The organism is Mycolicibacterium stellerae (genome assembly GCF_003719305.1).
GTDB classification, from domain to species: domain Bacteria; phylum Actinomycetota; class Actinomycetes; order Mycobacteriales; family Mycobacteriaceae; genus Mycobacterium; species Mycobacterium stellerae.
This window is the reverse complement of the sequence record NZ_RARC01000020.1, coordinates 1-115,343: the sequence shown is the minus strand read 5'-3', so window position 1 is coordinate 115,343 and position 115,343 is coordinate 1. Positions and strand designations below refer to the sequence as shown.

Sequence of the window (115,343 nt, the reverse complement as noted above, 5' to 3'; positions counted from 1 at the left end):
GCAAAAAGGGTGAGGACCGCGATGGTAACCGGCATCCAATAGGCCTTGATCGCACGCCTGATCACGCTGTCTTCGTCGGGGGCGTCGGCGGGTTCCGCGATGCGACCTTCAAGATCGGCGATGCGCTTCTCGAGGTCGTCCTCCTCCATCAGCGAATGATCCCACCACGGGAGTCGATGTAATCGCGGATCAACGTCAAAAGCCGTTCCCTGCCGAAGGGATCGCCGTGGCCCGGGTACACGACGGTCACCGGCAGGTCGGCAACCCGCTCGAGTGAACTGATGTAGTCCGCGACCACCGCTCCGCGGATGCCGTCCAGGAGTTCCTCGCCGGAATCGAGGTCATAGACGAGGTCGCCGGAGAACAGCACTCCCTCGTGTGGTTCGAACAGCGCGATGCTGCCTGGACTGTGTCCGGGCAGATGTAGTGCGGTAAGCGTCCGGTCGCCGAGATCGACCTCGTCGCCGTCGACGACGGTCGCACAGCTCCGCGGCGCGCGGACCGCGAAGGCGTCGACGTCGTAATCCTCGGTGGGCACCGCGTCCACCAACAGTTCCGGCATTGCCGCCACATACGGCGTCACGTCCAGCCCGAGCGCATCGATCAACCGGCCGCGACGCAACGTGCCGGTCGCCGGGGTGTGCGCCCGCTCGGCGACGTGGGCGTAGCTCGTCGTGAACTCGTGCGCGCCGCCGATGTGGTCGAGGTGCGAGTGCGTCAACACCAAGTCCGGCTCGCGGTCGAACAACTGCGGCGCCCCTGCGCGCAGCGAGTGCACGCCGAGACCCGCGTCGACGACGAGATCGCGCTCTGTTCCCCTCAAATGCCAGATGTTGCACCGTAGGAACGGGTGCACATGGGGCTCGGTGACAAGACCCATCCAGTCGTTGACGCGAGTGGACTCGAACCACTCGGCGGCGACTGGAAGTGTGGTCGTGACGGCTACTCGGGTTTGTAGCCGAACGGCAGCAGCACGCTCTTGGCCTGGGTGTACTGCTCGATACCCTCCGGCCCGTTCTCGCGGCCGATGCCTGAGTTCTTGTAGCCACCGAACGGCGCGCCGGGGTCGAACGCGTACATGTTCACCGCGTAGGTGCCGGTGCGGATCTTCGACGCGATCTTCATCGCCTTGTCGTTGTCGGAGGTGAACACGCTTCCCGCAAGACCGTATGGCGAATCGTTGGCGATGCGCACCGCGTCGTCCTCGGTGTCGTAGGGGATGACCGCCAACACCGGCCCGAAGATTTCCTCCTGGGCGATTGTCATCGAGTTGTCGACATCGGCGAAAACCGTTGGCTGGACAAACCATCCGCTGTCCAGGCCCTCGGGCCTGCCGCCGCCGCTCGCCAGCCGCGCACCCTCCTCGACACCCTTCTTGATGTAGCCTTCGACGCGCTCGCGCTGCTTTTCGGAAATCAGCGGGCCGATCATGGCGCCTGCATCGTCCGGCAATCCGATCGGCATTGCGGCCGCTGCCGCGCTCAACTTTTCGACGACCTCGTCGTAGCGTGACCGTGGCGCGAGGATGCGGGTCTGGGCCACGCACGCCTGACCGGAGTTCATCAATCCGGAGAACGCCAGCATCGGCAGCGTCGAGTCCAGGTCGGCGTCCTCGAGGATGATCGCCGCCGACTTGCCGCCGAGCTCCAGCGAGCACGGCTTGAGCTTCTCGGCCGCGAGCTTGCCGATCTCCTTGCCCACCGCACTGGAACCGGTGAACGTGAACTTGTCGATCTCCGGGTTGGCGGTCAGCGCGCGGCCGGTCTCTGGTCCACCCGGCACGACAGACAGCACGCCTTCCGGCAGCCCGGCCTCGGCGAAGATCTCCGCCATCGCGAACAGCGACAGCGGGGTCTCGGCGGCCGGCTTCACCACGATCGTGCAACCCGCGACCAGCGCAGGGCCCAGCTTGTTGGCGGCAAGGAAGAACGGCACGTTCCACGCCGTAACGGCCGCGACGACACCGATCGGCTCGCGCAGCACCATCGTCTCGCCGTAGACGCCCTGGCGGAAGTCGCGCCAGGTGAACTTGTCGGCCGCGCCCGCGTAGTACTGGAACGCCGCCATCGCCGCGCCGTACTGCATCATGTCGACGATGGTCGGTGGCTGACCGGTCTCGGCGGCCAGCAGGAACTTGAGCTCGTCGGCCCGCTCCTCCATGAGCTTCACCGCGGCGCCGAGCACGGCCGCCCGCTCCTGCGGCGACATGTGCGGCCACGGCCCCTCGTCGAATGCCTTGCGCGCCGCCGCGCACGCGGCGTCGACATCGGCCTTGCTCGCCAGCGGAACCTTGCCGACAAGCTCACCGGTGGCAGGCGAGTGCACCTCGATGACGTCGGCGGTCGCGGGTTGCGTCCACTGTCCGCCGATGAACAGCTTGTCCCACTCGGTCTTGAAAGCAGTGCTCTGGGTCATGGCGCCACCCTACCCACGAACCGACAAAACGAGAACATGTTTCAGTCGGGCGATAGCGGCTTGCGAAGGACCAGCACGAGGTTGCTCACCAGAAACTCCCGCAGCAGCGGCACCTTCGTCATCCACCACGCCCATCGGGGGTGGTAGCGGGGGAATGCGGCGACCAGCGCGCCAGAGCCCGCGCCGAAGTCGAGGCCCTCGGCGGCGGAGACGGCGAACAATGACGAGCCGTAGTTGTTCTTCGCCGGATGGCCGTGTTTGCGGGCGTAGCGGGCCGCGGCGCGGGCACCGCCCAGGTAGTGGGTCAACCCCATTTCGTGCCCGCCGAACGGGCCGAGCCACACCGTGTAGGACATCACGGCGAGGCCGCCGGGCCTTGTCACCCGCAACATCTCCCTGGCCAGCAGCCACGGCTCCGGCACGTGTTCGGCGACGTTCGACGACAGGCAGATGTCCACGCTGGCTTCGGCGAACGGCAACGCCATTCCGGATGCGCGCACGTAGGTGGCCGTCCCGCCGGTCGCGGGTCCGCTGTGCATCTCGGCCGGGTCGGGTTCGACCCCGATGTAGGTGAACCCGGCGTCCTCGAACGCCGTCGCGAAGTAGCCCGGACCGCCACCCACGTCGAGCAGGACCAGGCCCGCGCCCGGCTCCCGATGAGTCGCCAGCCACAGGTCGCCGACCATCGCTGCGGTGTCCTCGGCGAGCACGGAGTAGAACCGGGCCGGGTCGCTGCGCTCGAAGCGGAACTGCGCAAGCAGCCGCACCGAACGGGACAGCGTCGCCCGCCGGGCGAAGACGTCGGTGGCGGACATCCGACGAACGCTTGCGTGAGGAGACGACATCAATGCCGACCTTATGCAGCGGTTACTCTGACACCGATGTCTGGCCGCCCCGTACGCTCCGTGCTTCTGCTGTGTTGGCGGGATACCGGCCATCCCCAAGGCGGCGGCAGTGAGGCATACCTGCAGCGCATCGGCGCCCAGCTGGCCGCAACGGGTGTCGATGTGACGCTGCGGACGGCGCGCTATCGAGGCTCGGCCCGCCGCGAGGTCGTCGACGGGGTGCGGATCGACCGGGCAGGCGGTGCGTACTCGATCTACATCTGGGCGGGCTTGGCGATGGTGGCGGCCCGTTTCGGTGTCGGGCCGCTGCGAAGGGTGCGGCCGGATGTGGTGATCGATACCCAGAACGGCCTGCCCTTTTTGGCGCGCCTCGCCTACGGCCGCCGAGTCGTCGTGCTCGTGCACCACTGCCACCGCGAACTGTGGCCCGTCGCCGGTCGCTGGAAGGGCCGCTTCGGCTGGTTCGTCGAGTCGCGGTTGTCGCCGTGGCTGCACCGGCGAAACCAGTACGTCACCGTGTCCCTTCCGTCGGCGCGGGATCTGACCGACCTCGGTGTCGACGCCGGTCACATCGCAGTGGTTCGCAACGGCCTCGATGAGGCTCCTGCGGAGACGCTCGAGTTGCCGCGCGCCAAACATCCGCGCGTCGCCCTTCTGAGCAGGCTCGTGCCGCACAAGCAGATCGAGGACGCCCTTAACGCGCTCGCCGAGCTGCGTCCGCGGATGCCCGATCTGCATCTCGACATCGTCGGTGGTGGCTGGTGGCGCGACCGCCTCGTCGAGCACGCCCGGCTGCTCGGTGTCTCCGACGCGGTGACGTTCCACGGGCATATCGATGATGCAGCCAAACATGAAGTCCTGCAACGGAGTTGGGTTCATGTGCTGCCGTCGCGCAAGGAGGGCTGGGGCCTGGCCGTGACCGAGGCCGCCCAGCACGGCGTGCCGACGATCGGCTACCGGTCCTCCGGCGGGCTGACCGACTCGATCGTCGACGGCGTGACCGGGCTACTCGTCGACGACCACGACGAACTGGTGGCCGGCCTCGAGCGGCTGCTGACCGATCCGGTGCTACGCGATCAGCTCGGCGGAAAGGCGCAGACGCGAAGCGGGGAATTCTCCTGGCGGCAGAGCGCCGACGCGATGCGCACGGTGCTGGACTCGTTGCTCGTGGGCAGGCGCGTCAGCGGCGTCATCTCCGCGATTTCCTAGGCGGCGTCGAATGCGACCGGAAGCGTTGCCGGACCACTGATCCCGACCATCGGCTTCCACTTTGCGATGCCATCGCGTCGCAGATTTCGCATGCGATCCGACATCACCGTGAGTGCATCGGCGATCTCACGCCTGGCCAGGTTGGCGCCAAGGCAGTAGTGCGCACCGGCGCCGAAGGTCTGCATCGGCGGCGCGTCCTCACGGGTGATGTCGAAACGCTCGGGCTCGACGAACACCTCGACGTCGTGGTTGGCGGCGGCCGTGTTGCACATGACGAAGGTATCCGCGGGGATCAGCACGCCGCCGATCTCGACGTCCTCGACCGTCATTCGCATCGCGCCGAACACCACCGGGCAGAACCGCATGACCTCCTCGACGGCCTTCATCGCCAGCTCGGGATGCTCCGCGAGCAGTTCCCACTGGTCGGGATAGTCGCAGAACACGTCCAGCGCGGCGGCCACCTGATTGCGGGTGGTGTCGGTGCCCGCCATCAAGATGCCTGCAGCCAGCATGCGCAGCTCGCCGATCGACAGTCGGTCGCCGTCGTCCTCGGCGCGGATCATCTCCGAAATCAAGTCGTCGGTGAGGGATTCGCGTCGACTCGCCACCATGTCGTCGATGTAGTCGTCGAGCCCCTGCCACGCCGCGAGGATGTCGTCCTCGTACTCGGCGACGTTCCAGGTGAACAGCTTGAAGAAATCGTCGGCCCAGTCGGAGAACAGCCGCCAGTCTTCGCGAGGCGCACCGAGCAGCGCGGAGATGATCGGCACCGGATAGGGCCGCGCGATGTCGGCGACGGCCTCGCAGCGCCCTTTCGCCGTCAGCCCGTCGACCAGCTGGTTGATGACGTCGGCGATGATGCCGTCGAGCCGCGTGACCGACCGCGGGGTGAACGCCTTCGACACCAGGCGTCGCAGCCGGTTGTGGTCGGCGCCGTTGATGGCGAGCAGCGACGTGCTGGCGCGATGCCACAGCGGTCCCGAGGTGATGCCCTGGGTTTCGAGGCCGAGGCCCCGCGGCGGGTGGAACCGGGCGTCGCGCAGTGTCTCGCGCACCAGCTCGTAGCTCAGGATTTCGGGGCCGTGCGCCCCCATTGCGATCGGACCCTGCTCGAGGGCCTTGCGAAGGTTTCGATGAGCTTCGTCGGGGCTGGACGCCTCTTCGTACTCGACGGTCGGCAGATCCGCTTCGAACACGCTGGGATTGATCATGAAAACTATGGTTCTGGCGTGTGAAGTGGGTCACTAGCGTAGTGGACTACTCCAGTCGTCGACGGAACCGACCGGCCAGCACAACTGCTCCCCCGCCGACCAGCATCGCGAGCCACACCCCGTGGGTCAGCAGCATCAGTCCGCGGTGCGACGCGGCGGGCTTGCCGCCGCCGATCCGGGTGACCGTGACATCGTCGCCCGTCTCGACCACCAGCCAGCCCACGCCTGCACGGGCCAGCGCGTCGTGATCGGCCCCCGTCGCCAACAGGCGTTCGACGTCGCGGGCCCTGCCGCCCTCGCCGGGCACCAGCCGACCCGAAATCGTCAGGTCACCGGTCATGAACACGTCGGCGCGGAGCCACCTCGGCAGCGGGTCGAGCACCGGAGCGTCGCCCGCCCACGCGAACTGCCGCATGCTGCCCGTCGGTAGTACTGCGACCGGACGCGGGTCGGCGTTGATCGTGGCCGCGGCCGCGGCCCAGCCGGGTGGATACCGCACCGCGACGACCTTGCCGCCGACCCCCCACGCAAGGTCGGGCAGCGTCGCGATCAACGCGAGCCCGCACACCGTCGCCGCCGCGAAGCCGGGCATCCACCGCCGCAGCGTCATCACCGCGCCCGCGGCGGCGAGCGTGTAGCCGGGCACCGCCAGCGCCACCCACTTCTGTGCGTCGCGGACCACACCGAGCCCTGGCAACGCCCGGACCATCGACTCGACGGCCGCCAGGCCGGGGCCCGTCGCCATCAGCGTGGGCACCACCACAGCCGCGGCGGCCAGTGCCAGGAGTGGAACTGCCGCGGGCGTGCGGACGACGGCGGGCAGACCGGCGGCCACCACACCCAGCAGCACAACCGCGGCGGCTACCACGAAAAGCGTTGTGCGGGAGGCGGGTACGGCCTCGCCGTTCCAGATACCGCCGAGGCTGGCCAGGCTGCCAAGGGTGGCAAGGCCCGGCTCGGCCCGTGCGGCGAACGCAGGCACGCCCTCGGCCTGCGACGACGACAACGACCCCGACACGGCCGCGGCCGTCAGCCACGGCAGCGCCGCCAGAATCGCTGCACCCAGCCCGACGCCCGCACACAGCCCACGCGACCGGCCCGAACCCGGCACCAGAGAACACGTCAGCGCGACGGTCGCGGCCAGTATCAGACCCGTCGGCGTCAGCCCGGCCAGCGCCGTCCAGAACGCCAACGCGCAGATGTCAACCCATAGCGGCCTGCCGCCGGCCCGCATCCGTAACACGGTCGCCGCCACCCACGGCAGGCACCCGTAGCCGACCAACAGGCTCCAGTGCCCCTGCAGAAGGCGTTCGGCGACATAGGGATTCCACACCGCCAATGTCGCTGCGACGAATCCGCCCGGCGCACCCGCGTCCGGCAGCACCGCAGCGGCCAGCCGCGCGCTGCCCCAGCCGGCAAGCCAGAGCCCGGCGACCAGCAGCACCTTCACCACGACACCGCCGTCGAGCACGTGCGAAGCAAGCGCCACCGCGAAATCCTGCGGAAGGGCTCGCGGCGCCGCATCCGAAAGGCCAAGCGCCGCATCGGATAAGTAGGACCGCGGAGTCGAGACGGCGTCGCGAAGCAGCAGATAGCCGGGTGCGAGCAGAGGTGCCGTCACCACAAGGGAGAGCGCCAGCGCATAGGCAGGCGCCCAGAACTTCGCGAGACGGTGAGTTATCGGTCCGGCGGCTGTCTAGGCCGAGAAGTGGGCAACTGCAGCTTCTCGGTCTTCGCCTCGGCGCCGGGCACCTTGATGCCCTGGGTATCGAAGAAGCCGTGATCGGCCTCGTCGAGACCCGGGTCGATCAGGGCGGACTCGGCGCGCAGGCTGAACGAACCCAGCACAGCCCCACCGATCAGCGACACCAGACCGATCGCGGTAAAGGTGATCGGCAGGATTCGTCCCCACAGTGCCATCCGGTCCCGCTCGTCGCGGGCCGCGGCGACCTGGGACTCCACCGTCTCCTCGTTGGAGGTGACGGTGTAGTCGACGAACGTCACCTCTGGCCGCAGCGCCTCGCGCGCGTAGTACTGGTTGGACCGTTCCTTCGTCTTGACGATGGTGCCCGAAACCGGGTCGACCCAGAACGTGCGCTGGGCGGCGTAGAAGCGGGTCATCGTGATCTGTTCCTCGGGCTCACCTGGCACGCCCCACATCCCTGCGGGCGCGGTCACCTGGCTGTCCTCGTCGTCGTCGTACAGCGAGGCGTACTTCACCGGCTCCACGAGCTTGCCGTCGGCGTCGTAGCCGACGTTCTGGGTGAACCGGTAGGTGGTGAGGCCGTTGACGTCTTCCTCGCCGTCGTAGTTGGCGTCGAATGCCTTCTGGGCGATCGGGTCGAAGAACGGGTATGTCTTCTTCTCGGTGTCGAACGGGAAGCGGTACGCGAGCCCGTCGTGCGGCAGCGCGATGTTGGTCGGCGGCTGGTCGTCCTCCATGGTGCGCGGCTTCTGCACGGCACCGCCGGGATTGCTTTCGCTGGACACCGCCATCGCGGTCTTGCGGTCAAGGGTGACGGTGTCGACGAGCGCCAGCAACAGTCCGTTGTCCTGTTGCTTATCCGTGCGGCGAAGCGTCGTTCCGACCTGCAGGGTCACGACCTCGGCGTTCGACGGCGCCTCCACACTGATCTGCTGTTGCTGCGACACCGGCGCGTTCCTGCTCACCTCGAACTTCGGGGCGGACAACGACGCCGGGTCGAAAGCCGTCCCCGTTCCGTCGCTGACCAGTGTGGCGTCCAGGTCCAGCGGAATCTTGGTGATCTTGCTCTTGGTGTATGTCATGAGCAGCAGCGCGGCGATCAACAGGGCGGCTCCGAGCCCCAAGATTCCGCACGCCGCGATACGCAACGCCACTGCGCGGTTCAAACCGTTCCTCCCTGGTTTGATGTCGCCGGCCACCCGGGTCCGTCGGGTTTGGGCGATCCCCAATGGCTAGCGACCCTAACAGCACAGACTAAGGCCCTCACTTACTACGACGGCTTCGCGCCCGGCACACTGGTGGCTGTGGCAGCTCCGGTAGGCGTCGGCGGTACGCGTGGCTTCCTGCCCCCCGTCGAAGGCATGCGCGCCTGCGCAGCCGTCGGCGTCGTCGTCACGCACGTCGCGTTCCAGACCGGGCACACCGGCGGGGTGGTGGGACGGCTTTTCGGCAGGTTCGATCTGGCCGTCGCGGTGTTCTTCGCGCTGTCGGGCTTCCTACTGTGGCGGGGCCACGCCGCCGCGGCGCGCGGCCTGCGCCAGGTGCCTGCGACGGGACACTATCTGCGGTCCCGGCTGATCCGCATCATGCCCGCCTACCTGGTGGCGGTCGTGGTGATCCTGACCCTGCTGCCCGACGCAAGGGCCGACCTGACGGTCTGGCTGGCCAACCTCACGCTGACCCAGATCTATGTGCCGTTGACGCTGACCGCCGGGCTGACCCAGATGTGGAGCCTGGCCGTCGAGGTGAGCTTCTACCTCGCGCTGCCCGTGTTCGCGCTGCTGGCGCGGCGGCTGCCGGTGCGGGCACGCATACCCGTGCTCGCCGCCGCGGGCGTGCTGAGCCTCGGCTGGGCGCTGATCCCGATCCACACCCCTGTCGGCGTCAGCTCGCTGAACTGGCCGCCCGCGTTCCTGTCCTGGTTCGTCGCTGGCATGCTCCTCGCCGAGCTGACGGTGACCCCGGTCGGCTGGCCGCACCGGCTGGCAAGGAGGCGAATCGTGATGGCGGCCGTTGCGGTCGTCGCGTTCCTGATCGCGGCATCGCCGCTGGCGGGCCCCGAGGGACTCACGCCGGGTACCGCTCAACAGTTCGTCGTCAAGGTCGCGATGGGCGCGGTGCTGTCAGGTGCGCTGCTGGCGCCGCTGGTCCTCGACGCGCCCGACACCCGACACCGGATCCTCGGCAACACCACGATGGTGACGCTGGGCCGATGGTCCTACGGGTTGTTCATCTGGCACCTTGCGGCGCTGTGGATGGTGTTCCCGATCATCGGCGAGTTCGCCTTCAACGGGCACATGCCGGTCGTGCTGGTGCTGACCGTGGTGATCGGCTTCGCGATCGCAGCGGTCAGCTATGCGCTCGTCGAGTCGCCGTGCCGGGTTGCGCTGCGGCGCTGGGAGTATCGACGCAGCAGCCCCGACGAGCCTGCCCCGCCGCTCGATAGCGCGGTCAGTGTGCCCGAGCCAGTCTCGCGATGACGTCGTCGCGCACGGCCGACCGCCGTGCCTTACCCGCGTCGTCGCGAAGCGGCTCATCGGTGAACTCGACCGTGCGCGGCACCTTGTATCCGGCGATGCGCTCGGTGAGGTAGGCGACGACGGCGGCCTCGTCGAGTCCGTCCGACTGCACGATCGCATACGGCACCTGGCCCAGGTCGTCGTCGGGTATGCCGACGACCAAGCAGGACAACACGTCCGGGTGTCCGCACAGCGCCGATTCGATCTCCGCGGGGTACACGTTGCGCCCGCCGACGGTGAACATGTCGACGCGCCGGTCGTTGAGATAGAGGAAGCCGTCGGCGTCGAAGTAGCCGAGGTCGCCGAGCGAGTCCCAGCCGTCGCGGCTCTTGGCCTGCGATCCGATGTAGCGGTAGGTCGGCGGGGTGCCCGGCGCGGGCCGCATGTAGATCTCACCGCTGACGCCTGGCGGGCATTCGTTGCCGTCGTCGTCGAGGACCTTCATCTCGCCGGCGACGACGACGCCCACCGAGCCGGGATGGGTCAGCCACTGATCGCCCCTGATGAACGTCAGCGCCTGAAGTTCGGTGCCGCCGTAGAGCTCCCAGACCGTTTCGGGGCCGACCAAATCGATCCATGCCTGCTTGATCGCGGGCGGGCAGGGTGCGGCGAGATGCCAGAACCGCCGGATCGACGACAGGTCGTAGGCGTCGGGGTCGGCGCGGTACACGGGCAGCAGCCGCTGCATGATGGTCGGCACCGTCGCCAGGAACGTGACGCGGTGTTCGGTGACCAGCGTTAGGAACTCGTGGGGTTCGAAGCGCGGCATCAGCACGAGGTGGTGGCCCTGCACCAGCCCGACGGCGAACGTCGTGAAGCCGGTGTTGTGCGATAGCGGAACCGAGATCAGGTTGACGTCACCCTCCTGTGCGCCGAGCCCGTAACCGGCAAACGCAGGAAACCGGCTGTCGCCGCCTGCCTCGATCAGCTTGGGTCGCCCGGTGCTGCCGCCCGAGGCCATCGACTTCCACACCGGCGAAACCACCTCGGGCAGCTCGGCGTCGGGCAGCGTCGGATCCGGTGTGAAACCCACAGGCACACTTGGTGTTTTCCCGCGCGGATCGTCGCGTCCGACGATGAGCGCCTGTGATCGCAGATCCAGCAGTGCCTCGAGTTCGGCGTCGGGCAGCCGTGCCGACAGCGGTGTCGGTGTCGCGCCAAGCTTCCATGCGGCAAGCACTGACTGCGCCCACTGAATCGAGTTCGACAACACGATCGTCACGTAGTCGCCGACGCCGACCCCGCGTTCGGCGAAGGCACGCGCCAGCCGGTTGCTGGACAGGTCCAGTTCGCGGCGGGTGAGGGTCTGGCCCGAGCAAGTGACGGCGGGTGCGTCGGGATCGGCTGCAGCCAGCTGCGACACCTGGGTGCTGATCGGTGGCGTCTCGTCGGCCATCTCAGTAGCCACCCTTGGCGGAGAAGATCTTGCGCGGGTTGTCGACGAGCATGGTGGTGATCTGCTCGTCGGTCACCCCACGCTCCTTCAATGCGGGCAGCACGTCGTTGTGGATATGCAGATAGTGCCAGTTCGGCAATGCGACGGGCACGACTTCCTCCGGCAGCCAATCCAGCAGGCACGACGCGTCGTGCGACAACACCATCTTGTCGGCGTGCCCACGCTCGCACATCGTCGCCACCGTGTTCACCCGCTCCTCGGTGGACAGGAAGACGTCGAGGCCGAAGCGGTCCATGCCGATGTTGGAGCCGTTGGCGATCAGCTCTTCGAGATAGCCGATGTCGGTGGTGTCGCCGCTGTGCCCGATCACGACACGGGACGGGTCGACGCCCTCTTCACCGAAGATCCGCTGCTGGTCCAACCCGCGACGGGTGGCGGCATGGGTGTGCGTGGTGATCGGCACGCCGGTTTCGCGGTGCGCCGCAGCGACCGCCCGCAGCACCCGCTCCACGCCGGGGGTGACACCCGGTTCGTCGGTGGCGCACTTGAGGATCGCGGCCTTGATGCCGGTGCCTGCGATGCCTTCGGCGATGTCACCGACGAACATCTCGGTCATGATCTCGGGGCCGTCGAGCAGCGTTCCCGGCCCGCGCAGGGAGAAGTACAGCGGCACGTCGTTGTAGGTGTAGAGGCCGGTGGCGACGACGATGTTGATGTCGGTCTCCGCGGCGATGCGGGCGATGCGCGGAATGTAGCGGCCGAGCCCGATGACCGTCAGGTCGACGATGGTGTCGACGCCGCGGGACTTGAGCTCGCGCAGGCGGTTGATCGCGTCGGCCTCGCGGGTGGCCTCGTCGCCCCACACCTCGGGGTGGTTGGCGTTGACTTCATGAGACAGCACGAAGACGTGTTCGTGCATCAGGGTCACACCGAGGTCGGCGGTGTCGATGGCTCCTCGGGCGGTATCCACTTGCGGCACTCCGCCGATGCTAGCGACGCCGCGAGCGCGGCAACGGAGATCAGCGCAAGCAGCTGGACGCCCGCGGAGTGCCCGGCGTAACCGTCCACCGATCGCCACGGGTTCTGCGACAGCACCGCACCCGCCACGATCAGCCCGCCCGCGCTTGTGCCGACGGTGACGGCGTCATCGAGCCGGGGACGATTGCGCAGCAGGTAGCGGACGCCGATCGCCGCGCCCATCACCACGACGCCCGCGATGCCTGCGATGACGGCGCCGACGGCCAGGATCGCCACGCTCGTCGCGACGCCGTTGGGCCGCCACGGCTTCGCCGGGTCGGCGGGCGGCGGTGGTCGTCGTGGGGGCACGAGCGCCAACAACGCCAGTATCGGCAGCAGCGCCAACCCGCCCGCGATGCCTGCGCGGTAGACGGCGTTGGCGCCGAACGACAACGTGACGCTGCCCGCCGTGCCAGCGGGCACGACCCAGCCCTGCTGCCAGCCGTTGACGGTCACCGGGCTCAGCTCGGTGCCGTCGGCGGTGCGGGCAGTCCAACCCGGGTTGATGCTTTCGGGCACCACGAGGATGCGTGACGCCTGCGACGCAGGCACGTCCACCTCGCGGTGATCGGGTGTCCATGCCTTGTTCTGAACAGGTTCCATTGCGGCGCTTGGCAATCGACGACCGAGAGGTCCGACCAGCTGCACACCGTCGACGACGAACGCCGCGCCGGGATTGATCAGAAGTTCCTGCTGCCCCGGCGGCAGCGCGATGGGGTCCTGCCGACAGGGCCTCGCCGGAATCGGCTCGCCGTCCAGCAGCGCGCCGACGCTGGTGTTGATCTCGGTCTGGATGAAGTGGCCAGCGACGGCGATGATCGGCCCTCGGCCACACGGCAGTATCACCGGGCGTTGCCTGTTGCGCGCGGCGTCGGCGGCCGCAATGGGTCGGCCCTGCGCGTCGAGCGCGGTGATCTCGGCCAGGCCCGGCGGCTTGATCTGATCGAAACCCAGTGCCGTGCGGTCGATCACGTCGTCCCAGTCCAGAATGGAAACCTTGACCGTGTCGGTGACTTTCGGCTGCAGCGACACCGACTGTGCTTTGTCGCCGGTGAGCGGACGGACCTGCGGGCCGTCCCCGAGGTCGATCGCCACCAGCTTCGGATGTGCGGGCAGCGTCGACGAACTCGGCGCCAGCCGCAGGCCGCCCACCTCGCGGGCGGACGGCAGCTTCAACGTCAGGGTGGGCGGCGTATGGAATTGCGCCACCCGCTGCGGTGCGGTCCACGCGGTGCGCGGGTCCCCGTCGGTGGCCGCATAGACCGAGCCGAGCACGTCGATCGGGTCGGAGTCGCCTTCGGCCCTCGCCGTGCCCGGTTGGCGGATCAGGTCGGCGAGATGGGGTCCCTGTCGCGGCCGCACCCACACCGTCGGGGTGACCGATATCGGTTCTGGCACCGTCAGTGTGCGGCTGAGGTTCACCGGTTCCTCCGGCGACAGCGCCATCGTCGCCGCGCAGTGCACGCCGTCGGGTCCGTCGGCACAACCGGACCGGCCCAGCAGCTCGGAACCCAGATCCCATTGTGCGACAACGGCGTTCGACGGTGGTCCCGGCACAGACACGGTGTGACGGAGTTCGATCGGCTGGGCGAAACCGGAGGCGTCGTACTGGGTGACCGTGAAATCGGTGATGCCGAACTGCACGCCCGGTGACCCGTCGTCGGTGCCGACCGCGGTGATCCGCACCCACGGCGTCTCGCCGTACGGCAGCGCCGCGGTGATCGGTTTCCCCGGTTCGTCGAAGCGCAGCGTGCTGGTGCCGTTGACGGTGGAGATCTCGATCCGGCGGACCTGCGCACCGACCGCCGTCGCACTCGGTGTCACGGTGATGGTGGCGTTGGTGACGGGGTGGTCGAAGTCGACCTGCAGCCATTGGCCCAGCGCCGCCTGCAGGCTGTTGGACACCCAGCTTGTCGAGGAGTCGCTGTCGATGGCCGCGGTCGGTCCGCTCGCGGGCGAGACGTTGGGCAGCGCGGTGGAGTCCGACGCCGAACTCGACACCGTGATCCGGCCACCGGTCCAGGCGCCTGCCACCATGCGGGCATCGCCTGCGGGATAGTCGGGCACCCGGTTGAAGGTGTGCCGCGCATCGCCTTCCGCGCGGATCGCCGACGAGTGGTCGTCGACGCGGCCGTAGTCGGTCTCGCGCGACAGCGGGGTGTCGGTGACGGTGACGACCGGTGTCGGGAGCCCGGCGCGCTGTGCGTCCGCGGTCAACAGCATGGGCCCAAGCGGCGGCTGGTCGGACAGCCTGCGGCGCTCGTCGAGGCGCAGCAGCGCCTCGGGCCCGCCGTCGACGCGGGCCATCGCGTCGGTGTCGGCGAGATACGGCGCACCCGGCTGGTCCATGGCGTCGACCCGGTAGATCTCCACGGCCGGGTACTTCGGCCGCAAGCCGCTGTCGGAGATGAAGCCCGGCAGCGTGCCCGGCCCGACCGGGTCGCCGAACTCGGCGACCTTCGACAGTCCCCGCGAGCCGTCGATCGCGCGGTGCACCAGCACCGGCCTTGCCGACCGCGAGGTCTCCGGGTCGAGATCGTTTCGCACGACGACGTAGGAAATCCCTTGCCTGGCAAGGGTATCAGCCAGACCGGCGGATGGCCGCCCGGCGGCGAACAGCCGCTGAACAGAATCCAGCGCGCGGATCGTCTCCGGCGGTGTCAGCGGAATCGAGTCACGCACACCCCACGGGCTGCTGCCGAGCACCTGAAGCGGTTCGTCGTGGCTGGATCCCCACACCTGAGTGGCGAACGGGGCGCCGGGCGCCACAAGCACCCGCCCCCGCAAGCCGGAGGTGCCCACGTCCGGCGCGGGACCCGAATTGTGCTCGTCGAGCCAGGCGGCGGTCTCGTGCCAGTACGGCGGGATCGCGTCGAACGCTCCCGGTGGGGTCAGCCGACCCGTCCACGCCAGCGACGTGCCCGTCGCCAGCGCGACCAGCACCACGATGCCGACCGCGACGCGCTTGTCGTTCTCGGGGTGCGCGAAGGCGTGCACCCACTCCCGCCGCGGCACGCTGCCAGGCAGCGGCAGGCGGCCAAGCAGATGCGCGAGGCCGAGCACCAACGGCAGCCGGATCAGCGGCTCCAACTTGTGCACGTTGCGCAACGGGGTTCCTTCGGCGTCAAGGAACGTCTGAACCGCATGGGCCAGAGGCGATCCAAGGCCGCCCGCGTATCCGGCCGCCAACAGGGCTGTCCCGATCAGCAGGATCGTCACCAACCGGCCGCGGGCAGGCATCGTGCGCATCGCCAACCCGGCAAGGCCTGCCGCGGCGACGAGCGTGGTGGCCAACACTGCAACGGTTCCGGTGACAAGCGTCGCGCCTGCGGTGGCGTCCGGCGCGACGAACGGGGTCCAGCTGTCGGTGCCGCGCAGCACCTCGGTTAGCGACGTCCATTGCGTTGTGACACCGGACGATTCGATGAAGTCGAGAAACGGCGGACTGATCCGGCCGAGCATGACCAGCGCCACCACCCACCACGTGACGGCCAGCACCGCACCCAGCGCCCACCACGCGGTGAACCGCACCCACACTCGGTTCGGCCGGTGAAACGCCCACCAGATCAGCGCGGGCAGGCAGCCGGTCAGCGTGGCCACCGCGTTGACCGCGCCCATCAGGGCGAGCGCCAGCGCCGACCGCGCGGCGAGCACCCGCACCGACCCGGAGCCGCGCAGCGCGAGGACGACCGGCAGCAGCACCCACGGCGCGAGCATCATCGGCAGCGTCTCCGACGAGATGGCGCCGATCGTGGTCAGCACACGCGGCGACAGCGCGAACGCCGCAGCAGCGATCACCCGCGACCCCGGCGACCCGATGCCCAACGCCTCGGCCAGCCGAAGCAGCCCCCAGAACCCGACCGTCAGCAGCAGCGCCCACCACAGCCGCTGAGTCACCCAGCCGGGAAGCCCGACGACATCGCCGAGCAGGAAGAAGGCGCCGTGCGGGAACAGGTAGCCGTAGGCCTGGTTCTGCGCCTGGCCGAACGGCAGCTCGCTGTTCCACAGGTTGAGCGCGCGCGCAAGGAACCGCAGCGGGTTGGCGGTGAGATCGAGTTTGGTGTCCGGCGAGATCTTGCCCGGCGACTGCGCGAACGTCAGCGCCAGAGACAGCGCCGCGACCAGCCAGATCCAGCGGCGGGAAAGCGGCGTCAGGCTAGCTTCGGTTGCCGTACTCGACACGGTTCAGCACGGCCGACGCCGGATCGCCTGCCTGCACCGGGGGCTTGGTGTCCTGCTGCACCATCAGCGTGATCCCGAAGATGGCGGCCGCGCCAAGCAATAGGCCGACAACGATGCTTGCCGCAGCGGGCACCAGAAACCGGTCCATGCGGCCCAAACTAACACGCGGGTCCATGTCCGCAGATGAGCGCCCGTTCTGGCGCCCGTGCCGCGCCGTGACAGCATGACCCCATGGCCCTTCCCCGTCTACTGGGTGCGCTCGCGGCGCTGACCGGCTTGCTGGTGGCCTGCTCGTCCACCACCGAGAAGCCCGCCACCGAAGCCAACCCGTCGAACACCTCCATGGACCGGCCGCTGCCCGCCGCGCCGGTGCCGCCCGCCTGCGGTGACGTGCTCGCGGCGATGTCGACCCGCGACAAGCTGGCCCAGCTGCTGATGGTCGGTGTCACAGGGGCGGACGATGCCCGCGCCGTTGTCGACAACCAGCACGTCGGCGGCATCATGATCGGCAGCTGGACCGACCTGTCGATGATGGGCGCGCCGCTGGCCGACATCGCGGCGACCGCGAGCCCGCTGCCGCTCGCGGTCAGCGTCGACGAGGAGGGCGGCCGGGTGTCACGGCTGGCCACCCTGATCGGCAGCCAGCCGTCGCCGCGGGTGCTCGCTCAGACCATGACACCCGACGAGGTCCGCGGCATCGCGTTCCAGCGCGGTCAGGCCATGCGCGGCCTCGGCGTCACGATCGACTTCGCACCGGTCGTCGATGTCACAGAAGAATCCGACGACGAGGTGATCGGCGACCGCTCGTTCGGCTCGGATCCGGCGCAGGTCATCGAGTTCGCAGGCGCCTACGCCCAGGGGCTGCGCGACGCCGGTGTGCTGCCCGTGCTCAAGCACTTCCCCGGCCACGGCCACGCGTCGGGCGACTCCCACGAGGGGGGCGTCGTCACCCCTCCGCTGGACGAACTGAAGGCAGGCGACCTGATCCCGTACCAGACGTTGACCACCCAGGCGCCGGTCGCCGTCATGGTCGGCCACATGCAGGTGCCAGGCCTCACCGGCACCGACCCCGCCAGCCTCAGCCCCGCGGCCTACGGGCTGCTGCGCTCGGGCGGCTACGGCGGTCCAGGGTTCAACGGCCTGGTGTACAGCGACGACCTCTCCAGCATGGGCGCCATCAACCAGCGCTACAGCGTCTCCGACGCGGTGCTCAAGGCGCTGCAGGCCGGTGCCGACGTCGCGCTGTGGGTCACCACCGACGAGGTGCCTGCGGTGCTGGACAGGCTGGAGAAGGCGTTGGCGGCAGGAGAGCTGTCGCAGGGCCGCGTCGACGAGTCGGTGCTCAAGGTGGCAGCCCAGAAGGGCCCCAATCCGAAGTGCTGACGCGCCCGGGTTCAGCGGACGGTCTTCACCGTTTCCAATGACGGGTCCGCCGCGCTGATCGGATTGCCCGCGGTGCGGAGCGCGGACAGCAGCGCGATGACGTCCGCGCTGAATCGCTCGCCTGGCATCACCAGCGGGATGCCAGGCGGATAGGGCGTGATGGCCTCGGCGGCGATGCGTCCCGACGCCTGCGCCAGCGCAACCGTCTTGTCGGCGGCGAAGAACGCCTCGCGCGGCGTCAGCGCCGTCTCGGGTCGGACCGCGAGCACGTCTGCGGTCAGCCCGGCGGGTTGGTTCTCGTCGTTCCGCCCGACGTGCGCGGCGACTTCGGTGAAACCCGCGACCAGACGGTCCATGTCGCGGTCGGTGTTGCCGATCGTGGTGATGCACAACACATGCCCGGTGCCCGCCAGTTCTGGCTGCACACCGTGAATGCTGTTGAGCCGTCCCACGATCTCGCGCGCATCGGCGGCCAACCCGCTCGTGCCGATGAGAAGTTTGGTCTCGTCGAGTTGGTGCAGGCCGGTTCCCGCGCCCGCCAGGTCGTGCTGCCGCAGCACCCGCAGACCGTCGATGTCCTCCAGCCGGTCGGCCGTTCGCCTTGCCCGGTCCAGCGTCTGGTCCAGAAGTGCTCGGCCATCGAGCATCATCTGCCGCCTGGCGAGGTCGATCGACGTCATGATCGCGAAATGCGGGCTGGTGGTTTGGATCAGCTGCAGGGCCCTGCGAACCGAGGCGGGGTCTATCACGGCGGTGTCGACATGCAGCACAGCAGCCTGGCTCAGGCCGGAAAGGATCTTGTGCACCGACTGCACTGTCGCTGCGGCACCGGACGTCTCGCCACTTGCAGGCAGGTCGGGATGGAAGGCGAAATGTGGTGAATGCGCGCCGTCGACAAGGAGTTTGGCGTCGTTGCGGCGGCACATGCCGGCGAGCACACCGATGTCGCCGCATGTGCCGTAGTACGTCGGGTGCAGGATCCAGAGCGCTTTGGCGGCGCTGTTGGCGAAGGTGCTTTCGACGACGGCGGCGTCAAGCCCATGCGCGACACCGAATTCCGCGTCCCAGCGTGGCTCGAGCCAGACCGGGCGCGCACCGACCTGCACAAGCCCCGCCAACACGGACTTGTGCGCGTTCCGGGCGACCAGCACGGGCTCGTCGGGATGCAGTGCCGAAAAGGCCACCGCGATGTTCCCGCCCGTTGACCCCTGTACGACGATGAAGCTCTGCGGCACGCCCCACGCATCAGCGATCAGCCGCTCGGCGGCCAGTATCGGGCCCGCAGGGCTGTGCAGGTTGTCGGTGTCGGGGAGATTGTTCAGGTCGATCGCCGCGATGTTGTCGCGGAACCACGGGTCCAGGGTCCGGCCGCCCTTGTGCCCGGGGCTGTAGAACGGAGCCTGGTCCCGCTCGACGAAGTGTTTCAGCGCGTCGAAAAGCGGTGCAGCGGAGTGCATCAGAGTGCGTACACGCGGGCGGCGTTGTGTGCACCGATCATTTCGACGATCGCGATCGCATCCTGCTCGCCACAGTCGCCGCCACGCACCCACTCCCCGAGGACCAGGCCCATAGCGCGCCGCCACAGCACCGCCCCCAATAGATGGAGCTCAGGCGGTCCGAACGCGTCCGAGCTGTACAGCTGCTTGGCGAACGGCGCGGTGTCGAGCGCCTCGGCGACCAGACCGATTGATCGGGCACCGAGATAGTTGATGGCAAGGCCCACATCGAAATTCACGTGATCGAACGCCTGCGCCAGGTAACCGGCCTGACGGTGGAACGGGTAGCAGTGCAGCAGTAGCACCGGGACGGGTGTCATGGTGCGCAGCAGCGGCAGCAGCAGCAGCGGGTCGGTGCGGTTCAGATCGAGGTCCCGGTCCCCGAAGCCGACGTGTACCTGCACCGGCAGCCCGTGGTCGGCGGCCTCGTGCACGCCGAAGGCGATCAGAACCGGGCTGTCGACACGTAAGTCGCTGCCCTGGGCGGCAAGTGAGCGGGCGTGCTCGACGACCGCGACGTCGGTCGGACGCGACCAGTCGATGTCGAAATTCGTGCGGTAGGCGGCGATGGTCTTGGTGCCGACGATGTCCGACGAGTTCACCGCACCCTGCAGGGCACTCCGGAACGCCGCGGGGAAGTCGTCGGGATCCGTCCCGGCCTCGAGTAGATCCTCGGTGAGTCGTTCCAGCCGCAGGATCTCCGACGTCGGCCTGCCGCTGAGCTCGGCGAGCTGATCGGTGGTGGTGAGCAGGTCACCCTTGAAGCCGGTGTCCACGACCCAGCGGGCTACGCCGGCCCGGGTCAGCATCGCTGCGGTCAGCTCGTCGGGCCCGAGCTCGCTGCGGCGGGCCCAGTAGTCGTCGGCGGGCGCGTGCGCCTGCAACCCCAAAACGGGGGCGCACCAACGTCGGATGGCGAGGCCGAGGGGGGAGTCGAACATCGTCATGAAATCTGGAACGGGGTCGGTCGACCCCTCGTTGATCGACGCCTCGAAACCGGCCCGGTCTACCGGTTTGTTGAACGCGCCGTGGACGTGATGGTCGACAAGGGCGATGTCGCGCAGCCGGTCGGCCAGTGCATCGGGCACCCGATGCTCGACCCCGCTGAAGACGTCGGGCGCATCACCAACCGGCATACCGCGCGACCTCCTCCGCATCGACCTTCCCTGCGGCGACGTCGGCGATGGCGTCTCCGAGAATGACGGCCGCTCGTGCCGCCTCGTCCTCGGTCAGCACCAGCGGCGGCGTGATCTCCAGGACGTTGCCGCCGACGTAGAAGACCACCGCACCCAACTCCCAGGCACGGTAGACGACCTGCGCGGCGAACCGCGGATCGCGGTCACCGGTCTGCGGGTCGACCAGTTCAAGCCCGATCGCCAGGCCGCGGCCGCGCACCTCGCCGATGCGGTCCGCGCCCGGCGACCCGGCCAGCCCTCGTAGCGCGTCCTGAAGGGCCGCACCGACTTTCGCCGCGTGCTCGGCAAGCCGGTCGGCGACGATCGTGGCCAGAACCGCCCGGCCTGCCGCCGTACACACCGGATTGCCCGCGGTGGTCAGCAGCGCCGCGGCGGGCGGTTCGTCGAGAATCTCCGCAGGGCCGACCGCAGCCGACAGCGGAAGGCCGCCTCCGAGCACCTTGCCGAATGTCACGATCTCGGGCACCACGCCGTCGTGCTCGAACGCGTGCATGGTGCCCGGCCTGCCCAGGCCCATCTTGACCTCGTCGCAGATCATCGGCACGCCGTGGGCACGGCAGCGTTCGTGCAGTTGCCCGAGGAAGCCGTCCGGCGGAACCACAAGCCCGCCGTCGGACAGAATCGGCTCGACGATCAGGCAGGCGATGGCGCCGGTCGCGAAGTGCTTCTCGGCGAGGTCGAGGCACTCGGCGACGTCCGCGTCGATGCCGCCGCCCGTGGGCCGGAAGGGGTTGGGGTAGGGGAGGAAGACGACGTCGGGATCCGGCGCCGCCCCGGCGTCGACGTGCACGCCCGAGACGCCCATGGCAACGCCGACGCCGCCGTGATAGCTGTGTTCGAACGCGACTACCGTTCGCTTGCCCGTCGCGTGCCTGCACGCCCGCAGGGCGACATCGTTGGCGTCAGATCCCGCGTGGCCCAGATAAACTCGTCGCTCGCCGCTTCCCGGCACAAGCGCGAGCAGGTCTTCGGCGAGGCCGACGGAATCGGGATGCACCGCCGAAAGGCCGCCTGCGCCGGGCGCCGTGCGCACCGCCCTGCTGACGGCCTCGGCGACCGCCGGATGCCCGTGCCCGAGCCCGCAGGCCGTCCAGGTGGCCGACAGATCGAGCAGTTCGCGGCCGTCGGGGGTGACCAGAGTCGAGCCGTGCCCGGACACCACCTCGAGCGGGAAGAACCGCAGCTTCTCGATGCCCGCGATCGACGCTTCGTCCCGCTCGTAGAGCGTGCTCACGACTTCAAGTTCAATTCGGCCGAAAGCGATTCGCCGACGCGCTTGGCAATACCCGAGGCCGCCAGCGCGATGACCAACCCGACGATGCACCAGTAGAGACCGAGCAGCGGTGCGGCGGACCATGTTTCGGCGTCCTTGACGTTGAACCACAGCACCACCACGATCACCAGCGCACCCAGCAACGGCAGCACCAGGCCGAGCGCCTTGCCCTTGCCGCCGTGCACGTCGAGGAACTTCGGGGAGCCGACGAACCACGCCGCTGCGACCTCGACCAACAGGTAGCACACCATCAGGCACACCGAACCGGCGACTGCGAACAGGAAATAGGTGTTGATCGCGTCGTTGCCCGTGCCCATGTCCGGCCAGCCGACAGCGGCACAGATGAGGTTGACCACCAACGCGACGACCACGACCAGCCAGGTGGCGCTGCGCGGGCCGCCGGTGGCGGCGTGAATGTGCGCCAAGGCCTTCGGGCCGAAGCCGTCGCGGGCGAATGCGTAGAGCATCCGGCCCGAGGTCGCCGATGTCGCCAGGTGGCAGCCGAACGCGGACACGATCGCGGTGAAAATGACGACGAGGCCGAACCACTGTCCTACGTAGGTAGTACCCAAGTCGCCCAACGTGTTTCCCGAACTCTGGAAGGCGTCGAGCCCCGCCTGATCGGTGCCGAAACCGTTCACCTGGGCGAACATCACGACGACGAACAGCACGCCGGTCAGCAGCAGCGTGCCCGCCAGCGCCCGCGGGATATTGCGGCCGGGATTGTCGGTCTCCTCGCCCATCGACGCGCACGCCTCGAAGCCCGCCCAGGACAGAAACGCTGCGACGACGCCCGCGAGCACCGCCGACGGCGCGACGCCACCGGAGAGCGAGAACACCGAGAAGTCGATGCCCGTCGACGGAGCGCCGCCCTTCCCCAGGATCACGACGACGAGCACGATCATGGCCAGAATGCCGATGCCCTCGATGGCGAGCAGGACCTTGGCCAGCAGCCTGATATCGCGGCCGGACAGCAGGAACGAGATCACCGCCGCGATCACGACGATCAGCACCCACGGCGCCTGGCGCGGGTTTTCACTGTCGGGTTGCAGCCCGGCGATGAACGCGTTGGTGAACGCCGCGGTCAACGCGAGGGTGCCGATGGAGAAGGCCCAGTACGCGCCCAACATCGCGAAACCGGCGAAGAACCCCGCCCTCGGCCCGATGGTGCCGCCGACCAATCCGTATGAGGATCCGGCGTGATTGAGATGCCGGGTGAGCCGGACGAAGCTGTAGCCGACCAGCGACACGCCAACCAGGCCGATCAGGAACACCAACGGGATCGACTTCCCGACGGTGCCGATCAGGCCCTGACCGTTTCCCGACATCGCCAGGGTCGGCCCGACGAGGGCCACCGAAAGCGCCAGCGCCACCCAGAACGGCAGCTGTCGACGGGGGATCTGGTCGACGTCGTCCGAGGGGACTGCCGGTGTGTTCGTAGCCATCGATCTCTCCTTCGTGCGCGAGGGTTTTGGTCAGCAGCTCCAGGCCAGCCGCAGGGCTTTGGTGGTTTCGGCCGGTGGCCGGTCGCCGAATGTGGTGATCTCGTAGCGGCGAACCGCAACCAGACCCTCGATGACCGCCGGGGTCAGCAGGTCCGCTGCGACCGGCGAGGTCTCGAGGGCCTTGATCACCGTCTGCTGGTCGGTATGCAGCATCGGCGGTGGCTGCGCGGCCTTGGCCGGGTCCTTCGGCACCTCGGCGGGCAGCTCGAGTCCCTGTTCGATGCCTCGCAGTGCGCTGCCGAGGAACGACACCGCGGCGAGGTAGGGGTTGGCGCTGGGATCGACAAGCTTGAGCTCGACGTTGGCGCCGTGCGGGGTGCCCGGCGTGGCCGCGACGAATCGCACTGCGGCTTCGCGGTTTTCCAGACCCCAGCACTGCGCGGCGCCCGCCCAGTTGCCCGGTTTCAGCCTTGCGGCCGACAGCACGCAGCCCGCGTAGACGCCGAGAAGGTCGGGCAGCGTCTGCAACACCCCCGCGATCGCGGACTCGCCCGCCTTGCGCATGCCGTAAGGGCCGTCGCCGCCGGAGAACAGCGGCCCCTCGTCGTCGGACAGCGACATGTGCAGATGCGCGCCGTTGCCCGCCTCGCCCTCGAAGGGCACCGGCGAGAACGAGATTCGCATGCCGTGCCTGGCGGCGGCACGGCCGATCACGATGCGCGCCGCGGCAACGGTGTCGACCGCGGCGACGGGAGTGTTCGGAGCGATGGATACCTCGAGCTGATCGTGGCCGTACTCGGTGTGGATCTGCTCGACGGGTAGCCCGGCGCGGTCGGCGGCCGCGGCGAGGTCGACGAGGAACGCCGCGCGGTCCAGCGACGTGCGCACACCGTAGGGTGACCACGGATCGGCCGACGCGTGGCCTGCCTCTGCCGACAGCATCGTGCACTCCAGCTCTACGCCGACCCTGGCGGTCAAACCCTTTGCGTGCAAGGCCGATTCGACACCGGCAAGCAGCGACCGGGTGCACAGTGCGGCGGGGGCGCCGCCCTGATCGGTGAGGTCGCCCGGCGCCCAGGCGATACCGTCGTCGATCAGTCGAAGGTCGGCGGGATCGATGCGGATCCGCAGGTCGCCGTCGACGCCGATGTTCGGGGTGAACGCGATGCCGCTGTCGACGCAGAAGACACTCCACGAGGGCGAGACGCCCATGCCTGCGCGCTGGAAGGCGTCGAGTCGGCGCAGCGGCACGTACTTCGCGCGCGTCACGCCTGCCAGGTCGGTTATCGAACCCGCTACGAGTGCGACGCCCTCGGCATGCAGCCCCTCGACATCGTTGGGTAGCGGCATTGAACCTCCTCGGACATCAACGAGTGTGCGAGCCGTATATGTCACAAATGTTTCATGATCTCTAAGATCTGCGCTAGAGGATCGATTCATAAAATTTTGGTCCGTTCGAAGGGGTGTCGCTATGTGCCGACTCTTGGGTGTCGTGTCCGCCACCCCCATTTCCGTGGCGCAGGCCGTCGGTGAGCGCGTGCTGAACGACTTCGTGGCCCTGACGAAGATCCACGGCGACGGGTGGGGCATCGCCCGCGTCCGACTGCCCGGTCACGACCCGACGATCGAGGTGTCGGCGGGCAGCGCGCTCGACGACCCGCACTTCGTGAGCGCCACCCATGACCGGCGGTCGGCGGCGAGCCTGGTCCACCTGCGCTGGGCGACCACCGGGATCGCCGTCCGGCCGGAGAACTCACACCCGTTCCTCGCCGAGCGAATTACCATGGCGCACAATGGTTCCGTCAAGCCGATCCGAGAGCTCGAACAGCTGATCACATCCGAAACCGCCGCGACGCTTCGCGGCACCACCGACAGCGAGCGCTATTTCGGCCTGATCCGCCAGCACCGCGCCTCGTCGCCAAGCCTGGCCGAAGCAGTCCGGCGGGCGGTGTCGCAGCTGCGCGAGATCTTTCCCGACGCCAGCCTCAACTCGCTCATCCTCGGCGAAAACCAGCTGATCGCCGTGCACGCACACGCCCGCAGCCGGCTGCCCGACGAGGACATCGCGGAGATCACGGCCGCCGACCTCCCCGCCGAACACCTCGAGGACTACTTCGGAATGCGCTGGGCACGTCCCGACGAGGACAGGGTGGTTGTCGCCTCGACGGGCTTCGGCGACCTCGACTGGCGACCGCTCGAGCCGGAGACCGTCACGTCGATCTCGATGTATGACCTGTCGATGGCGACGTTGCCGCTGATGACCCCCTCGACACCGTGACCGCAGAGACCGTCGCGGCGCGGACGAGTTCGGCCTTGCCGACGTTGAGCAAGGCCGAACGCAGGGTCGGCCGGACCCTTCTCGCCGACTATCCGAGCGCAGGGCTGGCCAGCGCCGCCCGGCTGGCCGAACGCGCCGAGGTCAGCCCACCGACGGTGCTCCGGTTCGCGCAGTCGCTTGGCTATGACGGGTTCACCGATCTGCAGGTCGCATTGCGTGCCGAGCTGTCGGCCCGGTCGAACGGCCCGATCACCCGGCTGCCCGATGCCCCACCCGCCGGAGGTCTTCTCGACCGGTTGCTGCAGCAGGCGCGGGCCCAGAACCAGCGAGCCGTCGACACGCTGGCGGCGCTGCCGACATCGGCGCTCGACGCCGCGGTCGCGCTGCTGTCGGACACCGGACGGGCCCTGTATCTGCACGGCGGACGCTTCTCGCATCTACTGGCCATGCACCTCGCCGCACATCTCGAACAGCTGCGGCCGGGGGTGCGGTTGCTCGCCGATCCGGACGGCAGCGACATGGGTGCGATGCTCGAACTGACGCGCGCCGACGTCGTCGTGCTGTTCGATTACCACCGCTATCAGCGAAGCGCCGCGGACCTCGCGCTGCGGGTGCACCGCGCCGGGGCGACGGTCCTGCTCATCACCGACGACCTGGCGTGTCCGGTCGCACCCGACGCGGAGGTGGTGCTCGCGGCGTCAAGCACCGTCGGGACCACGTATCAGAGCATGGCCGCGGGCTTCCTGCTCACCGAATTGTTGATCCCACTGGTGATGGACGCACTCGGCGAACCTGCGCGCACGCGGATGGCGCTGTGGGAGGAGCAGCGCCGCACCGAGCTTCTGCCCTGACCAGCTATTCTCGAGTAATGGCAGGTGGCACCAAACGACTTCCACGTGCCGTTCGTGAGCAGCAGATGCTGGACGCCGCAGTGCAGATGTTCTCCGTCAACGGCTATCACGAGACGTCGATGGACGCCATCGCCGCGCAGGCCCAGATCTCCAAGCCGATGCTCTACCTCTATTACGGCTCCAAGGAGGAGCTCTTCGGCGCGTGCCTGGACCGCGAACTGAGCCGGTTCGTCGAAACGGTGCGGGCCGAGATCGACTTCAAGCAGAGCCCGAAGGACCTGTTGCGCAACGCCGTTCTGTCGTTCCTGAACTACATCGATGCCAACCGTGCCTCGTGGATGGTGCTGTACACCCAGGCGACCAGTTCGCAGGCATTCGCACACACGGTGCGCGAGGGTCGCGAGCGGATCATCGACCTGGTGGCGCGGCTGCTGGCATCGGGCACCCGACACCCCGAACCCGATGCCGATTTCAACATGATGGCCGTCGCCCTCGTGGGTGCGGGCGAGGCGGTGGCCCACCGGGTCAGCACCGGCGACGCCGATGTGGACGAGGCCGCTGCGCTGATGATCAACCTGTTCTGGCGGGGACTGAAAGGCACGCCGTCAGACAAGGACGGTCAGCAGGTGCAACCGCACGCTTCGTAGCTGCTCCACAGCGAACAAGCGGCTTGGGCGGCGGCTGACATGCCGCCCATGTTTTCGAGGGCCGCGTCGGATATGTCCCTCGTGAAGACGTCGTCCTTGATTGCGGTGCCCATGGCTAAGCTCCCTTCGGTTTCTTGACCATCAAAAGTCTCCGCAGATCCTGACGGATCAGTTAATTTTCTAGCAGTATGAGCAGGGCAGCCACCGCCGGTGGTTGAATAATCTGTGGATTCTCTGTGAATTAGCCGGGTCATTGCGCAGCTAAGGTGCAACGCCTTGCTCGATTGGTTCGGGGGAGCGCGTGGAGCCAGGCGACGAGCGCATCGTGAACCGCGCTGCGACGATCGACGAGCTGCTCTCCGCAGCCGGTCCAGCATCGCCGGAGCAGCTGCGCGCCACCGATCTCGCCGAACGCCGCTACGAGGCCTGGTGCCGGGCGGCGGCCGGCTCCGACACGGCATTGTTCAAGCGGCGGCTGGACCGCGACGGGCTGTCGCGTCAGGATGTCCTGGCCAGGCTCGCGGCCGTCTATACCGGTTCCCCGGCGTGGATCGAGGACGCCAGCTGGGTCGCCGCGGCCCTCGAACGACCCGAAAAGGGCACAGTCGAGCCTGGCTCGACTGTGCCCTTCGAGCACTTGTTGACGCCGGTGATCGACGCCGCGGCCGCCCGCCTCTGGGACGGGCTCACGCCCGCGGCGCGAGACAACCTGAGCGAAAGCTCTGTAGGTGATTTGCGGGATGCTCTGATGTCCGACCTGTCAGAGCTGTCGGCACCGGCGATCTACGATCTCTTCGCAGAAGCGCGCGGCCGAGGTACCGGCTACCTCGAATTCGTCGCGGACATGAAGACCGCGGGATTCCGACGGCTCTTCGAGGCGAAACCCGTCCTGTTGCGGTTGATGAGTTCGCTCACCCGGCAATGGATTGACTCGTCACACGAGTTCGTCACGCGGTTGGCGGCCGACATCGAGGCCATCCGGCGTGAGCTGCTCGGCACTGATTCAGTGTCGCGGGTGGCGGCGATCGAGGGCCGGCTGTCGGATCGGCACAATTTCGGCCGCTCCGTGAGGATCCTCGAGTTCGAGACCGGTGAGCGCGTGGTCTACAAGCCGAAAGACCTGAGCGTCGACGCCGTCTGGGCGGCGCTGGTCGGCAGGCTCAACGCATCCACCCCGCCGATCGATCTGCGCGCTGTGCAGGTACTTGCCCGGGAAGGCTACGGCTGGACGGAATTCATCGAGCACACGAAATGCACATGCGCACAAGACTTTGCGCTGTTCTTCTTCAGAGCTGGTGCCTGGCTGGCACTGTTCCACGTATTCGTTGCGGTCGACATGCATCAGGAGAACATACTGGCTGCCGGATCACATCCCGTGCCCATCGATCTGGAGATGATTCTGCAGGCTGCCGATGCACGCGTCTACGGCGATCTCACCAACGACACCGGGCAGGCGTACGCAGCCGCCATGGAGACGGTGGTCAACTCCGTCCTCACTATCGGCTTGCTGCCTGCCTACGGAAGGCACTCGACCAGCAAGGTTTTCGTGATCGGCGGTGTCAACTCCAATTCGTCGTCCCGGGTGACGGTGCGCTGGACCGACGTCAACACCGACTCGATGAGTCCGGTGAAGGTGACCGACACCGTCGCCACGGTGTCCAACCTGCCCTATTTCGACGGGCAGCGCGGCAGCCTCGGCGACCACATCGACGATCTGATGTCGGGTTTCGCTGAATATGCACGCTTCCTGCGACAGAAAACTGTCACCGCCCTCTTCGGCGACTTCACCGGGCTGCAGATCCGGACGGTCATTCGCCCGACGCGGTTCTACGGTTTCCTGCTCAATCGCTTGCGGGATCGCCACATGATGGATGATGGCGCCGTCTGGTCAGCGCAGGCGGACTTCGTTGCGAGGCTGGCTGATTGGGAGATCGATTCCGACCCGATGTGGCCCCTGTTGCGAGAGGAGCGAGCCGCGCTCGTCGATTTGAACGTTCCGCATTTCACCACCGACACCGGCCCGGGTATCCACCGCGCAACCGGGCGGCTGGGTGAACTCGACGATCGTGAGATCGAATGGCAACTCGAGGTGATTCGACAGAACACCGATCTACTCCGGCATCGGCCACCCCAACCGCTCATGGTCCGCACCGCAGGCACTGCGTCTGTCGAGGCCGTGTTCACCGCGGAGGCCGGCGCCATTGCGGCGGCTCTGGCCTCGCATGCGGTCCGGCGGGGCCGAAGCGCGGCGTGGATCGGCCTCGACTGGCTTGGCGACTCCGAAATCTCCCAGCTCGTCGTGCTTGGCCCGGATCTTTACAACGGAAGCTGCGGCATCGGTGTGTTTCTTGCCGCCTACGGTGCCGTTACCGGCGATGCCGAGGCCAAGGAGTTGGCGCGCTCGGCCGTGGCGGGTTTGCGTCGGCAAATGCGTGGTCGCAACCCGGCGCGTATCGCGCGGTCATTGGGGATCGGCGGAGGCCTCGGTCTCGGATCGATCGTTTATGCCCTTGCGGTGATCGCCGCCCTGGTCGATGACGAAGCCGTGCTCGACGATGCCCACGCCGCGGCGGCGCTGATCACTGAGGAAGTGATCGCCGACGACCACCACCTGGACGTCCTCAGCGGAAGTGCAGGTGCGATTCTTGGTCTCCTTCGGCTGTATCGACAGAGCGGCCGCGAGGACGCGCTCGAACTCGCCGAGAAGTGCGGGCGCCGGTTGACGGGCCATCAGCGGGCCGGGCAGCCCGGGGCCCGCACCTGGACGAGCCCCGTCTTCGGCCACCCGCTCAACGGTATGTCGCACGGAGCGGCGGGATTTGCGTACAGCCTGGCATCGTTGTCGTCGGCGACTGGAACTCAGGAGTTCGCACATGAGGCGACGGAATGTATCGCGTTCGAGAACTCCACGTTCGACACCGCCCATCGCGGATGGGCGGATCTTCGAGGCATAGCCGACTCGGCCTGGCCGTGCAAATGGTGTTACGGATCTGCTGGCATCGGGTTGGCGCGCATCGCCATGACGAAACACGCGGGTGAACCCCTCGAGTTGCGCGCACACGACATTGGCCGTGCCCTCGACGGTGTTGCGGATGCATGGCCTGCGACGACCGACACACTGTGCTGCGGAACGCTGGGCAGCATCGAATTCCTCACCGAGGCCGGCGACGTGTTGGACCGCGGCGAACTGCGCGAGCTGGCCATCGAGCGTCTGCAGACCGTCGTCGAAACACGCCGTGCCACTGGCGATTATCGGTGGAGCGGTGGGACCAGCCGATTCAACCTCGGCCTATTCCGCGGTATCGCAGGGGTGGGTTACACGTTGTTGCGGGCGGTCAATCCGTCGTTGCCCAACGTCCTGGTGTGGGAGTAGGTGATGAAGCCAACGCGTCGCGAGGCGGGCTCCTACGTCTGGCGCAGCGCCACAATGCTCGGCGAGGTCAAGGGTGCAGTCGCTGCGTCGATCGCCCTCGGCCTCGCGGTTTCGGCGCTGCCGTTCGTGGCAAACGCGGCATTCGGCCCTGTAATGCAGTCTGTTGCCGATGCGGGCATGCAGGGAAATCTGGCAGGTGTTTGGGGTCTGGAAGGGTCGTTGCTGAGCCGCCGCGACGAGGCCGGGGGCGGCGCGCTGGGCTGGCTGGCCACTCCCATGCCGTTCGGTACGCTGCTGATCGTCTGGGCAGTCGCGTTGCTGTCGGCGCAGCTGCTCGGCCTCGTCAAGTCCTGGATCGACGCTCGTGTCGACTGGCGGATGCTAACGGTCATCCGCCAGCGCGTTCACGATCACATTCAGACGCTTTCGCTGGACTTCTTCACCGGTTCCCGTGTCGGCGCACTGATGCAGCGGGTGCAGTTGGAGGCCGCAGGTGTTCAGCGGTTGCTGACCGTGTGTTTGATCCCGCCGTCGGTCGACGCCATCGTCTTGGTCGTGGCGCTGGCGTACCTCATCGCACTGTCATGGCAGATGACCATTGTGGCGCTGGTGCTTTCGCCTTTCGCTTTCATCGCCCTCCGAATCACCGGCAGAGGAGTCCAGTCAGCCACGCAGCGGATGATGATGGCGCACCGCTTGCTGGGCGGCGAGTTGGAAGAGACGGTCAGCGGCATATCGGAGGTGCAGGTCTTCAACGCTGAACGACGACGCAGCGTTCGGTTTCGAACCGTGTCCGAGGCGGCCGCGAAAGGCATTGCGATGGTGTTGGTCTGGACCAACACCGGCACGACCAGCGTTCAAGTCCTTGTCGCGTTGAACACGGTGCTGGTCTTGCTTGTCGGTATCGCATACTCCGCCAGCTTCGGCTTGACGTTCGCAGGCCTGGTGGTATTCGTCGGGTTCGTTCCGACGATGTTCGCCGCTGTGCAGCGGATCGTCGCGGCCTATACCGCCTACAGGTCGGTGTATCCCAACGTGGTCGCCACCTACGAGCTGCTCGATACGAAACCCACCGTGCACGACTCTCCGGATGCGCTGCCACTGAACAATGTTCACGGCAACATCGTCTTCGAGAATGTCACATTCAGCTATTCGTCTGAACAGACGGTTCTCGACGGGCTGTCCTTCTCGATCGGAGCAGGCGAGACGGTCGCGTTGGTTGGGCCGATAGGGTGCGGCAAGACCACAGTATTCAACTTGTTGCTGCGATTCCTAGAACCGCAATGCGGCCGGATCATCCTCGACGGTCACGACATCAGTGGCGTCACCATCAGGTCTCTTCGTGAGCAGGTCTCAAAGCTGGCCCAGTTTCCATACTTCGCCAAAGACACCATCCGCGAGAATGTGCGGATGGCGCGGCCGGATGCCAGCGACGCAGACGTCGAGAAAGCGTGCGTGCTGGCCCAAGTGCATGACTTCATCGTTGATCCCACAAAGATTCCCCGCGGTTACGACACCATCGTCGACGTGCAGGTGCCCTCTGGGGGGCAGAAGCGGTTGATCGCGCTGGCGCGCTGTCTACTGCGCAAGCCGCAGGTTCTGCTCCTCGACGAGCCGACCGAGAACCTCGACGCGGATCAGCGCACGCGGTTGACGCGGGTCATCCGTGACTACGCCCGCACCCGGACCTGCATCGTGATCAGCCACGACATGGACTTCGTCACGGCCGTTTCCGACCGAATATTCGTGCTGGCCGACGGCCGCGCCGCAGAGCAAGGCGCCCAATGACGATCGTCGTCAGACCGCCCTGCCTTCCACCAGGCTGATCGGCGCCGCGGTCGGCACCACGCGGGTCAACCGAAAACCGGCCTGCTCGTAGAGCTTCCCGTATTCGTCGGCCGTTCGTTCCCGGGCGGCGACTTGCACGAGCATCTCCATGTCGGCCCACTTGCCGATGAACGCGCGGTCGTGCTCCGGGATCACGAACTCGACCAACAGCAGAGTGTCACCGGGCTTCGCCGCGTCCCGGACGTTCTTCAGGATCGTCAGGGACTCGGCGTCGGGCCAGTCATGGATGACGTTCTTCATCACGTACGCGTCGCCGCCCTCAGGTACGGCGTCGAGGAAGGACCCGCCCTCGACCTGCACCCGGTCGGCAACCCCGTATCTGCGCAGCAGCTCCGGTGCCCCCTCGACGACCTGAGGAAGGTCGTAGAGGACACCGCGGGCGCCGGGAGTCGCCGCGAGAATCGCCGAAAGCAGCCGCCCGTGCCCGCCGCCGACGTCGACGATGGTCACGAACGGGGAGAAGTCATAGGCGGCGATAACCGGTTCGACGGCGAACTCCGATACGCTCGTCATCGCATCGTTGAAGATCGCGGCGAACTCAGGTTGCGTTTCGAGCCATTCCCACGAGCCCATGCCGCGCAGTTTGGGTGGATACGCCTCCCCGGTCCTTACGGCGTCGACCAACCCGCTCCAGTGTTCGCGGTACTGCGGATGGCCCACCATCCGCGCCATGCCTGCCATCGACATCGGCGCGTCGGAGCGCAGCGTCTCACCGAGCGCATTGAGCGCGAAACGGTTGCCTTTGCGGGTGAAGATGCCCTCGCTGATCAGCGCCCGCATCAACCTGGCGAGCGCATCGGGGTCAGCGCCGACACGCCGGGCGAGTTCGTCGGCGGTCAGCGGTCCGTCGGCAAGCGCGTCGGCGACCTTGAGGTCGGCGGCAACGGCGATGCCCTGCGCGCGCCAGGCCCCAATGATCATCTCCAGCATCGTCGCCGCGGGCGGTGCGGTACGGCGATGGACGCTGCCGATGACGTGGCGGGCACGTTCCATGGCGCGGACGAGTCTGGGGGGCGGCATCTTCTGCGCGGTCACGGCTCGACTCTAGGACAGCGCCCCGAGGGTTACTCCATTCTGTATGCATGACGACACGGGGACTGGTGTGGCGAAGTTTGGGCATGCTGCGCGCGGTGCGCGGCCTCATCGTCGTCTCGCTTCTCCTCGGTGTGGTGGCGTCGGCGCTGCCATACGTGTCGGCTGCGTCTTTCGGGCCGTTGGCACAGGTGGTCGCCGACGCAGGCCAGAGCGGAAACCTCGGCAGCGTGTGGGGAATGCGGGGCCCGCTGGTGGCCCGCGAGAACGGCCTGCTCGCCTCGTTGGCAGGCCCTGTCCCGTTCGCGGTGCTCTTGGCGACATGGGCGGGCTCGTTGGTGCTGACTCAATTCATGTACTTCGTCGACGCCTGGGTCGGTGCGAAGGTCGACCGGGTGCTGCTGGTCGATATCCGCCAACGCGTCCATGACCACGTCCAGTCGATGTCGCTGGATTTCTTCACCAGTTCACGCACCGGCGAGTTGATCCAACGGGTCACCGTCGAACCCGCCGCCGTGCAACGCCTTCTGACGAGCTGCCTGCTCCCGCCGTTGATCGATATCGTCGTCTTGATGGTGGCGGTCGGCTATCTGTTGGCACTGTCCTGGCAGATGACTGTCGCCGCGCTGGCACTCACTCCGCTGGCCCTGCTGACACTGAAATACGCTGGCCGCGGCGTCCAGACGGCGATGCGGCGGGTGATGGGAGCCGACCGTGCGATGGCCGCTGAGCTCGAACAGACGGTGAGTGGGATCGCCGAGATTCAGATGTTCAATGCTGCGCCCATGCGCAGCAAGCGGTTTCGCGCAATCTCCGATGACGCTGCGCGAAGCGATGCGAGCTCCGTGGTGTGGATGCAGGCGACCGCGAACGGATCTCAGGTGTTCGTCGCGCTCAGCACCGTCGTGGTGTTGCTGGTCGGTATCGGCTTCAGTTCGAGCTTCGGGCTGACGTTCGCGGGCCTGATCGTTTTCACCGGGATGGTTCCGACGATGTTCGGTGCGGCGCAGCGGGTGATGGGCGCCTACACCACCTACAAGTCGGTGGCGCCGAACGCGGCATCGACCTATGAACTTCTCGATACCCGTCCAACGGTTACAGAGCCGGCGGTCGCGGTGCCGCTGGGCGACGTGCACGGCAATCTCGCCCTCGATGGTGTCACGTTCGGCTATACGGAGGACCAGACCATCCTCGACGGGTTGTCGTTCACGATCGCCGAGGGCGAGACGGTCGCCCTGGTCGGCGGTACCGGATCGGGAAAGTCGACGGTGTTCAACCTGGTGCTGCGGTTCCTGGATCCGCGGCAGGGCCGAATTCTGCTCGACGGACACGACATTGCGGGCGTCACCATCGCGTCGCTGCGTGACCAGGTCTCCAAGCTCGCGCAGTTCCCGTTCTTCGTCAAAGACACGATCCGGGAGAACATCCGGTTGGCCAAGCCGGACGCCACCGACGCCGAGATCGAAGAGGCCTGCGAGAGCGCCCACGTGCACTCGATCATCGCCGACCCGGCGAAACTGCGCGACGGCTACGACACCGTGGTCGACGTGCAGGTGCCCTCAGGCGGACAGAAGCGACTCATCGCGCTCGCACGCTGCCTGCTGCGTCAACCCGAGGTGCTGCTGCTCGACGAACCGACCGAGAACCTCGACGCCGACCAACGGGCGCGGCTGACCGGCGTGATCCGGGGTTATGCGCGGGACCGCACCTGCATCGTCATCAGTCACGACATGGATTTCATTGCCGCGGTTGCCGATCGGATTCTGGTTCTCGAGGACGGTCGTATCGCCCAGACGGGCGACCATGACGCGCTGATGGCCGAGGGCGGCCTCTACAAGAGGCTCTACCTGGCGCAGAACGCCCGCTAGAGCGCCTCGACCGTGCCCTTCAAGTGAGGCTCGCCCTTCTTGAGGTCGCGAAGGTTCAACTCCCAACCGTCGGCGATCCGGTTGACGTACAGGCCCGCGCTCGCCGGCAGCACCACCGGCTTGGCGAAGCGTACCGAGTACTTCACCGCATCCGGCAGCTGGCCTTCGATGTTGGCCAACACCGCCGCGGCGCTGAACATCCCGTGCGCGATGACGGTGGGGAAGCCGAACAGCTTGGCCGCGACTGGGTTGGTGTGGATCGGGTTGTGATCACCGCCGACCGAGGCGTAGTGGCGGATCTGCCCTGGCGTGATGCGCAGCACGGCATTCGGCGGACCGGGTTTGCGCTGCTTCTCCTGCGGCGGCTTGGGCTCATCCGACAGGCTCGTCTTCTGCTGGTGCAGAAACGTCGTCACCTGATGCCACGCGGTGTCGTTGCCGACCTTGATGTCGGTCACGATGTCGACCAGCAGACCCTTGCGATGCTCGCGAAGGTTCTCCGCATGCACCGCAACGCCGACCGTATCCGTTACCGCGATCGGACGGTACTGCGTGATGTGGTTCTCGATGTGCACCGAACCCATTGCGGCGAAAGGGAAATCGAAGCCGGTCACCAACGCCATCACGGTTGGGAACGTCAACGCGAACGGGTATGTCAGCGGTACGGCGTCACCGAATCGCAGCCCGGTGACATTCGCGTACGCGGCGACGTTGGCCGGTTCGATCGCAAGCTCGTCGACGGTGAGCGTGCGGTCGGGAAGCGAATCGCCGCGCGGGACGAACGGCAGCGCTCCCGCCGCGGCGCGCAGCAGGTTTCTCAGGCCAGACGGCTGTGTCACGGTGTAAGCCTAGGCTCCTAGCCAGGCCTGGCCGCAGACCCGGATCGTGTTGCCGGTGACGGCGATCGAGGCGGGGCTGGCGAAGTAGGCGATGGCCTCGGCGACGTCGACGGGCTTGCCGCCCTGGTACAGCGAGTTCAGCCGGCGGCCGACCTCGCGGGTGGCCAGCGGAATGGCCTCGGTCATCTTGGTCTCGATGAAGCCGGGCGCGACGGCGTTGATCGTGACGCCCTTCTCGGCCAGCTTGGGGGCCAGCGCATCGGTGAGACCGATCATGCCCGCCTTTGTGGCGGCGTAGTTCGTCTGGCCGCGGTTGCCCGCGATGCCCGCCATCGACGAAAGACCGATCACCCGGCCGTTCTCGGCGAGGGTGCCGTTGTCGAACAGTCCCTCGGTAAGTTGCAGCGGGGCAAGGAGATTCACGGCGACCACGGAGTCCCACCGCGACTCATCCATGTTGGCAAGCAGCTTGTCTCGGGTGATGCCCGCGTTGTTGACCAGGATGTCGAGCCTGCCGTCGTAGTGCTCCCGGACATGCTCGCTGATGCGATCGACAGCGTCGGCCGCTGTCACATCGAGCGTCAGCGCGGTGCCTCCCACCTTGGTCGCGGTGATGCCGAGCGGTTCGCTGGCGCCGTCGACGTCGACGCAGATCACCTTGGCGCCGTCACGCGCGAAGACCTCGGCGATGGTGGCTCCGATGCCGCGCGCTGCGCCGGTCACCACCGCGATTCTCCCGTCCAACGGCCGATCCCAGTCGGCGGGCGGCGACGCGTCGGCCGCACCCACGCGGAACACCTGGCCGTCGACGTAGGCCGACTTGCCGGACAGGATGAATCGCAGCGTCGACTCCAGCCCGGTCGCGGCCGGCTTAGCGTCGGGGGAGAGGTACACCAACGACACGGTGGCGCCGCGCCGCATCTCCTTGGCAAGCGAGCGGGTGAAGCCCTCCAGTGCCCGCTGCGCGATCTGTTCGTGCGGGCTGCCCGCCTCTTCCGGTGTCGTGCCGACGACCACGATCCGGCCCGACGGCCCGATGTTGCGCAACAGCGGCGTGAAGAACTCGTAGAGCCCCTTCAACCCGGCGGGCTCGGTGATGCCGGTGGCGTCGAAGACCAGCCCGCCGAAGGAGTCGGCCCAGCGGCCGCCCAGGTTGTTGGACACCACGTCGTAGTCCTCGGCCAGCGCGCTGCGCAGCGGTTCGACGACCCGGCCGTCACCACCGATGAGCAGGGAACCCGCCAGCGGCGGCTCGCCGGCGCGGTAACGGCGCAGCGTCTCGGGCTGTGGGATGCCGAGCTGCTTGGCGACGAAGTTTCCGGGCGCCGAGTGAACGAGTTGCGAGTACAGGTCGGTAGCCATGGGGACGAACTTACTCCAGAGTAAGAAGGGTGGTTACTATGGGTGCATGGCTAGTGATACCCACCGGCGGGTCGCAATCCTCGGCGGTAACCGGATTCCCTTCGCACGCTCCGACGGCGCTTACGCCAACGCCTCCAACCAGGACATGTTCACCGCGGCGCTCGGCGGACTGATCGACCGCTTCGATCTGGCAGGCGAGAAGCTCGGCGCCGTGATCGGCGGCGCGGTGCTCAAGCACAGCCGCGACTTCAACCTGATGCGGGAGTGCGTGCTCGGCAGCTCGCTGTCGTCCTACACGCCCGCCTTCGACATCCAACAGGCGTGCGGGACCGGCCTGCAGGCCACTATCGCGGCGGCCGACGGCATCGCCGCAGGCCGGTATGAGGCGGCGGCGGCGGGCGGGGTCGACACCGCCTCCGACGCGCCGATCGCGTTCGGTGACGACCTGCGCCGGGTGCTGCTCGGGCTGCGCCGGTCGAAGTCCAACGTCGACCGGCTCAAGTTGGTCGGCAAGCTGCCCGCGGCGCTCGGCGTGGAGATTCCGGTCAATAGCGAGCCGCGCACCGGCATGTCGATGGGTGAGCACGCCGCGGTGACCGCCAAGGAGATGGGTATCAAGCGTGTCGATCAGGACGAGTTGGCGGCGGCCAGCCACCAGAACATGGCGGCCGCCTACGACCGGGGCTTCTTCGACGATCTGGTCACCCCGTTCCTCGGGGTGTACCGGGACAACAACCTGCGCGCCGATTCTTCTGCGGAGAAGCTGGCCAAGCTCAGGCCGGTGTTCGGGGTGAAAGCGGGCGACGCGACGATGACGGCGGGCAACTCGACCCCGCTGACCGACGGCGCGTCGGTGTCGCTGCTGGCCACCGATGAGTGGGCCGAGGCGCACGGACACCCGGTGCTGGCCTATTACGTCGACGGTGAAACCGCTGCCGTGGACTACGTGAACGGCAAGGACGGTCTGCTGATGGCCCCGACGTACGCGGTGCCGCGTCTGCTGGCCCGAAACGGCCTGAGCCTGCAGGACTTCGACTTCTACGAGATCCACGAGGCGTTCGCCTCGGTGGTGCTGGCGACGCTGGCGGCCTGGGAGTCCGAGGAGTACTGCAAGGAACGGCTCGGCTTGGACAAGGCACTGGGCAGCATCGATAAATCCAAACTGAACGTCAACGGTTCGTCGCTGGCGGCGGGCCACCCGTTCGCCGCGACCGGAGGCCGGATCGTCGCGCAATTGGCCAAGCAGCTCGCCGAGAAAAAGCAGCAGACGGGCAAGCCGGTACGCGGACTGATCTCGATCTGCGCGGCAGGCGGGCAGGGCGTCGCGGCCATTCTCGAGGCCTGACCAGCCGGTTGCAGCGGCGTGTAACGCGTCTGCGGCGGCGGTCGATACACGGGATAGCTCCGTGTTGTCGTCTGACCCCCCGACCCGACGGCAACACGGGGCGACTACCTCGGCGGGTCCTTGACCGCCTTGATCGGCCCCGCCGTCGGCGGGGGTGCGAACAGGTTTCCCCGCAGACTGCCCCGCGCTGTGCGCACCGCCACCAGGCCCCAGGTGAACAAAAGGCCCGCGTAGGCGATCACCGCGGCGACGCGGAACGCGGGCAGCCCGGTGTGATTGGCCAGTTGCGTGGTGCCGGTGACGAATGTTCCGACGGGGAAGGTCAGGCTCCACCACGTCAGTGCGAACGGCATGCCGCGGCGCAGAGTGCGCACGGTCAGCTGGGTGGCCAGCGCAATCCACAACACCGCGAAACCCCATACCGGGACGCCGAACAGCACCGCGAAAACGTGCATCCCGTCGGCCAGTTCATCGGGCACGGCCAACGCGGCGTTGGCGCCGAGAAGGCCCGCCGCCGTGATGCCCTGGCCGAGCGGCCCGAGCACGATCCACAGCGTCGGCACCCGCGTCGTCCCTGACGTTCCGTACAGCGCGAGCCTGCTCCAGATCATGGCGATGATGATCAGCGCAGCGACCAGCGACAGCCCGAACATCGCATAACAGCCGTAGAGCATCGTGGTACGACCGGTGCCCGGCGCCATGTGCGGTATCAGCAAGGCACCCGTCGCCGCCGAAACCATCGGCGGCACGACCGGCATCAGCCAACCGCCGAACGCCGCGTCGGGTTCAACGTTGAGCTGGGTGAACATGAGGTACGGAATCGTCGCCGCGGTGAACAGCCCACCCAAGGTGCCCGCTGTCCACAACACCCAGGCCAGGTCGACCGCGATCCGCCCGCCGATCAGGTCCTTGCCGATCAGCAGTGCACCGGCGCCAACGGTCATCAACGCCATCGGCGCGGCCCCGTAGAAGTGCGTCATCTGCGGATTCCGCACATGGCTGCGCGCCACCGTCGGATGGCGTGCCCACTGAACGGTCACCGCGACGATGAGCACCACCAACAGCGCTGCGGCGACCACCCAGACGACGTGGGAGAACCCGCGCAGCCCTGGCACGTGCACGGGCAGCGTGACGCCCGCCGTTGCCACGATGCCGGTGCCCATCACCGAGGCGAACCAATTGGGCCCGAAATTCTGCAGCCGAGCCAGTTCGGTTGTCATTGCTGCTCATCGTTGCACGGGCGTGCTTCGATGGAGGCCATGCGGATCAGCACCAACCTCGTAAGCGCCGTCGGTGCATCGAACATCGATTCGACAGTGGAAGCACTCGCGAAGATGCGTGACGCGGGCCGAACGCACCCGTGCGCTGCTGCGGTCGTTGGACTCCTGACGGCACGAAATTACCTCTGGTGTGACCGTAATCACAGGCGTACAGTCGATCGCACGACGGGTTCGGGAGTGACCGATCCAAAGAGTCGGCAAGAGGTGAAAGGCCGACCGCGCGAGACTAATGTGACGCACCTCGAATGTCCTCCCGAACCCGCCCTTTCATGTCTGGGTCAAGAACGTCACGATGCCCTCTGTGATGGCATCGGCATAGCGCTGGCGACCCTCGGGCGTTTGCATCTGGGCCGCGTCGTCGGCGTTGCGCATGTTGCCGGTCTCGACGAGCACGGCGGGATACTCGGCGAGGTTGAGGCCCGCGAGGTCGGCGCGACCGGATAATCCGTCGGCGCCGATGTACGTGGAGGGTTGCAGTCCGGCGGCAAGCATGGCTTCGCGCATGGCGGTGGCCAATTGGATGGCAGGCCCCCTTTGCGCGTCGTTGAGCGGCGGCGCCGAGTAGTTGACGTGGAAGCCGTGCCCGGAGCCGGGTCCGCCGTCGGCGTGGATGCTCACGTCGGCGTCGGGACGCATTCGGTTCGCCGCCGCTGCCCGCTGATCGACACAGGGCCCGACGGAAGCGTCGTCGGCCCGTGACATCTCGGTGTGAACGCCCATCTGCTCGAGGGCGGCCCGCACACGTGTGGCGACGTCCCAGTTGAAGCTGTGCTCGGCATATCCACTGTTGGTTGCGGTTCCAGTCGTCTGGCACTCCTTGGTGCCGCCTCGGCCGTCGGGCACCTGGTCGCTCATCGACGCGTCGTTGACGCCGCTGTGGCCCGGATCGAGGAAGACCGACTTTCCTTCGATCGACGCGTGAGCGGTCGCCGGGCTGAGAAGCGCCGCCAGCACCATGACTACGGCTGCGACGGCCGCGCTTGGCGGTGTCACCACATGAAGACTCTCGCACTCTGCCCGCCGGTGCAGGTGATCCATTTGTCGCCGGTGTACTGCTGGCACTTCATCAGGAAGTCGGAGCCGTCGCATTCGGCGCCGGGCACGAGCACGCAGTCGACGGCTCCCGGCGCCGACACCGACCGCGGCAGTGGGCTTGCATTGCCGTACTGGTCCCAGTACGCCCGCAGCACGCTGTCGGTGAAGAAGCACGACGTTTCGGGTGTGCCCCTGCCTGCACGCGTTCCGAACCCGTCCCTGCCAGGCATCGCGAAACCCTCGTCGCATGTCTGGTGGAGCTTGCTCTGATCGGGTCCCGTCACGACGGGGGCGCCGCTGCTCGACGCGGTAGCTGTATCGCTGGCCGAATCAGGCTGCACCAGAAGCCATATCAACCAAGAGATGCAGCCGAGGACAAGCGCCGACACGACCGCGATGACGGCAGACCGCACCCAGCCCCTGCTGTGCGTCGTCGTCTGCTGGTCGCGACGCATCGAATCGGTCAGCTCGGTGGTCATGGCGGGAACGGTGGTGATGGCGGTCGGCTCGCCGCCGCTCAGTGCCCGCAGCGCCGCGCGGCCGAGGCCACCTGCCGTGCCGTATCTGTCGTCGGGCTCCTTGGCCATTCCCCTCGTGACGACCTCGTCGAACGCCGCGGGAACCCGCGGGTTCGCCTGGCTCGGCCGTGGCGGCGGCATCGTCACCTGTGCTGCGATCAGGTGCTCGAGACTGTCACTGGCGAACGGCATCTCGCCGGTCAGCGCCTCGTACAGCACGCCGCCGAGCGCGTAGACATCGACGGCAGGGGTTGCAGTCCTGTCGGTGAACCGCTCGGGCGCCATGTAGTTCAAGGTGCCGACCTTGGTACCCGGCGAAGTGAGCCTGCTGTCACCTCTGGTCTCGGCGATACCGAAGTCGACCAGATAGGCGAAGTCGGTCGGTGTGACGATGATGTTCTGCGGCTTGACATCTCGATGGATCAAACCTTCGGCATGCGCGGCGTCGAGCGCGTCCCCGATCTGACCGACGATGTTCGCCGCGCGCGATGGCGTCAGCGGACCCGCCTCGAGCAGGTCGGCCAGCGTCTGCCCCTGCACAAGGCGCATGTCGATGTAGAGGTGGCCCTCGATCTCGCCCCAGTCGTGGATCGGGATGACGTGCGGTTCCTGCAGTACCGCCGCCGCGCGCGATTCACGCTGAAACCGTGTCCGGAAGCTCTCGTCATGGGAGTACTCGTCGGCGAGGATCTTCAGGGCGACCGTGCGTCCCTTCTCGGTGTCGTAGGCCTGGTAGACCTCGCCCATCCCGCCCCTGCCGATCAGGCGCGAGATGGTGTATTTGCCGAACGTCGTGCCGACGCGCGAATCCACCAAGGCAGTATCTCGCGTCAGGCCAGCAGCGGCGCCAGTTCTTTGCGGGGCACCGAGATCTGGCGCGGGCCCGTGTTGTCTGCGGGCATCAACTGGCCCTCGCCGAAAAAGAAGACGACCGCGTCGTCGGTGAGCGCGAAGTTGCCGAAGTCCGACGGTGCCAACTCGAGCATCGGCGCGTCGTAGAGCTTGCGCGCCATGGGCGTCAGCACCTCCAGTGGTTTGGCGTCCGGTTTGAACAGGGTGTCGAACGTAATCGGGGTTTGCTTCTCCACGTCGAAGTTGAACGCCTTGAACGACGTCGCCGGGTGGCCCTGATGGGCACCTCCGGTGTCGTTGTCGATCGTCAGCACCAGGCTCGTGCTGGCCGGTTGTGCCGAGCTGTACGTCGTCGCCCTTACGTCGTAGACATACCGCCGGTTGCGCCCGTCCGATCCGACCTCAGCCACCCAGTCGACGAATTCGGTGCGGTCGCCGGCCACGAAGTCCGAAACCGACTTCATATCCGGATAGCCCAACGGATAGGTGATATCGATTGTGTACTGGGCGTTTTCGCTGTGCTCGTGGTAGGTGCTGTCGGCGGCTGCCGAACCGATCGGATGGACCTGGAGCTCGCATGTGTCGATGTCGACGGGGACCGTGACGGCGTTCGTGGTGTCCGGCGCAGTCACCAACAGCTCGGTGTATGTCGGGCACTCGAGGTTCGGGTCGGACTTGTCGACAGCCACTCCCTCGACGACGGCTCGACCGGGTGTGATCGCGGTGACCGGGATCGTGGGCGGCCCGTCCGTATCCCGCAGCCCACCCATGAACCCCGCCATGGTGCGGGTGGCGTGGATGAGCGGACCACCCGCTCCGGAGTCGACGCCGGGATAGCCGGTCAGCGAGCACTCCTGCGCGCCGGGCGCCAGGCTGAACACCAGCACGATCTCGCGGTGTCCGGACGCGGCCTGCTGTCCGCCGTTGCCCACTTGCACCTGACCGTCCGAGCATGGGGGTGGGGGATCGGCTCGAGCGGCCGCAGGCAGGGCGATGGCGGCCGCGGCGATCGCCGCCAACGCGGTCAGAATCGTGACCTTCATACCTCAGATCCTTCCTCGGTATGGAATTCGAGGGTGGTCGGCTCAGCGTGAACGGTCGGCGTGATCGCGACGGTCGTCGTGACCACGGCCGACGCGATGAGCGCCCACGTCGAGATCTTCATGCGCCCTACGCTGCGCGGATCGTCTTGGCGAATCCTTGGCGACGATGACAAGCCCGTCGAGGGACCAGATCGTCAGGTAGGCAAGCCCGAAGAATGCGGCGACGGCGACGGCCACCCCGGTCGATTGCACGTAGGCCAACGGAGAGCGCACCCATTCGAGTGTCTGTACCACCACGACGTTCGGCTGCCTGACCAGATCCCAGGAGTTCCACCGCTGAAAGCGTCCGATGACGACGCCGATCGCACACAACCCGACCGAGACGACGACCGCCGTCCACCCGAGCACCCGACCGAAATCCCGCTCGAACCGCATGTGCACCAGGCGCATCGACACCACGCCGAGCAGGATGCCGGTCCACGCCGCGAAGCCGTACTGCAGGACGTGGCGCCAGAGCTCGACACCCTCGCCCAGGTGGATGAGGTCGGTGACGAGATACGGCGCATTCGGCAGGAACGCCAGCCAGCCAAGGCCAAGCGGCAACAGCCAGACGCGGCGGCCCACCGTGGCGAACCATACGGCGAAGAACACCGGGATCCACGCGAGGATCAGGTTCCACACGAGGAACCGGGTGGGGTAGTAGAGCGGCGTCGCCGGGTCGGTGATGCCGAGCACGAATGTGAGCGCGGAGGTCGCTACCAGCGAGACGAACAAGACGACGGTGCGGACTGCTGTCATCGGCTCAGTCTGCGACATGTACGCAAAAGACCCCCGGGGAAGAGTCCCGGGGGTCTTTTGGTGCGAAGCGGCGAAGAAGGGTTTAGAAGGCCGCCTCGTCCAGTTCCATGATCTCGTTGTCGATGGTGTCGATCACCTGACGCGTGCTGGTGAGCAGCGGAAGCATGTTCTTGGCGAAGAACGACGCCACCGCGACCTTGCCCTCGTAGAACGCACGGTCGTTACCGCTGGCACCCGCATCGAGCGCCTCGATCGCCACGGCGGCCTGCCGCGCAAGGAGCCAGCCGATGACCAGGTCGCCGACGCTCATCAGGAAGCGCACCGAACCCAGGCCCACCTTGTAGAGGTTCTCGGGGTTCTCCTGCGCCGACATCAGGTAGCCGGTCAGCGTGGCGGCCATCGCCTGCACGTCCTCGAGCGCGGTCGCCAGCAACATCCGCTCGGCCTTCAGCCGGCCGTTGCCGGACTCGCTCTTGACGAACTGCTCGATCTGACCGGCAACGTGTGCCAGTGCCACACCCTTGTCGCGGACGATCTTGCGGAAGAAGAAGTCCTGCGCCTGGATGGCCGTTGTGCCCTCATACAGCGAGTCGATCTTGGCGTCGCGGATGTACTGCTCGATCGGGTAGTCCTGCAGGAAGCCGGATCCGCCGAAGGTTTGCAGGCTCTCGGTCAGCTTGGCGTATGCCTGCTCCGAGCCGACGCCCTTGACGATCGGCAGCATCAGGTCGTTGACCTTCACCGCCAACTCGGCGTCGACACCCTGCACCGCCTTGGCCACCGCGGCGTCCTGGTAGGTGCTGGTGAACAGGTACAGCGCCCGCAGTCCCTCGGCGTACGCCTTCTGGGTCATCAGGCTGCGACGCACGTCGGGGTGATGCGTGATGGTCACCCGCGGCGCGGTCTTGTCGGTCATCTGGGTCATGTCGGCGCCCTGCACGCGGTTCTTCGCGTAGTCGAGCGCGTTCAGGTAGCCGGTGGACAGGGTCGCGATGGCCTTGGTGCCGACCATCATTCGGGCCTGCTCGATGACGTCGAACATCTGCGCGATGCCCTCGTGGGTCTCGCCGACCAGCCAGCCCTTGGCGGGCTTGTCGTGCTGGCCGAGTGACAGCTCACACGTCGCCGAAACCTTCAGGCCCATCTTGTGCTCGACGTTGGTGACGTACACACCGTTGCGCTCGCCGATTTCGCCGGTCTCGAAGTCGAAAAGGAACTTCGGCACGAAGAACAGCGACAGACCCTTGGTGCCGGGGCCTGCGCCCTCGGGGCGGGCCAGCACTAGGTGGAAGATGTTCTCGAACAGGTCGCCTGAGTCGCCAGAGGTGATGAAGCGCTTGACGCCGTCGATGTGCCACGAGCCGTCGTCCTGCTTGACGGCCTTCGTGCGGCCCGCGCCGACGTCGGAACCGGCGTCGGGCTCGGTGAGCACCATCGTCGAGCCCCAACCGCGCTCTGCGGCGATCGTGGCCCACTTCTTCTGCTCGTCGGTGCCCAGGTGATAGAAGATGTTGGCGAAACCTGCGCCACCGCCGTACATCCACACGGCCGGGTTGGCGCCGAGGATGTGCTCGTGCAGCGCCCACATGAGCGCCTTGGGCGCGGGCACCCCTCCGAGTTCCTCGTCGAGGCCGACGCGGTCCCAGCCGCCGTCGAGCATGGCCCGCACGGACTTCTTGAACGGCTCAGGCAGCGTGACCGTGAACGTGTTGGGATCAAAGGTCGGGGGGTTGCGGTCGCTGTCGGCGAACGATTCGGCGATCGGACCCTCGGCCAGCCTGGCGATCTCGCCGAGCATCTCCTTGGCGGTTTCGGCATCCAGATCGGCGTATTCGCCCTCGCCGAGCGCCTTCTCAAGGCCGAACACCTCGAACAGGTTGAATACCTGGTCACGAACATTGCTCTTGTAGTGGCTCACGTTTCCTCCTCGTCGAGAACGCCACAACGGTTGGGTACTTTTGGCTAAGTTACCCACCAGTAACTGTGGCCCAATATACCGCCCGGTAACTTCAACGCAAAGCCTGAACGAGCAATTTCCATCAGCTAAGCAACCCAGCGGTTGATCGGCCGCCGGTTTACCGGCCAAAATGGCTTCTGACTTGGGGAAACGCCTGTTTGTGATACCCACCACAGCCAAGCCACACGTATCACTAAGGTGAACTCATGCAACAGCGGGTAGCGGTGTGGGGAACAGGCAATATGGGCTCGACGGCCATCCGGTCGGCGTTGGCTTTTCCCGGCCTTGCGCTGGCCGGGATCATCACCTCGTCCGAGTCAAAAGCGGGCATGGATGCCGCCGAGTTCGTCGGCCTCGACAGCCCGACCGGAGTGGTGGCGACGACGGACGTCGACGCCGCACTGGCCGACTGCGATGCGGTGGCGTACATGGCGTCGGGCGACATCCGGCCCGAGGAGGCCGTCAACGACATCGAACGCTGCCTGCGCGCGGGCAGCCATGTCGTCACGCCGTCGCTGTACTCGCTCTACGACCCGCGCTCGGCACCACCGGAATGGGTCGAGCGGCTGACCGCGGCCGCCGAGGAGGGCGGCGCCACGCTCTTCGTCAGCGGGGTCGACCCCGGGTGGGGCAACGACGCCCTCGCGGTGATCGCCGCCGGCCTCTGCACCAGGATCCGGACGATCCACTGCCAGGAGATCTTCGACTACTCGACCTACAACCAGCCGCACGCGGTGAAGGTGCTGTGCGGGTTCGGAGGACCGATGGACGAAACGCCGATGATGCTGTTGCCGTCGATCCCGACCATGGTGTGGGGCGGCAACGTCCGGCTGATCGGCCGCGGCCTTGGTATGGAGATCGACGAGATCACCGAGGAGGTTGACCGGCGGCCGCTGGAAACGTCGGTCGACACCGTGATGGGCCGGTTCGACGAGGGCACCCAGGGCGCGTTCTGGCTGAAGGTGATCGGAAAGGTCGCCGGACAGGAGCGGATCGTCATCGACCACATCACCCGCATCCATCCCTCGTGCGCACCGGACTGGCCGCAGCCGGACCAGGGTGCAGGCGACCACCGCGTCATCGTCGACGGCGATCCCGAACTCACGCTGGTCAGCCGGGCCGACGTGCCGGGCGGCACAAGGGCCGACGGCGGAAACACCACAGCGGCAAACCGTTTGCTCGGCGCCATCGGATGGCTGGCGACCCAGAAGCCGGGTATCTACGACGGCCTTGACGTGCCGCTGCACCCGCCGCTGCCACCGGAGACCGAAGCGCAGCGGTGGGCGAGCGACTAGGTGTACTAGGCGTCGCTCGCGACGGGTTGCCACTCCTCTGACTCTGAGTCCGATTCGGTTGACTCCGCGTCCGGGTCGGACTGCGCGGCTGGCTGCGTCTGCGCAGCAGATTCCGATTCCGACTCGGGGAGCTGACCCACCAGATACTCGGCGAGGCCCCCGATGGTCGGATAGTCGAACACCGCGGTCGCGTTGATCGTGAACGCGCCGCCGAACTGACTGTGCAGCCGGTTGCGGAGTTCGATCGCCATCAGCGAATCCGTGCCCAGGTCGAGGAACCGACTGGTTGCCGCCGGCGGTTGCGCCAGCCGCAGGAAGTTCTGGACTTCGCGCTGAAGGAATTCGGTCACGAATCCGGCCCGCTGCGGCACCGGTATCTCCTGCAGCTGCCGAAGCAACTCGCTGTCACCGGTCACCTCCCCGACTGCACTCGGCAACACCTGGTCGAGAATCGGTGGGCGAGAAGCGCCCAACAACTTTGCGGCACGCTGCCAGTTGGCCTTGATCACGGTTGCCTGACCGGTGCCGTTCGCGACGACCTCGGCGAGCGCGCTCAGCGCGGCCGAAGGGTCGAGTGGCACCAGCCCCTGCGCACCCAGGTTCGCGCGCGCGGCCTCCGAAGAGGCCATCCCACCCTCGCCCCACGGACCGAAGTTGATGCCGGTGGCAGGCAAGCCCTGCGCCCTTCTCTGCGCGACAAGGCCGTCGAGCAGCCCGTTGGCGGTCGCGTAGTTGGATTGACCGGGCGAGCCGAACAAGCTGGACACCGACGAGGCCACGATGAAGAAGTCCAGATCGTCGTCTTTCGTCAAACGATCCAAGTGGCAGGCACCGAACGCCTTGGGCGCCAACGCCGTTCGGAAACGGTCGAGGCTCTGCTGGGACAACAGCGCATCGTCGAGCACGCCGGCCAGATGCGCGACGCCTGCGAGCGGCGGCAACTCCGCGCGGATTCGGTCCAGCAGGCTCGCAACCTCGGACTCGTCGCCGACATCGGCTGTGAAGACGTGGATGCGCGACCGGGACCGCTCGGTGATCTCATCGATGACCCGTTGCGCGTCCTCGTCGGGTGCCCGCCTGCTGGTCAACACGATGTCGCCGGCACCTAGCTGGGCCAGATACGCCGCCGTGCGCAGACCGATCGCACCGAGCCCGCCGGTGATCAGATAGCTCCGATCAGCTTGCGGCTGCAGCGGCTTCGGTATCTGCACCACGATCTTGCCGATATGCCGCGCCTGCTGCATACGGCGGAACGCGGCCCTTGCCTCGGTCAGCGGGTAGATCTCGGCGGGCAGCGGTGTCCACTCGCCGGTGGCCAGCCCGTCCGACACCTCGTTCAACAACCGCTTGATGTGGTCGGGGTTCTGCAGGGTGGTCACATCCAGCGCCACGATCTCATAGGCGATGTCAGGACGGGCCGCCGCCATCTGCTCCGGTGTCCAGATGTCGCGCTTGGCGATCTCGGCGAACCGGCCGTTCTGGGCGGTGGCCCGCACGGTCGCCTCGAGAAAGCCCTCGTTGGTCAGGCTGTTGAGCACCACGTCGACGCCCTCACCGTTGGTGTCGGCAAGAATCTGGTCGGCGAAATCCGTTGTGCGCGAATCGTAGACGTACTTCACGCCCATATTGCGCAGCGTCGCGCGCTTATAGGTGCTTGCGGTCGCGAACACGACGGCGCCCTGCTGCTGTGCCATCTGGATCGCGGCAAGCCCGACACCGCCGCTGGCGGCGTGAATGAGCACCCGGTCACCGGGCCGCAACTGCGCCCAGTCGAATGCCAGCCGCACCGTGAGTGCCGCGGCCGGAATGGTCGCCGCCGCAACGGCACTCACCCCGTCGGGCACCGGCGCCAGCAACTGCTCGGGCACGTTGAACCGGCTGGAGAATGCGCCCTGCATGAAGCCGTACACGTGCTGGCCGACCTCGAGTCCGGTTACGCCGCTACCCACTTGGGTGACGACGCCTGCGAAGTCGCCGCCGATCGGCCCAGGATCACCCGGGTAGAGACCGAGCACATTGAGCACGTCGCGGAAGTTCAGACCCGCGGCGTCCACCCGGACCTGCACATACCCCTCGTCCGGTGGCGGCACGTCCGACTCGATCAGACGCAGGTTGTCGATCGCGCCACGCTCGGTGGGCGCCAAGACGTAGTCGTTGGAGCGGGGCACCGTGAGATGCCCGCTGCGCGCCCAGTGCAGCAAGCGCGATGCCAGCAACTTCCCTTGCCGCAACGCGAGTTCCGGCTCCTCGAGCGGTGTGGTGAGCAGCTTGGTCAGCAGCTGCACCGCCTGATCCGATCCGTCGGAGTCGACCAGCCTGCAGCGCAGGGCCGGTTCCTCGTTGATGGTGGTGCGCCCGAATCCCCAGAGCGCGGCCTGCACCGGGTCGACCGGCTCGCCGGACTCGGTTGCCACGGCGTGCTCGGTGACGATCCAGAGGCCATTCGGAAGTTTCACGCCTCCGTTTTGTGAACCGTCTTGCACGGCGTGCACGGCACTGAGCAGGTTGGCGATCTCGGCCTCGAGTCGTGCGGCGATATCGGCGCTCGACTCGTTGGGGCCGGGTGCCGTGGCGCGCCAGACAACGCCGGCAAATGGCAGACCTCGCTGGTGAGCCTGCGCAAGAACCTGTCCGAGCGGCTCCGAATCTGTCGTCGGGTCGAACGGGATGCAGCCCGCGACATTGGCGGCCAGCTCGTCGAACCCGGCAACGAGCCAGGTGCCGTCCGCACCTGCGGTGTTGTCGACCGCCGCAGGCGGCGGAACCTCTTGCCAGCCAAGGGTGTACAACAACCTGCTGGTGTCGCCACCGAGCCCGCGCAACAATGCCTCCCGCGGCGCGCGTTTGACCGTGAACTCGCGGATCCCGCCCAGCTGGCGGCCATCGCGGTCGACGAAATCGAGATCGAAGACCTGCGTTTCGCTGTTGAGTTCGCTGGTATGCCACTTCGCGCGGCAGTAGAACCGGCGAGGCATCTTCTCCGTCAGCATCACCTGCCCGTAGCGCAGCGGCAAGAACAGATCGTTCACGCCCTGCTCGGCAGCCAGAAGTGCCGGGAACGCCGGGAATGCGACACCGGTGCACAGGTCCATCAACACCGGGTGCATCGGCTCGGATCCGAGGTGCTCGGCGAGCTCTTCGCCGACGATGATGTCGCCGATCGCCTCGCCATCGCCAAGCCAGAGCGACTTCAGCGAACCGGACCAGTTGGGACCCCACGCCAGTTCCATGTCCGCGAAGGTCTCGAACAGCTCCTGCGGGCGCATGCGGTTCAACCGCTCGGTCACCGCGTCGACGGGTTCCGCTGGTTCGGGTGAGGCCTCTTCCTCATCCACACCGGCGACCACCGTGCCTTCGGCGTTCAACGACCACTCGGCGCCTTTTTCACCATAGGGTCGGCTGTGCACCTTGAAGGTCGAACCGCTGCCGTCGTCGAGCGGAGACAACGTCAGCTGTACCTCTCGAGAGCTCTTCTCGGGCAGGATGATCGGCTCGTAGAAGAAGACGTCTTTCGCCCGCGCAGGCGGACCGACTGCCGCCAAGGCCATCGCAGCGTACGTCGCCCCAGGGACGACAACGGTGCCATAGATGACGTGATCGGACAGCCACGGCTGCGATTTGACGGACAACCTGCTGGTGTAGACGGTGTCACCCGATGCGAGATCCTTTGCGCTACCAAGGATCCCCGACACCGCCTGGCCGTGGTAACCGGAGCCGGCGATTCCAGAAGCTTTCGGCCAGAAGCGGCGCCGCTGGAACGGATAGGTAGGTAATTCGAGTTTGCGACCGGTCGCAGAATGCAGCGCGGCGAAATCGGGCCGGTGGCCGCCGACGTAGGCCGCGGCGAGCGCATCGGCGATCTGGCGCCGGTCGCCGACACCCTTGCGCATCGACACGATCGCCCGCGGTGCGGCCAGGTGCTCCGGCCAGACCTGCACAGCCGCCCCGGTCAGCACCGGTTGCGGACCGATCTCCATCAACACCGAGCATCCCAGCGCCGCAACGGTGCGCACGCTTTCGGCGAATTGCACCGGCTGGCGGGAATGCCGCCGCCAGTACTTGGCGTCGAGCGGGGTTTGCGCCGTGAGCACTGCGCCGGTGCGGTTGCAGACCAGCGGCAACGTCGGGACAGCGAACTGCAATTGCGCTGCGTAGGACTCGAATTCATCGAGTACCGGGTCCAGCAGTTCCGAGTGGAATGCGTGGCTGGTCTGCAGCCAGGTGCAGCGGATCCCTTCCTCGCTGAACCCGGCGACGATCTGCTCCAGATCCTCACCAGGGCCAGAGAGCACGGTGTTGGGCCCGTTATAGGCGCCGACCGAGACCCGCGGGAATTCGCCTGCGCTCTTTTCCACGTGCTTGGCGTCGGTGAACACCGCGACCATTCGCCCACCTTCTGGCAGGCTGCCGAACAACCTGCCGCGCTCGGCCATCAGCCGTGCGCCGTCGGTGAGGCTGAAGACTCCTGCCACACATGCCGCCGCGTACTGGCCGACGCTGTGGCCGAGCACCACGTCGGGCTCGATGCCCCACGACTGCCACAGCCGGGCAAGGCCCATCTCGACGGCGAAGAGTGCCGGCTGCGCAAACGACGTGTGCCGCAACGCTTCTCCAGTCTCGCCACCGGTTTCGCGATCGATGGCGAACAGCACATCCAACAACGGCCGGGGCAGGATGTCGTCGACCGCCTCCGCGCAACGCGTCACGGTCTCGGCGAAAACCGGCTCGGCATCGAACAACTCACGGGCCATCCCCGGATACTGGCTGCCCTGCCCGGTGAAGAACCACGCCGTCGTCGGGTGGTGCGTGTGCTCGCCACGTACGACACCTGGTCGCATCCGGTTCTCGGCCAACCCGGCCAGGCCGTCGCGCGCACCGTCGACCGAATCCACGACCAGCGCGGCGCGATGTTCGAAATGCGAACGGCCTGCCCCGGCGGTGAGGCACACGTCGGCGATGTCGGCATCCGGGTGGGCGGTCAAGAAAGACTCATAGCGCTGCGCCAACGCGACAAGTGCTTCCGGCGTTCGCGCGGAAAGCGCCAGCACGTTGACCGGCTGCTCGTCAGTGACGGGCTCCTGGGCCACCGGTTGGGCGGCAGGGGCCTCCTCGAGCAGCACGTGCGCGTTCGTGCCGGTGAAGCCGAACGAACTCACCCCTGCCCGCCGCGGCCTGCCGTTGGTCTGCCATGGAGTCGCCTTGTCCACGACCCGCACCGGCAGCGAATCCCATGGGATGTGCGGTGACGGCGTGTCGAAGTGCAGGCTCTCCGGCAGCATTTCATTCTGAAGCGACAACACGACTTTGATCAGTCCTGCCGCCCCCGACGCGGACTCGAGGTGCCCGATATTCGTTTTCACCGACCCCATCAGCAGCGGTCGGTTGGCGTCACGCGAGCCGCCGTAGGCTGCCGCGGCCGCCTGCACCTCGATCGGATCGCCAAGCGGGGTACCCGTCCCGTGCGCCTCGAGGTAGTCGACATCGCCGCCTGCCAGACCGGCGCGATCCAGCACAGCCCCGATGAGCCGTTGTTGTGCACCCCCGTTGGGCACCGTCAAACCGCTTGAGGCGCCGTCCTGGTTGACCGCGCTGCCGGGAATGACCGCGCATACCCGGTCGCCATCGCGCACCGCGTCGCTGAGCCTCTTGAGCACGAGGATGCCGCAGCCTTCGCTGCGCACGTAGCCGTCGGCGGACGCGTCGAACGTCTTGCATCGCCCGACCGGCGAAAGCATCCTGGCGCGGGATGCGGCGATCACCGTCACCGGACTCAGCAAGACGTTCACGCCGCCGGCCAACGCCATGTCGCAGTCACCGGAGTGCAGAGCCTGGCAGGCCTGATGGACGGCCACCAACGCCGAGCTGCACGCGGTATCGACCGCGACCGCCGGTCCTTCGAGTCCCAGTGCGAAGGCGACTCGGCCGGATATGGCGTTGAGCGCGTTGCCGGTGATGAAGTAGGGCTCGATCTTGTCGATCGACTCGGCGGACAGCAGATGGGCGTACTCGTTGGCGCCCACCCCCACGAAGACGCCTGTTCGACTGCCGCGCAGAGCGGCGGGCGCGTACCCGGCCCTTTCGAGACCTTCCCAGGCCGTTTCGAGCATCAGCCGCTGCTGCGGCTCTATCCAGACCGCCTCGCGCGGGGAGATGCCGAAGAACTCGGGATCGAATCCATCGATTCCGTCGAGGAACCCGCCGAAGCGCGTGTACGTCTTGCCGGGGGTCTCTGGATCCGGATCGTAGAACTCGTCGATGTCGAAGCGATCCTCGGGGACCTCCCCGATCGCGTCGACGCCGCCGGCAAGCAAGTCCCAGAAAGCTTCCGGGTTTGGTGCGCCGGGGAACCGGCACGACACCGCGACGATCGCGATCGGTTCGTCCGTGCGCGTCGGCGCCGATACCGGCTTGGGCGCTGGTTTGTCGGCCTGCTCGCTGAGCCCGAGCACCTCGCCGAGCAGATAGTCGGCGGCATCCGACAGCCGGGGGTGATCCATCACCAGGGTGACCGGAATCTCGCGGCCGACTCCTTGTTCGATACGGCGCCGCAACTCGACTGCCATCAATGAATCCATGCCGAGGTCGAAGAACCCCGCGTCTTCCCGGATCTCCGCGGCGTCGACGCGCGTCACCTCTGCTACCGCGTCGCGCAGGTAATCCGTCAGAAGCTTCTTGCGCTGCTGGGTTGGAGCGGCCGTGAGCCGTTCGACCAATTGGGTCTTCCCCGACGTCGTCGGGGCCGGCGTCGCGTCAGGCACCTCACGCGCCAGCTCCGCAAGGAAAGCTCGCCTGCCCGCCTGCTGGTACAGCGGAAGGAAACGGGTCCAGTCGATCCGGGCCACCACTCCCTGTGCGGGCCCCTGTGCTGCAGAAGTCGCCATCACATCGGCCAGACCGGACAGTGCATCGGCGGGTGACAAGGTCTGGACGCCGCGTTTGTCAAGGCGCGCACGTGACTCCGCGTCGGCCATGCCCGCCGACCACGGACCGAAGTTGACGCTGATCCCGGAGATGCCCCGCTCGCGAAGGCGCCAGGCCAAGCCGTCGAGGAAGGCGTTGGCGGCGCCGTAGGCGGTCTGACCGAACCCGCCCCACACCGAGGCGATCGATGAGGTGCTGAGGAAGAAGTCCAGCTGCAGGTCAGCGGCTGCTTCACTCAAATGCCAAGCACCCCAGACCTTCCCGGCGAAGACCCGATCGATCTCGGCGTCGTCGAGGGTGCTCAGCGGCGTGGTACCGATTTCCCCCGCGGCGTGCACGATGCCTGCCAACGGCGGTAGCTCGGCGGCCACGGTGGCCAACAGCCGCGCGACGTCATGGGCATCGGCGATGTCGGCAGCGACGACCCGTATCTCGCATCCGTGCCCTTCGCGAAGTGCGTCGATGCTCCGCAGTGCGGCATCGCTTGCCGGACGTCGGCCGGTCAGCACCAGATGCCTGGCGCCGTGCGCGGCCAGGAATCCGGCGATCTCGAGCCCGATCGACCCCAGCCCGCCGGTCACCAAATACGTTGCCTCGTCACGGAGTTCCACCGCCGTGGCGCTCGGCTGTTCATCCCGTCGTACCAGCCGGGGCACATAGAGCGCCTGATCGCGGAGCGCGATCTGGTCTTCGCCACGCTGCGCCACCACCTCGCTGATGAACCGCGACCATTCGTCGGCGGTGCCTTCGCTCAGATCCGCCAGTCCGCCCCACACTTGCGGAAGCTCCAGCGATGCGGCGCGACCGAAACCCCACAGGCTGCTCTGATCCGGCGACACGGTGTCTGCGTCGGTGACTCGCTGCGCGCCACGGGTAACAATCCAGATGGGCTTGCGAAGTCCCGCGGCGATCGCGGCCCGGAAGAGCCGCCGCGTTCCACCCAGAATTTGGTGCTGCATCCGCAACAGTGACCGCATCGATGGTGGGTTGTCGGAGTCCAGCGCCGCGACATGCACGATACGTAGCGTCGAATCCTCTTCCGCCGCAGCGCGCAACGCGTCCGCGAGCTGTTCCTCGTCCGCGTCGGACGACGGCAAATCCAGGATCCGGTACTGCTGCCCACGCGCGGTCAGCGCGTCGACAAACGGCGCGACCGCCGGACAATCATCACCGACGAGAAGCCAGGTGGATTCCTCGGTCTGACCGGCTGAGACTGCGGTGGGGGGCTTGTCCCAGCGAATCTCGTAGCGGTCGTCGGCGACGGACTGGCTGCTACGTTGCTGGTTGTGTTGTGCGGCAAGCTTGGTCAGCACATCGAAGGTCTGGCGGTCGCCGTCGGCACCGTCGAGTAGGGCCGCCAGTTCTTCTATCCTGCCGTCCTCGAGTAGCCGCACCGTCTGGGTGCGCGGTCCAACAGCGCTCTGCTGCGGGCTGGAGGCGTCCCGATTGTCGGTGTACCAGTACTCGCGACGTTCGAATGGATACGTCGGTAGGTCGAGCTTTCGTGCGTGCGTCTGCCGCAGTGCGCCGAAGTCGGGCAGGTGGCCAAGGACGTACGCGTCGGCGACGGCTTCGGTGATCTGTCGGTGGTCGGCGGTGTTTCGGCGCAACGACGCGATCGCCCGCGGTGCGGTGGCCGGGTCGGGCCATGCCCGCAGGGCTGCTGCGGTGAGCACCGGCTGCGGGCCGATCTCGACCAACACCTTGCAATTCAGATCTGCAAGGGTTCGCACACTCTTGGCGAACTCCACGGGTTGGCGCGCGTGACGGCGCCAGTAGGTCCCATCGAGCTTCACGCTCCTGCCGAGCGCGGTGCCGGTGCGGTTGTCGATGAGAATTCGTTGCGGCGTCTGGAAATTGAAGCGCTGCGCATACGACTCGAAGTCGTCGAGGATCGGGTCGAGCAACGCCGAGTGGAACGCGTGGCTGGTGTCCAGCCAGTCACACCGGACCCCGGCGGCCGCCAGCCCGGCTACCGCCTTCTCCAGATCCTGCGCCGGTCCCGACAACACAGTGTTGGCACCGTTGTAGGCCGCGACCGACAGACTCGGGTAGTCGTCGGTCAGGCTCTCGACACGCTCGGCGTCGGCGAACACCGCAACCATCCGGCCGCCCGCAGGCAGGCTGCCGAAGAGACGCCCGCGTTCGGCCATCAGCAGCGCGCCGTCGGTAATGCTGAACACGCCCGCTACGCAGGCCGCCGAATACTGGCCCACGCTGTGGCCCAGCACCACGTCGGGTTCGAAGCCCCACGACTGCCAGAGGCGGGCCAGGCCCATCTCCACCGCGAACAAGGCGGGCTGTGCATAGGAGGTCTGCCGCAGCGAATCCTCGGCGTCGGGGCTGTCCACGTCGAAAATCACGTCCAGCAACGGCTTTTCGAGAACGTCAGCGACCACGGCCGCGCAACGATTCAGTGTCTCGGCGAACACGGGTTCGGTGTCGTACAGCTCCCGGGCCATGCCGGGGTACTGGCTGCCTTGGCCGGTGAACAGCCACGCAGTCTTCGGTTTGTCGTGGGATTCCCCGCGAACCAGCCCTGACACCGGGCGGTCGTCGGCGACCGCGCTGAGTAGTTCGGCGACTGATTCTCTCGAATTGACCACCAGTGCGGCCCGGTGCTCCAGGTGTGCTCGCCCCGCCCCCGCGGTGAAGCAGACGTCGGGCAGGGGCGCCTCAGGGTGTGCGCTCAGCCAGCTCCGGTACAGGTCGGCGACCCGCACCAGTGCGGCGGGCGTGCGCGCCGAGAGCGGGAGAACGCTGAATCGGCCCTCCGCGGGCCGTTCGACCGGACTCGGAGTGGCTTCCTCGGGTGCTTCCTCGAGGATGACGTGTGCGTTCGTCCCGGCGAACCCGAACGAGCTGACTCCCGCGATGCGCGGCCGACCGTTGCGTTCCCAGCTGGTGGCCTCCTTGACGACCTCCACCGCGAGCCGGTCCCATGGGATGTGCGGCGACGGGTTCTCGAAATGTAGGTGACGGGGCAGCAACTCGTTCTCGAGCGACAGGATGACCTTGATGACGCCCGCGATGCCCGCGGCCGCCTCCAGGTGTCCGATGTTCGTCTTCGCCGAGCCGATCAACAGCGGCTGGCCGGGCTCGCGTCCGGCGCCGAGCACTGCACCTGCGGCCTGGGCTTCGATCGGGTCACCCAGCGATGTCCCTGTGCCGTGCGCTTCCAGGTAACCGATGTCGCTTGGTTCGAGGTCGGCGCGCTTCAGCGCATCGGCGATAACCCGTTGCTGGGCAACGCCGTTGGGTACCGTCAAGCCACCTGACGCGCCGTCCTGGTTGATCGCGCTGCCGCGGATCACGGCGCGAATCCGGTCACCGTCTTCGATCGCGTCCTCGAGGCGCTTGATGACGATCACACCGCAACCCTCGCCGCGGACGTAGCCGTCGGCGGCCGCGTCGAACGTCTTGCACCGGCCGTCGGGCGCGAGCATGTGGGCGCTGGAAAACGTGATCATCGTCGCCGGTGTGAGCAGCACGTTCGCGCCGCCTGCCAGCGCAAGATCGCATTCTCCCAACCGCAGCGCCTGGCACGCCTGATGGATTGCCACCAGCGACGAGCTGCACGCCGTGTCGACGGCGACCGAAGGACCCTGCAGCCCCAGCCGATAGCTGATCCGTCCCGCTGCCGCGGCATTCGACGTCCCGATGGCCATGTAGGCCTCGATCTCGGGATAGGTCAGCTCGTCGGATGCCATTCCCAGGTAGTCGTGGGTGGCCAGACCCACGAACACGCCGGTGTTGGTGTCGGCCAACGCAGTCGGCGCGGTGCCCGAATGCTCCACCGCGCTCCATGCCATCTCCAGCAAGAGTCGATGCTGCGGGTCCATCAACCTGACCTCGCGGGTCGACATCCCGAAGAACGGCGCGTCGAACCCCGTCACGTCGTCGACGAAACCCGCACGGCGGGTGACCACCTTGCCGGGCACACCGGGTTCCGGGTCGAAGAATTCGTCGACATCCCAGCGGTCCTTGGGCACTTCGGTTACCGCGTCACGGCCCTCGCGAAGGACGTTCCAGAATTCGTCGGTGTCTGGGGCACCCGGGAAGCGCGCGGCATAGCCGACGATGGCGAAGCGCGGAGCCGGCTCGATCGAATTTTCAACGGATCCCATGCCGAAATTCTCCTTACTCGACGGTAAGCTTACTCGGCAGTAAGATAAACTTACTCGGCCGTCAGATCAACCCCCGACGGACCACTATTGCACGTGTATCCGTCGCGTGCGCGGCGTTGCCATCCGCCGCGGGACGTCGGCGGTCCGGCCGAGGGTATGTTGATCTCGCAACGTATGATGCCGCACCGGAGGGCCGGTCAAGCTGGGAGGACGACGTTTTGCGCATCGGGAAAATAACTGTTGGCGCACTTGATGAATGGTCATTGAGTCCGGGCGCGGTCACTTCCTGGCAACCGACTGCCGAGGCCAGGGAGAAGGCGCGCTCAGCAAACATTAGTCCGGTGCCGGTCAGCTACATGCAGCGCCAACACCTTCGTAACTACAGCGAGCGGAGCGCGGCCGGGTTGACCTTCTCCCGGCAAATCATCGCCAGCTGTGAAGTGCCCGGCGTGTGTGACATTTCGGCCATGGATCGTGCCGTCAACGCGTACCTACGGCGGCATGACACATTCCGCAGTTGGTTCGAGCAGACCGGCGACGGGGACTTCATCCGGCACGCCATCGACGACCCGGCCGACATTGAATTCGTGCCCGTCGACCACGGCCACATGACGGTCGACGAGATACACGCTCACGTGGTAGCCATACCTAATCCGTTGGAATGGGGCTGCTTCACTTTCGGAATAGTCCAGAACGAAAGTCACTTCACTTTTTTCGCCGCCATGGATCATGTCCACGGGGACGCGACGTTGATCGGCACGACAATGCTGGAAGCAAATGGGATGTACTCCGCGTTGAGCGGAGGTGGCGACGCCCTCAAGCTTCCAGACGCCGGTAGTTTCGACGACTTCTGTACCCGCGAGCGCGCACACACCTCAGAGTTAACTGTCGATTCGCCCGGAGTACAGGCGTGGATCGAATTCGCCGAGAACAACGGTGGGGGTTTTCCCGAATTCCCGCTGCCGTTGGGTAATCCCGACAGCTCCACCAAGAGCGACATGACCTCCATGGTCCTGATGGACAACGCGCAAACGGAACGTTTCGAATCCGCCTGCACGGCGGCGGGCGCGCGTTTCGTCGGCGGCGTGTTTGCCTGTCTGGGCCTGGTCGAGCACGAGTTCACCGGCGCTCTCACCTACTACGGGCTCACGCCGAGGGATTCCCGCAAAGCCGGCGACAACTTCATGACGCAGGGGTGGTTCACCGGGCTGATCCCGATCACCATCCCGATAGCGGCGACGTCTTTCAGCGATGCGGCGTGGGCAGCCCAGGCTTCTTTCGACTCGAGCCTGGAAATGGCGAGAGTGCCCTATTACCGCGTATTGGAATTGGCGCCGTGGTTGCAGTGGCCGCGACCGAACTTCCCGGTGTCGAACTTCCTGCACGGTGGCGCCGCACCGCTCAACGCCATCCTGGCCGCGGCCGACATGGGACTTGCGAACAACATCGGTATTTATCCCGACGGCCGGTATTCATATCAATTGACGATCTACATATTCCGGTACGGGCAGGGCACGGTCATGGCGATCATGCATCCCGACAACCCGGTCGCCAGGAAATCAGTAACCCGCTACATGGAGGCGATGTGCTCGGTGTCCGCTCGGGTTGCTGACAGCGGGCACTGGGGACGCGTCGCATAGCGTGAGGCGAATACGGGCGAAGATGGGGACGACATGCGACGGCTAGCCGATCTCGTGGTGCGGTGGCCCTGGGCGGTGATCGGGGCTTGGGCCGCGATCGCGGTCGCACTTCTGCTGACGTTCCCGAGCCTCAACCAGATGGCCCAGAAGAACCCGCCCGCCATCCTGCCAACCGACGCCCCGTCGAGCGTCGCCGCCCGGCAGATGACCGAAGCGTTTCACGAGTCGAGTTCGGACAACCTTCTCGTCGTCGCGTTCATCAACGAAACCGGGCTCAAACCGGGCGACGAAGACACCTACCGCAAAGTGGTCGACGCGCTGCGCGACGACGTGACAGACGTGGTGATGGTTCAGGACTTCTTCACCACGCCGCAGTTGCGGCCCTTCCTGACCAGCAAGGACAAGACGACCTGGGTGCTGCCGGTCGGCCTCGCGGGGGAGTTGGGCACGCCACGCGCCTACGAGTCCTACAACCGCGTCGCCGACATCGTCAAACACAATGCTGTCACCGACGGCCCGCTCACCGTGCACGTCACCGGACCGGCGGCAACTGTCGCCGACCTCACCGTCGCGGGCGAGCAGGACCGCATGCCCATCGAGATCGCGATCGCGGTCCTTGTGCTCCTCGTTCTGCTCGTGGTGTACCGCAACCCGGTCACCATGCTCCTGCCACTGGCAGCCATCGGGACCTCGCTGATCGTCGCGCAGTCCGTGGTGGCCGGGGTCTCCGAGCTCTTCGGACTGGGGGTTTCGAACCAGTCATCCATTCTTCTGAGCGCGATCATCGCGGGCGCGGGAACGGACTACGCCGTCTTCCTCATCAGCAGATATCACGACTATCTGCGACAGGGAGCCGATCTCGACGACGCGGTGCGGCGGGCGTTGATCTCGATCGGCAAGGTGATCACGGCATCCGCCGCCACGGTGGGAATCACCTTTCTCGGGATCAGCTTCGCCCGCATGGGGGTGTTCTCCACGGCCGGGGTGGCATGCGCGATCGGGGTCGGGGTGGCATACCTCGCCGCGATGACGCTGCTGCCCGCCATCATGGTGCTGGCCGGACCTCGCGGCTGGGTCAAGCCGCGGCGCGAGCTCACATCTCGGTTCTGGCGACGTTCCGGGATACGTATCGTGCGGCGGCCCAAGGCGCACCTTGTCGCCAGCCTGCTCGTCCTCGCCGTTCTCGCCAGCTGCGCGACCTTGGTGCACTTCAACTACGACGATCGCAAGGCGCTGGGACCTGAGGCCCCGAGCTCGGCCGGGTATGCGGCGATGGAACGCCATTTCCCCGTGAGTCAGGCCGTCCCCGAATACATCCTCGTCGAGTCACCGCGAGACCTGCGCACACCGCAGGCCCTCGCAGACCTGGAACAGATGGCACAACGGGTCAGCCAACTACCGAACATCGGCCTCGTCAGCGGCCTCACCCGACCCACCGGAACGGTGCCGCAGGAATTCAGAGCCACATATCAAGCGGGCATTGTCGGCGATCGGATGGCTGCGGGCTCGGCAGTGATCAGCGACAACACCAAGGATCTCAACCGACTGACGAACGGAGCCGACACGCTGGCCGCGAGCCTCGGCGACGTGCGCAGTCAGATCAACCAAATCGCTCCAAGCATGCAGCGTCTGATCGACGCCGTGTCGTCGATGCGAAGCCAATTCGGCGGCGACAAGTTGGTCAAGAACGTCGCGGCCGCCGCCCAGCTCGTGCAGAGCATCAATGCGCTCGGCAATGAAATAGGCGTGAATTTCTCCACCGTCAGGGACATGTTCGCCTGGGTGGGTCCGGTGCTGGCAGCACTCAACGGCAACGCAATTTGCGATGCGAATCCCTCGTGCAGCGCCACCCGCATCCAGTTTCAGAAACTGGTCGACGCTCGCGATAGCGGGCGCCTCGACCAGATCAATTCGCTGGCCGGACAACTGCAGGGGTTCGGAGACAGTCGGACCCTCAACGCAACGGTGAAACAACTCAACGACACGCTCTCGAACTTCAGCTCGGCAGTGCGCGCCATGGGTCTGGACCGACCCGGCGGTCTGCAGGCGGGCCTGACGCAAGTCAAGCAGGGCGCCAACCGCCTGGCCGAAGGAAGCCAGCAGGTGGCCGGCGGTGTGGACCAACTCGTCGGCCAAGTCAGGCTGATGGGGGCCGGGCTCGACGAGGCGGCCGCGTTCCTGTTGGCGATGCGAAATGACGCGGCGGATCCGTCGATGGCGGGGTTCAATCTCCCGGCCCAAATCCTGCAACTAGACGAGTTCAAGGCGGCGGCGAAGATCTTCATCTCACCAGATGGCCACACGGCCCGATACCTGGTGCAGACCACACTGAGTCCGTTCAGCTCCGAGGCGATGGATCAGGTCAACGAGATCAGTGACACCGCAAAGAGCGCCCAACCGAACACCCAACTGGCCGACGCCAAGATATCGATGGGCGGATTCCCCGCCGCGCTCCGTGACACCCGCGACTACTACGAGCACGACATCCGCTTCATCATCGTCGTGACCCTCGTGGTCGTCCTGCTGATCCTGATGGCGCTGTTGCGTGCGATTGTCGCGCCGCTCTATCTGATCGGCTCGGTGATTCTCTCGTACTTCGCGGCTCTCGGCATCGCCGTCCTGACGTTTCAATACCTGCTCGGGCAGCAATTGCACTGGAGCGTACCGCCATTGGCCTTCGTGGTATTGGTGGCGGTGGGAGCCGACTACAACCTGCTCTTTGTATCGCGAATGCGCGACGAATCTCCGCACGGGATGCGTTACGGCGTCATTCGCACCCTGACATCGACCGGCGGGGTGATCACGGCCGCCGGTTTGATCTTTGCGGCCTCGATGTGCGGTCTGCTGTTCTCCAGCATCACCACCGTGGTCCAGGGCGGATTCGTGATCGGCGTAGGGGTCCTTTTGGACACCTTCCTGGTACGGACACTCACGGTGCCTGCCATGGCGACATTGGTCGGACGCGCGAACTGGTGGCCGTCACGGCTGAGTGCCCCACGGTCTCTGTCGCGGGCACCGGCAGGAGAGGCGGAGTAATGTCACGGTCATTGCCGACGCGCAGCCAGCAGGCGGGAGTAGGAATGCGGCGACTGGTCGCAGTGGTCACTGCACTGGTAACCATTTGCGCCACAGCATGTTTCGGCTCGGCGATCGCGTCAGCCGATGACACCCAAGCCGGCTGGACGCCGGACCATGGAGCACCGAGCGACGGGCCGCCGCCGCTGGGCACGCCGGGCAGAGGGTACGCACTTGGCGGTGCCCACGTGTTGGGCATTCCCTACGACGAGTACATAAAGCGCACGGGCGCCGAGTGGTTCCCTGGTCTGGATCGGCAGATCGTCAACTATCCCGCGGGTCAGGTTCAGGGGCACACCCTTGAACGGTTGTTTCCAGGCATCGGCAGGCTGGACGACGGCTTTCCCGGGCTCGGCATCGACGGCCCCAGCATCGGTGAGTCGGTCGACGAGGGGCAGGGCAACCTGGAAACAGCGATCCGCACCGGAGGTCCCGGCACCGCGATCGGATTGTCCGAGGGGGCGATGGTTCTCGACGCCGTCCAGGCGAAACTCGCGAACGATCCGACCGCGCCGCCACGAGATCAACTGAGCTTTGCGACATATGGTGACCCTCTTGCCAAGCACGCCTTCGGTGAGAGTTTCCTGACCCAAAATTTCCCCGTCGGCAGCGTCGTACCCTCGCTCGATTTCCGCATGCCTGCTCCGGTGGAGAGCCAGTACGACACATATCAGTTCGTCTCTGCCTACGACAGCATCGCCGACTGGCCGGACAGGCCGGACAACTGGATGTCACTCGCCAACGCGGTCGTGGGTCTGGCCACCGGTCATACCGCGGTGGCGTTCACCAATCCGAGTAATGTGCCGCCGCAGAACATCAGGACGACGGTCAACTCCAAGGGCGCGAAGACGACGACATATCTGATCCCCGAGCAGCACCTTCCCCTGGTGTTGCCCTTCAAGTACCTCGGAGTGGACGAAGGCACTCTCAATCAGCTTGACGGGGTGCTCAAGCCGATGGTGGACGCGGGATACTCACGAAACGACGATCCGCTTACCGCTCCGATCACAGTGGATCCGGTGCGTGGCTATGACCCGGCTGCCGTTACTGCGCCTGCCACGCAGGCCGCCTTCGGCGGCGCCGCCGATCCCATCTCACAGCTGATGTCTGGTTTCCAATACGTGCTGAACCACAGCGGCGGCTGACAGCGCGGTCAGCCAACAGAAATTCGACGACTTACTACGGACGCAAAGTGACGCCTTCTCCTCAGTCAACCATCCTCTCCATGCTGCACGGACGTGCCAGCTTGCGCCCCGATGACGTCGCGTTCACCTTCACCGACTACGAGAAGGCCGCCGCGGGGGTACCCGAGCGCATGACGTGGGCACAGTTGTCCCAAAGAACGCTGCGGGTGGCCCGCGAAATCCGCCTCCACGGGTCTGTCGGAGACCGCGCGGTGATCCTGGCGCCGCAGGGCCTCGAGTACATTCTGGCGTTCCTGGGAGCTATGCAGGCCGGGCTCATCGCCGTTCCGCTGCCGTTGCCGCATCGCGGCTCGAGCCACGACCGGGTCGGCGCGGTCTTCACCGATACGTCGCCGTCGGTCGTTCTCACCACCTCCGCGGCCGCAGCAGATGTCGGCGACTACGTCGATCAGGCACGCCTGGACATTGTTCCCAAGATCGTCGAAATCGATTCGTTGGACCTGTCCATCGGAACCGGACCAGACGGCGGACCAAGCTTCGAAACCGCCGATGGGCCCAACATCGCGTATTTGCAGTACAGCTCGGGCTCGACCCGAACGCCGACCGGGGTCATGCTTTCGCATCGCAACCTCCAGGTGAATTTCGAGCAGCTGATGCGCAGTTTCTTCGCCGACTCCAGGGTCAGGCTCCCGTCGGACACCGTGCTCGTGTCGTGGTTGCCCTTTTACCACGACATGGGCTTGGTGCTGGGAGTCTGCGCCCCGATCCTGGGTGGCTTTCGTGCCGAATTGACAAGCCCGGTGGCATTTTTGGAGAGGCCGGCCAGGTGGATGCGAGCATTGGCTGAGAATCCGCATGCGTTCTCCTCTGCACCGAACTTCGCCTTCGACATGGCCGCCCGCAAGACAACCGACAGCGATTTGGCCGGGCTCGACCTCGGCGAGGTGCTCGGCATCATCAGCGGTGCCGAACGTGTCGAGCCCGCCACCCTTCGACGCTTCGTTGATCGGTTCTCGCACTTCAACTTCCGCGACCACATGATGCGTCCCTCATATGGCCTGGCCGAGGCAACCGTCTTCGTGACGAGCGGCACCTGGAGTGAATCGTCGCCCGCGGCCCATTTCGACGTCGACGAACTGGCCGCGGGCCGCGTCAAACGTTGCGCGGCCGGGACCGGAACGTCACTGGTGCCCTATACGGTGCCGCGATCGCCAACGCTGCGGATCGTCGACGGCGAAACACACAGCGAGTGCGCGCCGGGCTTGGTCGGCGAAATCTGGGTGCACGGTGAGAATGTCGCCGACGGCTACTGGGGTAAACCGCCGGAGGAGCAGCAGTGCTTCGGCGCAACGCTGGTCGATCCGTCGCCCGGTACGCCGGATGGGCCCTGGCTGAAAACCGGTGATCTCGGTTTCATCTCCGATGGGGACCTGTTCATCGTCGGACGCATCAAGGACCTGCTGATCATCCGGGGGCGTAATCACTATCCCGAGGACATCGAGGCGACGGTTCAAGAGATCACCCGCGGCCGGGTGGCGGCGATATCGGTCCCGCTGGACAGCACCGAGAAGCTGGTCACCGTCATCGAGGTGCACAAGCGAGGAGCTTCCAACGTCGAGGTGATGGGTTGGCTCCGCGGGGTGAAGAGCGATGTCACGTCCGCGATCTCCAACGCGCACGGCTTGAACGTCGAGGATCTCGTTCTGGTGCAGCCAGGGTCGATTCCCACCACGACGAGCGGCAAGATCCGGCGCGCCGCGTGCGTCGAGCAGTACCGGCAGGATCAATTCACCCGGTTGGACGCCTGAGCGGGTTATAGGCCGGCAAGCCCCGCGCCGAGCAGCACGCAGCCGACCGCGGTCAGCAGAAACGTGACCGCACTGCGGCGGCGTGTTCGCAGCCAGTCCTGCAGCGCCGACAGCGCTGCGCGGGTGCGGTCAGGGGCCACCAGGTAGCAGATCAGCGGAATCTCCACGAACCCGAACGCCACCACGTTGAACAAGATCAGGCCGCCCACCTGGACCGAGGCCGCGGCCCCCGAGGCGACGATGAGGGCCAGCACGGCGAGATAGTCGACGGACGGCAGCGCGATGCCGAGTCCCGCGGCACCCGCCGTCCACAGTGAACGGCCGTTGAGCAGTTGCCTTGTGCGCGTGGCGAGCGGTTCGAATCTTCGTGAACCTGAATCCGCATCGTCGTCACCACGCTTGCCGAGCACGCCGGTGGCCACCACCACGGCGTTGAGCAGCAGCAGCGCACCGACAACAATCTGCACCCTCGGCAGGGTGAAATCGGCTGACCCGATGGCCGGTCGCAGGACGAACAGCACGATTACGCCCACCGTGATGCCCATCGCGAATCCGCCTGCGAGAAAGGTGACCAGCTGGAGCATCGGTCGGGGACGGTTCATGATCAATATCGTCATGCCGATCCGGAACGGCTCGAGGCTGACGGCAACGGCCATTGCCAGGAGCGTTATCCACATGACGAGCGTCAGGTTACCGTCAGGCGTGCATGGCCACAGTGCGTGGCTCCGTGTGAAAATGGACGGAATATGAGCGCAACCGAGCTGAGCCCGACGTCGCTACGCGAGGCGTTCGGACATTTCCCATCGGGCGTCATCGCCATCGCCGCCGAGGTGGACGGCATCCGCATCGGACTGGCCGCCAGCACCTTCGTCCCTGTGTCGCTGGATCCGCCGCTGGTCTCGTTCGCCGTCCAGAACACGTCGGAGACCTGGCCCAAGCTCAAGGACCTGCCCCGGCTCGGCATCAGCGTGCTCGGTGAGGCGCACGACGAGGCGGCAAGGACCCTGGCGGCGAAAACCGGCGACCGGTTCGCGGGCCTGTCCACGGTGTCTCGTGAAAGCGGTGCGGTGTTCATCGAGGGCACCAGCGTCTGGGTGGAGAGCGCCATCGAACAGCTGGTGCCTGCAGGGGATCACACGATCGTGATTCTGCGCGTCGCCGACATCACGGTGCATTCCGCCGTGCCGCCGATCGTGTTCCACCGCAGCACGTTTCGCCGGCTAGGCAGTTAGGGCCGCGAGGCGAGCTCGTCCCGATAGCCCTGAACGCGCCGTTCGAGCTCGGCGGCGTCATCGGGCCTGCCCTCTTTGCGGGCGAGGTCGGCGCGCGCCGACAACTCGCGAATTGCGGTGCGAATGTCGTTGACGCTGTGCGTTTCCGTCACGGTGGCTGCCTTTCGTCGTTGATTGGCTGCTCCCGTCAGGCTACCCGCGCTCAACTCCTCCTGAACAACTTGTTGCCCAGCCAAACCACCGGGTCGTACTTGCGGTCGGCGGCTCGCTCCTTCATCGGGATCAGCGCGTTGTCGGTGATCTTGATGTGCTCGGGGCACACCTCGGTGCAGCACTTGGTGATGTTGCAGTAGCCGAGGCCGTTGTCCTCCTGCGCCTGCTCGGGGCGCCGTTCCAGCGTGTCGAGGGGATGCATGTCGAGCTCGGCCTGACGCATCAGGTAGCGCGGGCCGGAGAACGCCTGCTTGTTCTCCTCGTGGTCGCGCACCACGTGGCAGGTGTTCTGGCACAGGAAGCACTCGATGCACTTGCGGAACTCCTGGCTGCGGTTCACGTCCTCCTGAGCCATCCGGTACTCACCGGGCTGCAGATCCTTCGGCGGCGCGAACGACGGGATCTCCCTGGCCTTTTCGTAGTTGAACGACACATCGGTGACGAGGTCGCGGATGATCGGGAAGGTCCGCAGCGGTGTCACCGTGACGGTCTCGTCCTCGCCGAAGGTGGACATCCGGGTCATGCACATCAGCCGCGGCCTGCCGTTGATCTCCGCCGAGCAGGATCCGCACTTGCCCGCCTTGCAGTTCCATCGAACGGCCAGGTCGGGGGTCTGGGTCTGCTGCAGGCGGTGGATGATGTCGAGCACCACCTCGCCCTCGTTGACCTCGACCGCGTAGTCCTCCAGCGCGCCGCCGTCGTCGTCGCCGCGCCACACTCGCATGCTCGCCTGATAGGCCATCAGTTGCTCCGTTCTGGATGCTGGGCCAGCTCGCCGTCGGTGAAGTACTTCTCCAGTTCTGACAGCTCGAAGAGGTCGAGCAGATCCTGGCGCACCGGAATCTGGTCCTGCTTGGTGACGGTCAGCTCGGGCACGACCGCATCGCCCTCGGTGCGGCACACCAGCAGGGTCTTGCGCCAGTCGGGCTCCATCGCCGGGTGGTCGTCGCGGGTGTGACCGCCACGGCTCTCGGTGCGCGTCAGCGCGGCTTGGGCGATGCACTCGCTGACAAGCAACATGTTGCGCAGGTCGATCGCCAGGTGCCAGCCGGGGTTGAACTCCCGATGGCCCTCCACCTTGACGTGCTTGTAGCGCTCTCGGAGCTCGGCCAGCTTGTCAAGCGCCTCGGTGACCTCTTCGGCTTTGCGGATGATGCCGACCAGGCTGTTCATCGTGTCCTGAAGGTCCAACTGCAGCGTGTAGGGGTTTTCGGGGGCGTCGCCGTTCGACGGACCCTCGAAGGGATGCAGCGCCCGCTTGATGGCGTCGTCAACGGCTTCCTCTGTCACCGCTGGGCGTTCGGCGAGCGCCCGCACGTAGTCGGAGGCGCCCAGGCCGGCGCGGCGACCGAACACCAGTAGGTCCGACAGCGAGTTGCCGCCGAGCCGGTTGGAGCCGTGCATTCCGCCTGCGCACTCACCGGCGGCGAACAGGCCGGGCGTGGTCGCCGCCGCGGTGTCCGGTTCGACCTCGATGCCGCCCATCACGTAGTGACACGTCGGCCCGACTTCCATCGGCTCCTTGGTGATGTCCACCTCGGCCAGCTCCATGAACTGGTGGTACATCGAAGGAAGCCTGCGCTTGATCTCCTCGGCGGGCAGCCGCGACGCGATGTCGAGGAAGACACCGCCGTGCGGCGAGTTACGTCCGGCCTTCACCTCGGAGTTGATGGCGCGAGCCACCTCGTCGCGCGGCAACAGGTCCGGCGTGCGGCGCGCGGAGTCGTTGTCCTTCAGCCACTGGTCGGCCTCGTCGATGCTCTCGGCGTACTGGCCCTTGAACACCGGCGGGATGTAATCGAACATGAACCGGGTGCCGTCGGAGTTCTTCAGCACGCCGCCGTCGCCGCGGACGCCCTCGGTGACGAGGATGCCCTTCACGCTCGGCGGCCAGACCATGCCGGTCGGATGGAACTGGACGAACTCCATGTTGATCAGGGTCGCTCCGGCACGCAGCGCAAGCGCGTGCCCGTCGCCGGTGTACTCCCACGAGTTCGACGTCACCTTGTAGGACTTGCCGATGCCGCCGGTCGCCAGCACCACCGCAGGCGTCTCGAACAGAACGAACTTGCCGTTCTCGCGCCAGTACCCGAAGGCACCGGCGATCCGGTCGCCGTCCTTGATGAGGTCGGTGATGGTGCACTCGTGGAAGACCTTGATGCGGGCCTCGTAGTCGCCGAACTCGGCCTTGTCCTCCTGCTGCAGCGAGACGATCTTCTGTTGCAGCGTGCGGATGATCTCCAGGCCGGTGCGGTCTCCGACGTGGGCCAGCCGCGGGTAGGTGTGGCCGCCGAAGTTGCGCTGGCTGATGCGGCCGTCCTTGGTGCGATCGAAGAGCGCGCCGTAGGTCTCCAGCTCCCACACCCGGTCGGGCGCCTCCTTGGCGTGCAGCTCGGCCATCCGCCAGTTGTTGAGGAACTTCCCGCCGCGCATGGTGTCGCGGAAGTGGACCTGCCAGTTGTCCTTGGCGTTGGCGTTGCCCATCGAGGCCGCGCAGCCACCCTCGGCCATCACCGTGTGGGCCTTGCCGAACAGCGATTTGGTGATGACCGCGACCTTCTGGCCGCGCTCACGCGCCTCGATCACCGCGCGCAGGCCTGCGCCGCCGGCACCGATGACGACGACGTCATAGGAGTGCCTTTCGACCTGCGATGAAGCGCTCGGCGCAAGAGCCTCGCTAGATGTCATGAAACCTCACTTGCTCGGGCTGTCGTGAAATGGGCTGTCAGCCAGACGAATCAGCCGATGAATCTGAGATCGGAGATGGTGCCGCTGGCGACGAGCATGATGTAGAAGTCGGTCAGCATCAGCGTTCCGAGCGTGATCCACGCGTACAGCTTGTGCCGGGTGTTCAGTCGGCTCACCTGCGTCCACATCCAGTATCGGACCGGGTGTTTGGAGAAGTGCTTGAGGCGCCCGCCGACGACGTGGCGGCAGGAGTGGCAGGACACGGTGTAGACCCACAGCATGACGACGTTGACGACGAGAATGACGTTGCCCAAACCGAATCCGAAGCCCGACGGCGAATGGAATGCCACGATCGCGTCGTAGGTGTTGATCACCGAGATGATGCCCGCGATGTAGAAGAAGTACCGATGCGTGTTCTGGATGATCAGTGGGAAGCGGGTCTCACCGGTGTACTTGGCATGCGGCTCGGCCACCGCGCACGCGGTCGGGGACTGCCACACCGACCTGTAGTAGGCGCCGCGGTAGTAGTAGCAGGTCAGCCGGAACAGCAGAAGGAACGGCAGCGAGGCCGCGGCGTAGGGCAGCCACCACACGTCGGGCAGGAACTGTGGCCAGAAGTGGCTGGCCTCGGGGACGCAGCCCTTGCTGATGCACGGCGAGTAGAACGGCGTCAGGTAGTGGTATTCGGCGACGTAATAGTTGTTCTGCAAGAACGCCCGCACCGTCGCGTAGATGACGAACGCGGCGAAACCCAGGTCGACGATCAGCGGCGACTGCCACCACCGGTCCGTGCGCAACGTGCGCTGGGGAATCTCTGCCCGGTTCGGTGAGAAGACGCCGGTGCCCTGGCGGTCGGCGGTGGGTGCGCTCACAGTCGTTTTCCAAGCCTCTCCAGTTTCGTGCCCCGCAGTGCGACAGAGCCTAATTCAGCCCCTACTGTGACCCCCGACACCCTCGTCATCGACGTCCCGCCAGAAGTCCCGCTCGTACTCGGTATCCGGGATGGCGATCTTTTCCGCCGAGTCCCGCTGCCTGATTACCCCGCGGCTGAGTTCCAACTCCTCGGCGTCGATATCGAGTCGGTCGATGTCGTTGAGGATGCGTTCGGCGTCGTTGACGATCCGACGCATGGCCGGGGTGTCCCCGTATCGCGACGCCAGCGATGTCACGCACCGGCGCAGGCCGCCGATCAACTCGTGAAGTTCGGCAAATTCGGTGGTGCTCGACATCAGACCTCCTTGGGCTGAAGGGTGTCTCGGATCACAGTACGACAATCGATGCTAGCTACATCATGGTGATGGAACGTGAGACCGGTCACGTCGGACAAGGATGGGGACATGACGGATGAGCAGGTTCTTCAGCAGCGCGCGGTCGCGCTGCTCGAATTGCACCAACCCGGCAACCCGGTGGTGCTGCCGACGGTGTGGGACGCATGGTCGGCGAAGCTGGCCGTCGACGCAGGGTTCTCGGCGCTGACCGTCGGCAGCCATCCGGTCGCCGACTCGATCGGCAGGCCCGACAACGAGGGCATGACATTTGACGAGCTCCTCACCCGCGTCGTCCAGATCACCGATGCGGTGGATGTCCCGGTGTCCGTCGACATCGAGTCCGGCTACGGCGAGGCGCCGACGCGCCTCATCGACGGTCTGCTCGGCGCCGGGGTGGTCGGCCTGAACATCGAGGACACCGTGCACGGCGAGGGCGGTCGGCTCCGGTCGTCCGCCGAGCACGCCGAACTCGTCGGGGCGCTTCGGGCCGCGGCGCACGCAGCGGGCGTTCATGTGGTGCTCAACGCGCGTACCGATCTCTTCTTGCGTTCCGACGGTGACGAGTCCGACCGCGTCGACAGGGCGGTGGCGCGGCTGACGGAAGCCGCCGACGCCGGCGCCGACGTCCTGTACCCGGTCGGGCGTCATGATCCGGATACCTTGCGGCGCTTGACTTCTGAACTGCCGCTGCCGGTGAACGCCATCGGCCTGCCCGATCAGGACGATCCGGCGTCCTTCGGCCCGCTCGGTGTCGCGCGGATCAGCTTCGGCCCCTTTCTGCAGTGGGCCCTAACGGAGCACGCCAAGGAGATCCTGGCCCGCTGGGGATAGCGTGATGGCGCCCGGGTGCTCGCGGCTAGCATTCCCGCGTGTCTCACGACCACGATCCCGCGCACTGGTCCAACCGGCCGGGCACCATATTCGCCGCGGGCGCGGCTGCGGTGCTGCTGGTCGTGGTGCTGATCTTCGCAGTGATGCGGACCGCGGACGACTCGTCGGATCCGCCCGACGTCTTCATCACACCGTCGAGCAGCGCGACCTCGAGCACATACACGACGTCATCCACGACGACGACCACGTACACCACGCCGAGCGCGCAGACCAGCGACCAGAACTTCCCGCCGGCGGGTCCGCCGACATCCGAGGTGGCCGGGCCGCCGACGCCGACGACCGAGGTAACCACCGATTCCGGCACGGTCACCGAGACGGCGACATTGCTACCGCCGCCGTGAAGCTAGAAGGCGCCTGAAATCGGGCGGCAGTCGCATAGGCTGGCGCAATGAGTACTCTGACGCGCTTCATAACGGCCGTTATGGTAGTGCCGGGGTTGATCGGGTTGGGGTCTGGATCGGCGTCTGCCGAGTCTGCCAACGGCGGGTCTGTGCCGCTCGGCGCTGAGTATCGCTCGTGCGATTTCACGAAGCTCAACTTCGTCAATGCCACCGGCACCGCATCCGGAACAGCGGTCATCGGCACCGGCGGCACCAACACCGTGACCGCCGACGTGTACATCATGATCGGCAGTCCGAACACCCCGTACCAGGTACGGCTCATTCAAGGTCCCCGGCCGGGGACGCAGAAATGCAACGCGGGCGACCCCGGCGTGGCGAGCGCCATGTTGTACACCGACGGCAACGGAGTCGGCTCGGTGGTGTTGCACGACGCTCTTGCGCCCGGTGCCACCAACGCATGGGTGTTCATCGACGGGCCGCCGGATGTCGGCCAGATCCGGGGCGAGTTCTACACGTCGGACCTCCTCACCAGCCTGAAGTAGCCGCGGTGAGAACACCGTGATGGGCGCGTCACACGAGGCGACATCGCGGCAATATCGGCTGCTTAGCCTCGCGTCATGTCCTCGGATTGCGCCCCTGCCAGGCACGTCGTGGTGGTCGGGCACGGAATGGTCGGCCACCGGTTCGTCGAAGCCATGCGTGCCCGTGACACCGGGGACCGATGGCGGATCACCGTGCTGGCCGAGGAGTCCGACGCCGCATACGACCGGGTAGGTCTCACCGGATACACCGAGCACTGGGACCGCGCCCGCCTCGCCCTGCCAGGCAACGACTATGCGAGCGACAGCCAGGTAGCGCTTCGGCTTGGCGCCAAGGTCACCACCATCGACCGGCAGGCCAAGGTTGCCATCACCGCCGACGGCGCGCGGGTCGACTACGACGCGCTCGTGCTGGCGACCGGTTCGTACGCCTTCGTTCCCCCGGTACCCGGCCACGACTTGCCGGGCTGCCACGTCTATCGCACGCTCGACGACCTCGACGCGATTCGCGCCGACGCGATGGCCGCTCTGGCGGCAGGCCACGCGCCGGTCGGTGTGGTGATCGGCGGTGGCCTGCTGGGACTGGAGGCCGCCAATGCGTTGCGCACGTTCGGATTGCACGCCCACGTCGTCGAGATGGCTCCGCGGCTGATGGCACAACAACTCGACGAGGCCGGCGGGGCACTGCTGAACCGAATGGTCACCGAGTTGGGCATCGACGTGCACGTCGGGGTGGGGACGTCGTCGATCGAGGCAGACGAGCGCGGGTCGCTACATGCGACGCTGAGTGACGGGACGGTCGTCGAATCCGGCCTGGTGATCTTCGCGGCGGGCGTGCGGCCACGTGACGAGTTGGGCCGCGACGCCGGTCTTGAGATCGCGGAGCGCGGAGGTGTTCTCACCGATCTCTCCTGTGCGACAAAGGATTGCAGCATCTACGCTATCGGCGAGGTTGCCGCGATCGAGGGCCGCTGCTACGGGCTTGTCGGCCCGGGCTACACCAGCGCGGAGGTCGTCGCGGACCGGCTGCTCGGCGGCGCCGCGGAGTTCCCCGAGGCCGACATGTCCACGAAGCTCAAGCTGCTCGGCGTCGACGTGGCGAGTTTCGGCGACGCGATGGGTGTCACGCCGGACTGCCTCGAGGTGGTGGTCAATGACGCCGTCAACCAGACATACGCGAAGCTCGTGCTGTCCGACGACGCGAAGACACTGCTTGGCGGAGTGCTGGTCGGCGACGCCTCGGCGTACGGAATCCTGCGTCCGATGGTCGGCGAACCGCTGCCCGGTGATCCGCTCGCATTGATCGCGCCTGCCGGATCCGACAGCGGCAGTGCCGGATTGGGGGTGGGCGCCCTGCCGATCGGCGCGCAGATCTGCTCGTGCAACAACGTCACGAAGGGTGATCTGACCGACGCCATCTCCGGTGGCTGCTGCGATGTGCCCGCACTCAAGCAGTGCACACAGGCGGGCACCTCCTGCGGATCGTGCGTGCCGCTGCTCAAGCAGTTGCTCGAGGCCGAGGGGGTCGAACAATCCAAGGCGCTGTGCGAGCATTTCAGCCAGTCGAGGCCGGAGTTGTACGAAATCATCTCCGCAGGCCCCGCCGAATCGGTCCGCACCTTCTCCGGGCTCATCGCGCGATTCGGTACCGGAAAGGGCTGCGACATATGCAAACCCGCCATCGCATCGATTCTGGCATCGACGAGCTCGGAGCACATTCTCGACGGCGAGCAGGCCTCGCTGCAGGACAGCAACGACCACTTCCTGGCCAATATCCAGCGCAACGGCAGCTACTCGATCGTGCCGCGGGTGCCCGGCGGCGACATCACACCCGAGCAGCTGATCCTGATCGGTGAGATTGCCCGGGATTTCAACCTGTACACCAAGATCACCGGCGGACAGCGCATCGACATGTTCGGCGCAAGGGTCGATCAGCTGCCCGAGATCTGGCGCCGCCTCGTCGACGGCGGGATGGAGTCCGGCCATGCCTACGGCAAGGCGCTGCGGACGGTCAAAAGCTGTGTGGGCAGCGACTGGTGCCGCTACGGGCAGCAGGACTCGGTGCAGATGGCGATCAACCTCGAGCTCCGCTACCGAGGGCTGCGGGCCCCGCACAAGATCAAGATGGGTGTGTCGGGTTGCGCCCGCGAGTGCGCGGAGGCCCGCAGCAAGGACGTCGGCGTCATCGCCACGGAGAACGGATGGAACCTCTACGTCGGCGGCAACGGCGGCATGACGCCCAGGCACGCAGAGTTGCTCGCCGGAGATCTCGACGACGAGACGCTGATCCGCTACATCGACCGCTTCCTGATGTTCTATATCCGCACGGCCGACCGACTGCAGCGCACCGCACCGTGGGTCGACCAGCTCGAGGGCGGCCTCGAGCACCTTCGAGACGTGGTGTGCGGCGACTCCCTCGGCCTTGCCGGGGATTTCGAGGCGGCGATGGCGCGTCACGTGGCGGGCTATGCGTGCGAGTGGAAGGGCGTGCTGGACGACCCCGAGAAGCTGTCGCGGTTCGTCTCGTTCGTCAACGCGCCCGATGCACCCGACCCGACCGTCACCTTCACCAAGCGGGACGGCCGCATTGTGCCGATGGGCATGCCAACGATCCGAAAGGTGGCCGAAAAGTGACCCTGCTCAACGACATCGAAGTCTGGACCGCAGCATGTTCGTATGACCGGCTGATCCCGGGCCGCGGTGTCGGCGTGCTGCTGCCCGATGGCGACCAGGCTGCGCTCTTTCGCCTCGATGACGGCAGCGTGCACGCGATCGGAAACATCGACCCGTTCTCTGGTGCGGCGGTGATGTCGCGTGGCATCGTCGGCGATCGCGGTGGCCGCGCGACGGTGCAGTCGCCGATCAAGAAGCAGGCGTTCGCCCTCGACGACGGCACCTGCCTCGACGATCCCGCCGTCGCGGTGCCGGTGTTCCAAACGCGCGTCACGGCCGATGGTGTGATCGAAGTTTGTTCTTGAATGCATTGTGGGTAAGCAGCACGCATGTCCCAAAACTGCATCGCCGAGAGCCCGAGGCGATCCACGCGCAGGTATGGGCGCGCGGATGTCATTCACGACGCAACGTGGCTGCTCATGGAACGTTTCGATCTCGACGCCGGCCAAGCCGTCGCGCAGCTGGTGAAAGTGTCCAAGCGCAACAGCGATTCCATCGAGGCGGCCGCCCGGATGTGCGTGGACGCGGAGTTACGCGGCCAGCGGTACCCCGGCGCGCTTGAACCGGTTGGCGATCAACCGCACCATCGCCGGATGGCCGCCTAGCGGATCGGCAACAAGATCGGCTCCGCTGCTGCGCAACCGATCTTGAAACAGCCCGTCCGCCAACAGGTACGACGCCAGCACGACTCGCCGCGCGCCACGCCGCCGTAATTCGGCCACCGCGTCATGGATCCGCGGCTCCCCGGTAGCCGCGTACGCCAACTCGACCCGCTCGCCGATCACCGCCGACAACATCGCCGCAGTTCTGCGCAGGTCGGACTGCGCATAAGGATCCGATGTGCCTGCCGCGGCCAGAATCACCGAATCGCCCGGCTGCCAGCCACATTCGACCAGCCGGGCCGCAACAACCTGCACGGCGCTCGGGCACGCGCCGAGCGGATCGGTGACGGTCACGTCGGGATGACCGCTGGCGGCCACGTGGGCGGGCAGGTCGACCCGCACGTGGTAGCCGCTGGCGAGGAACGCAGGCACCACCGTCACGGGTTGGTCGACGGGCAGCGAACGAAGCACTTCTTCCGGGGTCGGGCCGAGGACGTCGACGAATGCAACGCGCACCGGCAGGCCCAGTACCTTCGACACCTGTCGTGCCAGCTCACCGACCATCGCGACGCCGTCCCGCTTTCGTGTGCCGTGGGCGACGAGCAGCTGGCTCATTGGGCCGCCGCGATGGGCTCGTCGACGGGCAGACGGTAGCCGCGTTTCACGACCGTCGAGACAATGTTCTTGTCGCCCAACGCCGTTCGCAGGCGCAGCACGGCCGTCTCCACCGCGTGGGTGTCGGTGCCCGTGCCGGGGAGTGCGCGCAGCAGATCGGCCCTGCACACGACGGTGCCGGGACGGTGGGCGAGCGCGCGGATCGTCGCCATTCCCGCCGGCGAAAGCTGCTTGACCACACCGTCGACCATGACGCACGTGCCGCGGATCTCCATCCGGTGTCCTGCGACGTGCATGGTGCGCGACTGCAGCATCGGCAGCTCGTCGGTGATGTGGCGGGCCAGTGCACCCAGCCGCATCCGTTCCGGCGCCGACGTCGGCACGCCCAACCGCACAAGCGGGCGCGCCGTGACCGGTCCGACGCACATTGCGTGCACGTTCGTGCGCAGCGCGGTGAGTACCCGATCCTCGATGCCCATTTCGCCCGCCCGCATCAGCACCGCAGCGACGGCGGGCGCCGACGTGAAGCTCACCGCGTCGAACTTCTCGTCGGCGATTCCGGCCACCAGTTGATCCAGGTCCCCGTTGCGGGGCGCCGGATGCCAGCGGTACACCCGGATCGGGACCACATCGGCGCCCGCGGCGCGCAGCTCGTCGAGAAACTCGGGGAACGGGTCCCATTCCGCGGTCGCGCCGTGCAGCTGGACTGCGATGCGCTGACCGGAGATACCGCCCTCGACAAGGTAGTGCAGCAGCTCGCGGGACGACTCCGACTCCGGCGACCATTCCTCCGGCAGGCCTGCGGCGCGCAACGCACCGGTCGCCTTCGGGCCGCGGGACACGATACGGGCCTTGCCAAGCGATGTGATCAGCTCGTTGGCCAGATCCCAACCGTCGGCGGCGGCGACCCAGCCGCGGAAGCCGATCCCCGTCGTCGCGATCACGATGTCGGGCGGCTGGTCGATCAGCGCCTCGGTGTGCACCCGTAGCTCGTGGTCGTCGGGCAACGGCACCATCTCGATTGCCGCGGCGGCCGTGACGCTGGCCCCGCGCTTGCGCAGCAGCGCGCTCAGCTCATCGGCGCGCCTGGCAGACGTCACCGCCACCCGAAACCCGGTGAGCGGTGCCCAGTCGGGCTCGTCACTCATGGTCCCAGTGTTTGCAGTCCGTGTTTCCGGGCGATTAACCCGTCATTGCCCCCGCATATCGCCGCCCGTTGCGGCGTGAATTTCGACTCACCGCCACCGGTGGTCGGCTGTGAGGTGGGCAGTCAGCTTGTCGCGCGCATCCAACGTAGGAGCGTCACCACACGTCGCCGTCGCGCCAGTCGCAGGTGATCGCTTCGGCGGTGTCCAGCTCTACGGAGACGGGCAGCACGAATATCGACGTGTCGTCGTCTGGAGTCGGCCGCACGCCGGTCGGCGTCAGCACCGACGTCGCTCCGCGCCATGGCAGCCAGCCGCGTGCGGTGTACATGGGCCGCCCGGCCTCCGATGCGCTCAGCGCGCCGAGTTGGTATCCGCCGCGGATCACCTGCTCGACGGCGTCCATCAGAGCACGGGCCAAGCCCTGTCCGCGCCAGTCCTCGTGCACCGCGACGGCTTCGACGTAACCGCACCGCAGCGCCGAGTCCCGGTAGAGCAGGCGGCGCTGAACCACCGCGGCGTGCCCGATCAGCGCGCCGTGGTGGCTGATCAGTGCGTGCATGCCGCCGAGGGCATGCTCCCAGTCGGCGTCGGTGAAGTCGATCTCACCGCCGTCGAAGGCGTCGATCACCATGCGGCGGGCGTCGTCGCGGGTCTCGTTGTCGAGGTCGGCGGTGTGGACCAGGCGGGCGGCTAAGACCTGGGTGGGCACACCATGTGTCTACCCGTTCATGAACCGTTGTGAAAGGGCTTGCGCGGGCGTGACCAATGCAACCGGACGGTCTGCCCAGGACGGACCTGCGCGATCCTGTCGATGTCCTCGTCGATCACCACGCCGATCACCGGGTAGCCGCCGGTGACCGGGTGGTCGGGACCGAGAATGACCGGAAAACCGTTCGGCGGCACCTGAATCGCCCCTCGGGTCGCGCCCTCGCTTGGCAGCTGGCGATCGCCGTAGCGATATTCCAGCGGCATGCCGACCAAGCGGATCCCGACCCGGTCGCTGCGGTTGGTGACCTGCCAGTTGGTGTGGACCAGCACATCCGGGTCGGTGAACCAGTCGTCGCGTGGTCCCGGCACCACCGACAGTTCGACGATGTTGTCCTCGATCGCCGCCACCGGCGCCTGGTCGAGCTCGGGGAATTCCTCGGTGTGGTCGCCGATCGGCAGCACGTCTCCCGGCTGCAACGGTTGCGGACCGATCGCCGACATCACGTCGTAGCTGCGGGAGCCGAGCACGGGCGCGACGTCGATTCCGCCGCGGATCGCCAGATATGAGCGCAGGCCGGAGTGCGGTGCGCCAAGCGAGATCACCTGGCCGTCGTGCGCATGGTGAATACTGTTGGTGCCGAACGGAATTCCATTGACTGCGGGATCGGTGTCGGCACCCGTCACCGCGATGGCCACGTCTCCTCCGTTGACCCGCGCGCTGAACCCGCCGAACGTCACCTCGATGGTGGCGCGGTCACCGGGGTTGGCCACCAGACGGTTGGCCAGCCTGTGGGAGCGGCGGTCGGCCGCCCCGGACCGCGTGACACCGAGCTGCGCCTTGCCTGGCCGGCCCAGGTCTTCGACCAGCGCCAGCGGACCGGTGCGCAACACCTCCAACGTTGCTCTCATTGCGACACCTCCCGAAACTGAACCCACTGACCCGGCATCAGCAGCGCGGGTTGTTCACGGTCGACATCCCACAGGTCGGCCTGATCTTTGGAGGTATGCCCGATCAACTGCCAGCCGCCGGGTGACTCGCGCGGGTACACGCCGCTGAATTCGCCTGCCAGCCCGACCGAGCCTGTGGGCACCTTGGTGCGCGGCTCGGACCGCCGTGGCACGTTGAGCCGCTCGTCGCCGCCGACCAGGTAGGCGAAACCCGGTGCGAAACCTGCGAACCCGACCCGCCACGGGTTGCCGGTGTGCGCGGCGACGACGTCTCGCCGACTGAGGCCGGTCAGCTGGCCGACCTCGTCGAGGTCGGCGCCGTCGTACACCACATCGATCACCACATCGACCCTGCCGTCGCTCGGGGCGGTGGCCTGCTCGACGGCTTCCTGCGCCAACCTCAACTTGCTGAGCTGTTGTCGGGTTGGCCCCTGGTAGCGCGGGCCGTCGAGCTTGAGCAGCACGGTCCTCGAGGCGGGAACGATGTCCAGCACGCCGGGCAGATCGGCGTCGCGCAGGATGTCGCCCCACGCCAATACCTCCGCGGTGCTGTCGAACTCGAGCAGCAGCGCCTGGTCGCCGTAGTCGGTGATCGAGCCGATCACCATCGCGTCCGTTGTCACGGTCATCACCCAAAGCTACCCGCGAGTAGGGTACAAATCCGAGAGCTCTGTGAGGGTTGCCAGAGCTGCCTTACCGAAGCCTCATAGGACGGGTGCGTATGTGGGCTCGTGGCGCTTGATGTAGGAGATCACCCGGTAGGTCACCGGCAGCAGCACCACCTCGACGGCGGTCTTGTACAGCCATCCCTGCACCGTGTAGGTCGCGAAGTCACCAAAGGTGGTGATGCCGATGGCGCCTGCCGCGATGCTGCAGAACACGAGCGTGTCGCCGAGCTGGCCCGCGAACGTCGATCCGACCAGCCGCGCCCACAGGTGCTTTTCCTTGGTGCGCTCCTTGATGAGCACCACCACCCACGCGTTGATGGTCTGGCCGACGATGAAGCCCGCCAGCCCGGCGATGATCAGCTGTGTGTAGGCACCGACGACGTTCTCGAGGTGCTCCTGGTTGGCGTAGAAGTCCGCGGCCGGGAGGTAGATGGTGACCCAGAAGGCAAGCGCCGCCAAGGCATTCATCGCGAAGCCGAGGTAGATGACGCGCCGGGCGGCCTTGAACCCGTACACCTCCGACAGGACGTCGCCGATCACATAGGTCAGCGGAAAGACGATGAAGCCGCCGTCAGTGATGATCGGGCCGAACGCGACGCCCTTCGTCGCGGTCACGTTGGAGATGATCACCAGCGCGGTGAACACCGCCGCCAGCGCCGCGTAGTAGGTCGAGCCGACCTGAGCGAATGCCGCGGGCTGCTCGTCGGTGGACGTCTGCGGATCTTCGCCTGCTCCTCGCGTGCGCGGCTTCACCCCGCTATCAAACTACTCAGCCGAGCGCCTTCGCCAACGCGGGTGTCAGTTGGTCGGCGACCACCGGGTAGGACAGCGGCGACGCGAAGGCGATCGCGCCTGCGAGGTCCTTGCCGGTGAAGACGTTTCGATTGCCGGTGGTCGCAGTCAGCTTGGAGATGGTCGGGTCGGCCAGCAGCGCGCCTTGTTGGTCGTCGCTTTCGGTGGTCCAGATCAGGACGTCGGCTGAATCGAGGATCGGAGCCATCTGGTCCCGGGTGATCGTGCCGCCGATGTCGGGGATCGCCAGTCCCATCTGGGTCAGAAACTCGCTGCGCCAGCCCGGGGCCAGCACGTGCACCGCGTCGTCGACGATGGCGCCCTCCAACAGCAGCGCCTTCTTGCCGGTGAACTGCGGGTTTTTCTTGGCGATCTCGGTGAACTTGTCGTCGATGGCCTTGACGAGCGCAGCCATCTCGTCGAACTTGAACACGGCCTGACCGATGGTGGCGGCCTGGTTCTTCCACGGCTCGAAGAAGGCGTCCTGGCCGGACTGCGGAATGGTCGGCGCGATCTCCGACAGCTTCTTGTAGGTGTCCTGGTCGACGCCGGCATTGGTGGCGACGATGAGGTCGGGTTTCAGTACGGCGATCCTGTCGATCTGGATGCCGTTGCTGAGGTCAAGGACCTCAGGCTGCGCGCCGCCGAGCTTGCCCTGCGCCCATGGCCACACCCCGAACGGCTGATCGCCCCACCAGTTGGTGACCGCAATCGGAACGACCCCGACGGCGAGCAGGTCGTCCTGTTCGGTGTATCCGGCGCTCACCACGCGTTTGGGCGCGCCGGGGACCTTGGTCTCACCGAACATGTGCTTGATCGTGACCGAACCGTCCTCGGCCACCGCCCCCGGCCTCTGCGGGCTGCACGCGGCGACGGCAGCAACGGTTGCGGTCATCGCCAGGAAACCTCGCCGCGACCAATCCTTCGGCACCCCGCGAGCGTAACCCTCCGCCAGCTAACTAGCGCGAAGGCAGATCAGCGAGCCCCCGCAACACCACCTCCATGCCGAACTCGACGGCGTCGTTGCGCGTGATGACGCGCAGCATCTCGTTGCCTTCACAATGAACGAAAGCCATTCGTTTAGGAGCGCCATGATCACGCTGACGGCCCCGGCCCCAGAACCGTTGTCGCGTACCAGCCCGTCGGATCGCCCGCCGGTGCGCGTCGGCTTGGTGCAGCACCGGTGGAGGTCGGACGCCACGGAGCTGACGAGCATCCTTCGAGGCGCTATCGACCGGGCGGCGGCCGAAGGTGCGCGAGTCGTCTTTCTCCCTGAGATCACCCTGCTGCGGTACCCGGCCGACGTCCCGGCAGGCCCCGATCCGGGGGCCACGGCCGAGAACCTGGCCGACGGGCCGACCTTCGCGCTGGCCGCCGATGCCGCCGCCGCCAACGACATCTACGTGCACGCCTCGCTGTATGAGAAGTCGCCCGCCGACGACGGCCTCGGCTTCAACACCGCGATCCTGGTCTCGCCCACAGGCGAGCTGGTGGGCCGCACCCGTAAGCTGCACATTCCGATTTCCGCCGGCTACTACGAGGACACCTACTTCCGGGCCGGACCCGGCCCGGACTCGGGGGAGGCGAACCCGTATCCGGTGTACGCGCCCGACGGCCTCGGCGCTCGCATCGGAATGCCGACCTGCTGGGACGAATGGTTCCCAGAAGTCGCGCGCAACTATTCGCTCGGCGGCGCCGAAATCGTCGTCTACCCAACGGCGATCGGTTCCGAGCCGAAGTTTCCCACGTTCGATACCCAGCCGTTGTGGCAGCAGGTGATCGTGGCCAACGGCATCAACAGCGGCCTGTTCATGGTGGTGCCCAACCGCACCGGCGACGAGGGCGCCCTGTCCTTCTACGGCTCGTCGTTCATCTCCGACCCCTACGGCCGCGTGCTGGTGGCAGCACCGCGCGACGAGGAGGCAGTGCTTGTCGCCGATCTCGACCTCGATCAGCGGCGCGACTGGCTCGAGTTGTTTCCGTTCCTGCTGACCCGCAGACCCGACACCTACCAGTCGCTGACTGCTCCGGTCGACGAGACGCGGCCCTACGGCTCGGGCCACGCCGCGACAGCCGTCATCAAATGACTCCGCTGAGAACGCCTCTCGGCGTAGGGTCCCGCTGGTGACAGCGACGATCTTCACCGGCGGCGTCATCTGGACGGGTTCGGCAGAGACCGATGCGCTGCTCGTCGTCGACGGGGTGGTGCGGGCGGTCGGCGATCAGGCGCGCGCGTCGGCAGCAGGCGCCGATCAGGTCGATCTGGACGGCGGCTTGCTGATGCCGTCGTTCGGCGACGGGCACGCACACCCGCTCTACGGCGGCCTCGAATATGCCGGGCCGCCGGTGCGGCCCTGCAACTCGGTCGACGAAATCGTCCTGGCGGTCAAGAAGTTCGCCGACGAACACCCCGACGACGAGTGGATCATCGGCGCGTCATATGACAGCAGCCTGGCCCCCGACGGTCTGTTCGACGCCCGCTGGCTTGACTCCGCTGTCCCCGACCGTCCGGTAGCGCTGCGCGCGTGGGACTACCACACGATGTGGGTCAACTCCGTTGCGCTGCAGCGCGCGGGCATCACCGCCGACACCCCTGACCCGGTGCTTGGCGAGATCCCGCACCGCGAGGACGGTTCGGTGCTCGGCACGTTGCGCGAGTGGGGCGCGGTTGACTTGGTGACCGCGGTGATGCCCAAGCGCGACGAAGGCGTGCGGTTGGCGGCACTGGGTACCGCAGCCGATTACTACCTGGCCCGCGGGGTGACGTGGGTTCAGGACGCTTGGGTGGAACCCGACGACGTCGACACGTACATCGCGGCCGCTCGCAACGATCTGCTCCGGATGCGGTTCAACCTCGCCCTTTACGCCGATCCGCGCCACTTCGATTCGCAGGTAAAGGGTTTCGACGATGCCCGGCGCCGCGTCGATGAGGTGGGTTCGCCGCTGTTGACGGCCAAGACCGTGAAGTTCTTCGCCGACGGTGTGATCGAGAACGAGACGGGCGCGCTGCTAGCGCCGTACTGTTCGGCGCTGCACAACCACGGACAGAGCAATTGGGAGGGCGATGCGCTGGCCGAGGCCGCGCGTCAGGTCGACGATCTGGGCCTGCAGATCCACATTCACGCGATCGGCGACGCGGCCGTGCGTCAGGCGTTGGATGCGATCGAGTATGTGGTGCGGCACAATGGATCTCGAGACCGACGACCGGTGATTGCCCATGCGCAGCTTGTCGACGACGCCGATGTCGGCCGATTCGCCGAGCTTGGAGTGATCCCGAACATGCAGCCGCTGTGGGCGCAGCTGGACGCGCTGATGACGGTGTTGACGGTGCCACGCATCGGCGCCGAACGCGCGGACAAGCAGTACCGGATCCGCAGCATTGCGGAGTCCGGTGCGCCGTTGGCGTTCGGCTCCGACTGGCCGGTGTCATCGGGAAAGCCGTTCGACGGCATCGCCGTCGCCGTGTCCCGGCAGACCGCTGAGGGCGAACCCGCGGGTGGTTGGACCCCCAACGAGATTCTGCCGATCGAGCGCGCGCTCTGCGCCTACACGGCGGGAGTGGCGTATCAGGCGTTCGCCGAAGACGGCTGGGGCCGGCTGATGCCAGGCGCAAGTGCCGACCTGGTTTGGCTGGACCGTGACCCCAGAACCACTGCAGCGCTTGATATCCCTTCGTTGCACGTCCGTGGCACGTATCTGTGCGGCACGCCGGCCTACTCGGCCACCGATTAGATGGAGAACGATATGTCCACTGCACCAGCGGATTCAACCGTTCCGCCGAGGTCGCCGGAGGAGGGGGGCCACCTCCGGCGCGCGCTTGGCACACCCTCCCTCGTGCTGTTCGGCATGGTCTACATGGTGCCGCTCACGGTGTTCACCACCTACGGCATCGTGACCCAAATGACCGGCGGCAGGCTGTCCGTCGCCTATCTGGTGACGCTGGCGGCCATGGTGTTCACCGCGAGGTCGTACGCGCGAATGTCGGCGGCCTTTCCGGTCGCCGGTTCCGCCTACGCGTACACGCAGAAGTCGTTCGGGGCGCCGACCGGCTTTTTGGCCGGATGGTCGCTGCTTCTGGACTATCTGTTCCTCCCGATGCTGAATTACCTCGTCATCGGCATCTATATGAGTGCGGCGATCCCGTCGGTGCCCCCGTGGGTGTGGATCCTGATCGCGATCGCCGGCGTGACCGTGCTCAACATCGTCGGCATCGTTTCGGTGGCGCGGGCCAACTTCCTGCTCCTCGCGCTGCAGGTCATCTTCATCGTCGTGCTGGTGGTGATGGCCTTCGTGACGATCTCCGGATACGGAACTGTCAACCTGGTGGCGCCATTCACGGGTGACGGCACGGTCGGAGGCGTGACGCCGATCTTCGCGGGTGCAGCGATTCTCTGCCTGTCCTTCCTCGGGTTCGACGCGGTGTCAACCCTTTCGGAGGAGGCGAAAGATCCCACCCGCACCGTGCCGAAGGCCATCATGATCGCCACCGTGGTGTCTGGGCTCATCTTCTTCGGGTTGTCCTACATCTCCCAGCTGGCGTTCCCGTCGAACGCGTTCGACGACGTCGATGCGGGTGCGACGGACGTCATGCTGGCGGCGGGCGGTCAGTTCCTCAACATCTTCTTCACGGCCGCCTACGTCGCGGGCTGCATCGGATCGGCGCTCACCTCGCAGGCCTCGGTCGCGCGCATCCTCTTTGCGATGGGGCGTGACGGCATCATGCCGCGCAGGGTCTTCGGTCACGTTTCGATGCGATTCGCCACGCCGACGTTCGCGATCCTTGCGGTGTCGGCGATCTCGCTCGCTGCGCTCTGGATCGAACTGGGATTCCTCGCCTCGATCGTGAGTTTCGGTGCGCTGGTGGCTTTCTCGGCGGTGAACCTCACCGTCATCAAGCACTATTACATCGACAGCGGCGAGAAGAACGTGCTCAACAACCTCATCCTGCCGCTCATCGGCTTCGGGCTGACGGTGTGGTTGTGGTTCAACCTGTCGGCATTGACCCTGTGGGTCGGATTGATCTGGCTGGCAATCGGATTCGTGTGGCTACTGGCCGTAACCCGCGGCTTCCAGCGCCCGACACCGGTGCTGGATATGGAGGAGTAGCGCAGTCAGACGATGAACGCGGTGGAGGACACGTCCCCGCTTGCGGTGAGCACCGCGCCGCGGTCGATCTGACTCCTGTCGATCTTCTTGAAGAGCACGCCGATGTTGTCGCCGACGTTGGCTTCGTCGATCGACTTACGGAAGATCTCGATGGCGTCGACCCTGGCGTCGGGTCCACCGTTGATGTACACGGTGTCACCGACGCGCAGGACGCCGCTTTCCACCCGTCCGGTTGCGACGACGCCCCGGTTCTTGATGACGAATACGTCTTCGACGGTCATCCTGAAAGACATCCGCTCCAGCGTAGCCGCTAAACGGTGAAGTTCCCGAACAACACCACCGCCAGGCCGAGGGCGACGACGATATTCACCACCGTTGCCGAGGCGAACAAGGCGATCGGTCGCCATCCGGCTTCGCGCAGGCCCTTCAGCGAGAACTCCAACCCGATGGAGACGAACGCGAAGATCAGGAACCAGGTGCGCAGGTCGCTGACCGTGGCGATCTCGGCCTTGCCGTCGCTGACCCACTGCAGGTAGAGCGTTCCGATGATCGAAGCCGCGACGAAGCCGAGCACGAACTTGGGGAACCGCTCCCAGAACTGACCGAGCGTCGGCCGCGCTTGGTCTGCACTGCGGCGCTCGACCTTCAGCGCGAAGTACGCGGTGAGCGCGATCGCCACCACGCCGATCAGCGCGTTCTGGGTGGTCTTGACGATGGTCGCGATCTGTAGTGCGTTCTCACCGGCAATGGCGCCCGACGCCGCGACCGCGGCGGTCGTGTCGATGTTGCCGCCGATCCAGGCGCCCGCGACCTCATCCGACAGGCCGAACACGTCGGAAAGCCACGGCAGCAGGAAGATCGACGGCAGTGCGAACGCAATCACCAGCGACGCGGCGTACGCGAGTTGTTCCCTCTTCGCCTGCACGGCGCCTGCCGCCGCGATGGCCGCGCTCACACCGCAGATCGACACCGCCGACGCCAACAGCGCGCGCAGCTTGTCGTCGAGGCCGAGCACTCCGCCAAGCCACCAGGTGAAGCCGAAGACGATGCTGATCAGCAACAGCGCCTGGATGATCGCCGGGCCTGCGGCGGTGACGAGCACCTTCAGGTTGACCGACGCGCCAAGCAGCACCAGACCGGTCTTGATGAAGAACTCGGTGCGGAAGCCTTTCGACAATGCGTCGCGCAGTGCGAGCTTGGTGAGTATCGCGTTGCCGATCAGTCCCAATGCGATGGCATAGACCGGGAATTCGATCGACTTGGCCACCTTGGCCAAGGCCGTGCCCGCGGCCCACTGGGGCACTTCCTGCTCCAGGAAGCGGGTCAGCGCACCGAGGGCGACGACGACGAGCACGCCGGCGATTGCGTAGCCGAGGACGGGCCGCGACTCGGCGTGTTCGTCGGTCGACTCGTCGGTGGTCTGTTCGGTCACGGGATCACGCTGCCTGGAATCGCGCCGACGAGCACCAACACCAACAGGGTCAGGCCGACGATGACAGCGAGCCAGTCCTCATTCATGCGGGCAAACCGTAATTGCCGACGAGGTGATCGGGAACGGTTGCGATCACAGCGAACACAAAGCTAAAGGCCGGCCAGCCTTTTGTTCAGCAGCCGCTGCAGCCCCACAGGCAAGAACCGCGACAGGACGACCGACGCCTTGGTCTGCGTCCCGACTGGAAAGTGCACCTGATGGGTTCGTCGCTGCAGCCAGGACGGTTCGACTGCCGCGACGATCGCGTCGGCGACGTCCTGAGCGGTCAGCTTGATGCCGAGTGCTTCGGTCGTACCGGTCTTGATGTGCTCGGTCATCGCGGTCTTCACATACAGCGGCCATATCGAGATGACGCGGATGCCGTACCGGTTCCATTCGATGTCGAGCGCCTCGGTGATGCCGCGGACGAAGAACTTCGTCGCGCTGTAGGTTGCGAGCTCGGCCTGCCCGTAAATGGCCGACGCCGACGCGAGGTTGACGACGACGGAGTTCGGTGTGGCCCGCAGATAAGGGAATGCGGCGTGCAAGCCGTTGACGACACCCTTGGTGTTGATGTCGATGACATTGAGTTGCGCGGAGATGTCGATGTCCTCGAAGCGGCCGGTCCGCAGGATGCCTGCGTTGTTGATCATCACGTCGAGGCGGTCGCCCGCGGCCTTCGTGAACTCGCCGATCCGTTGCGCCATCTCGTCGGGATCGGTGACGTCGAGATGTCCGGTGATCGGCCTGCCGCCGACCGCCTCGATGTCGCCGGCCAGCGTTTTCAGCCCGACCTCGTCGATGTCGTAGCCGCCGACGGTGTAGCCGTCGCGCGCGAACGTCAGCGCGGTGGCTCGGCCGATCCCAGCGGCTGCGCCGGTGATGAAGACGGTCTTGTTGACGGGCATACCTCAGCTTCGCATTGTCGCCAGATTGCGCCACAGGTTGGCCAGGCTGTCGGTGCCGCCGAACAGGGTGGTGAAGTGGGTGGAGTCGATGAGCACGATGTCGCCCGCGCGTTGGCCGGCGGGCGGCATCCAGATCAGTGCGTTGAACTCGGTGTTGCCTTCCGAGGTGAAGGGATGTGGCCGGTTGGGGTCGACGCGTTGCTTTCCGAGGACCCGTAACGCGTCGCTTTCCGGTGCGGTGAGTTCGTAGTGCGGGAGGTGCGGGTGAAAGTTCAAGGTGGTGACGTTGTCGAGCAGCCGCGGGGTGTCCAGGTCGCGGATGGCGGTCAGCGGCGCGATCTCCTTCGTGCCCTCGACTACGGCGGGCCGTAGTCCCCAGGTGTTGTGAACCGGCACGTCGAGCGCTCGCATCAGCGATCGGGTGTACTGGCTGAAGCGTTGCTGGCGCGGCACGAGTCGGTCGCCGTGGTGCAGGTATTCGACCTGGCGCTGGTCGTAGTCGTCGGTGAACCCCACATCGTGGTGGGGTGCCAGCAGCAGACAAGTGCCCTCACGCTTCAGCCACGCGGTGATCGCGGAGATCTCCTCTGGCGCGGCCTCTTGTTCGGAGAGCAAGTGGTCCAAACCGAACACCATCAGCGTGTCGGTGTCGGCCAGGATCCGTTCGTCGATCAGCAGCTTGTAGCCGGCCTGATCGATGCGCTGGTACACGGCGACGGGATGGGCCGTCGCTTCCTCGGCGAGTTCCTGGAACGCCAGGGCGGACCGGTGGAACAGCTCCAGCGTGCCCGCCACACCCTGCAGGAAGTTGGCCGCGTTGTATTCCTCCGTCTCGTAGGAGGGCCACGCCACGTTGCGCACCTCGGTCATCGTGGAGAACCGGTTGTAGATTTCCGCCGGGTCGCGTTGCGCCTCCCAGGGATAGCTCCACGTCCAGTAGATGCTGATGCGCCGGCCGCCCGTGTGGGCGCGAGGGACGTGGTTCTGGTTGTAGGTGCGTGGCGGCGGCAGTGTGCTCATGGTCGTTCCCTGTCGTTGCCGAGCGAGACCAGGTAGCGCATGGCATTCATCCCGGGGAGGAAGAAGTACGCGCCGCCAGAGAGAGTGGTGAATGCCGGAATACCCTTGTGCACCGTGCGGATCGGACGCTTGGGAACCGTGAAGTCCAGCGTGCCGTCCTGGGTGCCGCAGATGGGGTCGTGTTCGTTGCCGAGTTCGTGGAATCTCTTGTCGTTGATCCACACGTTCTGCGCGAACTCGAACTGACGAACCAGATCGGCGCAGATGATGAAGGCGGCGATGCCGCGGTCCACCCCGTCGTCGGGCGCGCCCTCCGGTAGCGCGGGCCCGTACGTTGCACCGCGGCGGATCATCCGCCGACGATTCATGTAGTGCGCCGTGTCACGCGGATTCAACCGGCGGGCGTGCGAGCCGAGCGGGCACGCATACCCGAACGGATCCATCTCCTTGTAATTGAAGTCGTTGTTGCGCATCGGATCCGCACCCAGTTCGGGATCGTCGGCCTGCGGTGCCAGGACCAGTGGCGCACCGCTGCGCCAGCGTCCCATGAATTTGGCGGCGAGCAATTCCTGTTCCTCCGGCGTTTCCGCGTTCTCGAGCAGGTGATTACGGAACGCCGCGACGTGTTCCTGCAGCCTGCGGTACGCCATATAGCTGCCGTTGCGTGACAACACCTCGGGCTCAGGGAGATTCGCCACCGGCCCGTTCTCGTCGGGATATCCCAGGATGAACTCGCCAGGCTCCAAGGCAGCGCCGGAACCGGGTGTCGGCTCCTCGCCGGAGCCCTTCATCACCGGTTGCGACAACCGGTCGCGGAAGCCGAAGTGGTCGTGGGCGTAGTTGAACGGTGGTGACGCGTTGAGGTCGAGAAACGACAGGCTGCGCACCCCGTCGGTGCGGGCGAGCAACTTGTCGTGCTCCTCGATCGATCGCCTGCACTGCTCGTCGGTGCGCGAGAACAGGATCGCGATCGCGTGCAGGTCATCGCCTGCCAGGCCGCCGACCCAGTGCTCCGGTGCGTTGGCTCCGGTGTCCCCGAGGATGTCGGCCCGCGAGGCCATGCCCGTGCGGAACTCCTCGGGGAAGGTCTGCAGCGAGTCCTCTGGCACGCCGAGTGCGCGCAATCCGGTCCAGGTGAACGCCAGGGTGACCCAGCGGTCGGAGTTGTCCATCGTGGCGACGGCGTCCGCGGCGGACTGCGTCTTGTCCAGCAATTCGGACAGCCACTCCCGCCCGCCTTCGGGGGTGTCGAACGACAGGAACTCGTAACGCCCCGTAATGGCCGGTGTGCGGGTCAGCAGGATGTGCTGGATGTCGGAGAATTCAAGCACCGGCGCGGCTCACTGCATCTGGTCGAGCATTTCCGAGAAGGCCGCCTTCAACCGCAGCGCCTTCTTGATCTCGTCGGCGGTCACATACGGATATTCGCCGTATTCCAGGAAGCTCGGCACCTGGTGATCCCGGACGAACTTGATGAACGCCTCCGGGTTCTCCTTCCAATCCTCAGGGAACCCTTCGAGATTGGTGAACACCGTGGTGATGCCGGTCGCACTGAACAGCTGCACCGCGTCCTCGGTGTATTTGTCGAAGTCGGTGTCGAAGATGCCCTGGTACTGGAAGTGCAGTCCCGACCCGACATCGAACAACACCCAGCGCAGGTAGTGCAGCCGAAGGGGCGCAAGGACATCGGGGCTGCCCTTGATCGCCTCCTCGATCTGTTTTCCATAGGCTCGGACGGTGTCTTCGCGGCCCTCCTTGACCTTGGCGATGATGGAGAACCCATGGCACGCCGGCGTCCTCGGGTAGACGGGTCCGTACCGCCCGCGCTCCTCTGTGAAGTAGCCCTCGGGGGGTATGGCGGTCGCCGCCGGCTTCGTCCAGTCATGATCAGTTGTCGTCATTTCCCACCCCTCTCTTCTTGAAGACCCGATGGTGCGAAACCTACGCCGGTGGTCCGCTACCCACGGCCGTTTCACCCGTAAAGACGAAGAGTCACGCCTGCGAATACAGGCGGATCGATTAAATGCGTAGCATTGCGAACATATTTGCCCGTTTTTGCAATTAGAGTTTGGTGACTCGGATGTCCGGACAAGGTAATTCGCGAAAAGTCTGACCAAATTGCAAATTCGCGATCCTGCTGTGATCGGCAGAACATACTGCCGTGTATGGGCCACCCGGCCCTATCAAATTGCAGAGAGGGAGCAGCCGTGAGATCAACACAGCGCTACCTGATATTGGGGCTCGCCGTGGCGCTAACGCCCGTCGGCGTGACCGTCGCTTCGCCGGCCTCGGCGGATTGCACCAGCGCCGGGGCAGCCACCGTGTGCGCCCAGGGGACCGTCCGCGGCGGTGGTCCGAGCGCACCGGTCGCGGGGCCGGTCTACCCCTCGTATTGCGCCGACCCGTGGTATTGCGACGACGGCTGGGACATGGACGTGATCATCAATCCGGGTCCTCCTGGCGGTGGCATCGGACGCCCCGGCCGTCCAGGCGGCGGAGGTGGTATCGGTCCACGCTGAGCATTGCCGCCATGTCTTGTAAAACAACTACTAAGGAGCCACCATGTTCTTCCGTAGCGTGATTAGCGCCGGCATGATCGCCGGCTCGATGCTCGTTGGTACCGCCGCAACCGCGGCAGCCGATCCGCCGAATTGCACCGCCGCCGACCTTGCAGGCGTCATGTCCGGCGTCAACGCAGCGACGCAGTCGTACCTGTTCAGCCATCCGGACGTGAACGCCTTCTTCACCGGCCTCAAGGGCAAGTCCAGAGACGAGATGGCCACCGAAATCGCAGCGTACGCCGACGCAAACCCACAGGTGCGAGACGAGCTAAGGGCGGTAAGGCAGCCCGCCGCCGACTTCCGTGACCGCTGCGACGCGCCTGTCCCCGACGGGCCGATGGGCTAGAGGACTTACGACGCGACCATCGCCACGCCGAGGCCGATCATCGTGGCGGCGATCACCACGTCGAGGATGCGCCATGTGTTCGGCTTGGCAAACAGTCCGGCCAGCCGCCGCGCGCCGAGACCGAGGCTGACGAACCAGACCGCGCTCGCGGTGACGGCGCCGACGCCGAACAGCCAGCGACCGTCCTGGTGCTCGTTGGCCAGCGCGCCCAACAGCACGACGGTGTCGAGGTAGACGTGTGGGTTGAGAAAGGTCAACGCCGCTGCCGTCACGAGGACCTCGGCCAGTCGCGCAGGCGCGGCGTCCGACGGGTTGAGGGCCGACGGCCGCCATGCCCGCCGCGCGGCCAGCAGCCCGTAGCAGAACAGAAACAGGGCGCCGCCGAACTTGGCGACGTTGATGGCGGCGGGGTGCGCGTTGATGAGGGCGCCGACGCCCGCGATGCCCGCGGCGATCAGCGCGATATCGGAGACGGTGCACAGCGCGACGACGGGCAGCACGTGCTCGCGTCGGATGCCCTGACGCAGTACGAACGCGTTCTGCGCTCCGATGGCGGCGATCAGGGTGAACGAGGCCAGGAAGCCGACGATCAAGGGCGAGCTCATGGCTCAAACGCTAGGTAACCTGAGGCGATCAGTACAGCTAATCATTCTTCACATGCATTAGTATTGCTAATGTGCAGATTGACGGCCAGCAGCTTGCCGCATTCGCGGCTGTAGGTTCCGATTTTCCGTGGCGGATTCCGATTTAAAATGGCGGACGATGGCGGAATCGCCGTAAAGACCGGAAGATTCTGCCCGTTTCGCACCGGTCGTCATTGCGTGGTGTCACGCTGACTGGGTGTAGTGCGTGCGCTGCACGGAGCAAGCGATGTCGGTCGGTGTCGAAGTTGACCTAGGTTCCGCGGTCTTTTCTTATAGGCCTGCGGCGGGGGAAGAACGATGTCTACCTGTTGAGCGGGTGTCGTTGGCGGCACTGTTTGAGGCAGCTCCGTGGCGGACGTTTCGGTGGTATTTCGGCCAGCGGCACTACTCGGGCACGTGGTGGTCATCCACGATGCGTGATCACGTCATCTATGAGTCTCGGTTGGAGTTGTCCCGACTGGTGCTGGCGGACTTCGACTCTGACGTCCGGCGCATCGTGGCCCAGCCGTTCATGGTGACCGCCACCGTGGGGGGCTGCGCGCGACGCCACATTCCGGATTATCTGTGGGACACCACCGATGGTCCGGTAGTTGTCGATGTGGTCCGCGAAGAGCGGCTGGCCCATGCGGATGCGGTGTTGTTGTGCCGGTGGACTCGCGAAGTCGTTGAGTCCCTTGCGTGGGAGTACCGAGTGTTGTCCGAACCGCCACCGGTGCAAATTGGAAACGCAGGCGTCCTAGCCGGCTATCGCCGCGACTGGCTAATAGACGCCACCACCCTTCGCGTGATGCGTGCTCGCGCAACGAATTTGATTGGGCTATCCGTCGCAGGCGCGGAACGGGAGTTCACCGAGCACCAGCAACCGCTAGTACGTGCGGCGCTGATGCACCTGTTGTGGTGCCACGAACTGGGGGTGGACCTGGATAAGCCACTTCGCCCTTCGACGGTTCTGGAGGCACCAAAATGAAACGAGCAGGCGTAAGAGTCGGCGTCGGGACGCACTTCTCGTACGACGGCGAGATTGTCGAAATTGTCGAGTGGCACATGGTTAGCGGCGTCGTTGAAGTGTTGGTCAAAGACATCCGCGCCCAGAGGGTCCGTCGTTTCGCACTGAGCGAGTTGATGTTGTCTGAGCGTGCTCGACTACTGACAGAAGACCTCATTGAGGAAGTTCCCGAGTTTGAGGGCGATCCCGCGACGGTCAAATGGTCGGCGGCGTCTGACCTGGTGCGACGTGAAGCCTGCAAGCGGGCGGCCGACGTGCGAGAGGTTCTCACCGGTTACCGATCCGGCCATGTCGAGACGGCCTTGGTCGGCGAACCGCGGGCGGCTTACAGGCCGACGTCACCGAAAGGCAAGCGCGAGGCGGCCAAAGCGAAGGAACTGGGAATCGGGCTGCGGACTCTTCAACGATGGGTCGCGGACTATTCGAAATACGGGGAAGCCGGACTGATCTCGGCTAAAGCGGTACAACCGGAGCTCGGGAGCACACGATTCGCCGTCTTTGAGCAGACGGCGCTGGACATCATGGTCGAGCACACCGACTTGTCGAAACCCACTAAGCACCACGTCATCGCCCATGCTTGTGCGCGCATCACCAAGACCTATGGCAAGGGTGTGGTGCCGTTGCCTTCAGATTCACGGGCATACGACATCCTCGGTCGGCTTGAGCGCAAGCACCGGATCTTTTCTGGTAGCGCGAAACGGAACCGCGACATCGCGGCGCGATCATTGCGGGCTTACGGGAAACTGCATACCCACCGGCCCGGTGAGTATCTGCTGATGGATACGACACGGCTGGATGTGTTCGCCATGGACCCTCAGACGTTGCGATGGCTAGGGGTCGACCTGACAGTCGGAATGGACTGGTATTCAAGGTGTATCACCGGGCTGCGGCTGACTCCGGTCTCGACTAAAGCCATCGATGCAGCTTCGGTGCTATATCAATCATTCCGGCCGATGTCAGCGGGCCCGGACTGGCCTGCGGACGCGGTCTGGCCCCCGCACGGGATACCGAGGTCGGTGCTGGTTGAGCACGACGTGCTCGATCCGACCAGCACACTCGTGGCAAGCCCGGCGATCGTGCCGGAGACGATTGTGGTCGATCACGGCAAGATCTATGTCGGCGAGACTCTCACGAGCGCGTGCCGGCAGATGGGCATCTCGATACAGCCCGCCCGTATCCGAGAAGGCCGAGACAAAGGCCCGGTGGAGCGGTTCTTCAGGACGATCCGCGAGGGATTTTTACAGGAGCTGCCGGGCTATAAGGGCCCCGATGTGTACTCCCGTGGCGCGGCGCCGGAGAAAGGTGCGTTCCTTTTCATCGACGAGATGGAGGCACTCCTGCGCGAGTGGGTCGCCACCGTGTATCACCGGCGCGAACACGACGGGATCGGCGAAGCTGGTCTGTGGGCGTTACGCATGTCACCGACAGAAATGTTCGAACATGGTCTCGCCCGCGCGGGATACATTGAGGCGCCCCGTGATCCGTGCCTGGCATACCAATTTCTCCAGGTCGCATGGCGCACCATTCAGCACTACGGCGTAGAGATCAATAGCCGCAAATACGTTGCGCCCGTTCTCGTCGATTATGTCGATCAGAAGAGCCCATACAAACACCGAAACGGGAAATGGCCGATACACATCAACCCCGACGACATCCGCCAGGTGTACTTCTTCGACCTCAAACACACTCAGCGCTGGCACGTTCTGGTGTGGACCGAAGCCTCGGTCTTGCGCGGCCCAATGACCGAAGACGGGTTGGCCTTTGCGCGTCAACTCGCCAAGAAGAAGCACCGGTACTTCGACAACAAGCTCGCCCTAGCTGAGCTCTTGGAGCGACGCAACCTCGGTGAAGGACGCACGCAGGCTGAACGGATCGCTGCGCTGCGGGTCTCGCGTGAACAGTCGTCCTTGGACATCGATCTGGCCGCCGCCATTGAAGTTTCTCAGCTTCCGACTATCGTCGGCGCGATCGAAGAGGCGGCCGCACTCGACGCGGTGACCACCGAAGCGGCCGATTTCGCCGATGAACTCGATGATGCTCCCCTCGCCGTCTACGACGGGTTCTACGACGATGTGCTGGAGGACGTATGAGCACGGCAACCGCGGCCCCGCACGCGAAAGCTAAGAGCCCGCAACTGGACAATCTGACCTTTGCCCGCAAAGAGGGATGGCGCGATGCCGTCGACGCGCCCAAACGGGTATCTCCAGAGTTGCTATCAACAAGGCAGATTCGCCGTCTAAGCGACTCCGCGGCCGACATCTACAATCAACGCCGAACCGACTGGCATAACAACCTCGGTCCGTTCAAGACGCCGCAGCTGGTGGCGCTGCACGACGACCTGTGGGACATCTTGGACGCCAACAGCCAGGACGGGAACAGAGCCAAGGGCGCCGTGGCGCTCGACGGCTATCCCGGTCTGGGAAAATCATGCGCCGTCGAGGAGTTCGCGAAGCAGTTCCACCAGCGCGAAATACGACGCCACGGGCCCTACACCCGCGCCGGGGACGAGCGATGGCCGGTGTGCCGAATCGGAATGCGCGGCAACACCAGCATGAAAGATTTCAACGCCGCCCTGTGCGACTTCTACGCACACCCCGGGAAGCGGGGCGCCACCACTGAGCAGCTCGGCAAGTGGGCGCTCGATTGCGTTCTGAGCTGCGAGACCCGCCTGTTGATCATCGATGATCTGCATTTCCTGCACTGGCAACACCACGGCGGCGTCGAGATTGGCAACCACTTCAAATACATCGCCAACGACTTTCCGCTCACGCTGCTGTCCATCGGGATCGGTCTGGGGGAGCGCGGCGTCCTGATGGAAGGCATCTCCTACGACGACGCGGTGCTCGCCCAGACCACCCGCCGTACCACCATGCTCGAGATGCGGCCCTACGCCATCAGCACCGAGCGGGGCCGCCGCCAATGGCGTCAGCTGCTAATGACCGTCGAACAGCGCCTGATTCTCGGAAGTAAACGCCGAGGCATGCTGGTCGACGATCTGTCTGACTACCTGTTCGAGCGCAGCACCGGCCACATCGGCTCCCTGATGGAGCTCATCAGACGAGGCTGCACCAGAGCAATTCGCACGCGAACCGAAACGCTCAACCGCGAACTCTTCGAGTCATTCAAGATCGACAGCGCTGCCGAGCGGGCCCGCCGCGAGCTAGCGGTGGCGTTTCGCACTCGGCGCCTCACCACGAGACCACTACGATGACGTCCCGCGCATCGCTCCCAGCGATCGAGCCCAGCGGCGGCAAAACAGTGTGATCGCCAGCGCCACACCGATACTGCCCACAGGCGAGGCAGCACGCAGTCTCCCGTTGCGCCTTCAACCGCTATCGGGTGAAGCGCTCGACTCGTGGTTAGAGTCTCTCGCTCACCGGCACCACACGCGCTGGTCGGACATGTTGGCCGCGGTCGGCCTACAGCAAGACCTCCTGCGGCGCGACCACGCCAATTGGCTCGTCAAACTCACCGAATCCGAGCTCGACACGGTCGCGATAGCCACCGGCGTACACCCCATGGGACTGCAGTCGATGACGTTGTCCCGCTTTGCGGGTGCACTCGACGTCGATCAGACATCCAGACACGTGACGCGCAGCTCGCCGGCCGGGTGGCGTGCTGTTTCCCGCTCGCGCTTCTGCCCGCGCTGCCTTGCCCTCAGCGGAGGGCGATGGCAGTTGGCGTGGCGACTCGGATGGTTTTTCGCGTGTCTGGATCACCATTGCTTGCTGGCCGAGGCGTGTCCGCGGTGCGGGAAACCCCCACGCCGACAGGTACATCCGGGCGGACTGATACCTGAGCCGGGCAAGTGCTCCAACGCCGCACAGCTCACCGCGGGCCGTGGCACTGCCCGCTGCGCAGGCGAGCTCACCACCGCTGCAGTCCACATATTTCCCGGCGGGCACGCAACGCTTCGAGCGCAAGAAACAATCAATGCCCTCCTCGCGGGTGACCCCGCCGACTTCGGTGTCTACGCCGGCGCTCCACGCCCGGCGGGAGCCGCCCTCAACGACATCACCGCTTTAGCCGGTCTGGCGTTGGCCTACCCTGACGGGTCCGAACTGCATAAGCGTCTGCCCGTTGATCTCCTCACCGCCTACGTCGAGCACGGTCCATGCCCGGCGATCCGCCGCAACCCCAACATCATCCGGCGCCGAATGCCACTACCGGCCAGCCCGCTCACCGCTGCCGTCGCCGCCGTCCTTGCGCTGCAGATCCTCGAACAAACCGATGTTTCCGCGGGTGGGAATGCGATGCGTTGGCTGATCAGCAGACCCGGAAGTCACAAACCCACGGCCAGCCCCCGCACCACCGTTGGTGTGAGCGCGCGCACCACTAGCATCCTTGAAGCAGTGCAGATCAAGGCATTCACACCGATGGTGGGCGCGTGCGATCAATTGCGCTACAGGTGCTTGTCGGACTTCCCACGCAGAGCGGCCAACGACGCAAAAACATCCGCGCGACTGATCCGCGCCGTCCCCTCTGCGTTGTGGTCGGCGTGGTCTCTGCGCATGGCACCGCTGGGCGCCAGCCATTACCGGATGCCAGCGGTGTTGGCATGCGCTGCCCTACTCGTCGGAACAGGTATGAGCGTCTCAGAAGTCGTCGGTCAACTCGGATCGGCAACGCGCGCTAAATCGGTGACCTGGTACTTGAACCAGATGAGCGGCCAGGTGTATTGGCCCCACATTTGCACGGCCCTGTTGAGGCTGAGCGACTACCTTGACCGTCACCCCGTGCCGATCGACTACGCCCGACGCCGCGAACTGGACTACTCCGGGCTTCTGCCGGACACCGAATGGCGCCGCGTGTGCCGCGACACCCACACCCAACGCGGGGCACGTGCTAAGGCCTACGCCGCCCGCAGCTACCTGTTCGAAATGATCAGCGGGCGCCCCGCCCGGCAGCTACCGAATGACGGGCCAGCCCAAATATGCACCGTCATGAGGTCTCGGGGAGCCGGTGACTTCGCACTGGCGCTCACCCCTCAACTGGCCGCCCGCCTACACACCGCCGGCCAACACTTCCTGTCAGACCATTCCATCGATGAACCACTGACCTGGCACCCCCCGCTACACCTTCTCGACGGCCTCGATCTACCTGGCGATGACCCCGCGCTGGTTGACCTGGCAACGGTGCACCGCCTGGCCAACAGGCCAGGCATCACGATCGGCAGCATCGCACGCCAACTCGACACGACCTTCGACGTCGTGCGCCATCTCCTTGTCGAACACCCCGCCTCACTGCACCGCGCCGAAGGCCAACGACACCGACGAAGTAAAACCAGTGCGGCGATGCGAGCAGCGCTATCTGCAGAAACGCTCACCGAGCTCTACCACCATCAGGGACTGAGCATCGACGCGATAGCCAAGCAGTTCGGATACTCATCCGGCACGGTCACAAGAATCGCAGCAGAGCAACAGATTACGCTGCGCCGATTCGATATCTCTGACGCGCCGACCGTCTTGCTGCCTGCTCTTGCCGGCCAATGTGGATGGCAACGCCTCCAGCGCTTCGCATCCGCAGTGGATTATCCAAACCTCGTTGCTGCCGCCGCCGCCATGGGCGTCGCAGGGAGCATCGTCGGTGCCCAAATCCGGCGCCTTGAAGGCGATCTGGGGGCACCACTGATCAATCGCGCAACGAGCACTCATGCGATGACGCCCACAAGCTTCGGCGAATATATCGCACGCGTGGTACGCAGCTGGGGCCGCGCATCGGTGAACCCCGGGGCCAACACAGCCACGCTCAGCACGGATCGTGCACAACCGAAGCAGGCAGTTGCGCCGAGGGGGGCATGATGCGCGGCGGGACGATCGAGATGCGCTGTGCTAGGTCTTCGTGCTGCGCTGAACCGACTTTCGGTCGCACCCTGCCGGTGCGAGTTGCACCCACGCCCGGCGAAGCACTCGACTCGTGGCTTGAAGCCATCGCGTTCCGGTACAAAGTTCCGATCGGCGACGTGATGTCGTGGTGCGGGATTGAACCCACCCCGCAGACCACCTTCAGGCTCCTGTCGCCGACCCGTGACGAACTGTGTCGGATCGGCGCTGTGTGCGGCGTTGGTAGCGACGAGATCCGGTCAATGACCATGGATCACTACGGCGGGCACGCCGCTGATGCCGATCACTGGACGTCGGCCCTGTGGGCGCGGCGCTCCAGGTCGCGCTTCTGTCCGCACTGCCTGCGTGAAAGCGGTGGTCGCTGGTTGCTGTCCTGGCGGCTCAATTGGTCCTTCGCATGCCTGACACACCGCTGCCTGCTCACCGATTCATGTCCGATGTGCGACAGCGCTCAACGCCGGCAACCGCTGTGCCGGAGTCGAATTCCACAGCCGGGCTGCTGCCCGGCAATCCAACACAGTGGGCCGGACCGCCACGGCCGTCCCTGCAACGCTGATCTCGGGGCCGCCGACGTGCTGCGATTCCCCGGCAGACATTCGATCCTCGCCGCGCAGGCGACGATCCAAACCTTGTTGGACGGTAGCCGCACGAACTTCGCGATCTACGGCGCCGCGACACCACCATGCAAGACCGTGCTCTCCGATGTTAGAGCGTTGGCGCAGTGGATCATGTGCGCGGTCAGACTGATTCACGTCGACAGCTACCTGCCTGGCGATCTGTCGAGCGCCCTAGCACGCCAACGGGAAACGATGGAATGGCCGCTCGGCCCGTATCGGCGTGGCGCCCGCATCGTTGCGCCAGCTGTCGACACCGCAGCCGGGGTAACAGTCGCCCTACGGGTGATCTCGCTCCCGGACCACGCCGCGACGGTATTGACGCTGCAGCGGCTCATGGACAACGCAGACAACGGCGGACCCTACCGAACGCCCTTTTCGCGGCGGGCAGGTCTGAGCCCAGCCCTCACGGCCGTGCTGGACGTCGCCCTCGCCGCAGACAAGGCCGACCGGAAGCTGCAGAGTCGGATTGCGCGCAAGCTTGCTGCATCGACGGCTGTCCGATCAGCGTCGAACTTGTTGGTTCGGTAGACCAGGCGCCGGCCTTGATGGCGGATGATGACCCGATGGGCAATGACCATGAGACGCGCCTGGATCCACATCAGCTGGCCGCTCTGGCCGCCGTGGTCGAGGCGGGCAGCTTCGAGGCCGCGGCCGAGGCTCTGAACGTGACACCGTCGGCGGTCAGTCAGCGGATCAAGACACTCGAAAAGCACGTCGGTCAAGTATTGGTGGTGCGGGAAAAACCCTGCCGAGCCACTCCGGCCGGCATACCACTATTGCGGTTGGCCGCGCAGATGGCACTGATGGAGTCAGAGGCGCTGGCGGAATCCGCCGGCCGGTCAGCAGAACTCACCCGGATCGCGGTCGCGGTCAACGCCGACTCCATGTCGACATGGTTCACTTCGATACTTCGCGGACTGCCAGACATCCTCTTCGATATCCGCATCGAGGACCAGGATCACTCCGCTCGACTGCTGCGCACAGGCGCGGTCATGGGAGCGGTCACCACCGAGCGCGCTGCCATCCCAGGGTGTCGCGTGCAGCCACTAGGTGTCATGCGGTATCTACCCGTGGCCAGCGCTGCCTACATCGAGCGGTACTTCTCAGACGGGTTCACCCGGGAGTCGGTCGCAGCGGCGCCCTCACTCGCGTGGAACCGCGATGACGCGCTGCAGGACATGTTGGTGCGCAAAGCATTCCGTCGTGCGATTACCAGACCCGTCCACTACGTCCCCACCGCCGAAGGGTTCGCGGCGGCCGTGCGTGCCGGCTTGGGATGGGGAATGTTTCCCGAATCGTTGGCAGCACATGACCTGACTCACGGCGCGTTCGTCCGTGTCGCTGACACCTATCTCGATGTGCCGCTATTTTGGCAATGTTGGAAGCTCGAGAGCCCTTTAACGAGCACCATCACCAGCGCGGTTCAGTCAGCCGCCGACAAACTGCGCCGACACCGAAGGTAACCGCAGACTCCACCCCGACCACCGCCGATGCCGCTACCGCTACCGCCCTCCTGCCGTTCCCGGCCAAGAGGTCCAAAGGTCGAACACGAACGAGCGGGTCGACCCGCCGGATTTGTTCAGTCAGTACTGCGATGCCAATTCGCTCCACCCGGTGAGGTCAACCGGAAACGGCCTAGGATGCGAATATGGGCAAGCGCGAGTTGTTCGCCTGCGACGCAGACTCGATTCCCGGTGATGATGCGAAAACGTGACGATGCCGACCACAATGCCGGGAGTGCAGTTCTCCGCGGCCTTCTGGTGCGTGACCCGTACGCTTCCCACCTTCTGGACGGAGAAAAATCTGGGAGATTCGCGGCCGTTCGACACATGTCCGCGGACTAATCGTGATTATCAAGTCGGGCACAGGACAGCTGTTTGGCACTGCGGATCTCGTCCGTGTGTTGGGCCCGCTTGAGCTCGAGGACCTCGTCGGCGCATCCGAGTTGCCGCGTGAGGAGCGTGAGGAGTTCCGAAACAGCGGACTTCCGTATGCGAAGACATACGCCTACGTCTTCAGCAACCCGAGACGGTTCCAGAGGCCAATACCGTACCGACATCCCAGCGGTGCAGTTACGTGGGTACGGCTGCCAGAATTAGATCTAGGAGCCGTTCGCTATGCGTCGTCCCCCCACGGGACGTCCAAGAGTGGTCAGAACTTCTCACCGGCGCTGGACATCGACTCGTATGCCAGACAGGTTTACGAGGCTAATCGGGTGGCGGGGTATTGACGCCCGGCCCGGCAAGCCTCACGTGTACGACGTATGAAGCCGCTTGAGGCGCACCGCGCCGCCGAAATCTGGTGGTTACCGCGCGAGCAGGCGGGTCCCGCACGCGGGACACCAACGGACTTGTACGCCGAGTGCGGTTGCGATCGATGACAGGTCGTCACTGTGATATGTGCAGGCCTGGCGTAGCAGATGGATTCGGATCGTGTCGACGATGAACTGTGCCCGTTCGACGGGCCGAGTCCCGTACCCTTCCGCGGAAGTGGTGCCCTGGGCGATGACATCGCGTTCGTCCACTTGCCGCGCCTGGGAACTGACGGTGCCGTCGTTGGCGGTGCTGGCGATTGCCTGGACGAAGCGGCCACTGGGCCGTAGATCGAGCTCGACGCGCCATTCGTCGTGGCGCTCACGGAAGTAGAACCTGTGGCCGTCGACCTCGCCGTGCCATTGTTCAGGCATGTAGCCGCCGCCGTGGCCGTGGGGCTGTGCACGATGACATCGTCCTGTGCTCCCACCCATGCTTGGAGCTCGGCTTCGTGGGCCTGTTCCGTAGCTGCGATCCGCTGACCCTCTGGTGATTGTTTGAATTCTTCAAAACTGTTGCGCCACTGGCCGAACGCGGATTGGCGGTCCCTGGGCATGCGTGTGCATCCGCAGGCGAATCCGTAGTCGTGCAGATCGGTTTCCGGCAGCCGGGGATGACACGAACACCTGCAACGCTGCCCGGTCTCGACGTACCGCCATTCGGTTAGCGCGTCTAGCGCCGCGTCGGCGAGTTCTCCGGGCTCTGCGGCTCGATGTTGGTCGAACACCGCTGCCAGATGGTCTCGGTATCGAGAGCGTGCCTGGTTGCGGGCGTGCTCGATGCGCTCGCGAAAATCCGCCGTAGGGGAAAGCTCCGGTCCTTGCTCCACAGTGTTTGAGGGTGGCACGTACTCAGCTGTGTTGTCGCGCGGATTTTGGGCCAGCCTGGGCCGCGAAGTCCTCGATGACTATGTCCGGCCCCGCGGCGTTCGAGCCATTGCTCGCAGCTCAACAGTGAGACATCCGGACGTAATTGGTGCTTATCGGCGGAGAAGCGGACTAGTTGTCGTTACTGCTGCATTAGGTTTTCAAGTTGGTTGGCGGATTCTCCGGTCATAAGGCCGCGACTCGCTTCCATCAACTCCTCGGCGCTGGGGTCGACCGTCCCCAACCGGCGTTGCGCGTCATGTCTTTCAGCAGCGGAACCGCCCGGTAATGCAACGGCGTTGTAAGCGCCAACGTCGTCGTTGAGTGGACGACGCCCTTAATCACAACGATTCTCTCGATGAGCTCTTGCAGTCCTGCCTGAGTCTGTGTAGCCACTCGCACTAGCAGATCTTCGCGCCCTGTGACGGCATGGATCTCGAGCACCTGCGGAATCGCGGTCAACACGTCGACTATCGACGCAAGTCGGCCTTGCTGAACTTCGAGACCGATGAACGCCTCAGTCGCGAGCCCTGCTTGCGCGAGATTGAATTCCGGCCGGTAGCCGGTAAGCAGGCCGCCTTCCTCGAGACGCCTTAACCGTGACTGGACGGTGTTCCGCGAAATTCCGAGTATCGACGCGAGCTGAACTACGCCCGTGCGGGCGTCGCGGGCGAGCAATTCGAGCAGCTCGACGTCGAGCCGGTCAATGCTGAGCAATCGAGTCACCTCACTGCCAATGCGAACGAATCGACTGACCGGTATGACCAGTTATCGAAGGTTGAGTTGAACTGACGGGCATTCAAAGCAAGCCTTAAGTGTACTTCCGATTAACACGCCCTGTGGTTATGGCACGAAACCGTGGACAGAGGTATCGCTATGACAGACCTGCGCGCCGCAGAAGCGACGGCGGTTGACTCGAACCTCGCCGCCCGATATCGGACGGCATCGGGTCCGGTGCTACTGACCGGCGTGCAAGCCATCGCGCGACAGATGGTCGAGCAGCACGCCCGGGATGCCCGGGCAGGAAGTAACGTCGCCACCTTTGTTTCCGGATACCAGGGAAGCCCGTTGGCGGGCCTCGACCAGCTGTTGGCGAGTCTTCCCGAACTGGCATCAGAACACGGCGTGCGGCTGGTACCCGGTGTGAACGAGGAACTGGCAGCGACGTCGGTGTGGGGAAGTCAGCTCGAGCTTCCCAGGGGTGTCCGGTCCTTCGATGGCGTGATCGGCGTCTGGTACGGAAAGGGTCCGGGTCTCGATCGCGCCAGCGACGCGTTACGCCATGCAGCCATGTATGGCGCTCACCCGGCGGGTGGCGCCCTTGTGCTGGTGGGAGACGATCCAGCCGCAAAGTCATCGAGTGTCCCCGCCGCGAGCGAGCGATCGTTGGCGGCTCTGTCGATGCCAATCTTCTTTCCCCGAAACGCAGAAGAGATAGTGGCGTTCGGCCTCTACGGCATCGCGCTGTCGCGCGCCTCGGGATGCTGGTCGGCGATGAAGATCGTTGCCGACGTCGCCGACGGAATCTGGACGCTGGACCGGGATTTCACCGACTTCGACATCAAGGTGCCAGCCATCGAGTGGGAGGGCCGCCCTTGGTCGTACCGTCAGCGGATCGCCGCCGCACCACCGGACAGCCTTCTCGCTGAGGCCGACTTGTATGGGCCGAGGTGGGCGATGGTGGAGGCGTTCAACGCTGCCAACGAGATCGACGCGATCGAAGTCGATCCGGCGAACGCGTGGCTGGGGATTGTTGCAGTCGGCCCCGCTTACGACTCCGTCCGCGAGGCACTGGCCGATCTCGGCCTGTCAGAGGCCGATCTGCTGCGGGCAGGTATTCGCATTCTGCGCGTCGGCATGCCGTATCCGCTTGGCGCCGACAAGGTTCGCCGTCTCGCGGCGGGCGTGGATCAAGTACTCGTCGTCGAGGACAAGACAGCCTTCGTCGAGTCTCAAGTCAAGGACATCCTCTACGGGCAGAGCGCTGCGCCACAGGTCCTCGGCAAGCGAGCGGCCAACGGGCAGAGGCTCATTCCGCCGGACGGCGAGCTGACCGCCGCCCGCCTGATCGCGCCTCTGCGTGCAGTGCTGAGAGAGCGGGTCGGGTTGGCCGCTCCTCCGCCGCCGACGCTCGAGTTGACGGTTCTCCCCACGCGGCGCTCCGCATTTTTCTGCTCGGGCTGCCCGCACAACCGGTCTACCGCGGTGCCCGAGGGCTCGATGGCTGGCGGCGGCATCGGATGCCACACCTTGGTCACGATGTCCTCGCGCACCGATTCTCAGGTCACCGGGCTGACCCAGATGGGCGGGGAGGGCGCGCAGTGGATCGGGCAGTCATCGTTCACCGATGTCGAGCACATCTTCCAGAACATCGGTGACGGAACGTATTTCCACTCCGGGCAGCTCGCCGTGCAGGCGTGTGTGGCCGCCGGTGTCAACATCACCTATAAGATTCTGTACAACTCCGCGGTGGCGATGACCGGCGCCCAGGACGTCGAGGCAGGACTCAGTGTGCCCGAACTGACGCACAAACTCATTGCCGACGGCGTCGCCAAAGTGATTGTGTGCGCGGACGAACCGGAGCGGCACAAGGGCGCATCGCTGCCCGACGGCGTCCCGGTGTGGCACCGCGACCGTCTCGATGAGGCCCAGCGCGTGCTTCGGGGCATCAAGGGCGTAACTGCGCTGATCTATGACCAGCAGTGCGCGGCCGATGCGCGCCGCAAACGTAAGCGTGGAAAACTGCCAACGCGCCGCACCCGAGTAGTGATCAACGAGTCGGTGTGTGAAGGTTGTGGCGACTGCGGCGTCAAGAGCAACTGTCTGTCGGTACAGCCCGTCGACACCGAACTTGGCCGCAAGACGCGCATCGATCAAAGCACGTGCAACACCGACTACACCTGCCTGGATGGCAATTGCCCGTCGTTCGTCACGGTGGAACTACCCGAAACGCGAAGCGGCCCCAATGCCTCACCGCAGCCGTCGATCCCGCCCGACGTGGCCGACCCACCGAAAACACCAATCACCGGAGTTCACAACATCTTTCTGGCTGGTATCGGCGGCACCGGCGTCGTGACCGTCAACCAGGTGCTGGCGATGGCTGCGCTGCGCAGCGGACTGCACGCAAAAGGGCTCGACCAGACTGGCCTGAGCCAAAAGGCCGGCCCTGTTTCCTCGCATCTGAGGCTGAGTCCGGTGGCCATTGAGTCATCGAACCGGATCGGACCTGGGTGGGCCGACTGCATTTTGGCTTTTGACCTGCTTACCGCTGTTGACGAGAAAAACATCGGACTCGGAGCCCCTGACGGCACAATCGCTGTCGCGTCGACCAGCAAAACCCCGACAGGTGAGATGGTCCACAACAGCAGCGTCGATTATCCCGCTGAGGAGTCACTGTTGTCTCGGCTTGATCTTCGGACTCACATGCTCATCTCTTTCGACGCTCTTGCGGCTGCCGAGCGGCTCTTCGGCAACACCACAGCCGCCAACTTTCTCGTCGTCGGGGCCGCCTACCAGGCCGGTGCCATCCCGATGAGCGCGGCGGCCATTGAAGAGGCTATCTCCATCAACGGCGTTGCGGTGCAGGCTAACCAGGCCGCCTTCCGCTGGGGCCGGGTCGCCGTCGATCAGCCCGAAGTGTTCCGAGCCGCCACTGCGCCAGAGCCGGTGATCCAGCCAAGCCGACCGGCCGTACCCAGTGAGCTGTTCGACGGATGCACCGTGTCTGGTCCCGTACGGGAGCTGTTGGAGCGTCGCACTGCCGACCTCCTGACCTATCAGAACCGGCGTATCGCGGCCCGGTTGATCGCGCTGACGCAGCAGGCATGGACGCGTGAACGCACCATCACCGAACGCACTGATTTGTCCGAAGCGGTAGTACAAAACTTTTTCAAGCTGATCGCTTATAAGGACGAATATGAGGTCGCCAGGATGCTGACGGACCCAGCCTTCATCGCGTCGGTACGGACGCAAGTCCCCGGTGGGGAGAAACTTACTTACAAGCTGCACCCGCCAGTACTGAAAGCCCTCGGCCGCAAGAAGAAGATCGGCATAGGCCCGAGGGGCCACTTCACTCTCAAGTTGCTGGCGAAGGGGAAGTCTCTGCGCGGCACAGTTTTCGATCCGTTTGGCTACATGCATATGCGGCGTGTGGAGCGTCGGTTGATCGCTCACTACGAAGCAACGCTGTACGCCCTCCTACGAGATATCACGCCCAGTTCCTACAACACGGTGGTCGACGTGGCCGCCGCCCCTCAGCTTGTCCGCGGCTACGAGGAAGTCAAGTTGGAATCGCTACGTCGCTACATCACGCGCTTGGATGAGCTCGGAATCGACACCGCGACCCTCGCACGATAGAGACGGGTTTTTCGAATGCGCAAACAAGCTTCACCAAGCGATAGCAGGGCTGTCATTGGGGCGCCGACTCGGGCGGGCAGATCGGAAGTCGTTATCCCAAAGTTCAAGCAGTCGGGCAACTCCACGGGTTCGCCAGGGCATGAGAGGAAATGGTGACAAGCTTCAAACTGCGCTCAGATGTCGGCGCGCTCGTCCTCCGAACCGACGGGATGACGACCCAATGACCCACCGCATCGCCGTCATCCCGGGTGATGGGATTGGGCCTGAGACTGTCGGCGTGGCGGTAGACGTCATGCGTGCTGCCGGTGTCGACTTCGACGAGGTCCGCTTCGACATCGGCGCCGACCGCTACTCTCGCGACGGCCACATCATGAGTGACGAAGACGTAGCGAAGCTGCGTGGATGCGATGCGATCCTCAAAGGCCCGATTGGTCCCGCGATCGGGGACCCGAAGGTGCCTTCCGGCATCGTGGAGCGCGGCATCATCCTGCGTCTGCGCACTGAGCTTGACCTGTACATCAGCGTGCGGCCCTTCGTGGGACGGGGGAGCGACTTCGTCATCGTCCGGGAGAACAGCGAGGGCGCTTACGCGGGCGAAGGCGGATTCCTCCGGCGCGGGACTCCAGCGGAGGTGGCTACCCAGGGCTCGGTGAACACTCGGCTCGGGGTGGAGCGGTGTATCCGCTATGCCTTCGCCACCGCCGCGGCTCGGCCGCGCCGACACCTGGCGTTGGTGCACAAGACCAACGTGCTGACTTTCGCCGGGGACCTTTGGCGGCGCACCTTCGACCAGATCAGCCTGGATTTCCCGGACGTGACGACGGCGTACTTCCACGTCGATGCGGCCTGTATCTATCTTGTGGAAGACCCGACGCGCTTCGACGTCGTCGTCACAGACAACCTCTTCGGCGACATCCTCACCGACCTGGCGGGAGCCGTCACCGGCGGAGTGGGGTTCGCAGGGACAGCGAATCTGAATCCCGAACGTACCGCGCCTTCCATGTTCGAGCCGGTGCACGGTTCAGCGCACGACAGTGTCGGCACCGACCGGGTGAACCCGAGTTCGCAGTTGCTCTCGGCGGTCATGATGCTGGAGTTCCTCGGGGAGGACGACGCGGCGAAGGCCATCCGGGAAGCGCTGTCCGCCGTGATCGACGCCGGCTCTCCGCCGACTCGCGTCGGGCACGACGTCGTGGAAGCGCTCCGGCCGCGGTGTCTTCCGGCCGTCGATACCGGGGCCGGAACACAGGAGGTGGACCCGTAACGACCCGCGCTGACTGGTGGCCTAGCCTATCCCGGTCGGGCAGAGCGGAATTTGCGGGACAGACAACATGTCGCGATTCCTTTCCCGCCGGCGAGCCTTCGTCAGCGGGACCGTTGAGTCGTTCGCGTAGCCGTCCACCGGTCGATGGACGTCATGGGATCCGCACGTTGCTGCGAGTGACCGGTCGATCGCATCAAATTAGTTGAATCTTAGTCATTGACGTTAAGTCAATGACAGGGCTAGCCTGTGATTCAGCGCACATCACGGCCCAGCGACGACCGTCCCGCAAAGACAGCCGAGTGCGCCAGCTCAAGAGGAGACGCCATGGTAAGGAGTGCAGCGACGTGACTACCAGCGTCACCACCGGTGTGACCCATACGGCGGAGCCGTTTGTAACGCTTGACTTCGTCTGGCGGGCGGACGACCCAGTCGCTCCCGATTGGCCGGCCGCGGGCCGTAGCTCAGCCTCGCTACGACTTGATCTTCTTCAAGCAAGCAAGATGTAAAGACACTACGTAGGTGCACCGATGTGGATCGTTATCACTTCTGACGGCCGACGAGTAGCCGAGATCTGTTCGGAGACAGACGCGCGTCGTGCGGTCCACAAGTTGGGCATCACGCAGTTACGCGGACCCTATTCGTGGGATGTTGTCGACAACCTGGGGCACACGTTCGTCGCACAGATCCGGTACCGCATCGGGGCGACTCGGCCATGATTGTCGGACGCCATCCACGCACTCCGGTGATCGGCGATACCGTGTTGTCTTCTGACCGCCGGCGCGGCTGCGGTGTCATCGTTGACAGCGACGCAAGTAGATACAAGGTCTATTGGCGCGACGGTAGAGACACCATCCGGTGGCACACGCGCCATGAAATAACCGTCCCCAGAATCGATTACGGACAGCGATAACCGTGACGATCGCCTGTGGCGATCTGCGCCCGGGCTGGGCACGAATAGGAAGATTAGGAGACAGCAGCATGCGATTCCATTTAGGTGACGAGGTTCGCGAAGGTGCGCGCCTCGGCACGGTCGCCGACGTCGGCACGATGCTCATCCAAGTCAAGACAACCACGGGCACCTCGCGGATGGTATGTCCATGGGATCTGGTCAGGGTACGGCCCTCACCTGAGCGGCTCAGATCTAACACACCACCACTGTGAAGCGCCAGTCAAGCGAGCAGTGCGGTGCAGAACCTTCAGGAAACTAACCTGGCTTGGGCACTCATTGATGCTGCCAAGCCGCGCATGAACACCCGTGAGCGCAATTACGCTTTCGTCACACTCGGCGCCGGCGACACGTTTTCCGCAATTCGCCACCTACTCAATGTGGTTGACGTCAAGTGTATTTCGCTGCAACCATCGTTGCTGCAGCTGTGCAGTACATGGCTCGACGCCTATGCGTTTCACGACGAACACGAGCATCTTCGTCGTCTCATCCAAGGATTCGTGATACGCGGTATGGGACAAACCGCGGCATCGATCAGAAGATTGTCGGCAGCGCCGAAAACCCCTAGGCTGCTTACGGTTTCCCGTACCCCACCTGCCCGCTCGCCTGTCTGCTGAACATCCCGCGGATTGCGACACTTTCTGGAGGCAGGGGGAGGCTGGGATGGCCAAGCTCTTTGCGTCCGAAACCGCGATGGAGATCGCGTTGGGCGCGGTTCGCGTCCAAGGCCTCATGAGCGTCGACCGGCGCGGTCTTGCGGGCGCGGCGCAAATAGCCCGGCAGGGGCACCGGTCGATCGAATCAAAAGTCGTTGAGTTGGAGTCATTGACGTGAACTCAATTAGAGGGCTAGGGTGTGATTCCGCGCACATCACAGCGCACGCGACGTATGTCCCGCAAAGACAGCCGAGTGCGCCAGTTCAAGCCCAGACGCCATGGAAGGAGTGCAGCCACATGACCGCCAACCTCACCACCGATGTGTCCCCCGCGAAGCAAAGCTCCACCGCGCAGGCGGCGGTTATCGAGCGCAGACAAGCTCAAGCTGATCCAAGAGGCGATCGACAGTTCTGGCAGCTCTCGACATCTGGTCCAGAACATCCGCGAGGTGTTAAAGCGATGACAGCTCTCGCCGATCCTCCCACCGCCTACCGCATCGTCATCGAACACGACGTGGAATGCATACAGCACGGTGAATGTGACCACATCATCGCCGTTGACTCCGACGATGTTGAGATCGCCGGCGCGCACGGCCTTTTCACAGCCTGGGTGGGCTATATCACCGACACCGTGAAGCAGCGCACCGGCATCTGGACTTGCGGCCATGCGATGTTCGCTTCCCGGGGCACTGCGATGAATTGGGTGGAAACCCTGGCGAAGTTGTTCACGCAGCTCCACCGCGCAGGCGGCGTTGCCGCCGCTCAGGCGCTCATCGACCCATATTCGGACACTGCGGATTAGGTGAGCGGCATGACGCTGGACATCGTGGACGACGCAGGCCCCACCTCAGCTCCGAACTTGGTCGGTAAGTCTGCGGCTTTTCGGTGGCCCCGCCCCGGGGCCGCCAACCCGCTGCAGAGCATCGGCGGGTTCTTCGCTTTGTCGCTGGACATTCTCGTGGCAATCTTCAAGCCGCCGTTCGCTTGGCGTGAGTTTCTTGAACAAGCATTGTTCGTCGCAAAAGTCTCGACGGTCACCGCGTTGGTGCTTTCGATTCCGTACGTCGTCTCCGCCACATTCGCCTTCAACACCTTGCTTGTCGAATTCGGCGCCGCAGATTTCTCCGGGTCCGGCGCCGCTCTCGGCGCAGTTACTCAACTCGGACCATTCGTGACGGTCATCGTCGTGGCCGGGGCCGGAGCGTCGGCGATTTGTGCCGACCTCGGCGCGCGCACCATCCGCGAAGAACTCGATGCCCTGCGCGTAATGGGGGTCGATCCCGTCCGCGCGCTCATGGTTCCCCGCGTGCTGGCAGCGACGGTCGTTGCGTTGCTCCTTGCCTCTCTGGTGACGTTGATCGGGCTCGTCGGCGGTTTCTTCTTCTCGGTCTTTTTCCAGCACGTGACGCCGGGTGCATTCGTGGCCGGGATGACCCTGCTCGTCGGAATCGATGACGTGGTCGTCGCACTGATCAAAGCGGGAATGTTCGGCCTCACGGCAGGCCTGATCGCGTGTTACCAGGGCACGACCGTTACGCGGGGCCCCGCCGCAGTCGGAAACGCGGTGAACGAGACCGTGGTCTTGTCGTTCGTCGCCCTACTTTTCATCAATGTCGTCGTGACGGGCCTCGGCTTCGAGGTACAGAAGTGAGCGCGAAGGTGATTGTGGCGCAGCGGTATCCGCGTCTTGTTCGGTCGGTCGGCGGCGTCAGGCAGATGTGGCGTCAAATCGGTGAGCAAACTCGCTTCTATCTCCAAGCGTTGGGCAGCCTTCCCGACGCAATCATCAACTACAGGGCCGAATTGCTGCGTCAAGTCGCGTCGATGAGTCTTGGCGCCGGCGCGTTGGCGGTGGTCGGTGGGACGGTGGCGGTCGTCACGTTTTTGAACATGTCCACCGGCGGGCTCATCGCGACGTTCGGCTACAACCAGTTCTCTGAGATTGGCACGCAGGCACTTACCGGGTTCGCTTCCGCGTTCCTCAACACCAGAACGATCAGCACGGGAACCGCGCTTGTGGCGTTCTCGGCGACGCTTGGTGCGGGCTGCACAGCGCAGTTAGGCGCCATGCGGATCAGCGAAGAGATCGATGCGCTGGAGGTCATGGGGATCCGAGCGGTGTCCTTCCTGGTCTCGACGCGCATCACCGCCGGGGTTATCGCGATCGGGCCGCTGTTCTGCGTGGCATTGTTGATGGGCTACTTCGCAGCGCGGGCGGGCACCACGCTGCTGTACGGCCAATCTACCGGCGTCTATGATCACTACTTCCGAACCTTCCTGGTGCCCTCGGAAGTGTTCAATTCCTTTGTGACAGTGATGATCCTGACCGTCATCATCATGCTGATCCACACTTATTACGGCTTCACCGCTACCGGGGGGCCGGCGGGAGTAGGGCAGGCCGTGGGCCGCGCCACCCGTCTTGCGCTGATTGTCGGCGCCGTGGCCCTCATGTTGGTGACTCTGGCGATCTATGGCCAGACCGGCAACTTCAACTTCGCGGGATAGCGCCGTGCGGGATACTCGAGGTAAGTCAACGTGGTTGCAGCGCTTTCCGACGGGATGGTTGGCGGCCCTGCTGGTGGTGGTAGTAGGCATCGCGGTCGCGCTCAGCTTGGGCGCCTTCAATCGATCGTTCTCCGCCACGGTGCCCGTAACGCTGGTGTCGGATCGTTCGGGCTTGATCATGGAGCCGTACGCCAAGGTGAAAATGCGCGGTGTGCAGGTCGGTCACGTAGCCGACGTGTCCCCGGGCACCGACAGCATCAGTCTGCGACTGGATATCGACCCCGATCAGATCAAGTACATTCCCGCCAACGTCGAGGCGAAGATCAACGCGACGACGTTGTTCGGCGCGAAGTTCGTCGATCTGATCGATCCGCACGACCCGAGCCCGAATCGCTTAGCCGCCGGAGCGGTCCTGCGCTCGCAGAACGTGGCCATCGAGGTCAACACCGTGTTCCAGAATCTGGTCGACATCCTCGACAAGATTGATCCTGCCAAGCTGAGCAGCGTCCTGTCAGCTGTCGCGGAGGGGCTTCGCGGACAAGGTGACCGGATCGGTCAATCGATCACCGACACCAACGAAGTGCTGCTGGCGCTGAACCCGCGCGCCGACACCTTTCGGGAGAACTGGCACGCGCTGGCAGCGGTCAGTGACACCTACGGAAATGCGGCCCAGCAGATCATCGACACTTTGGCCGCCACGACTGTGACAGGTTCCACCGTGATATCGCAGTCCGCTCAACTCGACGCGTTGCTAGCCAATGTGACGGGCTTGTCCCGCAGTGGAATTGACGTGCTCGGGCCGTCGAAGGACAACCTGGTCAAGTCGGTCAACAGCCTGCAGCCCACCACCGAGTTGTTGATGAAGTACAGCCCGACGTTGACCTGCCTGCTCGTAGGTGCCGACAAAGCGAATGAACTCCTCAAGGTCTCGACCGGCGGCTTCAACGGCAAATCGCTGATCATGGACGCCGCCGTTATGCTCGGCGACGATCCGTACAAATACCCCGACAACCTGCCGATAGTTGCCGCCAAGGGCGGACCAAGGGGAACGCCCGGTTGCGGGTCGTTGCCCGATGTCGCAAACAACTGGCCGGTTCAGTACCTGGTCGCCAACACCGGATGGGGCACGGGACTCGACGTACGGCCCAATCCCGGTATCGGATTCCCTGGCTGGGCCGACTACCTGCCGGTCACACGCGCAGTACCTGAACCACCCAGCATCCGGTATCCGGGTGGGCCGGCTCCGGGCCCGATTCCTTACCCGGGAGCGCCGCCCTACGGTGCGCCCATGTACGGACCCGATGGCACACCGCTGTACCCGGGCGTTCCCCCGCCCCCGCCGCCGAGCCAACCCGGAGCCTG

General features: G+C 65.8%; 88 protein-coding genes and 2 pseudogenes (1 of these 90 running past the window's edge). 42 read left to right on the top strand and 48 right to left on the bottom strand.

Going from position 1 to position 115,343, the window contains the following annotated elements; translation table 11 throughout:
• The 4 genes from D6M19_RS22395 to D6M19_RS22380 all read right to left on the bottom strand — a co-directional run.
• Window positions 1–149: the 5' portion of a hypothetical protein gene (locus tag D6M19_RS22395; protein WP_123027450.1), read on the bottom strand. The gene continues 136 nt to the left of window position 1, outside the view; only the first 149 of its 285 coding nucleotides appear in the window; its start codon is at window positions 147–149; its stop codon lies off the left edge, out of view.
• On the bottom strand, window positions 149–880 hold the full coding sequence (locus tag D6M19_RS22390; protein ID WP_123027449.1) for an MBL fold metallo-hydrolase: 732 nt from the start codon (window positions 878–880) through the stop codon (window positions 149–151). Before D6M19_RS22390 ends, D6M19_RS22395 begins: the two co-directional genes overlap by 1 nt.
• 62 nt (window positions 881–942) lie before the next feature.
• On the bottom strand, window positions 943–2,415 hold the full coding sequence (locus D6M19_RS22385; protein WP_123027448.1) for an aldehyde dehydrogenase: 1,473 nt from the start codon (window positions 2,413–2,415) through the stop codon (window positions 943–945).
• A 41-nt stretch (window positions 2,416–2,456) separates the two neighbouring features.
• The gene (locus D6M19_RS22380) at window positions 2,457–3,230 is read right to left on the bottom strand and encodes a class I SAM-dependent methyltransferase (protein ID WP_123027447.1); all 774 of its coding nucleotides are present in this window, start codon (window positions 3,228–3,230) and stop codon (window positions 2,457–2,459) included.
• A gap of 66 nt (window positions 3,231–3,296) precedes the next feature.
• On the opposite strand from D6M19_RS22380, the gene D6M19_RS22375 reads away from it, so the two are divergent.
• Complete coding sequence (locus tag D6M19_RS22375) at window positions 3,297–4,469, top strand: glycosyltransferase family 4 protein (protein WP_123027446.1); 1,173 nt, start codon at window positions 3,297–3,299, stop codon at window positions 4,467–4,469.
• Here D6M19_RS22375 and D6M19_RS22370 read toward each other — a convergent pair.
• Genes D6M19_RS22370 through D6M19_RS22360 form a run of 3 tightly spaced genes read right to left on the bottom strand, consistent with a single transcriptional unit; the run spans window position 4,466 to window position 8,551 of the window.
• The gene (locus D6M19_RS22370) at window positions 4,466–5,680 is read right to left on the bottom strand and encodes a cytochrome P450 (RefSeq protein ID WP_123027445.1); all 1,215 of its coding nucleotides are present in this window, start codon (window positions 5,678–5,680) and stop codon (window positions 4,466–4,468) included. The genes D6M19_RS22375 and D6M19_RS22370 overlap by 4 nt on opposite strands.
• A gap of 46 nt (window positions 5,681–5,726) precedes the next feature.
• A complete protein-coding gene (locus D6M19_RS22365) occupies window positions 5,727–7,301 on the bottom strand; it encodes an MmpA family trehalose lipid delivery protein (protein ID WP_123027471.1) in 1,575 nt (524 codons plus the stop codon).
• A gap of 56 nt (window positions 7,302–7,357) precedes the next feature.
• Window positions 7,358–8,551, bottom strand: a complete 1,194-nt coding sequence (locus tag D6M19_RS22360) for a cell envelope lipid trafficking protein PgfA (RefSeq protein ID WP_123027470.1) — start codon at window positions 8,549–8,551, stop codon at window positions 7,358–7,360.
• 195 nt (window positions 8,552–8,746) lie between these two features.
• On the opposite strand from D6M19_RS22360, the gene D6M19_RS22355 reads away from it, so the two are divergent.
• Entirely contained in the window at window positions 8,747–9,865 is a 1,119-nt protein-coding gene (locus D6M19_RS22355; RefSeq protein ID WP_123027444.1) for an acyltransferase family protein, read from the top strand.
• Here D6M19_RS22355 and D6M19_RS22350 read toward each other — a convergent pair.
• From D6M19_RS22350 to D6M19_RS22335, 4 genes are read right to left on the bottom strand one after another with little or no spacing between them, the layout of a single operon-like run.
• Window positions 9,837–11,300, bottom strand: a complete 1,464-nt coding sequence (locus D6M19_RS22350; protein ID WP_123027443.1) for an AMP-binding protein — start codon at window positions 11,298–11,300, stop codon at window positions 9,837–9,839. The genes D6M19_RS22355 and D6M19_RS22350 overlap by 29 nt on opposite strands.
• A gap of 1 nt (window position 11,301) precedes the next feature.
• Window positions 11,302–12,279, bottom strand: a complete 978-nt coding sequence (locus D6M19_RS22345; RefSeq protein WP_123027442.1) for a phosphotriesterase family protein — start codon at window positions 12,277–12,279, stop codon at window positions 11,302–11,304.
• On the bottom strand, window positions 12,225–16,472 hold the full coding sequence (locus D6M19_RS22340; RefSeq protein ID WP_206428599.1) for an alpha-(1->3)-arabinofuranosyltransferase: 4,248 nt from the start codon (window positions 16,470–16,472) through the stop codon (window positions 12,225–12,227). The genes D6M19_RS22345 and D6M19_RS22340 overlap by 55 nt, the downstream gene beginning before the upstream one ends.
• A gap of 1 nt (window position 16,473) precedes the next feature.
• Window positions 16,474–16,647, bottom strand: a complete 174-nt coding sequence (locus D6M19_RS22335; RefSeq protein ID WP_123027441.1) for a DUF2613 domain-containing protein — start codon at window positions 16,645–16,647, stop codon at window positions 16,474–16,476.
• Between the two features lie 83 nt (window positions 16,648–16,730).
• Between D6M19_RS22335 and D6M19_RS22330 the strand changes: the two genes are divergently transcribed.
• Window positions 16,731–17,882, top strand: a complete 1,152-nt coding sequence (locus tag D6M19_RS22330; protein ID WP_123027440.1) for a glycoside hydrolase family 3 N-terminal domain-containing protein — start codon at window positions 16,731–16,733, stop codon at window positions 17,880–17,882.
• An 11-nt stretch (window positions 17,883–17,893) separates the two neighbouring features.
• Here the strand turns inward: D6M19_RS22330 and D6M19_RS22325 are convergent, their stop codons facing one another.
• The 5 genes from D6M19_RS22325 to D6M19_RS22305 are packed head-to-tail and all read right to left on the bottom strand — an operon-like array spanning window position 17,894 to window position 24,642.
• Entirely contained in the window at window positions 17,894–19,339 is a 1,446-nt protein-coding gene (locus tag D6M19_RS22325; RefSeq protein WP_123027439.1) for an aminotransferase class I/II-fold pyridoxal phosphate-dependent enzyme, read from the bottom strand.
• Complete coding sequence (locus D6M19_RS22320) at window positions 19,339–20,514, bottom strand: amidohydrolase family protein (RefSeq protein WP_123027438.1); 1,176 nt, start codon at window positions 20,512–20,514, stop codon at window positions 19,339–19,341. The genes D6M19_RS22325 and D6M19_RS22320 overlap by 1 nt, the downstream gene beginning before the upstream one ends.
• Entirely contained in the window at window positions 20,501–21,808 is a 1,308-nt protein-coding gene (locus D6M19_RS22315; RefSeq protein ID WP_123027437.1) for an aspartate aminotransferase family protein, read from the bottom strand. Before D6M19_RS22315 ends, D6M19_RS22320 begins: the two co-directional genes overlap by 14 nt.
• Window positions 21,805–23,292, bottom strand: a complete 1,488-nt coding sequence (locus tag D6M19_RS22310; RefSeq protein WP_123027436.1) for an APC family permease — start codon at window positions 23,290–23,292, stop codon at window positions 21,805–21,807. The genes D6M19_RS22315 and D6M19_RS22310 overlap by 4 nt, the downstream gene beginning before the upstream one ends.
• A 30-nt stretch (window positions 23,293–23,322) precedes the next feature.
• A complete protein-coding gene (locus D6M19_RS22305; RefSeq protein ID WP_123027435.1) occupies window positions 23,323–24,642 on the bottom strand; it encodes a type I glutamate--ammonia ligase in 1,320 nt (439 codons plus the stop codon).
• 121 nt (window positions 24,643–24,763) lie between these two features.
• Here D6M19_RS22305 and D6M19_RS22300 point away from each other — a divergent pair, with 121 nt between their 5' ends.
• From D6M19_RS22300 to D6M19_RS22280, 5 genes are all read left to right on the top strand, one after another.
• Window positions 24,764–25,570 carry a class II glutamine amidotransferase gene (locus D6M19_RS22300; protein ID WP_123027434.1) on the top strand — a complete coding sequence of 269 codons (807 nt, stop codon included), beginning with the start codon at window positions 24,764–24,766 and terminating at the stop codon, window positions 25,568–25,570.
• Window positions 25,567–26,421, top strand: a complete 855-nt coding sequence (locus tag D6M19_RS22295; protein WP_123027433.1) for a MurR/RpiR family transcriptional regulator — start codon at window positions 25,567–25,569, stop codon at window positions 26,419–26,421. Before D6M19_RS22300 ends, D6M19_RS22295 begins: the two co-directional genes overlap by 4 nt.
• Before the next feature lie 17 nt (window positions 26,422–26,438).
• On the top strand, window positions 26,439–27,068 hold the full coding sequence (locus D6M19_RS22290) for a TetR/AcrR family transcriptional regulator (protein WP_123027432.1): 630 nt from the start codon (window positions 26,439–26,441) through the stop codon (window positions 27,066–27,068).
• Between the two features lie 301 nt (window positions 27,069–27,369).
• Window positions 27,370–30,441, top strand: coding sequence for a type 2 lanthipeptide synthetase LanM family protein (locus D6M19_RS22285; RefSeq protein WP_206428596.1), 3,072 nt, complete (start codon window positions 27,370–27,372; stop codon window positions 30,439–30,441).
• Between the two features lie 3 nt (window positions 30,442–30,444).
• On the top strand, window positions 30,445–32,229 hold the full coding sequence (locus D6M19_RS22280; RefSeq protein WP_123027468.1) for an ABC transporter ATP-binding protein: 1,785 nt from the start codon (window positions 30,445–30,447) through the stop codon (window positions 32,227–32,229).
• A gap of 9 nt (window positions 32,230–32,238) precedes the next feature.
• Here the strand turns inward: D6M19_RS22280 and D6M19_RS22275 are convergent, their stop codons facing one another.
• A complete protein-coding gene (locus D6M19_RS22275; protein WP_123027467.1) occupies window positions 32,239–33,309 on the bottom strand; it encodes a methyltransferase in 1,071 nt (356 codons plus the stop codon).
• A gap of 62 nt (window positions 33,310–33,371) precedes the next feature.
• Here D6M19_RS22275 and D6M19_RS22270 point away from each other — a divergent pair, with 62 nt between their 5' ends.
• Window positions 33,372–35,189, top strand: coding sequence for an ABC transporter ATP-binding protein (locus D6M19_RS22270; protein WP_123027430.1), 1,818 nt, complete (start codon window positions 33,372–33,374; stop codon window positions 35,187–35,189).
• Here the strand turns inward: D6M19_RS22270 and D6M19_RS22265 are convergent.
• Both D6M19_RS22265 and D6M19_RS22260 read right to left on the bottom strand, forming a co-directional pair.
• Window positions 35,186–36,028, bottom strand: a complete 843-nt coding sequence (locus tag D6M19_RS22265; protein WP_123027429.1) for a MaoC/PaaZ C-terminal domain-containing protein — start codon at window positions 36,026–36,028, stop codon at window positions 35,186–35,188. The two genes, D6M19_RS22270 and D6M19_RS22265, sit on opposite strands and share 4 nt — an antisense overlap.
• A gap of 9 nt (window positions 36,029–36,037) precedes the next feature.
• Window positions 36,038–37,390 (bottom strand): 3-oxoacyl-ACP reductase, encoded by a 1,353-nt coding sequence (locus tag D6M19_RS22260; protein WP_123027428.1) that lies wholly within the window; start codon window positions 37,388–37,390, stop codon window positions 36,038–36,040.
• Window positions 37,391–37,436: 46 nt separating this feature from the next.
• Between D6M19_RS22260 and D6M19_RS22255 the strand changes: the two genes are divergently transcribed.
• On the top strand, window positions 37,437–38,735 hold the full coding sequence (locus D6M19_RS22255) for an acetyl-CoA C-acetyltransferase (RefSeq protein ID WP_123027427.1): 1,299 nt from the start codon (window positions 37,437–37,439) through the stop codon (window positions 38,733–38,735).
• 104 nt (window positions 38,736–38,839) lie between these two features.
• Here D6M19_RS22255 and D6M19_RS22250 read toward each other — a convergent pair whose 3' ends face one another.
• From D6M19_RS22250 to D6M19_RS22225, 6 genes and pseudogenes are all read right to left on the bottom strand, one after another.
• Window positions 38,840–39,955 (bottom strand): TDT family transporter, encoded by a 1,116-nt coding sequence (locus D6M19_RS22250; RefSeq protein WP_123027426.1) that lies wholly within the window; start codon window positions 39,953–39,955, stop codon window positions 38,840–38,842.
• A 327-nt stretch (window positions 39,956–40,282) separates the two neighbouring features.
• Window positions 40,283–40,972 carry an Rv3717 family N-acetylmuramoyl-L-alanine amidase gene (locus D6M19_RS22245; protein ID WP_123027466.1) on the bottom strand — a complete coding sequence of 230 codons (690 nt, stop codon included), beginning with the start codon at window positions 40,970–40,972 and terminating at the stop codon, window positions 40,283–40,285.
• Between the two features lie 32 nt (window positions 40,973–41,004).
• Window positions 41,005–42,381, bottom strand: coding sequence for a serine/threonine-protein kinase (locus D6M19_RS22240; protein WP_123027425.1), 1,377 nt, complete (start codon window positions 42,379–42,381; stop codon window positions 41,005–41,007).
• Window positions 42,382–42,398: 17 nt separating this feature from the next.
• Window positions 42,399–43,463, bottom strand: a complete 1,065-nt coding sequence (locus D6M19_RS22235; RefSeq protein WP_123027424.1) for a DUF4232 domain-containing protein — start codon at window positions 43,461–43,463, stop codon at window positions 42,399–42,401.
• Between the two features lie 180 nt (window positions 43,464–43,643).
• Window positions 43,644–44,261, bottom strand: a pseudogene (locus D6M19_RS22230) (DUF1361 domain-containing protein); the annotation flags it as partial.
• Between the two features lie 82 nt (window positions 44,262–44,343).
• Entirely contained in the window at window positions 44,344–46,179 is a 1,836-nt protein-coding gene (locus D6M19_RS22225) for an acyl-CoA dehydrogenase (RefSeq protein ID WP_123027423.1), read from the bottom strand.
• A gap of 245 nt (window positions 46,180–46,424) precedes the next feature.
• Between D6M19_RS22225 and D6M19_RS22220 the strand changes: the two genes are divergently transcribed.
• Window positions 46,425–47,513, top strand: a complete 1,089-nt coding sequence (locus D6M19_RS22220; RefSeq protein WP_123027422.1) for an NAD(P)H-dependent amine dehydrogenase family protein — start codon at window positions 46,425–46,427, stop codon at window positions 47,511–47,513.
• A gap of 5 nt (window positions 47,514–47,518) precedes the next feature.
• On the opposite strand, the gene D6M19_RS22215 is transcribed toward D6M19_RS22220, so the two are convergent.
• Window positions 47,519–58,561: a type I polyketide synthase gene (locus D6M19_RS22215; RefSeq protein ID WP_123027421.1), complete on the bottom strand. Its 11,043-nt coding sequence runs from the start codon at window positions 58,559–58,561 to the stop codon at window positions 47,519–47,521.
• Between the two features lie 218 nt (window positions 58,562–58,779).
• On the opposite strand from D6M19_RS22215, the gene D6M19_RS22210 reads away from it, so the two are divergent.
• The 4 genes from D6M19_RS22210 to D6M19_RS22195 are packed head-to-tail and all read left to right on the top strand — an operon-like array spanning window position 58,780 to window position 66,229.
• A complete protein-coding gene (locus tag D6M19_RS22210) occupies window positions 58,780–60,201 on the top strand; it encodes a condensation domain-containing protein (RefSeq protein WP_123027420.1) in 1,422 nt (473 codons plus the stop codon).
• A gap of 33 nt (window positions 60,202–60,234) precedes the next feature.
• Window positions 60,235–63,237 carry an MMPL/RND family transporter gene (locus D6M19_RS22205; RefSeq protein ID WP_123027419.1) on the top strand — a complete coding sequence of 1,001 codons (3,003 nt, stop codon included), beginning with the start codon at window positions 60,235–60,237 and terminating at the stop codon, window positions 63,235–63,237.
• 44 nt (window positions 63,238–63,281) lie between these two features.
• Window positions 63,282–64,421: an acyltransferase PE gene (gene pe, locus D6M19_RS22200; protein WP_123027418.1), complete on the top strand. Its 1,140-nt coding sequence runs from the start codon at window positions 63,282–63,284 to the stop codon at window positions 64,419–64,421.
• A gap of 47 nt (window positions 64,422–64,468) precedes the next feature.
• The gene (locus D6M19_RS22195) at window positions 64,469–66,229 is read left to right on the top strand and encodes an AMP-binding protein (RefSeq protein WP_123027417.1); all 1,761 of its coding nucleotides are present in this window, start codon (window positions 64,469–64,471) and stop codon (window positions 66,227–66,229) included.
• Between the two features lie 5 nt (window positions 66,230–66,234).
• On the opposite strand, the gene D6M19_RS22190 is transcribed toward D6M19_RS22195, so the two are convergent.
• Window positions 66,235–66,906: a GAP family protein gene (locus D6M19_RS22190; RefSeq protein WP_123027416.1), complete on the bottom strand. Its 672-nt coding sequence runs from the start codon at window positions 66,904–66,906 to the stop codon at window positions 66,235–66,237.
• 69 nt (window positions 66,907–66,975) lie between these two features.
• Here D6M19_RS22190 and D6M19_RS22185 point away from each other — a divergent pair, with 69 nt between their 5' ends.
• Window positions 66,976–67,461: a flavin reductase family protein gene (locus D6M19_RS22185; protein WP_123027415.1), complete on the top strand. Its 486-nt coding sequence runs from the start codon at window positions 66,976–66,978 to the stop codon at window positions 67,459–67,461.
• Here the strand turns inward: D6M19_RS22185 and D6M19_RS22180 are convergent.
• From D6M19_RS22180 to D6M19_RS22160, 5 genes are read right to left on the bottom strand one after another with little or no spacing between them, the layout of a single operon-like run.
• A complete protein-coding gene (locus D6M19_RS22180; protein ID WP_206428595.1) occupies window positions 67,458–67,613 on the bottom strand; it encodes a hypothetical protein in 156 nt (51 codons plus the stop codon). The two genes, D6M19_RS22185 and D6M19_RS22180, sit on opposite strands and share 4 nt — an antisense overlap.
• Window positions 67,614–67,663: 50 nt before the next feature.
• A complete protein-coding gene (locus D6M19_RS22175; protein WP_123027414.1) occupies window positions 67,664–68,416 on the bottom strand; it encodes a succinate dehydrogenase/fumarate reductase iron-sulfur subunit in 753 nt (250 codons plus the stop codon).
• Window positions 68,416–70,362, bottom strand: coding sequence for a fumarate reductase/succinate dehydrogenase flavoprotein subunit (locus tag D6M19_RS22170; protein ID WP_123027413.1), 1,947 nt, complete (start codon window positions 70,360–70,362; stop codon window positions 68,416–68,418). Before D6M19_RS22170 ends, D6M19_RS22175 begins: the two co-directional genes overlap by 1 nt.
• A gap of 50 nt (window positions 70,363–70,412) precedes the next feature.
• Window positions 70,413–71,234 carry a succinate dehydrogenase subunit SdhC gene (locus tag D6M19_RS22165; RefSeq protein ID WP_123027412.1) on the bottom strand — a complete coding sequence of 274 codons (822 nt, stop codon included), beginning with the start codon at window positions 71,232–71,234 and terminating at the stop codon, window positions 70,413–70,415.
• A gap of 54 nt (window positions 71,235–71,288) precedes the next feature.
• Window positions 71,289–71,591 carry an Rv0250c family protein gene (locus D6M19_RS22160; protein WP_123027411.1) on the bottom strand — a complete coding sequence of 101 codons (303 nt, stop codon included), beginning with the start codon at window positions 71,589–71,591 and terminating at the stop codon, window positions 71,289–71,291.
• Window positions 71,592–71,699: 108 nt separating this feature from the next.
• Between D6M19_RS22160 and D6M19_RS22155 the strand changes: the two genes are divergently transcribed.
• The 6 genes from D6M19_RS22155 (at window position 71,700) to D6M19_RS35320 (ending at window position 76,679) form a co-directional block, all read left to right on the top strand.
• Window positions 71,700–72,461, top strand: a complete 762-nt coding sequence (locus tag D6M19_RS22155) for an isocitrate lyase/PEP mutase family protein (protein WP_123027463.1) — start codon at window positions 71,700–71,702, stop codon at window positions 72,459–72,461.
• 38 nt (window positions 72,462–72,499) lie between these two features.
• Window positions 72,500–72,862 (top strand): hypothetical protein, encoded by a 363-nt coding sequence (locus tag D6M19_RS34345; RefSeq protein ID WP_164478626.1) that lies wholly within the window; start codon window positions 72,500–72,502, stop codon window positions 72,860–72,862.
• Window positions 72,863–72,909: 47 nt separating this feature from the next.
• Complete coding sequence (locus D6M19_RS22145) at window positions 72,910–73,404, top strand: hypothetical protein (protein ID WP_164478625.1); 495 nt, start codon at window positions 72,910–72,912, stop codon at window positions 73,402–73,404.
• 75 nt (window positions 73,405–73,479) lie between these two features.
• Window positions 73,480–76,035: a nitrite reductase large subunit NirB gene (gene nirB, locus D6M19_RS22140; RefSeq protein ID WP_123027408.1), complete on the top strand. Its 2,556-nt coding sequence runs from the start codon at window positions 73,480–73,482 to the stop codon at window positions 76,033–76,035.
• Window positions 76,032–76,379 (top strand): nitrite reductase small subunit NirD, encoded by a 348-nt coding sequence (gene nirD / locus D6M19_RS22135; RefSeq protein WP_123027407.1) that lies wholly within the window; start codon window positions 76,032–76,034, stop codon window positions 76,377–76,379. Before nirB ends, nirD begins: the two co-directional genes overlap by 4 nt.
• A gap of 24 nt (window positions 76,380–76,403) precedes the next feature.
• The gene (locus tag D6M19_RS35320; RefSeq protein WP_407665390.1) at window positions 76,404–76,679 is read left to right on the top strand and encodes an ANTAR domain-containing protein; all 276 of its coding nucleotides are present in this window, start codon (window positions 76,404–76,406) and stop codon (window positions 76,677–76,679) included.
• Here D6M19_RS35320 and D6M19_RS22130 read toward each other — a convergent pair.
• From D6M19_RS22130 to D6M19_RS22100, 7 genes are all read right to left on the bottom strand, one after another.
• Window positions 76,605–77,291 (bottom strand): sirohydrochlorin chelatase, encoded by a 687-nt coding sequence (locus D6M19_RS22130; RefSeq protein ID WP_123027406.1) that lies wholly within the window; start codon window positions 77,289–77,291, stop codon window positions 76,605–76,607. The two genes, D6M19_RS35320 and D6M19_RS22130, sit on opposite strands and share 75 nt — an antisense overlap.
• Window positions 77,288–78,439 (bottom strand): uroporphyrinogen-III synthase, encoded by a 1,152-nt coding sequence (locus D6M19_RS22125; protein ID WP_123027405.1) that lies wholly within the window; start codon window positions 78,437–78,439, stop codon window positions 77,288–77,290. Before D6M19_RS22125 ends, D6M19_RS22130 begins: the two co-directional genes overlap by 4 nt.
• A gap of 154 nt (window positions 78,440–78,593) precedes the next feature.
• Window positions 78,594–79,148: a GNAT family N-acetyltransferase gene (locus D6M19_RS22120; RefSeq protein ID WP_123027404.1), complete on the bottom strand. Its 555-nt coding sequence runs from the start codon at window positions 79,146–79,148 to the stop codon at window positions 78,594–78,596.
• A 17-nt stretch (window positions 79,149–79,165) separates the two neighbouring features.
• Window positions 79,166–80,056 carry a 5-oxoprolinase/urea amidolyase family protein gene (locus D6M19_RS22115; RefSeq protein WP_123027403.1) on the bottom strand — a complete coding sequence of 297 codons (891 nt, stop codon included), beginning with the start codon at window positions 80,054–80,056 and terminating at the stop codon, window positions 79,166–79,168.
• The gene (locus D6M19_RS22110; protein ID WP_206428594.1) at window positions 80,053–80,724 is read right to left on the bottom strand and encodes a 5-oxoprolinase subunit B family protein; all 672 of its coding nucleotides are present in this window, start codon (window positions 80,722–80,724) and stop codon (window positions 80,053–80,055) included. The genes D6M19_RS22115 and D6M19_RS22110 overlap by 4 nt, the downstream gene beginning before the upstream one ends.
• Before the next feature lie 75 nt (window positions 80,725–80,799).
• Window positions 80,800–81,516 (bottom strand): queuosine precursor transporter, encoded by a 717-nt coding sequence (locus D6M19_RS22105; protein ID WP_164478624.1) that lies wholly within the window; start codon window positions 81,514–81,516, stop codon window positions 80,800–80,802.
• A gap of 16 nt (window positions 81,517–81,532) precedes the next feature.
• The gene (locus tag D6M19_RS22100; RefSeq protein WP_123027402.1) at window positions 81,533–82,486 is read right to left on the bottom strand and encodes an ABC transporter substrate-binding protein; all 954 of its coding nucleotides are present in this window, start codon (window positions 82,484–82,486) and stop codon (window positions 81,533–81,535) included.
• A gap of 160 nt (window positions 82,487–82,646) precedes the next feature.
• Here D6M19_RS22100 and D6M19_RS22095 point away from each other — a divergent pair, with 160 nt between their 5' ends.
• The 3 genes from D6M19_RS22095 to D6M19_RS22085 are packed head-to-tail and all read left to right on the top strand — an operon-like array spanning window position 82,647 to window position 86,661.
• Window positions 82,647–83,642, top strand: a complete 996-nt coding sequence (locus D6M19_RS22095) for a nitrilase-related carbon-nitrogen hydrolase (RefSeq protein ID WP_123027401.1) — start codon at window positions 82,647–82,649, stop codon at window positions 83,640–83,642.
• A 37-nt stretch (window positions 83,643–83,679) separates the two neighbouring features.
• Window positions 83,680–85,287 (top strand): amidohydrolase, encoded by a 1,608-nt coding sequence (locus D6M19_RS22090; RefSeq protein ID WP_123027400.1) that lies wholly within the window; start codon window positions 83,680–83,682, stop codon window positions 85,285–85,287.
• 12 nt (window positions 85,288–85,299) lie between these two features.
• A complete protein-coding gene (locus D6M19_RS22085; protein WP_123027460.1) occupies window positions 85,300–86,661 on the top strand; it encodes an APC family permease in 1,362 nt (453 codons plus the stop codon).
• Between the two features lie 5 nt (window positions 86,662–86,666).
• On the opposite strand, the gene D6M19_RS22080 is transcribed toward D6M19_RS22085, so the two are convergent.
• The 6 genes from D6M19_RS22080 to D6M19_RS22050 all read right to left on the bottom strand — a co-directional run bounded on the left by D6M19_RS22080 (window position 86,667) and on the right by D6M19_RS22050 (window position 91,961).
• Window positions 86,667–86,954, bottom strand: coding sequence for an EF-Tu/IF-2/RF-3 family GTPase (locus D6M19_RS22080; protein ID WP_234834989.1), 288 nt, complete (start codon window positions 86,952–86,954; stop codon window positions 86,667–86,669).
• A gap of 17 nt (window positions 86,955–86,971) precedes the next feature.
• Window positions 86,972–88,093: a YeiH family protein gene (locus tag D6M19_RS22075; RefSeq protein ID WP_123027399.1), complete on the bottom strand. Its 1,122-nt coding sequence runs from the start codon at window positions 88,091–88,093 to the stop codon at window positions 86,972–86,974.
• 149 nt (window positions 88,094–88,242) lie between these two features.
• Entirely contained in the window at window positions 88,243–89,040 is a 798-nt protein-coding gene (locus D6M19_RS22065; RefSeq protein WP_123027397.1) for an SDR family oxidoreductase, read from the bottom strand.
• A 3-nt stretch (window positions 89,041–89,043) separates the two neighbouring features.
• Window positions 89,044–90,060, bottom strand: coding sequence for a hypothetical protein (locus D6M19_RS22060; protein WP_123027396.1), 1,017 nt, complete (start codon window positions 90,058–90,060; stop codon window positions 89,044–89,046).
• Complete coding sequence (locus tag D6M19_RS22055) at window positions 90,057–91,391, bottom strand: Dyp-type peroxidase (RefSeq protein WP_123027395.1); 1,335 nt, start codon at window positions 91,389–91,391, stop codon at window positions 90,057–90,059. The genes D6M19_RS22060 and D6M19_RS22055 overlap by 4 nt, the downstream gene beginning before the upstream one ends.
• A gap of 9 nt (window positions 91,392–91,400) precedes the next feature.
• Window positions 91,401–91,961, bottom strand: coding sequence for a hypothetical protein (locus D6M19_RS22050; RefSeq protein ID WP_123027394.1), 561 nt, complete (start codon window positions 91,959–91,961; stop codon window positions 91,401–91,403).
• A 306-nt stretch (window positions 91,962–92,267) separates the two neighbouring features.
• Between D6M19_RS22050 and D6M19_RS22045 the strand changes: the two genes are divergently transcribed.
• The gene (locus D6M19_RS22045) at window positions 92,268–92,579 is read left to right on the top strand and encodes a hypothetical protein (protein ID WP_123027393.1); all 312 of its coding nucleotides are present in this window, start codon (window positions 92,268–92,270) and stop codon (window positions 92,577–92,579) included.
• 43 nt (window positions 92,580–92,622) lie between these two features.
• Window positions 92,623–92,967 carry a heme-binding protein gene (locus D6M19_RS22040; RefSeq protein WP_123027392.1) on the top strand — a complete coding sequence of 115 codons (345 nt, stop codon included), beginning with the start codon at window positions 92,623–92,625 and terminating at the stop codon, window positions 92,965–92,967.
• A gap of 5 nt (window positions 92,968–92,972) precedes the next feature.
• Here the strand turns inward: D6M19_RS22040 and lysE are convergent, their stop codons facing one another.
• On the bottom strand, window positions 92,973–93,572 hold the full coding sequence (gene lysE, locus D6M19_RS22035) for an L-lysine exporter (protein ID WP_123027391.1): 600 nt from the start codon (window positions 93,570–93,572) through the stop codon (window positions 92,973–92,975).
• A 265-nt stretch (window positions 93,573–93,837) separates the two neighbouring features.
• Between lysE and D6M19_RS22030 the strand changes: the two genes are divergently transcribed.
• From D6M19_RS22030 to D6M19_RS22005, 7 genes and pseudogenes are all read left to right on the top strand, one after another.
• Complete coding sequence (locus D6M19_RS22030; protein WP_268812328.1) at window positions 93,838–94,578, top strand: TnsA-like heteromeric transposase endonuclease subunit; 741 nt, start codon at window positions 93,838–93,840, stop codon at window positions 94,576–94,578.
• Window positions 94,575–96,707: a TnsB C-terminal domain-containing protein gene (locus tag D6M19_RS22025; RefSeq protein WP_123027390.1), complete on the top strand. Its 2,133-nt coding sequence runs from the start codon at window positions 94,575–94,577 to the stop codon at window positions 96,705–96,707. Before D6M19_RS22030 ends, D6M19_RS22025 begins: the two co-directional genes overlap by 4 nt.
• The gene (locus D6M19_RS22020) at window positions 96,704–97,828 is read left to right on the top strand and encodes an AAA family ATPase (RefSeq protein WP_123027389.1); all 1,125 of its coding nucleotides are present in this window, start codon (window positions 96,704–96,706) and stop codon (window positions 97,826–97,828) included. The genes D6M19_RS22025 and D6M19_RS22020 overlap by 4 nt, the downstream gene beginning before the upstream one ends.
• 49 nt (window positions 97,829–97,877) lie before the next feature.
• Window positions 97,878–100,418, top strand: coding sequence for a TniQ family protein (locus tag D6M19_RS22015; RefSeq protein ID WP_123027388.1), 2,541 nt, complete (start codon window positions 97,878–97,880; stop codon window positions 100,416–100,418).
• Window positions 100,415–100,870: pseudogene (locus tag D6M19_RS35315) on the top strand (TniQ family protein); the annotation flags it as partial. The gene D6M19_RS22015 and the pseudogene D6M19_RS35315, both read left to right, overlap by 4 nt.
• A 162-nt stretch (window positions 100,871–101,032) precedes the next feature.
• Window positions 101,033–101,605, top strand: coding sequence for a hypothetical protein (locus D6M19_RS34895; protein WP_234834988.1), 573 nt, complete (start codon window positions 101,033–101,035; stop codon window positions 101,603–101,605).
• 35 nt (window positions 101,606–101,640) lie between these two features.
• Window positions 101,641–102,540, top strand: a complete 900-nt coding sequence (locus tag D6M19_RS22005; protein WP_123027457.1) for a LysR family transcriptional regulator ArgP — start codon at window positions 101,641–101,643, stop codon at window positions 102,538–102,540.
• 842 nt (window positions 102,541–103,382) lie between these two features.
• Here the strand turns inward: D6M19_RS22005 and D6M19_RS34890 are convergent.
• On the bottom strand, window positions 103,383–103,763 hold the full coding sequence (locus D6M19_RS34890; RefSeq protein ID WP_234834987.1) for a hypothetical protein: 381 nt from the start codon (window positions 103,761–103,763) through the stop codon (window positions 103,383–103,385).
• Window positions 103,764–104,465: 702 nt separating this feature from the next.
• The gene (locus tag D6M19_RS21990; protein WP_123027456.1) at window positions 104,466–104,972 is read right to left on the bottom strand and encodes an Lrp/AsnC family transcriptional regulator; all 507 of its coding nucleotides are present in this window, start codon (window positions 104,970–104,972) and stop codon (window positions 104,466–104,468) included.
• A 159-nt stretch (window positions 104,973–105,131) separates the two neighbouring features.
• Here D6M19_RS21990 and D6M19_RS21985 point away from each other — a divergent pair, with 159 nt between their 5' ends.
• The 8 genes from D6M19_RS21985 to D6M19_RS21960 all read left to right on the top strand — a co-directional run.
• A complete protein-coding gene (locus D6M19_RS21985) occupies window positions 105,132–108,611 on the top strand; it encodes an indolepyruvate ferredoxin oxidoreductase family protein (protein WP_123027385.1) in 3,480 nt (1,159 codons plus the stop codon).
• Window positions 108,612–108,831: 220 nt separating this feature from the next.
• The gene (locus D6M19_RS21980) at window positions 108,832–109,875 is read left to right on the top strand and encodes a 3-isopropylmalate dehydrogenase (RefSeq protein ID WP_123027384.1); all 1,044 of its coding nucleotides are present in this window, start codon (window positions 108,832–108,834) and stop codon (window positions 109,873–109,875) included.
• Between the two features lie 1,185 nt (window positions 109,876–111,060).
• Window positions 111,061–111,438, top strand: coding sequence for a hypothetical protein (locus D6M19_RS34340; RefSeq protein ID WP_164478621.1), 378 nt, complete (start codon window positions 111,061–111,063; stop codon window positions 111,436–111,438).
• Window positions 111,439–111,484: 46 nt separating this feature from the next.
• Window positions 111,485–111,655 carry a hypothetical protein gene (locus D6M19_RS34335; RefSeq protein ID WP_164478620.1) on the top strand — a complete coding sequence of 57 codons (171 nt, stop codon included), beginning with the start codon at window positions 111,485–111,487 and terminating at the stop codon, window positions 111,653–111,655.
• Between the two features lie 119 nt (window positions 111,656–111,774).
• Window positions 111,775–112,278, top strand: coding sequence for a hypothetical protein (locus D6M19_RS21975; protein WP_164478619.1), 504 nt, complete (start codon window positions 111,775–111,777; stop codon window positions 112,276–112,278).
• Between the two features lie 9 nt (window positions 112,279–112,287).
• Window positions 112,288–113,127 carry an MlaE family ABC transporter permease gene (locus tag D6M19_RS21970; protein ID WP_123027455.1) on the top strand — a complete coding sequence of 280 codons (840 nt, stop codon included), beginning with the start codon at window positions 112,288–112,290 and terminating at the stop codon, window positions 113,125–113,127.
• Window positions 113,124–113,981, top strand: a complete 858-nt coding sequence (locus D6M19_RS21965; RefSeq protein WP_234834985.1) for an ABC transporter permease — start codon at window positions 113,124–113,126, stop codon at window positions 113,979–113,981. The genes D6M19_RS21970 and D6M19_RS21965 overlap by 4 nt, the downstream gene beginning before the upstream one ends.
• A gap of 4 nt (window positions 113,982–113,985) precedes the next feature.
• Window positions 113,986–115,343: MCE family protein (locus tag D6M19_RS21960; protein WP_234834984.1), on the top strand; the 1,358-nt coding region annotated here is incomplete at its 3' end.

What these genes read in the sequence shown, in the direction of transcription:
- D6M19_RS22390 (WP_123027449.1), bottom strand. Translation starts at nt 880, where the DNA reads ATGGGTCTTGTCACCGAGCCCCATGTGCACCCGTTCCTACGGTGCAAC.
- D6M19_RS22385 (WP_123027448.1), bottom strand. Translation starts at nt 2,415, where the DNA reads ATGACCCAGAGCACTGCTTTCAAGACCGAGTGGGACAAGCTGTTCATC.
- D6M19_RS22380 (WP_123027447.1), bottom strand. Translation starts at nt 3,230, where the DNA reads ATGTCCGCCACCGACGTCTTCGCCCGGCGGGCGACGCTGTCCCGTTCG.
- D6M19_RS22375 (WP_123027446.1), top strand. Translation starts at nt 3,297, where the DNA reads ATGTCTGGCCGCCCCGTACGCTCCGTGCTTCTGCTGTGTTGGCGGGAT.
- D6M19_RS22370 (WP_123027445.1), bottom strand. Translation starts at nt 5,680, where the DNA reads ATGATCAATCCCAGCGTGTTCGAAGCGGATCTGCCGACCGTCGAGTAC.
- D6M19_RS22355 (WP_123027444.1), top strand. Translation starts at nt 8,747, where the DNA reads ATGCGCGCCTGCGCAGCCGTCGGCGTCGTCGTCACGCACGTCGCGTTC.
- D6M19_RS22350 (WP_123027443.1), bottom strand. Translation starts at nt 11,300, where the DNA reads ATGGCCGACGAGACGCCACCGATCAGCACCCAGGTGTCGCAGCTGGCT.
- D6M19_RS22335 (WP_123027441.1), bottom strand. Translation starts at nt 16,647, where the DNA reads ATGGACCGGTTTCTGGTGCCCGCTGCGGCAAGCATCGTTGTCGGCCTA.
- D6M19_RS22330 (WP_123027440.1), top strand. Translation starts at nt 16,731, where the DNA reads ATGGCCCTTCCCCGTCTACTGGGTGCGCTCGCGGCGCTGACCGGCTTG.
- D6M19_RS22325 (WP_123027439.1), bottom strand. Translation starts at nt 19,339, where the DNA reads ATGCACTCCGCTGCACCGCTTTTCGACGCGCTGAAACACTTCGTCGAG.
- D6M19_RS22320 (WP_123027438.1), bottom strand. Translation starts at nt 20,514, where the DNA reads ATGCCGGTTGGTGATGCGCCCGACGTCTTCAGCGGGGTCGAGCATCGG.
- D6M19_RS22310 (WP_123027436.1), bottom strand. Translation starts at nt 23,292, where the DNA reads ATGGCTACGAACACACCGGCAGTCCCCTCGGACGACGTCGACCAGATC.
- D6M19_RS22305 (WP_123027435.1), bottom strand. Translation starts at nt 24,642, where the DNA reads ATGCCGCTACCCAACGATGTCGAGGGGCTGCATGCCGAGGGCGTCGCA.
- D6M19_RS22300 (WP_123027434.1), top strand. Translation starts at nt 24,764, where the DNA reads ATGTGCCGACTCTTGGGTGTCGTGTCCGCCACCCCCATTTCCGTGGCG.
- D6M19_RS22290 (WP_123027432.1), top strand. Translation starts at nt 26,439, where the DNA reads ATGGCAGGTGGCACCAAACGACTTCCACGTGCCGTTCGTGAGCAGCAG.
- D6M19_RS22280 (WP_123027468.1), top strand. Translation starts at nt 30,445, where the DNA reads ATGAAGCCAACGCGTCGCGAGGCGGGCTCCTACGTCTGGCGCAGCGCC.
- D6M19_RS22275 (WP_123027467.1), bottom strand. Translation starts at nt 33,309, where the DNA reads ATGCCGCCCCCCAGACTCGTCCGCGCCATGGAACGTGCCCGCCACGTC.
- D6M19_RS22270 (WP_123027430.1), top strand. Translation starts at nt 33,372, where the DNA reads ATGACGACACGGGGACTGGTGTGGCGAAGTTTGGGCATGCTGCGCGCG.
- D6M19_RS22260 (WP_123027428.1), bottom strand. Translation starts at nt 37,390, where the DNA reads ATGGCTACCGACCTGTACTCGCAACTCGTTCACTCGGCGCCCGGAAAC.
- D6M19_RS22255 (WP_123027427.1), top strand. Translation starts at nt 37,437, where the DNA reads ATGGCTAGTGATACCCACCGGCGGGTCGCAATCCTCGGCGGTAACCGG.
- D6M19_RS22250 (WP_123027426.1), bottom strand. Translation starts at nt 39,955, where the DNA reads ATGACAACCGAACTGGCTCGGCTGCAGAATTTCGGGCCCAATTGGTTC.
- D6M19_RS22245 (WP_123027466.1), bottom strand. Translation starts at nt 40,972, where the DNA reads ATGGTGCTGGCGGCGCTTCTCAGCCCGGCGACCGCTCACGCGTCGATC.
- D6M19_RS22235 (WP_123027424.1), bottom strand. Translation starts at nt 43,463, where the DNA reads ATGAAGGTCACGATTCTGACCGCGTTGGCGGCGATCGCCGCGGCCGCC.
- D6M19_RS22220 (WP_123027422.1), top strand. Translation starts at nt 46,425, where the DNA reads ATGCAACAGCGGGTAGCGGTGTGGGGAACAGGCAATATGGGCTCGACG.
- D6M19_RS22215 (WP_123027421.1), bottom strand. Translation starts at nt 58,561, where the DNA reads ATGGGATCCGTTGAAAATTCGATCGAGCCGGCTCCGCGCTTCGCCATC.
- D6M19_RS22205 (WP_123027419.1), top strand. Translation starts at nt 60,235, where the DNA reads ATGCGACGGCTAGCCGATCTCGTGGTGCGGTGGCCCTGGGCGGTGATC.
- pe (WP_123027418.1), top strand. Translation starts at nt 63,282, where the DNA reads ATGCGGCGACTGGTCGCAGTGGTCACTGCACTGGTAACCATTTGCGCC.
- D6M19_RS22190 (WP_123027416.1), bottom strand. Translation starts at nt 66,906, where the DNA reads ATGTGGATAACGCTCCTGGCAATGGCCGTTGCCGTCAGCCTCGAGCCG.
- D6M19_RS22185 (WP_123027415.1), top strand. Translation starts at nt 66,976, where the DNA reads ATGAGCGCAACCGAGCTGAGCCCGACGTCGCTACGCGAGGCGTTCGGA.
- D6M19_RS22175 (WP_123027414.1), bottom strand. Translation starts at nt 68,416, where the DNA reads ATGGCCTATCAGGCGAGCATGCGAGTGTGGCGCGGCGACGACGACGGC.
- D6M19_RS22170 (WP_123027413.1), bottom strand. Translation starts at nt 70,362, where the DNA reads ATGACATCTAGCGAGGCTCTTGCGCCGAGCGCTTCATCGCAGGTCGAA.
- D6M19_RS22160 (WP_123027411.1), bottom strand. Translation starts at nt 71,591, where the DNA reads ATGTCGAGCACCACCGAATTTGCCGAACTTCACGAGTTGATCGGCGGC.
- D6M19_RS22155 (WP_123027463.1), top strand. Translation starts at nt 71,700, where the DNA reads ATGACGGATGAGCAGGTTCTTCAGCAGCGCGCGGTCGCGCTGCTCGAA.
- D6M19_RS22145 (WP_164478625.1), top strand. Translation starts at nt 72,910, where the DNA reads ATGAGTACTCTGACGCGCTTCATAACGGCCGTTATGGTAGTGCCGGGG.
- nirB (WP_123027408.1), top strand. Translation starts at nt 73,480, where the DNA reads ATGTCCTCGGATTGCGCCCCTGCCAGGCACGTCGTGGTGGTCGGGCAC.
- D6M19_RS35320 (WP_407665390.1), top strand. Translation starts at nt 76,404, where the DNA reads ATGTCCCAAAACTGCATCGCCGAGAGCCCGAGGCGATCCACGCGCAGG.
- D6M19_RS22130 (WP_123027406.1), bottom strand. Translation starts at nt 77,291, where the DNA reads ATGAGCCAGCTGCTCGTCGCCCACGGCACACGAAAGCGGGACGGCGTC.
- D6M19_RS22125 (WP_123027405.1), bottom strand. Translation starts at nt 78,439, where the DNA reads ATGAGTGACGAGCCCGACTGGGCACCGCTCACCGGGTTTCGGGTGGCG.
- D6M19_RS22115 (WP_123027403.1), bottom strand. Translation starts at nt 80,056, where the DNA reads ATGAGAGCAACGTTGGAGGTGTTGCGCACCGGTCCGCTGGCGCTGGTC.
- D6M19_RS22110 (WP_206428594.1), bottom strand. Translation starts at nt 80,724, where the DNA reads ATGACCGTGACAACGGACGCGATGGTGATCGGCTCGATCACCGACTAC.
- D6M19_RS22095 (WP_123027401.1), top strand. Translation starts at nt 82,647, where the DNA reads ATGATCACGCTGACGGCCCCGGCCCCAGAACCGTTGTCGCGTACCAGC.
- D6M19_RS22085 (WP_123027460.1), top strand. Translation starts at nt 85,300, where the DNA reads ATGTCCACTGCACCAGCGGATTCAACCGTTCCGCCGAGGTCGCCGGAG.
- D6M19_RS22080 (WP_234834989.1), bottom strand. Translation starts at nt 86,954, where the DNA reads ATGTCTTTCAGGATGACCGTCGAAGACGTATTCGTCATCAAGAACCGG.
- D6M19_RS22065 (WP_123027397.1), bottom strand. Translation starts at nt 89,040, where the DNA reads ATGCCCGTCAACAAGACCGTCTTCATCACCGGCGCAGCCGCTGGGATC.
- D6M19_RS22060 (WP_123027396.1), bottom strand. Translation starts at nt 90,060, where the DNA reads ATGAGCACACTGCCGCCGCCACGCACCTACAACCAGAACCACGTCCCT.
- D6M19_RS22050 (WP_123027394.1), bottom strand. Translation starts at nt 91,961, where the DNA reads ATGACGACAACTGATCATGACTGGACGAAGCCGGCGGCGACCGCCATA.
- D6M19_RS22040 (WP_123027392.1), top strand. Translation starts at nt 92,623, where the DNA reads ATGTTCTTCCGTAGCGTGATTAGCGCCGGCATGATCGCCGGCTCGATG.
- lysE (WP_123027391.1), bottom strand. Translation starts at nt 93,572, where the DNA reads ATGAGCTCGCCCTTGATCGTCGGCTTCCTGGCCTCGTTCACCCTGATC.
- D6M19_RS22030 (WP_268812328.1), top strand. Translation starts at nt 93,838, where the DNA reads ATGTCGGTCGGTGTCGAAGTTGACCTAGGTTCCGCGGTCTTTTCTTAT.
- D6M19_RS22025 (WP_123027390.1), top strand. Translation starts at nt 94,575, where the DNA reads ATGAAACGAGCAGGCGTAAGAGTCGGCGTCGGGACGCACTTCTCGTAC.
- D6M19_RS22020 (WP_123027389.1), top strand. Translation starts at nt 96,704, where the DNA reads ATGAGCACGGCAACCGCGGCCCCGCACGCGAAAGCTAAGAGCCCGCAA.
- D6M19_RS22005 (WP_123027457.1), top strand. Translation starts at nt 101,641, where the DNA reads ATGGGCAATGACCATGAGACGCGCCTGGATCCACATCAGCTGGCCGCT.
- D6M19_RS34890 (WP_234834987.1), bottom strand. Translation starts at nt 103,763, where the DNA reads ATGCCTGAACAATGGCACGGCGAGGTCGACGGCCACAGGTTCTACTTC.
- D6M19_RS21985 (WP_123027385.1), top strand. Translation starts at nt 105,132, where the DNA reads ATGACAGACCTGCGCGCCGCAGAAGCGACGGCGGTTGACTCGAACCTC.
- D6M19_RS21980 (WP_123027384.1), top strand. Translation starts at nt 108,832, where the DNA reads ATGACCCACCGCATCGCCGTCATCCCGGGTGATGGGATTGGGCCTGAG.
- D6M19_RS34335 (WP_164478620.1), top strand. Translation starts at nt 111,485, where the DNA reads ATGGCCAAGCTCTTTGCGTCCGAAACCGCGATGGAGATCGCGTTGGGC.
- D6M19_RS21975 (WP_164478619.1), top strand. Translation starts at nt 111,775, where the DNA reads ATGACCGCCAACCTCACCACCGATGTGTCCCCCGCGAAGCAAAGCTCC.
- D6M19_RS21970 (WP_123027455.1), top strand. Translation starts at nt 112,288, where the DNA reads ATGACGCTGGACATCGTGGACGACGCAGGCCCCACCTCAGCTCCGAAC.